Annotated in this window: 86 protein-coding genes, 2 pseudogenes and 1 other annotated feature (1 of these 89 running past the window's edge); of the genes and pseudogenes, 16 read left to right on the top strand and 72 right to left on the bottom strand. The window is 52.8% G+C overall.

From position 1 onward, the window contains the following. Positions 1 to 340: 340 nt before the first annotated feature. The 6 genes from MKX51_RS26875 to bglB all read right to left on the bottom strand — a co-directional run bounded on the left by MKX51_RS26875 (position 341) and on the right by bglB (position 7,986). Positions 341 to 2,116 (bottom strand): hypothetical protein, encoded by a 1,776-nt coding sequence (locus MKX51_RS26875; protein ID WP_340994511.1) that lies wholly within the window; start codon positions 2,114 to 2,116, stop codon positions 341 to 343. Between the two features lie 32 nt (positions 2,117 to 2,148). Further along, positions 2,149 to 3,807 (bottom strand): extracellular solute-binding protein, encoded by a 1,659-nt coding sequence (locus MKX51_RS26880; RefSeq protein WP_340937938.1) that lies wholly within the window; start codon positions 3,805 to 3,807, stop codon positions 2,149 to 2,151. Positions 3,808 to 3,865: 58 nt separating this feature from the next. Beyond that, positions 3,866 to 4,741, bottom strand: coding sequence for a carbohydrate ABC transporter permease (locus MKX51_RS26885; protein WP_340937937.1), 876 nt, complete (start codon positions 4,739 to 4,741; stop codon positions 3,866 to 3,868). Between the two features lie 12 nt (positions 4,742 to 4,753). Next, positions 4,754 to 5,725, bottom strand: coding sequence for an ABC transporter permease (locus tag MKX51_RS26890; protein WP_445322037.1), 972 nt, complete (start codon positions 5,723 to 5,725; stop codon positions 4,754 to 4,756). A gap of 163 nt (positions 5,726 to 5,888) precedes the next feature. Further along, positions 5,889 to 6,929: an SGNH/GDSL hydrolase family protein gene (locus MKX51_RS26895; protein WP_340994512.1), complete on the bottom strand. Its 1,041-nt coding sequence runs from the start codon at positions 6,927 to 6,929 to the stop codon at positions 5,889 to 5,891. Beyond that, positions 6,922 to 7,986, bottom strand: a complete 1,065-nt coding sequence (bglB, locus tag MKX51_RS26900; protein WP_340994513.1) for a beta-galactosidase BglB — start codon at positions 7,984 to 7,986, stop codon at positions 6,922 to 6,924. Before bglB ends, MKX51_RS26895 begins: the two co-directional genes overlap by 8 nt. A 301-nt stretch (positions 7,987 to 8,287) precedes the next feature. Here bglB and MKX51_RS26905 point away from each other — a divergent pair, with 301 nt between their 5' ends. After that, entirely contained in the window at positions 8,288 to 9,088 is an 801-nt protein-coding gene (locus MKX51_RS26905; RefSeq protein ID WP_340994514.1) for a polysaccharide deacetylase family protein, read from the top strand. 489 nt (positions 9,089 to 9,577) lie between these two features. On the opposite strand, the gene MKX51_RS26910 is transcribed toward MKX51_RS26905, so the two are convergent. The 8 genes from MKX51_RS26910 to MKX51_RS26945 form a co-directional block, all read right to left on the bottom strand. Further along, on the bottom strand, positions 9,578 to 10,642 hold the full coding sequence (locus MKX51_RS26910) for a hypothetical protein (RefSeq protein ID WP_340994516.1): 1,065 nt from the start codon (positions 10,640 to 10,642) through the stop codon (positions 9,578 to 9,580). Positions 10,643 to 11,595: 953 nt separating this feature from the next. Next, complete coding sequence (locus tag MKX51_RS26915; protein ID WP_340994517.1) at positions 11,596 to 12,891, bottom strand: homocysteine synthase; 1,296 nt, start codon at positions 12,889 to 12,891, stop codon at positions 11,596 to 11,598. A 154-nt stretch (positions 12,892 to 13,045) separates the two neighbouring features. Further along, positions 13,046 to 14,035, bottom strand: coding sequence for an alpha/beta hydrolase (locus MKX51_RS26920; protein WP_340994518.1), 990 nt, complete (start codon positions 14,033 to 14,035; stop codon positions 13,046 to 13,048). A gap of 175 nt (positions 14,036 to 14,210) precedes the next feature. Beyond that, a complete protein-coding gene (locus tag MKX51_RS26925; RefSeq protein ID WP_340994519.1) occupies positions 14,211 to 14,957 on the bottom strand; it encodes a GntR family transcriptional regulator in 747 nt (248 codons plus the stop codon). Next, complete coding sequence (locus tag MKX51_RS26930) at positions 14,944 to 15,957, bottom strand: sugar kinase (RefSeq protein ID WP_340994520.1); 1,014 nt, start codon at positions 15,955 to 15,957, stop codon at positions 14,944 to 14,946. The genes MKX51_RS26925 and MKX51_RS26930 overlap by 14 nt, the downstream gene beginning before the upstream one ends. Next, complete coding sequence (gene dagF, locus MKX51_RS26935) at positions 15,950 to 16,705, bottom strand: 2-dehydro-3-deoxy-phosphogluconate aldolase (protein WP_340994521.1); 756 nt, start codon at positions 16,703 to 16,705, stop codon at positions 15,950 to 15,952. Before dagF ends, MKX51_RS26930 begins: the two co-directional genes overlap by 8 nt. Beyond that, positions 16,705 to 17,811: a DgaE family pyridoxal phosphate-dependent ammonia lyase gene (locus MKX51_RS26940; RefSeq protein ID WP_340994522.1), complete on the bottom strand. Its 1,107-nt coding sequence runs from the start codon at positions 17,809 to 17,811 to the stop codon at positions 16,705 to 16,707. Before MKX51_RS26940 ends, dagF begins: the two co-directional genes overlap by 1 nt. Further along, positions 17,789 to 18,898 (bottom strand): amidohydrolase/deacetylase family metallohydrolase, encoded by a 1,110-nt coding sequence (locus tag MKX51_RS26945; RefSeq protein ID WP_340994523.1) that lies wholly within the window; start codon positions 18,896 to 18,898, stop codon positions 17,789 to 17,791. Before MKX51_RS26945 ends, MKX51_RS26940 begins: the two co-directional genes overlap by 23 nt. Positions 18,899 to 19,172: 274 nt before the next feature. Here MKX51_RS26945 and MKX51_RS26950 point away from each other — a divergent pair, with 274 nt between their 5' ends. Further along, positions 19,173 to 21,509, top strand: a complete 2,337-nt coding sequence (locus tag MKX51_RS26950) for a helix-turn-helix domain-containing protein (RefSeq protein WP_340994524.1) — start codon at positions 19,173 to 19,175, stop codon at positions 21,507 to 21,509. 777 nt (positions 21,510 to 22,286) lie between these two features. On the opposite strand, the gene MKX51_RS26955 is transcribed toward MKX51_RS26950, so the two are convergent. The 6 genes and pseudogenes from MKX51_RS26955 to MKX51_RS26980 all read right to left on the bottom strand — a co-directional run bounded on the left by MKX51_RS26955 (position 22,287) and on the right by MKX51_RS26980 (position 32,429). After that, positions 22,287 to 23,303, bottom strand: a complete 1,017-nt coding sequence (locus MKX51_RS26955; RefSeq protein ID WP_340994525.1) for a glycoside hydrolase family 130 protein — start codon at positions 23,301 to 23,303, stop codon at positions 22,287 to 22,289. Between the two features lie 64 nt (positions 23,304 to 23,367). Further along, a pseudogene (locus tag MKX51_RS26960) lies at positions 23,368 to 26,535 on the bottom strand (alpha-mannosidase). Between the two features lie 3 nt (positions 26,536 to 26,538). Further along, positions 26,539 to 28,842: a glycoside hydrolase family 3 N-terminal domain-containing protein gene (locus MKX51_RS26965; RefSeq protein WP_340994526.1), complete on the bottom strand. Its 2,304-nt coding sequence runs from the start codon at positions 28,840 to 28,842 to the stop codon at positions 26,539 to 26,541. Positions 28,843 to 28,937: 95 nt separating this feature from the next. Then, a complete protein-coding gene (locus MKX51_RS26970; protein WP_340994527.1) occupies positions 28,938 to 30,548 on the bottom strand; it encodes an extracellular solute-binding protein in 1,611 nt (536 codons plus the stop codon). Positions 30,549 to 30,585: 37 nt separating this feature from the next. After that, positions 30,586 to 31,497 carry a carbohydrate ABC transporter permease gene (locus MKX51_RS26975; RefSeq protein WP_036694906.1) on the bottom strand — a complete coding sequence of 304 codons (912 nt, stop codon included), beginning with the start codon at positions 31,495 to 31,497 and terminating at the stop codon, positions 30,586 to 30,588. Positions 31,498 to 31,514: 17 nt separating this feature from the next. Beyond that, positions 31,515 to 32,429 carry an ABC transporter permease gene (locus tag MKX51_RS26980; protein WP_235192024.1) on the bottom strand — a complete coding sequence of 305 codons (915 nt, stop codon included), beginning with the start codon at positions 32,427 to 32,429 and terminating at the stop codon, positions 31,515 to 31,517. A gap of 357 nt (positions 32,430 to 32,786) precedes the next feature. On the opposite strand from MKX51_RS26980, the pseudogene MKX51_RS26985 reads away from it, so the two are divergent. Both MKX51_RS26985 and MKX51_RS26990 read left to right on the top strand, forming a co-directional pair. Next, positions 32,787 to 35,542, top strand: a pseudogene (locus tag MKX51_RS26985) (alpha-mannosidase). 27 nt (positions 35,543 to 35,569) lie between these two features. Next, a complete protein-coding gene (locus MKX51_RS26990) occupies positions 35,570 to 36,850 on the top strand; it encodes a glycoside hydrolase family 125 protein (RefSeq protein WP_340994528.1) in 1,281 nt (426 codons plus the stop codon). Positions 36,851 to 37,109: 259 nt separating this feature from the next. Here MKX51_RS26990 and deoC read toward each other — a convergent pair whose 3' ends face one another. The 15 genes from deoC to MKX51_RS27065 form a co-directional block, all read right to left on the bottom strand. Next, complete coding sequence (gene deoC, locus MKX51_RS26995) at positions 37,110 to 37,787, bottom strand: deoxyribose-phosphate aldolase (RefSeq protein WP_339311648.1); 678 nt, start codon at positions 37,785 to 37,787, stop codon at positions 37,110 to 37,112. 150 nt (positions 37,788 to 37,937) lie between these two features. Beyond that, positions 37,938 to 39,695: a methyl-accepting chemotaxis protein gene (locus MKX51_RS27000; protein ID WP_340994529.1), complete on the bottom strand. Its 1,758-nt coding sequence runs from the start codon at positions 39,693 to 39,695 to the stop codon at positions 37,938 to 37,940. 769 nt (positions 39,696 to 40,464) lie between these two features. Then, entirely contained in the window at positions 40,465 to 41,541 is a 1,077-nt protein-coding gene (locus MKX51_RS27005; RefSeq protein WP_340937907.1) for a bifunctional 3-deoxy-7-phosphoheptulonate synthase/chorismate mutase, read from the bottom strand. 488 nt (positions 41,542 to 42,029) lie between these two features. Continuing rightward, positions 42,030 to 44,306, bottom strand: a complete 2,277-nt coding sequence (locus MKX51_RS27010) for a PAS domain S-box protein (protein ID WP_340994530.1) — start codon at positions 44,304 to 44,306, stop codon at positions 42,030 to 42,032. A gap of 211 nt (positions 44,307 to 44,517) precedes the next feature. Beyond that, the gene (locus tag MKX51_RS27015; protein WP_340937905.1) at positions 44,518 to 44,919 is read right to left on the bottom strand and encodes a response regulator; all 402 of its coding nucleotides are present in this window, start codon (positions 44,917 to 44,919) and stop codon (positions 44,518 to 44,520) included. Between the two features lie 150 nt (positions 44,920 to 45,069). Then, on the bottom strand, positions 45,070 to 45,744 hold the full coding sequence (locus MKX51_RS27020; protein ID WP_340994531.1) for a Na-translocating system protein MpsC family protein: 675 nt from the start codon (positions 45,742 to 45,744) through the stop codon (positions 45,070 to 45,072). A 311-nt stretch (positions 45,745 to 46,055) separates the two neighbouring features. Beyond that, positions 46,056 to 46,418, bottom strand: coding sequence for a 4Fe-4S dicluster domain-containing protein (locus MKX51_RS27025; protein ID WP_209876726.1), 363 nt, complete (start codon positions 46,416 to 46,418; stop codon positions 46,056 to 46,058). Further along, a complete protein-coding gene (locus tag MKX51_RS27030; protein ID WP_340994532.1) occupies positions 46,415 to 48,022 on the bottom strand; it encodes an FAD-binding protein in 1,608 nt (535 codons plus the stop codon). The genes MKX51_RS27025 and MKX51_RS27030 overlap by 4 nt, the downstream gene beginning before the upstream one ends. A gap of 44 nt (positions 48,023 to 48,066) precedes the next feature. Beyond that, the gene (locus tag MKX51_RS27035) at positions 48,067 to 48,561 is read right to left on the bottom strand and encodes an alpha/beta hydrolase family protein (RefSeq protein WP_340994533.1); all 495 of its coding nucleotides are present in this window, start codon (positions 48,559 to 48,561) and stop codon (positions 48,067 to 48,069) included. A gap of 29 nt (positions 48,562 to 48,590) precedes the next feature. Next, positions 48,591 to 49,655: an ABC transporter substrate-binding protein gene (locus MKX51_RS27040; RefSeq protein WP_340994534.1), complete on the bottom strand. Its 1,065-nt coding sequence runs from the start codon at positions 49,653 to 49,655 to the stop codon at positions 48,591 to 48,593. Positions 49,656 to 49,708: 53 nt separating this feature from the next. Beyond that, complete coding sequence (locus MKX51_RS27045) at positions 49,709 to 50,041, bottom strand: ferredoxin family protein (RefSeq protein ID WP_340937898.1); 333 nt, start codon at positions 50,039 to 50,041, stop codon at positions 49,709 to 49,711. Further along, positions 50,038 to 51,645 (bottom strand): FAD-binding protein, encoded by a 1,608-nt coding sequence (locus tag MKX51_RS27050; protein WP_340994535.1) that lies wholly within the window; start codon positions 51,643 to 51,645, stop codon positions 50,038 to 50,040. The genes MKX51_RS27045 and MKX51_RS27050 overlap by 4 nt, the downstream gene beginning before the upstream one ends. Before the next feature lie 49 nt (positions 51,646 to 51,694). After that, positions 51,695 to 52,582, bottom strand: coding sequence for an ABC transporter permease (locus tag MKX51_RS27055; protein WP_340937893.1), 888 nt, complete (start codon positions 52,580 to 52,582; stop codon positions 51,695 to 51,697). Positions 52,583 to 52,596: 14 nt separating this feature from the next. Beyond that, positions 52,597 to 53,418, bottom strand: coding sequence for an ABC transporter permease (locus tag MKX51_RS27060; protein ID WP_340994536.1), 822 nt, complete (start codon positions 53,416 to 53,418; stop codon positions 52,597 to 52,599). A gap of 102 nt (positions 53,419 to 53,520) precedes the next feature. Next, positions 53,521 to 54,297, bottom strand: a complete 777-nt coding sequence (locus tag MKX51_RS27065; RefSeq protein WP_340994537.1) for an ABC transporter ATP-binding protein — start codon at positions 54,295 to 54,297, stop codon at positions 53,521 to 53,523. A 393-nt stretch (positions 54,298 to 54,690) separates the two neighbouring features. Between MKX51_RS27065 and MKX51_RS27070 the strand changes: the two genes are divergently transcribed. Continuing rightward, on the top strand, positions 54,691 to 55,839 hold the full coding sequence (locus MKX51_RS27070; protein WP_340994538.1) for an LLM class flavin-dependent oxidoreductase: 1,149 nt from the start codon (positions 54,691 to 54,693) through the stop codon (positions 55,837 to 55,839). 397 nt (positions 55,840 to 56,236) lie between these two features. On the opposite strand, the gene MKX51_RS27075 is transcribed toward MKX51_RS27070, so the two are convergent. From MKX51_RS27075 to MKX51_RS27090, 4 genes are all read right to left on the bottom strand, one after another. Beyond that, the gene (locus tag MKX51_RS27075) at positions 56,237 to 56,524 is read right to left on the bottom strand and encodes a hypothetical protein (RefSeq protein ID WP_340994539.1); all 288 of its coding nucleotides are present in this window, start codon (positions 56,522 to 56,524) and stop codon (positions 56,237 to 56,239) included. 157 nt (positions 56,525 to 56,681) lie between these two features. Further along, positions 56,682 to 56,864 (bottom strand): hypothetical protein, encoded by a 183-nt coding sequence (locus MKX51_RS27080; RefSeq protein WP_340994540.1) that lies wholly within the window; start codon positions 56,862 to 56,864, stop codon positions 56,682 to 56,684. 89 nt (positions 56,865 to 56,953) lie between these two features. Further along, entirely contained in the window at positions 56,954 to 57,181 is a 228-nt protein-coding gene (locus MKX51_RS27085; protein ID WP_340937885.1) for a hypothetical protein, read from the bottom strand. A 4-nt stretch (positions 57,182 to 57,185) separates the two neighbouring features. After that, entirely contained in the window at positions 57,186 to 58,187 is a 1,002-nt protein-coding gene (locus MKX51_RS27090) for a TIR domain-containing protein (RefSeq protein WP_340937883.1), read from the bottom strand. A 239-nt stretch (positions 58,188 to 58,426) separates the two neighbouring features. Between MKX51_RS27090 and MKX51_RS27095 the strand changes: the two genes are divergently transcribed. Further along, on the top strand, positions 58,427 to 59,614 hold the full coding sequence (locus MKX51_RS27095) for an N-acetylmuramoyl-L-alanine amidase (RefSeq protein ID WP_340994541.1): 1,188 nt from the start codon (positions 58,427 to 58,429) through the stop codon (positions 59,612 to 59,614). A 7-nt stretch (positions 59,615 to 59,621) separates the two neighbouring features. On the opposite strand, the gene MKX51_RS27100 is transcribed toward MKX51_RS27095, so the two are convergent. The 3 genes from MKX51_RS27100 to MKX51_RS27110 all read right to left on the bottom strand — a co-directional run bounded on the left by MKX51_RS27100 (position 59,622) and on the right by MKX51_RS27110 (position 64,190). Beyond that, entirely contained in the window at positions 59,622 to 60,626 is a 1,005-nt protein-coding gene (locus tag MKX51_RS27100) for an HD-GYP domain-containing protein (protein ID WP_340994542.1), read from the bottom strand. 107 nt (positions 60,627 to 60,733) lie between these two features. After that, on the bottom strand, positions 60,734 to 62,314 hold the full coding sequence (locus MKX51_RS27105; RefSeq protein WP_340994543.1) for a response regulator: 1,581 nt from the start codon (positions 62,312 to 62,314) through the stop codon (positions 60,734 to 60,736). A 49-nt stretch (positions 62,315 to 62,363) separates the two neighbouring features. After that, positions 62,364 to 64,190: a sensor histidine kinase gene (locus MKX51_RS27110; protein WP_340994544.1), complete on the bottom strand. Its 1,827-nt coding sequence runs from the start codon at positions 64,188 to 64,190 to the stop codon at positions 62,364 to 62,366. Between the two features lie 145 nt (positions 64,191 to 64,335). Between MKX51_RS27110 and MKX51_RS27115 the strand changes: the two genes are divergently transcribed. The 4 genes from MKX51_RS27115 to MKX51_RS27130 all read left to right on the top strand — a co-directional run bounded on the left by MKX51_RS27115 (position 64,336) and on the right by MKX51_RS27130 (position 68,201). Further along, positions 64,336 to 65,226, top strand: a complete 891-nt coding sequence (locus tag MKX51_RS27115) for a carbohydrate ABC transporter permease (protein ID WP_209876702.1) — start codon at positions 64,336 to 64,338, stop codon at positions 65,224 to 65,226. After that, positions 65,226 to 66,062: a carbohydrate ABC transporter permease gene (locus MKX51_RS27120; RefSeq protein WP_340994545.1), complete on the top strand. Its 837-nt coding sequence runs from the start codon at positions 65,226 to 65,228 to the stop codon at positions 66,060 to 66,062. The genes MKX51_RS27115 and MKX51_RS27120 overlap by 1 nt, the downstream gene beginning before the upstream one ends. A 121-nt stretch (positions 66,063 to 66,183) precedes the next feature. Next, entirely contained in the window at positions 66,184 to 67,500 is a 1,317-nt protein-coding gene (locus tag MKX51_RS27125) for an ABC transporter substrate-binding protein (RefSeq protein ID WP_340937873.1), read from the top strand. A gap of 176 nt (positions 67,501 to 67,676) precedes the next feature. Then, positions 67,677 to 68,201: a putative immunity protein gene (locus tag MKX51_RS27130; protein ID WP_340937871.1), complete on the top strand. Its 525-nt coding sequence runs from the start codon at positions 67,677 to 67,679 to the stop codon at positions 68,199 to 68,201. 76 nt (positions 68,202 to 68,277) lie between these two features. On the opposite strand, the gene MKX51_RS27135 is transcribed toward MKX51_RS27130, so the two are convergent. The 3 genes from MKX51_RS27135 to MKX51_RS27145 form a co-directional block, all read right to left on the bottom strand. Beyond that, a complete protein-coding gene (locus MKX51_RS27135) occupies positions 68,278 to 69,573 on the bottom strand; it encodes an Nramp family divalent metal transporter (protein WP_340995715.1) in 1,296 nt (431 codons plus the stop codon). 615 nt (positions 69,574 to 70,188) lie between these two features. Further along, on the bottom strand, positions 70,189 to 71,907 hold the full coding sequence (locus MKX51_RS27140) for a glutamine--tRNA ligase/YqeY domain fusion protein (RefSeq protein ID WP_340994546.1): 1,719 nt from the start codon (positions 71,905 to 71,907) through the stop codon (positions 70,189 to 70,191). 77 nt (positions 71,908 to 71,984) lie between these two features. Next, positions 71,985 to 72,248: a binding site (T-box leader), on the bottom strand. A 71-nt stretch (positions 72,249 to 72,319) separates the two neighbouring features. Further along, positions 72,320 to 73,888: a tetratricopeptide repeat protein gene (locus MKX51_RS27145; RefSeq protein WP_340994547.1), complete on the bottom strand. Its 1,569-nt coding sequence runs from the start codon at positions 73,886 to 73,888 to the stop codon at positions 72,320 to 72,322. Positions 73,889 to 74,004: 116 nt separating this feature from the next. Between MKX51_RS27145 and MKX51_RS27150 the strand changes: the two genes are divergently transcribed. Next, a complete protein-coding gene (locus MKX51_RS27150; RefSeq protein ID WP_445322038.1) occupies positions 74,005 to 75,171 on the top strand; it encodes an oxalate decarboxylase family bicupin in 1,167 nt (388 codons plus the stop codon). Positions 75,172 to 75,407: 236 nt separating this feature from the next. Here MKX51_RS27150 and MKX51_RS27155 read toward each other — a convergent pair whose 3' ends face one another. After that, the gene (locus MKX51_RS27155; RefSeq protein WP_340937865.1) at positions 75,408 to 76,697 is read right to left on the bottom strand and encodes an arsenic transporter; all 1,290 of its coding nucleotides are present in this window, start codon (positions 76,695 to 76,697) and stop codon (positions 75,408 to 75,410) included. 274 nt (positions 76,698 to 76,971) lie between these two features. Between MKX51_RS27155 and MKX51_RS27160 the strand changes: the two genes are divergently transcribed. Continuing rightward, positions 76,972 to 77,103, top strand: coding sequence for a hypothetical protein (locus tag MKX51_RS27160; protein WP_340994548.1), 132 nt, complete (start codon positions 76,972 to 76,974; stop codon positions 77,101 to 77,103). Positions 77,104 to 77,526: 423 nt separating this feature from the next. Then, positions 77,527 to 78,576, top strand: coding sequence for an LLM class flavin-dependent oxidoreductase (locus MKX51_RS27165; RefSeq protein WP_340995716.1), 1,050 nt, complete (start codon positions 77,527 to 77,529; stop codon positions 78,574 to 78,576). Positions 78,577 to 78,706: 130 nt separating this feature from the next. Here the strand turns inward: MKX51_RS27165 and MKX51_RS27170 are convergent, their stop codons facing one another. The 4 genes from MKX51_RS27170 to MKX51_RS27185 form a co-directional block, all read right to left on the bottom strand. Further along, complete coding sequence (locus MKX51_RS27170; protein WP_340937862.1) at positions 78,707 to 79,195, bottom strand: cysteine hydrolase family protein; 489 nt, start codon at positions 79,193 to 79,195, stop codon at positions 78,707 to 78,709. 149 nt (positions 79,196 to 79,344) lie between these two features. Continuing rightward, a complete protein-coding gene (locus MKX51_RS27175) occupies positions 79,345 to 80,199 on the bottom strand; it encodes a carbohydrate ABC transporter permease (protein WP_340937860.1) in 855 nt (284 codons plus the stop codon). A 3-nt stretch (positions 80,200 to 80,202) separates the two neighbouring features. Next, positions 80,203 to 81,174 (bottom strand): carbohydrate ABC transporter permease, encoded by a 972-nt coding sequence (locus MKX51_RS27180; RefSeq protein ID WP_036730473.1) that lies wholly within the window; start codon positions 81,172 to 81,174, stop codon positions 80,203 to 80,205. Between the two features lie 62 nt (positions 81,175 to 81,236). Then, positions 81,237 to 82,661, bottom strand: a complete 1,425-nt coding sequence (locus MKX51_RS27185; protein WP_340994549.1) for an ABC transporter substrate-binding protein — start codon at positions 82,659 to 82,661, stop codon at positions 81,237 to 81,239. A gap of 555 nt (positions 82,662 to 83,216) precedes the next feature. Here MKX51_RS27185 and MKX51_RS27190 point away from each other — a divergent pair. Next, positions 83,217 to 85,871 (top strand): cation-translocating P-type ATPase, encoded by a 2,655-nt coding sequence (locus MKX51_RS27190; RefSeq protein WP_340994550.1) that lies wholly within the window; start codon positions 83,217 to 83,219, stop codon positions 85,869 to 85,871. An 80-nt stretch (positions 85,872 to 85,951) separates the two neighbouring features. Here MKX51_RS27190 and MKX51_RS27195 read toward each other — a convergent pair whose 3' ends face one another. From MKX51_RS27195 to MKX51_RS27205, 3 genes are all read right to left on the bottom strand, one after another. Continuing rightward, entirely contained in the window at positions 85,952 to 87,778 is a 1,827-nt protein-coding gene (locus tag MKX51_RS27195) for an APC family permease (protein WP_340994551.1), read from the bottom strand. Between the two features lie 208 nt (positions 87,779 to 87,986). Then, positions 87,987 to 88,922, bottom strand: coding sequence for a metal-dependent hydrolase (locus MKX51_RS27200; protein ID WP_340995718.1), 936 nt, complete (start codon positions 88,920 to 88,922; stop codon positions 87,987 to 87,989). Between the two features lie 145 nt (positions 88,923 to 89,067). Then, positions 89,068 to 89,733, bottom strand: coding sequence for a VOC family protein (locus MKX51_RS27205; RefSeq protein ID WP_340994553.1), 666 nt, complete (start codon positions 89,731 to 89,733; stop codon positions 89,068 to 89,070). Positions 89,734 to 89,914: 181 nt separating this feature from the next. On the opposite strand from MKX51_RS27205, the gene MKX51_RS27210 reads away from it, so the two are divergent. Next, positions 89,915 to 91,294 carry a hypothetical protein gene (locus MKX51_RS27210; protein WP_340994555.1) on the top strand — a complete coding sequence of 460 codons (1,380 nt, stop codon included), beginning with the start codon at positions 89,915 to 89,917 and terminating at the stop codon, positions 91,292 to 91,294. Here MKX51_RS27210 and MKX51_RS27215 read toward each other — a convergent pair whose 3' ends face one another. The 13 genes from MKX51_RS27215 to MKX51_RS27275 all read right to left on the bottom strand — a co-directional run bounded on the left by MKX51_RS27215 (position 91,295) and on the right by MKX51_RS27275 (position 103,174). Beyond that, the gene (locus MKX51_RS27215; RefSeq protein WP_340994556.1) at positions 91,295 to 92,050 is read right to left on the bottom strand and encodes a class I SAM-dependent methyltransferase; all 756 of its coding nucleotides are present in this window, start codon (positions 92,048 to 92,050) and stop codon (positions 91,295 to 91,297) included. A gap of 86 nt (positions 92,051 to 92,136) precedes the next feature. Then, on the bottom strand, positions 92,137 to 92,385 hold the full coding sequence (locus MKX51_RS27220) for a hypothetical protein (RefSeq protein WP_340994557.1): 249 nt from the start codon (positions 92,383 to 92,385) through the stop codon (positions 92,137 to 92,139). 42 nt (positions 92,386 to 92,427) lie between these two features. Continuing rightward, positions 92,428 to 93,537, bottom strand: coding sequence for a WG repeat-containing protein (locus MKX51_RS27225; RefSeq protein WP_340994558.1), 1,110 nt, complete (start codon positions 93,535 to 93,537; stop codon positions 92,428 to 92,430). 148 nt (positions 93,538 to 93,685) lie between these two features. Continuing rightward, on the bottom strand, positions 93,686 to 95,095 hold the full coding sequence (locus tag MKX51_RS27230) for a glycoside hydrolase family 1 protein (RefSeq protein ID WP_340994559.1): 1,410 nt from the start codon (positions 95,093 to 95,095) through the stop codon (positions 93,686 to 93,688). A gap of 24 nt (positions 95,096 to 95,119) precedes the next feature. Then, complete coding sequence (locus MKX51_RS27235) at positions 95,120 to 96,994, bottom strand: beta-glucoside-specific PTS transporter subunit IIABC (RefSeq protein WP_340994560.1); 1,875 nt, start codon at positions 96,992 to 96,994, stop codon at positions 95,120 to 95,122. Between the two features lie 192 nt (positions 96,995 to 97,186). Further along, entirely contained in the window at positions 97,187 to 98,044 is an 858-nt protein-coding gene (gene licT, locus MKX51_RS27240) for a BglG family transcription antiterminator LicT (protein WP_340937836.1), read from the bottom strand. A gap of 89 nt (positions 98,045 to 98,133) precedes the next feature. After that, positions 98,134 to 98,466, bottom strand: a complete 333-nt coding sequence (locus MKX51_RS27245) for a hypothetical protein (RefSeq protein WP_340994561.1) — start codon at positions 98,464 to 98,466, stop codon at positions 98,134 to 98,136. A gap of 16 nt (positions 98,467 to 98,482) precedes the next feature. Then, a complete protein-coding gene (locus tag MKX51_RS27250) occupies positions 98,483 to 99,358 on the bottom strand; it encodes a stalk domain-containing protein (RefSeq protein ID WP_340994562.1) in 876 nt (291 codons plus the stop codon). 171 nt (positions 99,359 to 99,529) lie between these two features. Then, the gene (locus tag MKX51_RS27255; RefSeq protein WP_340994563.1) at positions 99,530 to 99,898 is read right to left on the bottom strand and encodes a VOC family protein; all 369 of its coding nucleotides are present in this window, start codon (positions 99,896 to 99,898) and stop codon (positions 99,530 to 99,532) included. A 73-nt stretch (positions 99,899 to 99,971) separates the two neighbouring features. After that, positions 99,972 to 100,715, bottom strand: a complete 744-nt coding sequence (locus MKX51_RS27260) for a MerR family transcriptional regulator (RefSeq protein ID WP_340994564.1) — start codon at positions 100,713 to 100,715, stop codon at positions 99,972 to 99,974. After that, complete coding sequence (locus MKX51_RS27265) at positions 100,690 to 101,619, bottom strand: DUF2268 domain-containing protein (RefSeq protein ID WP_340994565.1); 930 nt, start codon at positions 101,617 to 101,619, stop codon at positions 100,690 to 100,692. Before MKX51_RS27265 ends, MKX51_RS27260 begins: the two co-directional genes overlap by 26 nt. 167 nt (positions 101,620 to 101,786) lie before the next feature. Beyond that, positions 101,787 to 102,356 (bottom strand): phosphotransferase-like protein, encoded by a 570-nt coding sequence (locus MKX51_RS27270; protein WP_445322083.1) that lies wholly within the window; start codon positions 102,354 to 102,356, stop codon positions 101,787 to 101,789. Between the two features lie 80 nt (positions 102,357 to 102,436). Beyond that, positions 102,437 to 103,174 carry an SDR family oxidoreductase gene (locus MKX51_RS27275; protein WP_340994567.1) on the bottom strand — a complete coding sequence of 246 codons (738 nt, stop codon included), beginning with the start codon at positions 103,172 to 103,174 and terminating at the stop codon, positions 102,437 to 102,439. A gap of 180 nt (positions 103,175 to 103,354) precedes the next feature. On the opposite strand from MKX51_RS27275, the gene MKX51_RS27280 reads away from it, so the two are divergent. Beyond that, entirely contained in the window at positions 103,355 to 104,263 is a 909-nt protein-coding gene (locus MKX51_RS27280) for an AraC family transcriptional regulator (protein ID WP_340994568.1), read from the top strand. Between the two features lie 376 nt (positions 104,264 to 104,639). Here MKX51_RS27280 and MKX51_RS27285 read toward each other — a convergent pair whose 3' ends face one another. The 6 genes from MKX51_RS27285 to MKX51_RS27310 all read right to left on the bottom strand — a co-directional run. After that, on the bottom strand, positions 104,640 to 106,202 hold the full coding sequence (locus tag MKX51_RS27285) for a UvrD-helicase domain-containing protein (protein ID WP_340994569.1): 1,563 nt from the start codon (positions 106,200 to 106,202) through the stop codon (positions 104,640 to 104,642). Beyond that, positions 106,190 to 107,920 (bottom strand): ATP-dependent nuclease, encoded by a 1,731-nt coding sequence (locus tag MKX51_RS27290; RefSeq protein WP_340994570.1) that lies wholly within the window; start codon positions 107,918 to 107,920, stop codon positions 106,190 to 106,192. The genes MKX51_RS27285 and MKX51_RS27290 overlap by 13 nt, the downstream gene beginning before the upstream one ends. A gap of 128 nt (positions 107,921 to 108,048) precedes the next feature. Further along, a complete protein-coding gene (locus tag MKX51_RS27295) occupies positions 108,049 to 109,644 on the bottom strand; it encodes a TnsD family Tn7-like transposition protein (RefSeq protein ID WP_340994571.1) in 1,596 nt (531 codons plus the stop codon). A 17-nt stretch (positions 109,645 to 109,661) separates the two neighbouring features. Further along, the gene (locus MKX51_RS27300; protein ID WP_340994572.1) at positions 109,662 to 111,569 is read right to left on the bottom strand and encodes a TnsD family Tn7-like transposition protein; all 1,908 of its coding nucleotides are present in this window, start codon (positions 111,567 to 111,569) and stop codon (positions 109,662 to 109,664) included. 20 nt (positions 111,570 to 111,589) lie between these two features. Continuing rightward, positions 111,590 to 113,305, bottom strand: a complete 1,716-nt coding sequence (locus MKX51_RS27305) for an ATP-binding protein (RefSeq protein ID WP_340994573.1) — start codon at positions 113,303 to 113,305, stop codon at positions 111,590 to 111,592. Continuing rightward, a protein-coding gene (locus MKX51_RS27310) for a Mu transposase C-terminal domain-containing protein (protein WP_340994574.1) crosses the window boundary here: on the bottom strand, positions 113,305 to 115,343 show its 3' portion. 103 nt of this gene lie beyond the right edge of the window; the window shows 2,039 of its 2,142 coding nt (coding positions 104-2,142); the start codon falls outside the window, past its right edge; it ends in the stop codon at positions 113,305 to 113,307. Before MKX51_RS27310 ends, MKX51_RS27305 begins: the two co-directional genes overlap by 1 nt.

A 115,343-nucleotide genomic window follows, 5' to 3' on the forward strand; every position in this document is an offset into this window, starting at 1 on the left:
TAGCCACCTTTCCGTATGGAAGCAAGTATAGTGTTCCGGTAGAGCATGTTCGATGTGGACATTCAGAGATAGTTGTATGCTGTACATTTAAAAACCGCGAAACGGTAGAATCTGCTCAGCTAACTGTAGTCTGTACAACTAAATCTGCCCCATGGGGTGAGAATCCGGGGGCAGATGGGAATTTAATTGTACGAAATACAGCTAAACGGATATTTGGCGGTACAGCGGACGATTTAGTTGTATGGAGTGCAATTAAGCCTACTGCTTCCGTCTGCCCCTTAATCGGGACACGGCAAACCCTGCGGCTGCCCGCTTGAAATGCGTGGCTTGGTTAAGTTGGTTAAGGGGCGTACGGATCAACGTTGAGCTGAACCGGCGGCTGGTGGCCCGCAGTCAGCACAATGCTCCGCACTAAGGCCCACGGCTCGCGCGGCACCTCCCGGTCATCCCTCAGCGTATCCTCAACCGTCACCGTATCGAGCAGCTTCTGGATGTCCGCTGACTCCGCAGCTTCGTCCAGACATACCACCGCCCAGCCTGCTTCCAGGCGGGGAAGCGCCAGCATCGAGCCGCTACCGGCATAAAGCACCTGGCGGAGCTTGATTCTTCCCTCCTCGCGAACAACAGTGACAGGCAGCGGGGCTCGGGCACCTGCCCCGGCAGCAATGCCTTTGAGCGCCGTGACCGCCACCGCACAGCCCGGATAACGCAGCACGAGCCATTCCCGGTCCCCGGCGGCATTCACTACCCGCTCCACCTCACCGTCATAGCGGTGGATGACCCATTCATCCGCGATCTCCGCGGCCCGGTTATGCAGCCGGGTCATCGAGCGGACCACCACCAGCGTATTCGCCTGCTGTGCGGAGCGCGTCTCCACCTCCGGGTACAGCGGCTCGGCGAACAATGCAGGCATCAGATAGGCGCTGCGGTATTCCTCCGCCGGATGCGTCCGCACAGCAGCGGAATCATCCACATACCAGCGCAGATAGGATACCTGCTGATCCTTCACGCTGAAGCTGACCGGGAAGCTCTGCCAGCCCAGTCCCCAGGTGGGATGCTGGTAGCTGCCCGGCATCACCGGGAAGCGGTTGATGCTGCCCAGCCGGATACGCTGCCCGATCCAGGTATAGGCACGCGAGGCATCGAAGATCCGCTCCTCACGAATCCGCGGTACCGGCAGCGCGGCCGGGGTGTTCTCCCGTGGCTGCAACTCCTCCGCAAACAGGAGGAACCCCGCCAGATCGTTAAGCGAGAAGGTCTGCTCCGCCAGAGCGCTGACCCCCGTCACACCGGCAACCGTCCACAGCAGGCTCTGCCGCCAAGTCTCTCCCCGGAAGTTATAGCTGCGGATTGAGGGAACGAATTCCTCCCCGTCATGGAAGAGGAGCAGCTGCTTCAGGACATCCATCTGCATGGACAGCCGCCCGGCCAGCTCACGGTCATGCTCCTGCAGCACAGAACAGGCAATGCTCAGCGCGTTCATCATCACCCCCTGATAGACAAGGCTGATATTCTCCCCCCAGCCCCAGCCCCGGCGGGCCGTATATTCCTCCCACCTCTTGAAATAGGCGGTTGCCGTCTGGAGATAAGCAGGTTCTCCGAGAAAGTGGGCCACCGCCAGCAGCATCGCCCCGTCGCTCATCGTCTTGTTCGGGTAGAACAGCTCCGGTGTCCGGCATTCCCTGGAGAACCAGGCCACCGCATGACGGAACATGCGCTGCATGCTCTCCAGATGGCTGGCCGGGAAGACGCCGGGACTGCTGAGACGCACCGCCACCAGCGGCATGAGAATGAAGAAGGCCGCATTGGAATCCTGGATCACGCTCTCCTCCCGGTACCAGAGGAATCCCCCGTAATCCGGGTGCTCCGGATCAGTGAACTGGAGTGCTGCAATCGCTTCCAGCATCTCCAGTCCCGCCGCTTCATCCAGCCGTCCCAGCAAGGTGCCGTACGCATAATATCCGGCCGAGAACCGGGCCTCATGGCAATACGCCAGCTGAGCAGCCTGCCGGGTATGCCCGGGCCGGTCATAGCGGACCAGCCCGGCCTCCACTACACTATCCGCCAAGGCGGCGGTATAGCTCTTTTCTAGAATCTGTCTCACCTCATGATTCAACGCTGCCCGCCCCCTGTGCTTGTATTCATCTGTTACTCCACCTCACTCAATTGTTTGCCCATCTCATAAATATCCTTCAGCATAATGGCATCCGCTTTATGGTCCTGATACCAGGAAGCATAGAATTCATCGACCTTGGTTCCGCCTGCCTTCTCCCAGACGCCCTTGGCTTCTTCAATGAACTGGTCCACCGAAGCCGGATCGGAGCTGACGATGGCCTGCATGGCCCGGTCGAGAATCGTTTTATTCGCATTGGTGTTGATCTGAGTCAGATCCTGCGGCAGCAACGGGAGGAAGGCCTTCTGCGTAATCCCGACAATCGGGCGGTCCGGGTTCATATACAGCTTCTCAGCCATTTCATAGATTGCGATAAAATCCTGCTCCGCCTTTGTAGGATTCACCTTGTTCTTCAGCCCGTAATTCTTGCCGATCAGCGGGGTGAGCATCCCCATATCGCGGTTGTACTCCAGTTCCTTCTTGTTCTTCTCCGGGTCGATTACCTCTGCACGGCCATCGGCGGTTTTCTTGTAATGCACACCTTCAATGCCGTTCTGGATCGTAGTGGTGTACTGCTCCGTAACCATGAAATCTATCATTTTTATTACAGACTCAGGGTCCTTGGCCGCTGCATTCACCATACCGGTCATCTGAATCGGAGAAGTCAGGGTCGGGCTGAACTGGCCGAATTCTGTCGCTGGCAGGGCAATCGGGATCACCTCAGCCTCCGGCGAGTTCTTCTTGAGCGTCTCATACGTGCTGACATCAGCCCCGTTGCCGCCGTAAATGCCCAGCTTGCCGGAGATCCAGTCCTGCTTCTGCTTCTCGCCGTTCTTATCGGTCACGAAGTCCTTATCCACCACCCCGGCCGCATACAGAGCCTTCTGGAAGGAGACCGCCGCCTTGATCCGGTCCCAGTCATGCACAATCTTGTCGTTCTCCAGCACCCAGGGATACTGGTCTTCGCCGAACAGCGTGAACCCGGTGCCGAACATGTTGTTCAGAATAATGCCGGCCACGAAGCTTAGCCCGGTTCCATACGTGTCCGCTTTGCCGTTGCCGTCGGGGTCCTGCTCTGTGAAGGCTTTCGCGACCTTCAGCAGCTCCTCCGGTGTGGTGGGCACTTCCAGATTCAGCTTCTTGAGCCAGTCATTGCGGATAAACAGATAATGCTGCGGGCCGAACTGGACCGGACGCCCCACCGTATACAGCTTGCCGTCCGCCATGGTGCCTGCCTTGCGCAGCGCCGGATATTTCTCCAGCATCGCCTTATATTCTGTACTGCTGCTGTCAATCAGGTCATCCAGCGGCAGAAGCTGCTTCTGGTTATAGAGCTGGCCCTGGTAAGCGGTATCAAATTCAAAGATCAGGTCGGGGGCCGACTTCGACGCGAACAGCACATTGAACTTTTGCAGGGATTCGAAGCGCGGAACGGTAACGTATTTGACGTTCACCGGCCCGTTCTCGTTGACCCACTTCGTCCAGCGGTTGTCGCTCATTGTCCCCTCTTCTGCGGGTACCGAGCCGCGGTCATACAGCGAGACGGTGATGGTCCCGCGCTTCCCGGAGCCCTCTCCCTTGTCTGTTCCCTGCGTGGCGGCATTATTGCCGCCACAGCCTGTAACCGCGATGGCGAGCAGCAGGGAAGCTGCACCGGCAGCGGTTGTTTTTCTTAGCCGAGGTGATGTGTGCATATGATTATGACCCTCCTATAATGGCGTTCTTGTACTTGCAGGTATGGTGCAGCAGGGGTCAGCCCTTGATGGCACCGATGGTTACGCCTTTGACAAAATAACGCTGCAGCAACGGATACACGATCAGCATCGGAATGACCATCACCATAATCCCTGCGGCCTTGATGCCCTCAGGTGTAATATTGACAACCTCCTGCGAGTTCATCGTATTCAGCTCCTGCAGGACAGCCTGGCTCTTCACCATCTGCTGGATGAGCACGGTCAGATTGATTTTCTCCGGGCTGTTCATATAGATCATGACGTTAAAGAACGAATTCCAGTAATACACGCCGTAAAAGAGGCCGATGGTCGCCAGCACAGGCAGGGACAGCGGCAGAATAATACCCGCCAGCAGCCGCCATTCGCCGGAGCCGTCTATTCGGGCCGCTTCCACCAGCTCCTCCGGGATGTTCTCGAAAAAAGACCGCATGATCATCATATTATAAGTGCTGACCAGAGCCGGCAGCCACAGGGCTGCGTAGGAATCCACCAGCCCAAGACTGCTGACCACGAGATAGGTCGGGATCAGACCGCCGGTGAACAGCATCGTGAACACAATCGCCAGCGTCAGCGTGCGTCTTCCGTAGAAATCACGGCGGGACAAGGGATATGCGGCGAAGATGGTGAACAGCATACTGGCCGCCACGCCGACCAGGGTAATCAGCAGGCTGTTGCCAAATGCGCGCACCACCGGCGTTCCCTCGAAGAGCATGGTATAAGAGCTTATTGTGAAATCAACCGGCCACAGGGTGACAAAACCGGAGAGCACCGCGTCCTTGCCGCTGAGGGACAGGGAGGCCAGATGGAGCAGCGGCAGCAGGCAGAGAATGCCTGCGAGCGTCAGCAGCAGATAGTTGAAGCTGTAGAATACTTTTTCACCGTTTGTACTTTGCATAGTGTCCTCCTGTTACCACAAGCCTTTATTGAAGCGCCGGGCAATGGCGTTGGATATCAGCACCAGGGTCAGTGCCACGAGGGAATCGAACATCCCCAGTGCAGCGGTCAGGCTGAACTGCCCTCCCTGTAGTCCTATCGCGTAAATATACGTACTTATAACCTCGGAGATCCCCGATACAATCGAATTTTGCAGCACGTACACATGGTCGAAGCCTACCTCCATGACCCGCCCCATGGCCAGAATCAGCATAATAACGATGGTTGGACTGATCCCGGGCAGCGTGATATGGCGGATCTGCTTCCATTTGCCCGCTCCGTCCATACTCGCCGCCTCATAGAGACTGGGGTCGATGGAGGTCAGCGCAGCCAGATAGATAATTGCATTGAAGCCCGCATCCTTCCAGATTCCCGAGCCGAGGAAGATCGAGACCCAGGACCACTCTTTGAACAGGAAGGGAAAAGCCTGGCCGGTCAGCTTCTCAACCACCGCATTGGCTACCCCGGTCTGGGCAAAGATTGTCACCACCAGCCCGCCGACAATGACCCAGGAGAAGAAGTACGGGAGGTAGACGAGAGTCTGGACCGATTTTTTGAACCACTTGTTCCTGACTTCATTCAGCATAATCGCCAGGGCAATCGGGAACGGAAAGCTGACCAGCACCGACAATATACTGAGCACCAGCGTATTGCGGATAATCTGCACCGACTGCGCCTGGGTGAACAGATTGGTGAAATTGTCCATGCCCACCCACCGGCTGCCCCATACCCCCTCATAGAAGGTATAATCCTTGAAGGCGATGACCAGCCCCAGCATGGGGGTGTATTTGAAAATCATATAAAATGCGATAACCGGAACGAACATGACCCACAGGGGGACATTATTCTTGAAGCGGCGGGTCTGCCAAAAACGTCTGCGGCTGCTTCCGGTCTGCCGTGAAGTGTCCAGACGCAGCACCGCCTCACTGCTTGTATTCGCTTTCATTACGGTGCCTCCTTTCACTTGCATGTGGTGCCTAATTGTGTGATGAATAAATGCTACGGAGCTGAAATGGCCGATTTCATGTCCTCACCATAGCCGCTTCAGCGGGTTAGGGCAATATTCAGTTTTTCTGTTAATTGCCGCTGAACCCTTATGCAGCCCGGGATTACAGGATTCCGGCCAGCTCCCGGGCCAGATTCTCACCCATCCGTATATGTCCTTCATCCCCCGGGTGAATCAGATCGCAGGACAGCCCGGCCAGGTCATCCAGCACCCGGCTTCCCTCGATCAGGCTCAGCTTGGGACGGGACAGACGCTGCACATGACTTCGCAGAATGTCGTTGAACTGAAGATCCTTCTCGGCTACTCCGCTGCCGGGGAACATGGCAAAATTGGGATACATCGTGATCACCGCTACCGGCTTCCCGGGATGTCTGCTCACCAGCTGGTCAAGCAGGTAGCCGCTCCGCTCACGGAATTCATCCGGCGACAAGTGGTCACGCATATTCACGCCCAGCTCCAGCGTCATGAATGACCAGTCCTCCTGCGCCGCAAGATAGTTGCTCATCTCCCGTTCACAATGGCAGGAGCCACTCATGCCGAGATTGACTACATCGGCAGCCAGCCGTCTTGCCGCGTGGGCAATATACGGCAGGCTGCTGTTCTCTCCATACGTGATGGATGAGCCGTAAGCAATCCAGCGTTTGCGGGGAATCTCCCCTTCCACCGGCGGGCGGAGCGGATGGCCGAAGGTTTCGATGCCGCAGACCACACAGGCATACCGTCCGAAGCAGATCCGCCATACCTCCGGCGCGAAGCCCGCTTCCATCAGCAGCTCACGCTCCGCCATCGCCAGACGCGGCGGTTCGCTTAGCTGGAGGGTGCGTATGCTACCGGCCTGAAGCTCATGCCTGGAGTGGAACAGCCCGCCCTTGTATACCGTTACGCTGCCACCCGTCTCCGGCAAGGTCAGCGTGACACGGATATTCGGAGCCGGTGTGACGAACCTGAGCTCACAGCCGCCCGCTTCCCCGGCGATGAACCGGCCCCGCTCGTTCAGATGCTCCCTGACGCTGCGGGGAATGCGGCGGAGGTGCACTCCGTAGCCCGTAGCCGGCTCCAGCTCGCCAACATTATGGAAGGCAATCCGGTCCAGCCCCGGCAGCCCCTTGATGCTGGCGGAATTGAGGCTGGCGGAATTATACATGCTTCATCGCCTCCACCAGCAGCAGGAGCGCCATGGATTGCCCGTAGGGCATCGGGCAGACCGGAATCTCCCGGTAGTCCTGAAGCGTAGCACCCATTCCCGTGCCGTAGGAGACACCCTGCACCACCCCGTCCTCATCGATCTGGTCCAGCACGTAATGAAGGGCTGCCATTGCAGGCTTGCGGCAGTCCTCAGGCAGCAGTCCCTGCCGCACCGCCTTCAACATGCCGTAAGCAAAGGCAGCGGTGGCCGAGGTCTCCAGATACGAGCTGCTGTCGTCCAGCAGGGTATGCCATGCACCTTCCGGGGCTTGCAGCTCCGTCAGCTTGCGTACCTGCCGGTCCAGTGAGGACAGCAGGAAGCTGCTCACCCCTGACGGCAGCTCCACCATCTCCAGGTAATCCACCAGTCCGGCGGTATACCAGGAATTGCCCCGTGCCCACAGGGCCCGGGCAAAATGGTGGCCTCCCTCGAAGGTCCAGCCATGGAAGAACAATCCGGTCACGGGATCGGTCAGGTACTTGAGGTGGACGAGAAACTGGCGGATGCTCTCCTGAATGCCCTCCTCCTCCTTTAGCACGATCCCCATCCGGGCTACAAACAGCACCGTCATATACAGCGTGTCGTCCCAGAGCTGCCCGGTATTCGGACTGCCGGTCACCTCATGCTGAAGGCCGCCTTCCTCCGTGCGTGGCATCTCATGCAGCGCATACTCCAGCCACTCCCGGCATAGCTGCATATAATCCGCGCGCCCGGTCTCCTCTGCCAGATAGCTTAGGGTAAGCATAGGGCACATCGTATTAACATTTTTCGCCGGGATGCCCCCGTCAAGCTTGCTGTCGAACCAGCCAGTCAGATAATGCAGAATCTCTTGCTTCCGGTTCTCACGGTAGTAACTGTACAGGGCAAACAGTCCCACCCCCTGTGGCCACTCCCAATTATCCATAGCAATAATGCCGATGGGCGCAGTCTCCTGAATCGAGCCTTTCATATTCTTCATCCGCTCAATGACACGGGCGATATGGCCTTCCAGTGCTGTTCGTGATATTGTCTCCATAATGTTCCTCCTTGTAAAATGTCCTGCTCTGAACCTGGAGCCTGAAGCGTGAAACCTGGAACCTCAAATCTGGAGCCTGATTCTTCAAACCCGGAACCTGAAGCCTGTGTAGCCTTTTCCCGGGGTATAGCCCTGTTCGCAACCCCAGTGTAGTCAAGCGCCGCAGTATCGTCCATTAACAAGAATCTTGCTAATCGCTTTCACTTCTGGCATTGTTCATAATGGGACTGTATTCATCAGAAGGAGGAGTACATGCTCACGTTCTAATTCTGTATTGAGAAATCAGGGAGGGTAACAGGTGATGAGAATCAAGTTTGATCTTTTTCCGGGCGGTGTTACTAAAGCGCTCACATTAAGCTGGGATGATGGAAGAATCTATGACCGGCAGCTCGTGGAGATTCTGAATCAGCATGGGCTGAAGGGGTCGTTTCATCTCAATTCGGGGTTGTTCGGCAATGAGGGCTACATCTCACGGGACGAGGTGGCTGCGCTCTATAAGGGGCATGAGATTTCAGCACATACCAGTACTCATCCCTTCCTGTCCATGACTCCGCGTGAAGGCATCGCCGAAGAGATTCTGAAGGACCGTAGACATCTGGAGGCCATCGGGGGCTATCCGGTGAGAGGCATGTCCTATCCGTTCGGCAATTACAATGATCAGGTGATCGGCCTGCTGCCTGCCCTGGGCATTGAGTATTCCCGTACGGTGAATTCCCACCGCAGCTTCAGTCTGCCGGACAACCTGCTGGCTTGGCACCCTACCTGCCATCACAAGGAGATGCTGGCCCTGGGCAAAAAGTTCCTGGAGGAAAAGCCCCGCTTCTCGTATATGCAACTGCTGTACGTTTGGGGACACAGCTATGAGTTCAATGACGACGATAACTGGCAGGAGCTGGAGCAGTTCGCCGCTATGATGGGCGGCCATGAAGACATTTGGTACGCGACCAACATCGAGATCGTGGACTACCTGTCCGCTGTGCAGGGACTGCGCTTCTCAGCTTCGCAGGAGATGGTGTATAATCCGTCGGCTACGGAGGTGTGGGTCTCTGTGGGGGATGAAGCCCGCCGTATTCCGGGCGGGGGAACGGTGAGGTTGGGGTAGGGATTGCTGGCCACGAAGGAGAAATGTTGCACTAATTGCAGCTTTGATTCATTAATCCCGGGATTTTGAGAGGAATGTTGTACAAAATGCAGGAATTGTCTCGCCCATCGGTTCGGGAGATGAGAAATGCTGCATTTCATGCAACAATCCATAGTTACAGCCGACTTAACGCGGGGAATGTTGTATTTAGTGCAGGATTTCGGCTACAGCAGCCGGTTAGTTCAAAGGTACACTGTGGTGCGGTAACTCCCTGCTATATGCAGCACAATATAACCCGATTCCGCCGCAGCCTGAATGGCTGGTGGAATCGGGTTATTGTTATGGTAGAGTCACTTAGGCACTGAGAGTTGTCGGTAATAATGTATGGTCCGGCGGCCCAAAGGCCTGATTACCGGCGTGTGACGGTGATAATGCTCAGGCGGTGACAGCAGCTTGAACAGCTTGAGTCGCAGCTCTAGATGAATTAGGAACAGCCACTCTGTCCGCCTGCTACTGCCATCCTCCGGCGGCAGCATCAGGATGCTCCTGCCTCGCTATCCAGGTGAGGCAGGCCGCCCGCAGCAGCGCGTCGGTCCGCTGAGCCGCGCCGCAGAAGACCCCGCTCAAGCCGATCTCATACAGATCGGCCAGCGTGTACGCCGCCGGTGCCCCCGCGGCGAGCACTGCCGCCGCCGGCCGCACCCGGCGCACGGCGGCCAGCACCCCGGCCGCCGCCTGCGCGAAGCCCTCGGCGGCGTTCTCCCCGGGCGCGGCCTCCTCCGCCGCGCCGTCCAGCACCAGGAAATCGGCGATGCGCGCGATTTCCCCGGCGGCAGCCGGCCCCACATCGGGCGCGAGCAGCGCCCCGATGCGGCAGGCTGCCGCATAAGCGTGGCCGAGAGTCTGCTCGGCCACGCCCTCAATGAATTCGCGCTGCGCCGCGAATTCCTCCAGGCTGGCGGGGTACGGCGCCAGCAGGTCAATGCGGCTGTCGCCGCCCAGCCGCTGGCTGTGCAGGACGGCGGCGAACAGCGCGCCGAGCTGCGCGTCCTGCAGCGCGGCCAGCCGGTCCGTGCGGGCGGCGAGCTCCGCCGTGTAAGGCAGAGTGACTGCGGCCCAGACGCCGTCCGCCGACTCCAGGAGGTCGGCAGCAGCAGCCCGCAGCCGGTGATAGATCCGCTGCAGGATACGCTCAGCCTGCACCGGCTCCTCATCCCCGCACGACATCCAGCGCGAATAGAGCGCCGACAGTTCCGGCTCGTGCAGCCATTCCTCGCCCCGGATCAGGCAGGGCCCCGCAGGGTAGACACCGGGCGGCTCACGGCGGACAGCCCCGTCCCCCCTGCCCTCGCGCAGCACCAGGAAGGCCTGGCGCTCCCCGGGACGGCGGTTATACGTGCGGCTCGTACTCACGTTACTCTTGCGCCGGTCCCCCTCAGCAAGAAATTCCGCTGCGGCGGAGGCTACAGATGCGGACTGGCTCATCTCCACGCCAATGGTCCGGTCCCCGGCGTTATACTTGAACGGGCGCTCTTCCTTGTTTGGATCATCCTTCTGCTGGCGTTCACCCTTCATCCTCGCACCCACCCTTTACCTTTGAATTACTGCCGCTCCGCTCCCCTGAAGAGAAGCTGCCAGCATATTAAGAGGCTTCAATCTATAAATACTGGCAAAGGTACTGAAATATGCAAACGGTATCAAAGGAATGCGGCAGCAACACCTTACCCGGATCGGTAGTGGACACGGTGGGGCCGCGTGTTGAGGGGAGTGCGTGAGCTAGATTAGGCGGGTGAAATGAAGCGGATGAGTGAGTTGGAGCGGGTGGGGCGAGTTGGAATGTGTGAATAAGCTGGAGTAAGTGGGGCGAGCTGAGGTGGGTAGGAAGTAACTTTACATATTTTATTATTAATCCCTAAAGGCTTTGAACTGGGGTTGCGTTGGGTTGCGTTGGGTTGCGTTTCGACTGCGGGTTCGAGCAAGGCTTCGAGTTCTGCTTGGCGCACAGTGATCTATTGTATTTACTACAGTAGATCTTCTCTTTAGCGGTTGTAAAAAGCGATCTGTTGCACTTTGTACAGCAGATTTCCGCAGAAAGGGTGTTTTGGGACCGTATACCGGAAATCTGTTGTATGGAATACATCAGAACGGATTTTAACGCCGGATATGGCCTAATCTATTGCACAAAATACATTCGCCGCCCCGCTTCCTTGCGGATCAATTCCTCACGTACGCTTTTCTCACAAACCATCTCCTCATTTCCTCATTTCCTCGTAAACACTCCTGCTCCTCCCACTACTCTCCATCCCACCTCCTGCTCCCGCCAAAAAAACAAGACCACCGCCTAATGCAGAAACACTCTGCATCAAACAGTGGTCTGTAACTCCTATAGCCGCAAGGAACTGTGCTTAATTGAAACCAGTTGGGGGGATTACACTGCTTCTGCTCACCGTCTATCCAGCTACAACTCTCCGGCAGCTCAGCGGCTCAACCTCTCACTCCCCAGCACAGCCCGCTCCCGCTAAACCGGCCTAAGCCTGCTGGCTGGCAGCGATCGCCTGCTCCAGATCATAGAGGATATCGTCGATGGATTCAGTACCGATGGACAAGCGCAGCAGCTCCGGTGTAACACCAGCGGTAATCTGTTCTTCGTCCGACAGCTGCTGGTGAGTAGTGCTCGCCGGGTGGATGATCAGCGACTTGGAATCGCCGACATTGGCCAGATGGGAGAACAGCTTCACGTTCTCGATCAGCTTCACCCCTGCGGCCGCCCCGCCCTTAATTCCGAAGGTCAGAATCGCGCCCTGGCCCTTAGGCAGATATTTCTGTGCCAGCTCATACGAAGGGTGACTCTGTAGTCCAGCATAGCTGACCCACTCTACCGAATCATGCGCCTCCAGATACTGGGCAACCTTGAGTGCATTCTGGCTGTGGCGCTCCAGACGCAGGTGCAGCGTTTCGAGACCCTGCAAAAGCATCCACGAGTTGAACGGTGAAATGGCCGCGCCTAGGTCACGAAGCAGTTGAACCCGCGCCTTGATGATATAAGCAATCGGACCGACCGCTTCAGTGTAAACTACCCCGTGGTAGCTCGGGTCCGGCTCAGTCAGGCCCGGGAACTTGCCGCTGGCCTTCCAGTCGAACTTGCCGCCGTCCACGATGACTCCGCCGATAGAGGTACCGTGGCCGCCGATGAATTTGGTCGCCGAGTGTACGACGATATCCGCCCCGAATTCAATCGGACGCAGCAAGTACGGACTTGGGAAGGTGTTGTCTACAATCAGCGGAATCCCGTGCTCGTGGGCGATGGCTGCAACCTTTTCGATATCCAGCACATTGCCTTGCGGATTGCCGATGGTCTCAGCATAGAGCGCCTTGGTCTTGTCCGTAATCGCTGCCCGGAAGTTCTCCGGATTATCGGAGTCCACAAAATTCACCTTAATGCCCAGCTTAGGCAGCGTCGTGGAGAACAAATTATAAGTTCCGCCGTACAGGCTTGCGGAGGAGACAATCTCATCCCCTGCCCCGGCAATATTCAGAATAGAGAAGGAAATCGCTGCTGCTCCGGAAGCGGTCGCCAGTGCCCCTGCCCCGCCCTCAAGCGCTGCAAGACGCTGTTCAAACACATCAGTCGTCGGATTCATCAGCCGGGTGTAGATATTACCGAACTCCTTCAGCGCGAACAGATTCGCGGCGTGCTCCGCATCACGGAACCCATAGGATGTGGTCTGATACAACGGCACGGCACGGGCCAAAGTAGTGGGATCAATCTCCTGGCCTGCGTGGACGGCGAGGGTTTCAAAGGACAGCTTGCGCTCTTCTGACATGGGTATTTCCTCCTCTAAAATAGGTAATGTCAAATGTTAACTCTACAAGATTGTACCTATTCTCTCACAAACCATGTCATTTGAAAAGATAAAATTCTTATTAATTCACTGTGTTTTATTAAGTTTAGCAAGCCCCGGCTTAGCCTCATGGCTTCTACTCAATCCCCTTCATGAAGCTCATGAATTTCTCCGCAATTTGCTTGGGATGGGAACGGTATAAATAATGATTGGCATCCAGCAGCTCCATTTCTGCGTGTAAGGAATTCATGATTAGCTTCTTATGCTCAGGAATCCATTGATCCGTGCCTGGATGCTCCGCCTGGACAAACAACAGAACAGGGAGATTGGGAGGGAATGTTACCCCTCGCTGTTCAGCCTTTTCAAAGCTAGAGTACATGTTCTCCGCCTCATTTAACAGAGTGGTATTGTACATATTTTTCTGGATCAGCAGCTTCAATTGTTCTTTGGTATGCTCATCATACGCCAGTCCCTCATAAGGGTCAGCACTCAGCTTCAATTGCAGCCGGGCGAAGCCTAAGTTACGGAACCATTTAACCATGGTTGTCTCTGAAGACTCAATCTTTTTCTCGCTGAGCGAGGGTACACTGTTGTCCAGTCCGACAAAGGCACTGACTTCATCTGAATATTTATTCACATAATCCAGACTATAAATGCCTGAAATGGAATGGCCCATCAGGATGTACCGGTCAATATGGAGCTGCTGCAACGCTTCATGGATTTCACTTACGATATTCTCTGAGGTTCGTTCTTTCTTCGTTGCGTCGCTTAAGCCGTAGCCGAAAGGCTCCACCACTACAACCTTGTAGTATGGAGACAGCTCGTCGATAAGCAGCTTGAAATCAAGCGCCGGTGAAGCGGTTCCGAAGCCGGGAAGCAGCACGACCGTGTCCGGGCCGTCGCCCTCTATGAACACATTCATATTCTTGCCGTCTACGGATACATGCTGGCCGTAAGGCTCTATCCTTTTGGACTCGGCATTGCTGCTGATTACATTCGTGATATACACAATCCCCACAAAAAGTACAATAGCGAGCAGGATGGCTGCCATTATTTTAAGCAGAATTTTACGCACTTTCTTGAACCCCGTTTGCTGTCCCGAGGTCTTCTTGTCCGGTGGTCTCATGATCATCTTCCCCTGTCTGTTTGTAAGCTTGCTTCATGGCCGTTAATGCCAGCTTACCGGACGAAGATGTCCTCTCTATGACGGCAATATGAACGGAAGATGAACGGAAGATGTACTAAAAATGCTACGGCCGCCAACAAGCAAGCTTGTGTGCAACCGTAGCATGTGAAGAATCTTAAGTATCATAGCTGACCAGATAATGATGGAGCTCCGTATTATAGCTGCCGATGCTGTGTTCGATCAGCCTGCCTTCCCCGTCATAGGAGTTGCGCAGGCGCTTGAGCACAGGCGTCCCCGGCGGAAGCTTCAGCAGCAGGCATACCTCGGGTGGTGCTGACTCGACAAAAAACCGGTCCCTGAAGTTCTCCAGCACGATGTCGTTCTCCTCCAGCGAGTCGTACAGGGACTGGATGTCCGCCCCCAGCTCTGCCGACCCTCCGCCGGGCAGGGCTGCTGCCGTCAAGAAGTGCACCAGATGGATATAAGGCTGTCCATCCAGAATATACAGACGTTCAATCCGCTGGCAATACGGCCCGTAGCGGCTGTATTCCTCTGTCCCGGCATCATTGGTGACAAGGCTTGTGCTCAGCAGCTTCTTTTCCAGCTTATGGCCTGCTTCAACCAGCAGCTCTGTGAACCGTTTGCCCTTGGAGAGCTTCTGGTAGGCGGTATTGCGCATAACAATGGTTCCAATGCCACTTTTCTTCTGTACATAACCTTCCTGGGCCAGCTCCTGGACCGCGCCGCGGACCGTCATTTTACTGACACCGAACTCTTTCTCCAGCTGCGGCTCGGAGGGGATAATGCTGCCGAGCGGGTATACCCCGTGCAGAATCCGGTCCTTGAGGATCTTCTGGATCTGCTGGTATAAGGGACCTTGCTTGCGTTTCAGAGACACCTTACGTTCACTACCTTTCAACATCTGAGGTATGGCCATCCAGCGCCCGGAGCACCTCGCTCTCGGTGAACAACGCTGTATCGCCCGGGATGGTATGGGCCAGCATCGCTGCGGCCGCTGCCATCTCCACCGTCTGCTGCTGCGGATAATCCTGCAGTTCACCATGAATAATGGCACTGGCAAAAGCATCCCCGGCACCGATCCGGTCATACACCGGGAAGGTCAGCTTACGGGAGAACGCGAACGTACCTTGACGGTACAGATATCCTGTCAGGGAATGCGTATTGTCCGCATTAATCTCACGGTGGGTGCCCGCTGCCGCTGCAATTCCGAAGCGCTCCGCCACAGCGGGAACCGCTTGCTTCAACTGTGTTATTCTATCATAATCTGCCGTCCCGGTGCCAAGAATGTACAGCGCATCCTTCTCGTTCATCAGCACCAGATCCGCAAGCGCAAGCAGCTCCTCGTAATGAGGGCGGGCCTTGGCATACCCCTCCTCACCCCATAACGCCGGACGGTAGTTGCAGTCGAACACCACCTTGCCCCCGGCACGCTTCACCTCCGCCGCAAGCTGCTTCATCTGCCCGCGCACCCCATCATTCATTGCCAGCGTAATGCCGCACAAATGAAGCACATCCACCCGGGAAGCCAGCGCCGCCATATCATACTGATCAGCCTCAGCGGTATTGAAGCTGCTGCCCAGCCGGTCGGTATACGTGACTCTTCCGGGGCGGGCACCGAACCCGTTCTCCAGGAAGTACATCCCGAGGTGCTTGCCGCCCCGGCGGATCAGTGACGTATCCACCCCAAGCTTGCGCAGATAAGCGATTGCGGCTTCCCCCACCGGAGTCTCCGGCAAGGTCGTAATCAGTGCTCCGTTATGGCCGTATCTGGCGAGCGCCGCCGTTACATTTACCCCGCTGCCCGAAAAAGAGTACTCCAGCCTGCTGCTCTGGGCCAGTGTCTCCACCCCCGGCACCTGCAGCCGCATCATCACTTCGCCAAAGGCAGCGATTCTAGGCATACCGGTCCACCAGCGATTTCATCATACCAAGCAGCGTGCGGACATCCTGCACCTTCGTGCTTCCGGTCTGCGGATCAATGATTGAGGAATAGACATGCGGGATCACCTGCGGTACCCCCGCCTGAAGCGCAATCTCCAGAATGGGCGCGAAGTTATCCAGATCGATGCCGCCCGTAGGCTCCAGAGCAAATTCTTCCTCACCGCAGGCCTCGGCTACCGCACGATACTCCTCTTCCAGCTCCAGCCCCTTCATCGGATAATATTTGAGCGCATTGCCGCCCATGTCCCGGACCAGCGCAATGGCGGCGCGGACCGGAACGATGGCCTGCGAAGCATTCCCTGAGCTGACCGGACCGGTGGATATATTGACATAGCCGGGCTGTCCGCAGGGAGAGACCAGGCTGTTAATCCAGCTATCCTTCGCTCCCAGATTGGCACGGGTCGCGCCTACAGCCGGAAACACCTGATTGATATGGCTGCCCGCATAGCTTGCAGCAATCTCTGCGACCACCGCCGCCTGGCGATTGTCCCCGGCGCCAAGACCGATGGATACGGCATCCTGGATCGCCTGTCCGTATTCTGTCATAGCGGCAGCCGCTTCGCGGGCGGTAGCGTAATTTTTGGAGAGGACACCTACCAGAACATGCCCTTCGGCAGCCTCATAGATATCCTTGGCGTTCCCGATACTGCCAGCCAGTACATTCAGTGCCGCTCTGTTCTTATAAAAACGCTCCTGAATCTTGCTCATTATGATCTTCCCCCTATAATCTCATGAATTCTGCTGACAATGACCTGAAGATCATCTCCCTGCAGCGGCCTTGGATCGATATCGAAATACCCCTGCTTCACCCCATAATCCCGGGTATACACGGCAATATTGCCTTCCCGCAGCCGGTCATTGACCTCCCTTGCATCCACCCCCGCAGCAGCGGCATCAATCTGGATGCGTCCCCGGTAAATCGCCCGGCCCGCTTCATCCTGCACGATGCGGACCGACACTCCGGGAAGACCGGCCAGCGGCTTGAGCGCCTCCAGCGCCTGCTTCTCCTGCTGGCTGTTGTCAGCCTTGTCCTGGTATTCGTCCAAAGCTTGAAGCAATCCGAAGGTGGTCTCTTTGCCGACCTTCATGCTGCGGCCGATTCCGTGCAGCTGTACCTTCAGCCACCCGATATATTTCTTCTTGCCCGCTACAATGCCCGAAGTTGGACCCTCCACAGCCTTTGAGCCGCTATAGATGGCCAGATCCGAATACTGGACATATTTACGCAGGTCCTCCTCCGCAGCCGCATCGACAATCATCGGCACTCCCCTGCGCTGGGCAACCTCCCAGGCCTCCTCCACCGAGATCATATTCTTCTGGACGGCGTGGTGGGATTTCACATAGAGAATCGCTGCGGTACGTTCCCCGATGGCCTGTTCAATATGCTCTGCGCGGCCTTCGTTGGCGTACCCCGCTTCAACCACCCGGCCGCCGCCAAGGAAGACCATTGTCTCCACCGGCGCTCCATACTGCACATTATGGCCCTTTAGCATAATGATCTCATTCTTCAGCACCGGCTCCTGATGCAGGCGCAGGCTGAGGCGCGGATCTCCGGCGGTCACGATGGCCGCCACGGACAGCGCAATGCCGCTGGAGGCCGAGTTCACGACGACAGCACCTTCCGAGCCGAGCAGACGGGCGATGTAATCTCCCCCTTTGTCCACCAGGTCCGCAATCTCCACGTACTGCTGCCCGCCCTGCTTCATTGCCTCCATCACCGAATCTGTTGGCGCGGATACACCAAGGATGCTCATTCTTCCACTGGCATTAATCACACGCTTCAATCCATATTTAGCCTGTAATGAGTGATCCATTGACAAAGACTCCTTTTGCTTCAATATAGTGATTCGCGGTCCGGACATCGCCTTCCGAGTCCTTCAGTTGCTTCTCGCCTGCTTCCAGGGAGAACAAGGTCAGATTCGCCTGCTCCCCTACCCGGATCTGCCCGAGCTCCGGCTTGCCGAGCCACGCTGCGGCGCTGCTGGTGACGGCACGGATCACCTCTTCCAGGCTGTAGCCGAGATAGAGGAACTTGGTCAGTACATCCGCCATACTGTACACTGGACCATTCAGCCGGTTGCCCCGGTAGATGTCTGTACTGATCGTATTCAGCCTGATACCAGCCGCCTTCGCCTGTTCCGCCACCCGGAAGGAGAAGCTTGCCGTACCGTGTCCTACATCCAGCCGGACGCCCCGGGCCACAGCATCCAGCAGCTCTTGCAGCGGTCTGCCGTCCGCCTGGAACAGATTATTGGCTTTGCCGTTCAGGTAGTGGGTAATTACATCGCCCGCCCGCAGCAGCTCCAGCACTTCGGAGATGGCAGGCGGCGCGGAGCCGATATGCACCATAAGCGGAAGCTTCATCTCATCCGATAAGGTGCGCGCCAGCTTAAGCGGCTGTATGCCGCTGTCTTTGACGACGCTTTGGCTGATGCGGGCTTTCAGGCCGACGATGAATTCAGGATAAGCCTCTACTGCTGCAAGTGCGCAGTTTCGGTCAATCCAGTCCAGCTTCGAGAGCTCATCGGTCCGCGTAAGGCCGATCCTTGAGATATTGAGCAGCGCGAATACCCGTGTATCCGCCAGAAGACTGGCACTATAAAAAGCCCCGATCCGGTCTGCCCCGCAGCTTCCGGCATCCACCACTGTCGTTACTCCCTGCTTCACCCCGATCTCGTCGATCACATCGCCGTAGGGGTCAAGCTCCGGCACAGCATGTACATGCAGATCAATCCATCCGCTGGAGCCGTATAACCCGGAGCAGTCCAGCAGGGTCCTACCTTCTGCCTGGCCCGGCGGGGTAATCGCGGTGATAATCCCATCCTGGATGGAGATATCCACCGTCCGGCCGTCCACCAGCCGCAAATTGCGCAGCACGTTCTCTGTGCCCACTCGTACCATCTCCTTCTTCAATTACAGATTTACAGGTACAGATTTACAGGGGAATTACAAAAAATGATTAATGACATGAACTCCATAGATCCTTATATTTAACAAGTAGTAACGACCGTGCCGCCCTCTTATAAAAATATAAAGCTGCTTCACTCTAAAGATTATAATGTTATAATGTTTATAGTAGCACAAGTGTAATCCAGAAGATAACTGCAATTTCTGAGTCAAGAGGTTCCATCCTAGATTTCTAGTCCGAATATCTTAACACTGGAGGTACTGCTGTATGGCTAATTCCGCACCCCAGCCATCCTTGCTGAACCGGTTCCGGCTGACCTGGAATCATTTCAAGTCAAGGCTGCTGCTGAAATACGCTTTTTCCTATATCCTCATGTTCCTGATCCCGCTCACGGGTGTTACCATCTTCGTCTATGAAAACGCCGTCAAGGGCCTGCGGGTCGAAATTGAACAGTCCAATGTCAATCAGCTCAACCAGGTGAAAAGCACCATCGACGGCCGGATGAACGAGCTTCAGGAGATCGCCGGAAGAATCGCCTATGACAAGCATCTGACTCCTTATATGGTCAGGCATCCTTATTACAGTCTGGAGGCGATTCAGGCACTGGCGAATTACAAGGCCAGCAGCAGCATCGCGGAGGATCTGTTCCTCTACTTCCACGGTGATTCCAATATCTATTCTTACCGCGGCCTGGCTGATCTTCATGTCACCTTCGATACCCTCTATCAGTTCGAGCGCTGGACCCCGGAGGAGCTGCGGCGCGACTTGAACGAGACCCGGCAGCCGCTGGTGCGTCCTGCCGAGAATGTGACCGTCAATTCCCGGAGGGAGCCGATGCTCGCCATGCTTGTCCCGGTGAAGCCGAATGACCCGTTCCCTTACGGGACGGTCGTCTATCTGATGAAGGAATCCAATCTTACCGGCGTCATGGATTCGGTTCTGAGCGATTTCTCGGGCAGCAGCTATATCTTCGGCCCCTCCGGCGAGGTGCTGACCGCGAACAGCCATGGCGTCAGCTTTCCCCAAAATGAGCTTCAGACCCTATCCGCCCTTGAGCCGGGGATACACAATCTGGAGCTGGACGGGGAACAGTACTCCGTCGTGTCCGTGCAGTCGGAGGAGAATGGCTGGACCTACGTCACCACGATGCCCAGCTTCCAGTTCTTCAGCCGGGTTGCCCATGTCCAGACACTGATTCTGATTGTCTTCTGTATTACAGTCGTTACCGGCATAGCGGCGGCGCTGCTGCTGGCCAAGCGGCAGTATCACCCGATCCGCGATCTGATGGAGTTCGCCAAGCCGAGAGGCAACGGCAATGAGGCTCCGAAGCTGCGCGATGAATGGGAGTCCATCCGGCAGACGCTTCATGACTACAGTGCCCGGATTGATCTCCAGGAGCCTTTTGTCCGCAACCAGTGCATGCTGCTGCTGCTCAAGCACGGCCAGCCGGATGATCCCGAGATTGAACAGATGATCCTGAGCGCAGGCTTCCGGCATCCGCAGGGACAAGGCCTCTACTTCTCGGCCATCCTGTCCTGGGATGATACCGCTCCTGGCGGCAAGTCCTGGCAGGAACGCCATCTGCTGCAGGAGATGCTGAGTAATATCTGCCTGCCGGGCCCGGATGCGCAGATCTTCGGGATTGAATTCTCGGTCAAGGACCAGTTCGCCCTGATCATCTCCCTTCCAGGGGAGGGAGAACTGCCCGTTCAGAGCCGGATGGAACAGGTGATTGAAGCCATTCAGGATGTGATCCGTGAACACTCGCAGCTTGCGCTGAGTATCGGTGTCGGTATGGCCTACCGTGATCTTGCCCGGCTGAACCAGTCTTTCATTGAAGCCGCCGCTGCGCTGGAGCACCGGATGATCCGGCGCAGCGGCCAGGTCACCTACTTCGAGCAGCTGGCAGAGCTGAATCCTGCCGCTGCCGAGAGCTTCTGGATTCCGCGCAAAACCATGCTGAAGCTGGAGCAGAGTCTGAAGCAGGGGAACGAATCGGTAGCGGCCCAGATGATTGCCGACACCATTGATACGATCAAGGACGAGCCGCTGCAGGTTCATCTGCTGCGGTGCATCTGCTTCGATCTGCTGAATGCTTTTCTGCGCACCGCCTCGGAGCTTGGTATGGATGAGGTGTTCAGCAATATGCCGGAGCTGACCTCCTTCGAGACGCTGGAGGAGCTGGAGAGCCGGCTGCTCTCGCTGGCTTCCGCCATTTGCGCGCAGGTCGAGCGGAACACCGAGACCAGCGAGTCCTCTCTGATGGATGACATTCTGGCGTATGTGGACCAGCAATTTGCAGACTACACCCTCAGCCTGGAGCATGTAGCGCTGAAGTTCGCCATCTCGACCTCTTATCTAAGCCGGAGCTTCAAGGAGAAGACCGGCAGCAATTTCTCGCAATATATCTGGCAGCGGCGTGTGGACGAGGTCATCCGTCTGCTGGAGAACACCAGCGCACCGCTCAAGGAGATCATCGAGCAGGTCGGTTACCTGGATGCGCCCAACTTCATCCGCAAGTTCAAAAAAGAAACCGGTCTGACGCCGGGGCAATACCGCAAGGAACATGCCTTGAAGGGGGCCGCTGCGAAAAGACCGGTTTGAAACGGGCGGAGCTTCCGCCCTGCCTGGATAGGCTGAGCTTAAGATTACGGATCACCGCCAATGCTTCATCGTGTGAATAGTTAATAGCCTGAATTCCGGCGGCGGCGGTGGCCGCAGGGAATTTCGGTTTCGTGCAGCTTCATGCGGCTTCGTCCAATTAGATACAGTTAGATTCAGTTACACCCAGTTCTATCTGGTACATCCAGTTCTATCTGGCTTGTCCGGCTCCATGCGGTTTCGTCCGGTTCCATCAACGTTTAAACAAATAATACCATTTAATCTATTTGCATCCGGTCGAACAAGATTCATCCGACTTTCGGCCACTTTTCATCCGCCTTCTCGGGCAGAAATCTGGTGATTAACCCAATAATTCTGCAACAAATGCAACATTCCCCTCATCCTATCGTCCAGAATACGCAATTGTTGCACAAAAGGCAGGATTTCACCTTTTGTAGGCGGCTTAGCAGGGATATTGTTGAATTTTATGCAACAATCGGTCCATACACCTGGCTATCTGTGAACCAAAACTGCAAAATATACAACATTTATGTCCTCAATGCCTTATGAAGAGGTCTACGGTCTGCCGGGCTTGAACCAGGCGCCCCAAGAAGCGGGGCTACTGGCTAATCCGTTCTTCCGGGAGCTATTGCCTACTCCACTTCCTAGAGCTAGTGCCTACTTCCGCTTCCGGGAGCTATTGCCTACTCCACTTCCTGGAGCCAGTGCCTACTCCGATTCCGGGAGCTATCACCTACTCCGCTTCCTAAAGGCTACCAGCTACTCTGCTTCCTTCAGAATATGCTCCACCAGTTCATCCAGCGGCACTGTGGCGAGCGCGATCGCTGTGTCGGTTACGCCGTAGTAGATATAGAGCAGGCCGTCCTTGACCACATTGCCGGTCGGGAAGATGACATTCGGAATCTGGAAGCCGAACTTCTCGTAATACGTCTCCGGCTCCATAATGAAGTTATGGGTCCGGGCAATAATCTTTTCCGGCTGCTCCAGATCCAGGAGCATCGCCCCCACGCGGTAGACGATCTCTTCATCGACGCCGTGATAGAGCACCAGCCAGCCCTTGTCTGTACGGATGGGAGGCGTAGAGCCGCCGATCTTCCGCGATTCCCAGGACAGGTTCCCGGCGGTGGCGAGCAGCTTGGGTTCTTCCCAATTCACGAGATCCTCGGAATAGGTAATCCACATGGCGGCTTTCTCCGTGCCGTAGGCCTCGCCCACATATTCTTCAGGGCGGCGGAGCAGCACGAATTTGCCGTTTATTTTCTCAGGGAACAAGATGTTGTCCCGGTCGTTGATGTCGAGTGGCGTGGTGTCAGCGACGAACTCCCAGTCCAGCAGATTGGTTGACTTCAGAATCGAGGAACGGGTCAGCCAGTGGCCCTCCTCTTCCCCCCAGCCGTCCGGGTATTCTGGAATGGAGCGCTCAGGGACGCCGCGCCCGGTAGGATAATAGCTCATGGCGCAGGGGCGCAGGGCGTAGTTGAGGTAGAACGTTCCGTCGATCTTCACAATGCGCGGGTCCTGTACACTGCCGTAAGGGAAGCCCAGCATATCAGGCGTGACAATAGGCTCATCCTTCACATGGGTGAAGTTCACGCCGTCCTCGCTTTCCAGCAGCCCCAGATAGTTCTTGCACGGGGTCAGGGAACCGGCTGTACGCTCGATCATATAGAACTTGCCGTTATCGATGATAACCGCCGGGTTGAACACGGTCACCTTGCGCCACTCATAGCCGCCCGGGACGACAATCGGATTATTGGGATGTCTTGTAATTTGCATGTCTATTCCTCCTGCGAATGATGTTCGTGGTATATACTTCCGGCTTATTTGCTTTCAGTTAATTTCATTCGTGCTTCTTATATAGCTTAAGCGTCTGGACCTCATAAGGCCGGAAGGACAGCGGAATCACACCGCCGCTGGTCGTCACGGAGCCGGTCGTGCTCTCCAGCAGATTGACGCGGCAGGCGCTGATCTCCTGGTCCTTCCAGTCCAGCGTGGCCGACTCTCTGCTGCCCGCAGCTTCATACAGCCGGATAATCGTGCCGCTGCCGTCCTCTGCTTGCTTGATCGTATCAAGCATGACATGACCGCTCTGGAAGGCGAGCCAGGCATGGGTGCTTGGATAGCGGCCGGGATGTGCAGCTTCGCTAATCGCCAGCAGCGGCTCATTCAGCGCTGCCGCTTCCCGTACCACATCCGCCTGCCGCCACTCTCCGCTATGCGGATACAGGGAATAAGTAAATTCATGCTCCCCCTGATCGGCATTGCGGTCCGGCCAGCGCGGGGAACGCAGCAGCGAGAGGCGCAGCACCCCGTTATGGATGTCATAGCCGTATTTGCAGTCGTTCAGCAGGCTGACGCCATAGCCGCCCTCGGACAGATCGGCCCAGCGGTGTCCGCAGACCTCGAATTGCGCCTGCTCCCAGCTGGTGTTGCGGTGAGTCGGGCGCTCCAGTGCGCCGAACGGAATCTCATACGTAGCCTTCGCGGCCACAATATCCACCGGAAAAGCGACCTTCAGCAGCTTATGCTGCTCCCTCCAGCTTACACTGGTGCGGAAATCCACTCTGTGGCTATTCCGGGGCAATACAATCTCCTGCTCAATCTGTGATTCACCGAGCTGCCAACGGAACTTCAGCACGGTCTGCACAGGTCAGCTGCTGACTACCCGGCGGTCCAGCAGCTTCGCCTTGCCCGCAGGCTGCTGCTCATAACGCGGGTCTATATCCCAGGCATCCCACAGCGGCGGGGTGTCATGATAGAACTGCAACTGGTTGCCGGTCTGGCCGGGCTGGAGCAGCTCGCGGTCCGCGCTTTTGTCCAACCAGCGACTGATTTCGCCGTCTTCATTGAATGTCAGGATATAATGGTCCGTCTCCCATTGCTCCGGGAACTCGTCTCCGGCGGCGGGATCACCCTGCAGCTCAAGCCGTACTCCGGCTGGCTCCGCAGCCTCCCGCAGCCAGATTGTCCGGCAGCCGAAGGCCGGAACCTTACGGACCTGTACAGCCAGTGTGTAGCTGTCCCCGCCAGCCTCCGTGTTCCAGCATTCGCTCGGCAGCAGGCCGTCTTCATCGAATACCTGCACCTTAGCCAGCTCAGGACCACCCTCCAGCCAGAGCAGCTCCGTCCGCTCCCAGCCCAGGCTGTTGAAGACCACATAGGGACGGCCCTCACCCGATGTATTCACCTGGCCTGCGAGAGTGTGCAGAGAGCTGTCCAGTACCTGCCCGCCCAGACGGAAGATCTCGGCGTATTCCTCCCGCGAGGTCGTGTACACCTCCGGGATGGAAGTCCCCGGAATGATGTCATGGAACTGGTTGAGCAGCAGCAGCTTCCAGCCCTCGGCCAGCTCCCCGGCGGGCAGCAGACGCTGCCCATCCGGCTGCTCCGGCTGCTCCAATTCCAGGGCACCATCCTTCTCCGCCAGCACGCTCCAGATCTCCGCCTGCCGGTACAAAATCTCCGCCTTGCGGTTGCTGCGCTTATTGAAGGCATGGGTCGTGAAGGTCCCCCGGTGCAGCTCCAGATAGAGATCGCCGTGCCACGCCGGAAGCTCCGGCTGGCGCGAGCCGATCTCCGAGAAGAACGCTTCCGCCGTCGAGAATCCGCTGACCGGCTGTCCTGGGGCGAGGTCGGTGCGGCTTACATATTCAAGCATCTCGTGGGTGACTCCCCCGCCGCCGTCGCCGTGCCCGTAGAGCAGCATGAGCTCATCGTGCTCTTCCTTCTGGGCGTAGGCCTCCCAGTGCTCCTGCACATCCTTCGGATGCGTATGCTCGTTCACCCCATGGTTCTGATAGGCCACAATCTTCGTCCCGTCAATGCCGGCCCAATGGAATAAGGTATGCGGGAAGGGATTGGTATCATTCCAGCCCAGCTTGGTGGTCATGAAATAATCGATGCCCGCCTGCTTCAGCAGCTGCGGCAGGGAGGCGCAATAGCCGAAGGTATCCGGCAGCCATTCAATCGTGGAATGCTTGCCGAATTCCTTCATATAGAAGCCCTGGCCGTACAGCATCTGCCGCACCAGCGACTCCCCGCCGGGAATGTTCAGATCCGGCTCCACCCACATGCCGCCGACCAACTCCCACCGGCCTTCGGCAATCCGCTCCTTGATCCGCCCGTATAGCTCGGGATAATGCTCCTTGGCGAAGGCATAGAGCTGGGGCTGGCTCTGCGAGTACCGGAAGTCCGGGTACTTGTCCATCAGGGTACAGACCGTGGAGAAGGTCCGGCTGACCTTGCGCACCGTCTCCCGGACCGGCCACAGCCAGGCCACATCAATATGCGACTGGCCGACCATATGCATCGTCCCCGGGTCCAGCCCTGCGGACCGTTCCGACGCCGCAGCAGCCCGTAACTGCAGTTCCGCCGCAGTTACGGCACCGCAGTCCAGCAGCAGCTCCTCCTTCATATAGAGCGTGTCCATCACCCGCTCCAGCGCCTTAAGGCTGCGGATGCGGCGCATGTCGCCCTCTGGCAGCAGCAGGGCCGCTTCGTGTACGATCCGCACCGTATGCAGCAGGCTGTATACGGGACGATTAACGCGCACAAGCTTCATTTCAATGCCTGTCAGCGGCGGCTTGATCACCGCCTGGCGGTTCAGCGGGTCCTCCGGCTCAGGCACCGGATCATACAGCTCGATCTCCAGCTTGAGGCGTTCACCTGGAGCATAAGACGGCAACGGAATGAACCAGTGATTGCTGTCCAGGCCATGGTACGGCGCTCCGTCCAGCCTCAGCAGTCCTTCCCCGCGTCCCAGATAGAGCAGCGCCGCTTCTTCATGCGCCCACTCTCCCGGAACCGTGATCTCCCGCTGAAGGAAATAGGTGGTTCCATATCCTCCGTCCAGCAGGGAAACGTTGTATTGCTGGTGCAGCTCCTCCTCATGCTCATAGCAGCCCGGAGTGAGGTAACGGGATTTGCGCATCCTCCATTCCGCAAGCTCTATCTTCTCAGCCCACTGCCGCTTGGCCAGCCATCCGGTGAACCGCTCCATTCGCTTCATGGCTTAGCCCTCCTCTCTGACCTGGAGCGGCGCGCTCAGATACTCTGCGGAGTGCGGGCCTGCCATCACCGCGAATTCTCCCGGTTCGACAATCCGCGTCAGATCCGCTGATACGTATTCCAGCTCCTCCCGGCCTACACGGAACGTTACTGTCTGCGTGTCTCCCGGCTGGAGGCTGATTTTGCGGAAGCCCTTCAGCTGCTTCTCGGGCCGGGTAATGGAGGAGGCCAAGTCGGAAATATACAGCTGGACCACCTCGCTGCCCGCCCGGTCACCCCTATTAGTTACATCCACGGAGACAAGCGCTTCTTCATCCGCAGAGATTACTGGAGGCTCCACCTTCAGGTTGCTGTAGCTGAATTCACTGAAGCTAAGACCATAGCCGAAGGGATATTCGGCGTGGAAGTCTGTCTCCAGATACCGTTTGCCTCTCGTCCGCCGCTTATAGTAATACACGGGAAGCTGGCCGACATGCTTCGGAATGCTGATCGTCAGCCGCCCGGAAGGATTCACCTCGCCGAACAGGATATCGGCAATGGCATGTCCGCCCTCTTGGCCCGGGTACCACGCCTCCAGAATGGCGTCGGCGTGTTCTACAATCCAAGGCTCAGCAATCGGGCGTCCGTTGATATAGACCACAATCAGCGGCTTGCCCAGCTTGTGAAGCTCCTGCGCCAGCTCCAGCTGCACGCCCATCAGATTCAATGTGGACCGGTCGATGCCCTCTCCGCATTCCATGTCGCTCCAGGAATGCTCCGTCACGACAGAAGCGCCGGTGAGCAGATCAATCGTCCCCTCACCGAAGTCTCTGGCGCTGGAGCCGCCGATGGCCAGCACCACCGCATCGGCTTCGGCTGCACAGGCGAGCGCAGGGGCGAAGCCTTCCCGGGAATCGCCCTTGATCCGGCAGCCGGGGGCATACAGGACCTTGTCCGCTCCGCCGCCCAGCGCCTGCCGGATACCCTCCAGCACGGTAACAATCGCGCCTGCGGGCTGCGGCGAGGTGTAGTCTCCAAGCTGGTTGTACGGAGCATCGGCATTGGGACCGATTACGGCAAGCTTGCGAATCCCCTTGCTTAGCGGCAGCGCTGCGTTCTCATTCTTCAGCATGATGATGCTCTCACCGGCGATCCGCCGCGCCAGCTCCCGGTGCTCCGGCTTGCCGATGATGCTCTCCGCCTGCTCAGGATCGGCATAGGGGCGGTCAAACAGCCCGAGCTTGAACTTCAGCTCCAGAATCCGCGCCGCCGCGCGGTCCAGATCGGATTCCTGCAGCCGTCCATGCTCGATAGCAGCCGCGATATGCTGCTCGAACATTTCACCTGACATCTCCATATCGATGCCCGCCAGCAGTGCCTGGGCTACAGCCGTTTCTCCGCTATCTGCGGTGTTATGACCATTCGTCAGCATACCCAGCGCTCCGCAGTCCGTGATCACGAACCCATCAAAGCCCCATTGCTCCCGCAGCACATCCTGCAAAAGATAACGGTTCGTCGTACAAGGCACGCCGTCAATCTCGTTGTACGCTGTCATTATGGACAACGCCCCGGCCTCTACCGACTTACGGAACGGCAGCAGATCGACCTCATGCAGCTCGCGCAGCCCCATATGCACGGGCGCAGAGTTGCGCCCGCCTTCCGAGCTGCCGTAGGCGGCGAAGTGCTTCAAGGTGGCCAGCACGGAATCCCCGGCGTCCAGCCGTTCCCCCTGCAAGCCCTTCACTGCTTCTACACCCATCGCCGCAATCAGGAACGGGTCTTCGCCGAAGGTCTCCTCCGTCCGGCCCCAGCGCGGATCACGCACCACATCAAGCACCGGCGAGTAGGTCGCCGCTCCGCCCTGGCTGCGGGTCTCCAGCGCTACCACCCGGCACATCTCCCGGTATAGCTCCGGGTTCCACATACTGCCCAATGCAAGTGGCACCGGAAATACAGTGGCGCCGATAGCCATATGCCCGTGGGAGCACTCTTCGCCGAACAGAATCGGAATCCCGAGCCGGCTCTCCTGCATGGCATAAGCCTGAATTGCATTAACAGCCTCCGCCCCCTCCTTCGGGGACAGGCCGGTCTCCAGCGTGACCCCGGTCCACGGGTCGGCACGCAGCGTCCCATACAGGGAGCCGACGCCTCCGGCGGCAACCTGGCGCTTGAAGGCCTCTGTCATGCCTGTGGTTCCGTCCGCGCGCTTCTCATAGCACTGCCAGCCGAAAGGCTGGACTAATTGTCCAGCCTTCTCTCCAAGCGTCATGCGCTGCAGCAGGTCCTGTACCCGATCCGCCACAGGGCGCGCTTTATCCTTATAGATCATTTTTACAGCACCTTTCTGCATTAGTCATTCGTGCCGCTCACTCTCGGCACTTCAGAGGATGAATTTTCGAAGAAGATGGATAGAACCTGTAGGATTTAGTTGGTTTTCCAGCGGTCATAAGCAGCCTGGTTGATCTCAGCCACTCGCTCTCCGCCCATCTTCTTGACAGTTGCCACATAATTATCCCAGCCGGTCAGCGGCTCGGCGCCGGTGATGAACTTCGCTTCCATCTGCTTGACATAAGTGCTCAGATCCGAATTCAGACTGCTGATTTCCGTCTGCTCTTCCACCGTCAGGAACAGGGCCGGGAACGGAATCCGCGCGCCTTTATCCAGCAGCTTCTGCTTAGTCTCCTGCTCTACCCAGAGGTCAAAGTCCGTCTTCAGCCCCTTGTTGATGTCATCCATGGACAGGGTTGGGGCAGGAATACCGTAGTTCGGCGTCAAGGTGGCCCGGAAATCTTCCATTTCCTTGCCGTCCGGTACAGGCAGGTATTGCTTCACGCGGTTCTCTTTGTCGGTGTACTCCCAGAGCGTTCCCTCCGGTCCTTTATTGAAGAACAGAGCGCCTTCATAGGAATAGAGGTAATCCACCCAGCGGAGCGAGGCTTCCGGTGCAGGGTTACTGTTCGTAATGGCGAATGCGCCAGTCGTAATCCCTCTGTTCTTGGCAATCGCCGGAGCGGATACCGATTCACTGCGCACCGGGGCGAACATCGGATCTGCCGTGGACGGCTCCCCGCCCTTCGTCATATAAGCGTGCCAGTCGGAAAAGAGTGCCACGCGGTTATTCTGCGCCTTGGCCTTCTTCTGCTCCGCCGTCTGCGAGAAGCTCTCATGATCCAGCAGCTCCTCGGACCACAGGCGGTTCATATACGTCAGATACTCCTTATAGCCTTCTTCAAGCGGCGTATAGTGGACCTTGTCCGCATCGTCTACATAGATTTCTTCTTCATAGATGCCAAAAGCGCCCAGCAGCCAGGTGCGGATATCGCGGAGGTTCGCAGCCGTTGTCGTCACTGAGGAGATTGGAATCTCATCAGCCACACCGTTGCCGTTCGGATCTTCCTCCTTCACGCGCTTCAGGTAAGTGTACAGCTCCTCGGTCGTTTCCGGCAGTTTATCAATGTTCAGCGCCTTCAGGAAGTCCCCGTTATACCACATCGGGTTGCGGTACCAGTGCTGGCTCATTTCCACCACCGGCAGAGAGTAGATATGACCGTCCGGGGCTGTGATCGATTTGCGCACATCCGGGTTCTCCTCCAGCAGCGCCTTGAAGTTCGGAGCGTATTCTTCGATCAGGTCTTCCAGTGGAATCAGAATCCCCTGCTCTCCGTAATTCATCTGCTCGGCAGTCGTCAGACCGGCAGCATAGAAGATATCCGGGTAATCGCCGCTGGCGAACACCAGATTCTTTTTGGTATCGAAGCTGTCCTTCGGCGCATTTTTATATTCCATCGTAATCCCGGTCTTCTCCTTCATCTGCTGGAGCACCGGCATGTTCTCCCAGTTCTGAATGCCCACATCCGGCGCCATCAGCGTCAGGGTAACGGGTTCGCTAACTATCGGGAAGCCCTCCTTGTTCACCGTGGTCTCTCCGGTACTCTTATTCGCGGTGCCTTCATTGGAGCTCCCGCAGCCTGCCAGCAGTCCAAGAATCACAGCCGAAGACAGCAGAATCTTCCATGGTTTACGTGTGATCTGCATTAATAATTCCTCCCTTAGGTTCATTACATTTTAACCTTTAGCCTTTCACAGAGCCAATCATGACCCCTTGGACAAAATAACGCTGCAGGAACGGGTAGACCGCCACAATCGGCAGTGTAGAAACAACGATAACGCCATATTTGACCAGCGATGCCGTCTCTGCCTTATTATTCATGGCCATAGCTACCTCGCCGTTGATCGCAGCGCCTGTAGTTTCGGCCGACATTTCCTGCAGGACCAGAATCTGGCGCAGCACCATCTGCAGCGGATACTTGGCTTCATCATTCAAATAGATCAGGGACGGGAAGTAGCTGTTCCAGTGCCCAACCCCGTAGAACAAGGCCATCACGGCGACAATCGGCGCGGACAGCGGCAGGATAATGCGGATGAACAGCTTCAAATTCGTACAGCCGTCGATGTGCGCCGCTTCCTGCAATTCTTTTGGAATGGTGGACTGGAAAAAGGTGCGGGCGACCACGATGTTCCACACCGATGCGGCCACCGGCAGAATCAACGCCCCCATGCTGTTAATGAGGCCCAGGTTCTTGACGAGCAGATACGTGGGCACCAGCCCGCCGCTGAAGAACATCGTGAACAGAATGAGGCCCATGAACAGCTGGCGTCCGACAAAATCAGACCGGCTGAGCGCATATGCAGCAGGCAGCGTAACCGCCAGATTCAGCAGCGTGCCCACCGCCGTGTAAATGATGGTATTGAGATACCCGTTCCAGATCTTCGGGTTCTCGAACACCAGCTTGTAGCCGTCCAGCGTCACATTCTTCGGGAACAGCCACATCGCGCCCGAATTGACATCCTGCGGCGAGCTGATGGACGCGCTGAGGATGTAGATCAGCGGATAGAGGACCACTACCAGCGCAAGGCACAGATAGATGTAGGTGCTGATCAGAAACAGCTTATCTCCCCTGGATTCTTTCATCGCAGTAACCAAAAGACTTCAACTCCTTTCTACCAGAGGCTGTTCTCACTGGTGCGTTTGGCAATCCGGTTCACGGTAACGAGCAGTATTACATTGACCACCGAGTTGAACAATCCGACAGCGGTCGAGAAGCTGTATTGGGCGTTCACCAGACCGGCGCGGTAGACATAGGTGGATATGACATCAGAGGCTTCCATATTGAGCGAATTCTGCAGCAGCAGGATTTTCTCGAAGCCCAGACCCAGAATGTTACCCATGTTCAGAATCAGCATGATCGTAATCGTGGGTATAATGGTCGGCAGGTTGATATGCAGCACCCGCTTGATCCGGCTGGCTCCATCCACAATGGCTGCTTCATGCAGCTGGGGATCTACGCCGGACAGGGCCGCGAGATAGATGATCGTCCCCCACCCGGTGCTCTGCCAGACGCCCGAGAAGACGTACACCGTCTTGAACCAGGCGGGATCGGTCAGGAACTGTGCGGGCTGGAAGCCCAGGAATTCAATCGCCCGGACAATCATTCCGCTGGAGGGCGACAGGAAGGTAATAATCATCCCCGCCATTACGACCACTGAAATGAAATGCGGCGCATAGGTAACCGTCTGGACCGACTTCTTGAACGGGCCGTTGCGGACCTCATTGAAGGCCAGGGCCAGAATGATCGGCAGCGGGAACCCGATGGCCAGCTCATAGAAGCTGATGCTGAACGTATTCCACAGCAGATCCCAGAAGAAATAAGAATTGAAGAACCGCTCGAAATGGTCGAAGCCTACCCAGTCGCTGCCCGTAATTCCTTTGGAGGGCACGAAGTTCTTGAAGGCAATCTGAATGCCGTACATCGGACCATAATGAAAGATGAAGAAATACAGTAACGCGGGAAGCATGAACAGATAGAGCTCCCAATTCTGCCAGATTCTTTTGCCAAGGGACTTGTTCCCCTTCATTCTCCCACTCCTCTCTATGTTAGTTTTCATTACACATAAATCTGTATCCGCTTCGCATTCTTGCTACGGCCTTTCCTGCTAACGCTTACATCCCAAATTGTAGAGAAACTAAGCTGACATCGTAAATATGTAGGTTGTGCATTGTCATGTTAAAAGAGTGTAAAACCGCGCTGCTACGGGGCTTATGAGCTGAATAACTTCTACGGGCCGCTACTGGCTGACTGCCGTAAATGTGTGAATTATGAACCCTCCTCCCCCCTGCAAAAGTTACATATTGTGATCCCCCGGCAGGTATGCAAACATTTGCTACGAATGCCGACACTACAACACCGACTCAAGATATAGGAGGTTTCTGTCATGACCCGTACAACTGCCCACCTGATCTCACACACCCACTGGGACCGGGAATGGTATATGCCTTATGAGCGTCACCATGTGCTGCTGGCGAAGCTGATGAACGAGCTGCTGGAGACGCTGGAGCAGGACGAGCGCTACCGGTACTTCCACCTGGACGGACAGACCATTATTATTGAAGATTATCTGCAGGTTCATCCTGAGCGGAGAGAGCAGCTGGAGCGGTTCATCCGCGAAGGCCGGATTGTCATCGGTCCCTGGTATGTGCTCCAGGATGAATTCCTGACCAGCTCCGAGGCCAATGTGCGTAATCTGCTGATCGGCCACCAGGACGCAGCGAAATATGGCGTCATCTCGAAGCTCGGTTATTTCCCCGATTCCTTCGGCAATATGGGCCAAGCCCCCCAGCTTCTCCAGCAGGCTGACATCGGGACTGCGGTGTTCGGCCGCGGCGTGAAGCCGACAGGCTTCGATAACATGGTCGGCGAGCTGAACAGCACCAGCTATGAGTCGCCATACTCGGAGATGTACTGGGAATCCCCGGATGGCTCAGTTGTGCTTGGACTGCTGTTTGCGAACTGGTACAGCAACGGCAATGAGGTGCCGGTGGATGCAGAGGAAGCCAAGGTCTTCTGGGACCGAAAAATCGCGGATGCCGGCAAATACGCCTCCACCCCGGAGCTGCTGTTCATGAACGGCTGTGATCATCAGCCGGTGCAGCGTGATCTCGCGGATGCGCTGGAGACGGCCCGGAAGCTGTACCCGGACACGGACTTCGTCCACTCCAGCTTCGAGCAGTATCTGAAGGCGCTAGCGCCTTCGCTGCCTGAGGATCTGGTCACCGTGCACGGCGAGCTGCGCAGCCAGCATACGGACGGCTGGGGGACGCTGGTGAATACCGCTTCCGCCCGCGTCTACCTGAAGCAGCTCAACCAGCAGGGCCAGACGCTGCTGGAGAAGGGCGCGGAGCCGCTGGCGGCACTCGCTATCTGGTCAGCGGGCAGGCCTACCCCCATGCCCTGCTGACCTACGCCTGGAAGACCCTGATGCAGAACCACCCGCATGACAGCATCTGCGGCTGCAGTGTGGATGAGGTCCACCGCGAGATGATCAGCCGCTTCGACAAGAGCCGCCATGCAGGCGAGGCTATTATTGAAGACAGCCTGAAGGCGGTCTCCGCACAAATCGGAACCCGGAATGTTGCCGCCTGGGGCGAGTCTGCCCGTCCGGTGACGGTCTTCAATACCACCGGTTGGCAGCGCAGCGGGACGGTTAGCGTGGAGGTTATGTTCGCCAAGCGTTATTTCAAGGAAGGGCCGAATCCGGCGGCGATTGCCGAAGCGCTGGATCAGCTTCCGCTTGCGCTTGAGCAAGGGAGGCTGCTGGATGCTGAAGGACGGCATGTGGCTTGCCGGGCGGAGGATCTGGGCACCCGGTTCGGCTATGAGCTGCCGGACGACCAGTTCCGCAAGCCTTATATGGCCCGGATGGTCCGGCTGGCCTTCGAGGCCGCGCAGGTGCCGCCGCTAGGCTACAGCACCTACGCCTGGGTAGAGTCGGCGGATGAGTCCGCCGGGGCTGCTGCTGAAGGTCCGCTTAAGCTGCTGGAACGTGGGATGGAGAATGAATTCATGGCTGTCCGTATCCGGGAGGACGGCTCTTACGATGTGGCCGACAAGCGGACGGGCCGCAGCTTCACCGGACTCGGCGTCTATGAGAACTGCGGCGATATCGGCAATGAATATGTGTTCCGCCAGCCGGAGGGCGATGTGGCGCTGACGACCAAGGGCCTTGTCGCCCGGATCTCGCTGGCTGAGCATGAGCCTTACCGCATCACGTATGAAATCGTGCATGAATGGGCTATTCCCGCTTCCGCCGATGCTTCATTTGAGGATGAGAAGCGCAGAATGGTACCGTTCCGGCAGCGCAAGGCTGGACGCTCTACGGAGCAAGTGCCGCTGCGGATTGTGACCCGGATTAGCCTGGAGGCCAGCGGGACCGGCGTTCAGGTCTCTGCCGCACTCAATAACCAGGCTAAGGACCATCGGCTGCGCGTCCTCTTCCCTACCGGGCTGGCCGCCTCGACCGTGCGGGCCGACTCCATCTTCGAAGCCGCAGAGCGCGGGATTGAACCAGCTCCGGACTGGATCAATCCGAGCAATGCCCAGCACCAGCAGGCTTACGCCAGTGTGTCGGACGGCAGCGCCGGACTGCTGGTGGCCAACCAAGGGCTGAACGAATACGAGGTGCTGCGGGACGGCAGCAATACGATTGCCGTTACCCTGCTGCGCAGCGTGTCGGAGTTGGGCGACTGGGGCGTGTTCCCTACACCGGAGGCCCAGTGCCTTGGCGAGCAGACCGTGGAATTCGCGGTCCGTCCCTTTGCCGGGGATGCGAATTGGACGGAGGCCTGCACCTGGGCCTATCAGTACCAGGCACCTTGGTTCACGGTTCAAACCGGCTGGCAGGAGGGCTCCCTCCCTGCGGTCTATCAGCCGCTGGAATGGCAAGGCCGCACCCTGGCGCTGTCCGCCTTCAAAATGTCCGCAGACCATGAGGACATCATTCTGCGGTGGTTCAATCTGGCGGGCGCGGAGCAGGAGCTCGCGCTTACGCCGCATTTTCCCGTGGAGGCTGTCCATGCCAGTGATATTCTGGAACGGCGCAAACAACGGGAGATCCTGGATGAAGGCACTCTCCGCCGCTCTGTCGGCAAAGCTCAGATCGTCACCTATGCCCTAAAGCCCGTACAACCCTAAATTCACTATGCCAGGAGGAGTTATACTATGAAGCTGCCCGCTTCCATTACCGCTTATCTGAATGAGGCCGATGAACGGCTTGCGCATCACCCGAAACTGCAGCAGTTGTTCCGCAACTGCTTCCCGAACACACTGGAGACCACGACCAAGCTGCTGGAAGACGGCACTACCTTCGTGTTCACCGGCGATATTCCGGCCATGTGGCTGCGCGATTCGACGGAGCAGGTGCGCCACTATATCCCTTTTGCCAAGCATGACCCTGAATTGCAGCGGATTCTCCGCGGCCTGATTGCCCGCCAGATGTTCTATGTGAATATTGATCCATACACCAACGCCTTCAACGAGACGGCAAGTGACAAGCATTACCGCGATACGGACGACTGTAACTTGAACCCGTGGATGTGGGAGCGCAAATATGAGCTCGACTCCCTCTGCTTCGTCGTTCAGCTGGCTTATATGTACTGGAAGGAAGCGGAGCAGACCGACATCTTCGATGCTGCCTGCTATCAGGCGCTGACCTCCATCGTGATCACGATCGAGACCGAGCAGCATCACGGGGAGAAGTCGCCTTACCACTTCATCCGGCAGACGCTCCAGGATACGGAGACGCTGCACAATAACGGGCGCGGGATGCCGGTCAACTATACAGGGATGAGCTGGTCGGGCTTCCGCCCAAGCGATGACAGCTGCGAATTCGGCTACAATATTCCCTCGAATATGTTCGCTGTGGTCATTCTGGGGTATATCGGCGAGATAGCAAGCGAGGTATACCAGGACGAGCGGCTGGCGGCGAGAGCGGCGAAGCTGCGCAAGGAGATCGACTTCGGCATCCGTACCTACGGCATCGTGACCCATCCGAAATACGGCAGAATCTACGCCTATGAGACGGACGGCTACGGCAATTACTCGCTGATGGACGATGCCGGAACCCCGGGACTGATCTCCATTCCTTATATTGGTTATGTGGGTGTGGAGGATGAGATTTATCAGAATACCCGCCGGTTCGCGCTCAGCTTCGATAACCCCTTCTATTTCGAGGGCAAGCACGCCAAGGGCATCGGCAGTCCGCATACACCGGGCGGTTACGTCTGGCATATGGCGCTGTCGATGCAGGCGCTTACGGCGGATAACGATGAGGAGATCAAGGAGCTGATCGACATGCTGATCCGCACCGACGCCGATACCGGCTACATGCACGAAGGCTTCCACCCGGATAATCCGGCGGACTTCTCGCGCGAATGGTTCGCCTGGTCCAACAGCCTGTTCGCTACGCTGATAGGCAAGGCGATGGATAAGGGGCTGGTTTAAGGGGGTAACCCTGAACGGATAGCTCATCCTGCACCAAGCAAGTGGAATAACGTATCTTAATTCGCCCATTGGGCTAGAGTTACCGGCAACAGGTGGAAAAACAGCAACTAATATAGTTAGTTTAAGGTACTTTGGATGAATGGGGAGAATTTAGTTGGAGGAAATCCATCTATCATACTTCCTCTATACACAAAACGGCTGCGGCTCCCTTGAACTCAAGGAGGCCGCAGCCGTTTCTATGTGTCTAGCTTACTTCTGCTTAGTAGCCGCTCTGGCTCTGCTCGCCCTTGGCGATGGCTACGCCGCCGCTGGTGCCGATCCGGCTGGCGCCTGCGCCGATCATCACCAGCGCGTCTTCCGCGCTGCGGACACCGCCGGAGGCCTTCACGCCGATCTCAGGACCGACCGTTGCCCGCATCAGGGCAATATCTTCCTTCGTGGCTCCCCCGGTCGAGAAGCCGGTTGAGGTCTTCACGAAGTCTGCGCCCGCTTCTACAGCAAGCTTGCAGGCACGGACCTTCTCCTCTTCAGTCAGCAGGCAGGCCTCAATAATCACCTTGGTCAGCGCCTTGCCGCGTGCGGCTTCGACTACGGCAACCATATCGCGCTTGACCAGCTCGTCATTGCCGTCCTTCAGTGCGCCGATATTAATGACCATATCCACCTCACCGGCACCGTTCGCAATGGCATCCTTCGTCTCAAAAGCCTTCGTCTCAGGCGTCGATGCCCCGAGCGGGAAGCCGATTACTGTACATACCTTCACTTCCGGTGTATCCTTCAGCACGGCATGCGCAGTAGCGACCCAAGCCGGATTCACGCACACAGAAGCGAATTTGTAGGCTTTGGCCTCTTCGGCAAGCTTGATAATATCGTCTTTCCGGGCATCCGCCTTCAGCAGCGTATGATCAATAATCCCGGATATTGTAGTTTCACTCATGTTCAATTCCTCCATATAATCGGTAATAGATGTTCACATCCCCTGTAATCATACCAATAGTCGGACGCTTTTGAAAGCTGGAGGGCATAACATCTGCTAATCCTGTATCCACTCCGGACAGTATAGATCAAGCGCACCGAACCCCTAGCCCTATACATTCACCTGCCGGATGGCCTCCCGCAGATCGCCCGTACTCGCGCTGACGCTCAGCGAAGCCTCGTAGACTTCTTTGATTCGCGCCAATTGCAGGTCAGTCAGCTCACGGATCTCCCGGGTCTGCTCCGAGACCTCTCCGGCAATATCGGCCATGCTGCCCACCGCTGCCGCAACCTCCTCTGAGCCGGCGGAGAGCTGCTCCGCTGTCGCCGACACATCAATGATCTGTCCGGCCACCTCCCGGAAGGCGGCGGAGGCCTCCAGCAGAGCAGCCTCCGCTTCGGCTGACATCCGCACCCCTTCCCTCACTTCAGCGGATGCTTCCGTCATCTGTACCCCGATGCTCGCCGAAGCCTGGCTGATATGCAGCAGCAGCTCGGCTACCCGCTCGGCCGAGGCTGCGGAGCCTTCCGCCAGCTTGCGCACTTCACCGGCTACGACAGTGAAGCCTCTGCCGTGCTCCCCCGCATGCGCCGCCTCAATCGAGGCATTCAGCGCCAGCAGCTTCGTCTGATCCGCAGACTGCCTGATCGCAGCCAGCGCACCTTCAATCTCATCCGTGTACTCTTGCAGCCGCAGCACAATATCCAGCGTCTCCCCGGTGGATACAGAGATCGATTTCATTTGCTGGTTAGTGTGGTTCATGGACGTCTGGGACGCCTCTGCAATGTCCAGCGCCTTGACTGCGAATTCCGAGACCGCAGCCGAGGCCTCCGAGATGCGCGAGATGCCCAGCGCCATCTCTTCCATAGCCACAGCGCTGCTCTGTGCGCCTTCCGTCTGCGAGTTAGCCCCGGCATGGATATCGCTGATTCTGCCGCTCACCGTCTCACTCATTTTCAGCACATCATCGGCATTCCTGGCGAAGGTCTCGGAGGAGCCGTAGAGACTGTCAGATGCGGTAGACACCCCGGATACCATCCCTTTCACTCTGGCATTCAGATCCCCTGACATCTGGAGCATCGCCTGATAAGCCCTGCCAATCTCATCCCGGGAGGTGACCGGACGGGCATGCAGGATACGGGCTGCTCCGGCGAGATCCCCTTCAGCCATCGTGCCCGCGCTCTCTGTAATCGTCACCAGCGGACGCAAGGACCGGGATACGAACCAGGCCAGCACCGCGAGTGCGCCCAGAGACAGAGCTAGAATAATACTATAGAGCGGCAGGCTCTCCATCAGGACATCACGGGTCAGCGTACTAAGCACAGCAACATCCGTATCAATGCCCAGCGCCCCGACCAGTTTCCCAGTGGTGTCCTTCATAGGAACGAATGCCGAGATATAATCCCCGTATTCGGGATTGCTGATCAGCGGCGTGCTGGCATTCTCTCCGGCAAGCACAGCCGTAACTGCGGCCGCAGGCATATCGGTAGTCTCATTAATCCCCGAAGCCAGCGGGTCTCCCTCCGGCCTGCCGTCAATCATCAGCTGCGGCTGACGGGCATCATCAATCCTTACAAAATATACATAACGGGCACCAATCGACTTCCGGAACTGATCCAGTTCATGGCGGAGTGACCAGTACAGGTCCGACTCCTGCGGATCGGCCAGGAATTCGCTGTAGCGGCCGGGATCAATCTGTGTCACATAATGGCTGGCAATACTCATGTTGTAGCTGCTGATCGTCCCTTTGACCGCTGATCCGGTGTTCACCCACTGAATGGCGGCATTGCCTGCTGTAATGCAGAGAATCACTAAAGTCATAACACAGAGAATACGGGCAATCAGTCTGGTTCGGATAAAAGAAAACATGGAGGCCTTCCCTTTCGCGCATCACAATTGCGTGGTTATAGTAGGGCCATCCGATAAAGCAATGACAAATGTCCCTCTACCGGAAAATTTCGACAAACTTTTCAAAAACCCTTTTCCAAAGACGGCGCAGACTATTAAAATTTGAAAATCAAGTGGAAACGGCTTTGCTGTCTTTTTAAAGGACGGTACCGTTTCGGCGAGAAATAGAAGGATAATGGATAGCGTGAAACCTATACATTCTTATATTTGAACAAAATCATCCTGCGGGTGAACGATGCTAATGCCTCTCTCACCGTCCGCTTTAAGGAGCAGTAATGTTGCAATTTTGGCAGGATTCCTCTATACCTTTTACGGGTTGAAGTACAATGTTGCACTATTTGCATAAATTTCGGTGTTTTGAGCAAGTTAGCGCTGAATTTGTTGCATTTCGTGCAGGATTTCAGCATTGACCGCTTCTTTGGGGCTGTATTGTTGCATTTTTGGCAGGATTCCTCTTAAAATGTTACTGCCTGTGACGCATGGGGCCCTTTCCTCGGCGCAGCGACACCCATTGTATTCGGTTTTTCGTATACAATCAGGCCCACGTACCTTCGCCCAGCACAGTATGTATAGCGTGAAACATACACATTCTTACATTTTCAAAAAAAAGGCTGCTTCTGAAGCCTAATCGCTCCAAAAACAGCCTTCTGGCCTTAACCCGTCAATGGCCGCCCGAAGGCGACCATCCAACCCGCTGCACCAGCCGGGTACTTTCTTTATTTTAGACTCGTTAACGGTATAGTCCCGAAGCCTTCACTTCATTGAAGAAGGTGTTGAACTCCTCAATATTAAGCTGCTGCGCCGCATCGGACAAGGCTGTAGCCGGATCAGGATGCACTTCTACCATAATCCCGTCGGCTCCGGCAGCGAGCGCGGCCTTGGCACATGGAATCAGGATATCCTTACGTCCGGTGGAATGGGTGACATCGACCAGCACCGGCAGATGGCATTCCTGCTTGAGAATCGGCACCGCCGAGATATCCAGCGTATTGCGCGTCGACCGCTCATAGGTACGGATACCGCGTTCAATCAGCATAATCTCCATATTGCCGCGGGACATAATATATTCTGCCGCATGAACGAATTCATCCAGTGTAGCAGATAGTCCGCGCTTCAGCAGCACCGGCTTGTTCACTTCCCCTACCGCCTTAAGCAGCTCGAAGTTGTGCATGTTCCGCGCGCCGACCTGAATGACATCCACATAATCCAGCGCTTCTTCAATATGCCGGGGATCGACAATCTCACTGATCGTCAGCAGCCCGTATTCATTCGCCGCTTCACGCAGAATCCGCAGACCATCCATGCCCAGCCCCTGGAAATCATAAGGGGAGGTCCGTGGCTTGAAGGCGCCGCCGCGCATCACCTTGACGCCTGCCTTCTGCAGGGCCGCAGCCACTGTACGGGTCTGCAGCTCGCTCTCTACCGAACACGGGCCAGCTACCATCAGGGAGGATAATCCGCCTACTGTAACGCCGCCCGGCAGCTCAATAACTGTATCCTCCGCATGGTCTTTGCGCGCTACCAGCAGGGTCTTCTTATGCTCCGTACTTTGCAGATCAAGCGAAGCTGAGAAAATCTGCTTGAACAGCGTACGGATGGTTCCATCCGTGAACGGCCCCTTATTGCCTGCGACCATTTTCTCCAGCATTGCCTTCTCCCGCTCAGGATCGAACTTCGGCACGCCCTGCTTCTCTTTGAGCACCCCAATCTCCTGAACGATTCCGGCACGCTCCGAGATCAGCTCCAGCAGCTGACCGTTAATCTCATCCAATCTTGCTCTCAGATCATCCAATTCCACATTACTCATTCCAAGACACTCCTTTGTGCAGTTAATAGTTAAGGCTATGAACGAACGCAAAAAGACCCCCCGCCGCAAGGGACGAGGAGCCGTGGTACCACCCTTATTTAGAGCTGAATCCTGCTGACGCATCAGCACATGACGGTATACCTGAAGGATACCGGCCAGTCGATTCATTCTGTCTTACATCCGTTAACGCAGGAAGCGGGCCACCCTACCCATAACTGCTGCAGCAGTGTACTTCAGGGACCGACTCGGAAGTGAACTTCGGCACTAAGCGTCTAATGGGGGTGCTCTCAGTCTCCGACACGCCTTCCCTGTTAAAATCCGCTATGAAGTGCTTACTCTCTTCGTCATTGTCATTACAAGGTATATCGGTGCTGCTTATGCACCAGTTTCTGCTATCTTAATCAAAAAGACTTCCATATGCAAGACATCACAGCACTGTATTGCAGCTTTAACTCAGCATTGTGATTATTTTGTGAAGAGAGGTCTGCTTATTCCTGTTCCGCAAAAAAATGCCCGATTACTTTGGCAATGCTGTCGCTTCTCAGCGGCTTGCTGATATACTCATCCATCCCGGCTTCAAGGCATAGCTCCCGGTCGCCCTTGAGCGCGTTGGCCGTCACCGCAACAATGACCGGCTGCTGGTCTGCCGGCTGCTCTGCCCTGATGGCAGCTGTGGCCTCCAGGCCGTTCATCCCGGGCATCTGCACATCCATGAAGATCAGATCATAGCCATGCCGGGCTGTCATATCGACCGCCTGCCGCCCATCCTCGGCCACATCGACGGTGAAGCCGCGCTTCTCCAGGATTTTGCGCAGGACGATCTGGTTGATCACATTGTCCTCGGCTACCAGAATATGCAGGGACCGGCCTTCTGATTGCGGCTCCGGCTGGTTCCCCTCCGGCCCGTCAGTCGGAAGCGCCTGCGCTTGTGTCCGGAGGACCACGGTGAACACAAAGGTCGCCCCCTGCCCGGCTGCTGTATCCAGATAGATCTCTCCGCCCATCCGCTCGACCAATTGCTTGCTGATCGCCAGCCCCAGACCGGTGCCTTCCCCATGGCGGCCCCTGAAATGCTCCAGCTGATAGAACGGCTCGAACAAGCGGCTGCGGGCCTCCTCGGGAATCCCGCTCCCCGTGTCCGCCACGGTGAACTGGAGCGTTACGCCTGCCAGGCCATCGGCAATGCGCTTCACGCTTACCTTTACCCCGCCGGTACAGGTGAATTTCACGGCATTGCCGGCCAGATTGAGCAGCACCTGCTTCAGCCGCTCCCCGTCCCCGATCAGCCGCTGCGGCACATCCGGGTCCGTCTCCACGCTGAGGGTCAGGCCTTTACGCTCCGCCTTGAGCTGAAGCAGCTCCAGCGCAGAATCCATACAGTGCTGGAGGATGAACGGCTCATCTTGGAGTGAGATTTTGCCTGCCTCAATCTTGGAGAGATCGAGAATGTCGTTGATGATATTCAGCAGGGATTCACCGCTCTGGCGGATAATCTCCAGGAACTCCCGCTGCTGCGAACCCGGCTCACTGCTCTCCAGCAGCAGGTCGGTCATCCCGATCACCCCGTTCATCGGAGTACGGATTTCGTGGCTCATCATGGCCAGGAACTCACTTTTGGCGCGGTTCGTATTCTCTGCGGTCTCCTTGGCAATCAGCAGCTTCTTCTGCTCGGTAATATCCTTGACGATAATATAAAAGCCTACGGTAGACTGGTTGATAATAATCGGCGCAAGGGTAGTCAGAACCTCCACAGAATGCCCGTCCTTATGCCAGATCAGGTTGATATCCTGGCCTGCGGAGCCGCTCTGCCGGCGGGGACCGAGTACATTCTGCAGCTGCCGCTCGCCGATGATCCGGCTGACACTCATGCCCACCATCTCGGGGATCGTATACCCCGTCAGCCTTACCGCCTGTTCATTCCCGTTAATAATATGGCCTTCCAGGTCCAGCGATATGATCGCGTCATGATTATATTTCTTCAGCGAGGTATAACGCTCGACCGATTCCTGAAGCTTCTGCTCCACAATCTTGCGCCGGGTCACATCGCGGCCGACAGCCAGCACCCCTCGTTCCCCGCCGTCTTCCACCGTTCTCAGAGAGAATTCAATCCAGATATATTGGCCGTTCGCATTTAATATCCGCAGCTGGACATCAGGCGAGTCAGCCATCTGCTGCGCACTGATTAAGGCCAGATCCTCAGAGTGAACCAGTCTGCTGTTATCCCGGCCGATCAGCTCCTCCGGTCTGTACCCGAGCACCTCTTCCACTGAAGGGGAGCAATAGCGGCAGACTGAGCCCGGCGCAGCATAGTACACAATGTCCCTGATGTTGCCGGCAATCAGCTCGTACAGCCGCTCAGACGTCCCGGTAAATGCCTCCACCGGTGCCGCAAGCGGCCTTCCAGCCAAGTGAACGATATAATACAGCCCCTCTCCCGTCGAAGGCTCGCTCACCCTCGCCACATGCAGCAGCACCGGAACCGCAGAGCCATCCGCATGGCGCAGCTTGATTTCGGCTTCAAAAAAAGGGGCTGCTCCTGTCCTGAGGCTCCCCATCCTGTAACTATGTATGTGCAGGCTATCTTCATCCCAGAACGCTTGGAAGCTGCGTCCCAGCAACTGTTCTTCGGAATATCCGAGCAAGAGGGTTACCGCCGGATTCACCTTCATCCATTCTTCAGCCATGGAGAGAAAAGCTACTCCGGCAGTTCCTGTCTTCAATGCCTGTTCAAATGGAGAAGTCGTCTCCGTATGCTGCTCTAGCATAAGATCCACCGCCCGTTTGTGAAGTATTAGATGCAATTCCTTTATATTAAATCTGCAATATAAATATCTTGCATAATCGGGCGAAAGTCAAATCATTATGTCGAATACAGACAATTCCTTATTCAGCGGATTACAGCAGCCCGTGAACCCGCCGCCAGACAGAGATCTCCCCAGTTCCCCACCTTAATGAATCCCTTGTTGCTATTTCAAGCTAAATCTTCTGCAGGTCTTCTCCGTAGAGCAGCCTTTTCACGGTTTCGGTGAACGCTTTCACCTGAAAGGGCTTGGTGATATATTCGGCAAAGCCCTTCTTCCGGGCCTTCTCAATATCCGAGCTTTGCGCAAACGCGCTCGTCGCCAGCACCGGAATATGACAAGTTGCCTGATCCTGCCGCAGTATTTCCAGAGCTTCATACCCGTTAAGTCCGGGAAGCCCGATGTCCAGGATAATCAGATCCGGCAGAGCTTCCCGCGCTATTTGCAGTCCAAGCTCTGCCGTTTCAGCCTTCAGCAGCAATACGGAGGGCAGATTTCTTTTGAAGATATGGTGTACTAAGGCCATATTGAGCTGATTATCTTCTACATATAATACCGTCCACTTACACTCCTCCATCCAGCTTATCCTCCTAAAAAGTCTCAGCACCCCTAACGGCAGATGGGCAGAAAATAAAAAAACCGAAGAAAGGGACGATTCCCCCTTCTTCGGCTCATGTTCGGCTCATTTACATGTCCGACTCATTTCCACCTCATATATGGTTAGACTTCAGTGAAAAGTATAGGCTATCACGCTGGTATCTTTGTCGAAATCCCAATCCACATAAATATCCGCCAGCTCTTTGCCGAGCATCTGGGCTATAGTGGTGGTATCATCCAAGTAACGCTTCTCCATCTTGCGCTTGGTAGTCTTAAGCGTATTCTCATAGCCGAGGCCAATCAATTCCTTCTCCAAAGGAATCATGATACCCTCACGCTTAATAATTAGAATGCGGGGTCCCAGCCACCAGGAGTCCGTATGGACCGGTTCCTTCTGGACCTTCCTAGTTACTTCGTTAATCTGGAGATGGACTTCCTCGCGCCCGGCATAATCATCAATCGGTACGTCGTCATTCTTGATGAGCGCCACGATCATCCCCGATGCGTTATGAATGCCCCAATCATAAAAAAGCTCGCCGACCTCAATAGCCATGCTCTCCTTCAGGTACGCTGCAAGCTCGGGAAGCAGGGACTTCATCAGAAGCTCCCGTGTATAACGAAACGCCTGTTCTTCTTCCTTATTCAATAAAAACCTCTCCACAGGTCCGATGAAATTACGGATATGCAGTGCTATACATTGCTCCCCGATAGAGGCATGTATCGATTCAGGTCCCTTCCCGAAGCGTTCCCGCAGTAGCCTTCCTGTGAAACTGGAAAGTTGGCTAGTAAGTTCTGTAGTGCTCATTCAATTTCCTCCAGCATAATATTGTAGTGTCTGTGTGTAGATTTGGGGAGACGCTCCGCCTGCTGAAGAAACGGTTCGTTCAACTTAGTATAATCGGTAGCCGCCCAGTTCGTATATATTAAAATAATTTATATTTTTCTGCAGCAGCTTCGCCTGCTTCTATATGTATCGGCGTGCTCCTAGTATTGCCCAAATAATGTCATATTACTTAGACACGGCCGAAACGTACAAGAACATGCACCCGTCAGTCAGAAGCGATTATATACAAAAAGGTGTTCCGCTGCCGGCATGGCTGCGAAACACCTGTGAATTCACTTGCCTATCTCTTGCTGCTTGCCGCGGTAAGCTTCGGTGAAGACCTCGAAGAACGGTGTCGTGTCCCGCTCTGCCATCGTGTCCTCCGCCCCCGGATTCCAGCCGATCTCCTTCCGCCAGCTGCCCAGCCGGCCGGATTCAATCAGCTCCTGCTCATCCGGGTTCGCAGACTTATCTGCCTGTGGTGCCACATACAATGCATCGACAGGACAATAAGCTTCGCACATGAAGCAGGTCTGGCAATCCTCCTGGCGGGCAATGACGGCAAGCTTGCCCTCCATCGCGAAGACATTCGTCGGACAGACCTTCACGCACAGCCTGCAGCCGATGCAGCGGTCCTGGCTAACCAGTTCAATCACATGGCCCGCTCCTCTCCCGGAATCCGCAGCTCATGGGCATGAGGCACACTTTCCGTGCGGATACCGATCGTATTAACGCCGGAGAGAATCAGGCGGTGGGTCTGGCGCGGGTCCAGCGCCGGATACTCGGCCAGGCGCTGCAGGCCGCGGCTCTCCTTGCGGGCCAGCGCAGCGGTGTAGATCCAACGGCCGACATTCAGCATAGCGGCCGCTTCACGTGACTGCACGATGCCCTGAACCGTGGTAGGCACCTGCCCGCCCAGCTCGGGCATCAGGCGGTTCAGGCGCTGCAGGGCGGCAGCGACTACGGACTCGCTGCGGAAGTAATTGATCCGCAGCGGCAGGATCTCCTGCTGGACCGCCGCGATCAGCGGCTTCGCGTCCAGCGTCCGTGAGGTGCCGGCGCCAGCCGGCATGCCGTAGCGGCCCGCCGCGCGGAGCATCCGGCGCTCCGCCGGATGCGGCTGCTGCAGAGCGTGCCGCGCCGCGCTTCGTCCTGCCCAGCTGCCGCTGCAGATGGCCCAGGATGCATTGTAGGCGCCGCCGCCGGAGATGGCGCCGGTCACTTTCTCGCGGGAGGTGGCGTCGCCTGCCGCATACAGCCCCGGCACCGAGGTTTCACACCCGGGGCCGGTCAGGCGCAGGCCGCCCGTGCCGCGCATCGTGCCTTCATAGCGGAGCGTAAGCGGAAATTTATCCTTGAACGGATTAATCCCCGCCCGCTCCAGCGGCATGAAGAAGATCGGGTGGGCATTGCGGAGGAATTCCTGCTTCTCCTTCGTATCAGCCAAATCCAGAGAAGCATAGACCGGGCCCATCAGCATCAGCTCGGGGATGCTGCCGAAGGTGCGGTCGCCCCGGTGCAGCGGCCTTCCCGCAGCATCATACAGCGTGGCCCAGGCCAGCATCCGCCCGCGGGTTACCGTTCCGTCCGCGAAGCTCGGAGCATATTGCCGGGTGAATTCCATGCCCGACAGCTCGGCACCGGCTTCGGCTGACATCAGCAGCCCTTCACCGGTAAGCACATTACAGCCCAGCCCCTTGCTGAGGAAGGCGCAGCCGCCCGTAGCCATAATCACCGCATTCGCCTTCACTTCCCAGCTCTCTCCGGTCAGGCGGTTGATTCCGCGGGCGCCACCCACGCCGTGCTGATCATGGAGCAGCTCCAGTGCCGGCGATTGATCCCAGATGCGCACTCCCGCCTTGCGTACCACTCTGCGCATAATCTTCATGTATTCGGGGCCATGCAGATGCGTCCGCAGCGGCCTGCCCTCCTCATCCTTCGGGAAGGGATACCCCCATTCCTCTACCAGCTGCAGATTCTGCTCGACCTGATCCAGCACACGGTGTATCCAGGCATTCTCCGAGAGATAGCCGCCGGCCTTAAGTCTGTCCTGCACGGCCTGTTCCCGCAGCTCTGCCACCGGCGGAATCACCAGCAGCGTCGTTCCCCCCGGCGCGGTAGCCCCGCTTGTTCCGAGATATCCCTTATCGGCTAGGATCACTTTCGCTCCCTGAGAAGCTGCACTCCATGCCGCCCATGCTCCGGCCGGGCCTCCACCCAGCACTAGAACATCTGTTGTAGCCTGCTGTTGCTGCGGCATTCCGCTTCCTCCTCTTCAAGGTTCTTTGAAATGTAGAAATAAGATCAGGCCAGCTTCTCCTGCAAAAATGCTATCGTCGAGGTGACAGCCTCATTCAGCGCAGAGGTGGAGCCTTCGTACGGATCTACCGTGCCGAAGGTATGATCTGCACCCCGGATGCTCAGGTACCGGTGCTGCGGCGCTTGTTCCCTGAAGCCGGCATGCTGCAGCAGCAGGGCATCACGGTCCTGATCACCCTGAATCAGCAGCGCAGCACTGCTCAGCGTGGCCGCTTCGGCTGCTTCCTCCGGGCTGATCCCGTCAGCATCACGGGCAGCGATACGCGAGAAATTGAAGCTTACGGTGTAGAACCCGCTTCCGGCAATTCTGCCGGAGACCTCCGGCCAGAACGCCCAATCTTTATGCCCTCTGAAGCCATGGCTGATCAGGAGTACGGGCTTCGGTGCCGTCCCCACAGGGACTCGTACCTCACCTTCCAGATACAGTCCATTCTCCAGGGGCAGCTTGAAATGTTCAAAAGTTAAGGTTTCATGAGACATCGGCATTCCCTCCGTTTCCCTATGTTGAATTACTTGAGCTGCCAATCGCTGATATTGAAATCCTTCTTGGCCAGCTTCTCATCGACGAGGAAGTTCTTGGTGCCCTCCAGCAGCTTAATACCGTCATCTGTGAAGGCTGTATCCTTGATATCACTGATTGGATTGACCTGCTTCGCGAGTTCCGGGGTGGTATCTCCGATCTCAGCCAGGAATGCATAATATTCATCTTCATGCTGCTTCAGGTCGGCCAGTGCCTTCTCCCGGGCCGCATTCCAGACCTTGGGGAAATCCGGGAATTTCGCAAGGTACTCCTCTGACACTACGGTAGCGCTGCTACCGAGCAGATCCGGATGCTGCGAGGCATCATCCAAATGGGTGTACCCCTGCTCAATCTGCTTAAGCGCTGCCACACCGTTATTGGTGGTCGCGTCTACATCGCCGCGGGCCAGTGCTGCGCTTGCATCGGGAATCAGCATGTGAACCAGCTTATAATCAGTTACGCCCTCCTGCTTCAGCAAGCCGACTACATAACGGTGCATAAACGAACCTTTTTGGATGGCAATCGTCTTGCCCTTCAGCTCCTGCACCGTCTTCGGCCCGTCCTTCTTGCCGATCAGATAACCGACTGTATGCGCTGAAGTCTGGGCGATCAGCCGGGTCTTGGCTCCTGAGGCGTAGGCGATAATCGCCGGGGTATCCCCGAGGCTGCCGAAATCAAGTCTTCCGCTGATTAAGGATTCCGTCTGATCCGGCCCGTTCGGGAAGCCTGTCAGTTTGACTTCGGTAATTCCGTATGGTTTCAGCTCTTCCTGAATAATGCCCTTGTAAAGGCCCCAGCCTTCCGCGCCTCCCGGCAGATTCAGCTTATTGGAGCCAATGAATCCGTAATTCAGCACGGCCGGAACATTGCTTGAAGCCTTATCGCCAGCCGCTTCAGCGGTATTGGTACCTCCACTGCCTGCTGCTGAGCTGCTGCTCCCCGTATTATTGCCGCAAGCCTGCAGTACCAGCATGATCATCACCACACCTGTAATCAGCGTGAGGCGTCCCCTTTTGCTCCATATACCTGTAATCTCTCTGTACAATCTGCTCATTGCTGTATTCTCCCCTCAGTCGTCTACTGGATGTTGTTATCGCATATCAGAAATCAGAATCCTGCCCGCGCCGCCAGCTTAACCATGAAGTCATGACTAGCCACCGGCTGTCTGCCCTTGCCCCAGCCTACCTTCTCGCGGTAGCCTCCAAGCAGGCCTTGCTCCTCCAGCTCTGCCTCTGTAATCCCGGTAATTCCCTCGGAATCCGGAGCAACATACAGCGCATCCACCGGACAATACAGCTCACACATGAAGCAGGTCTGGCAGTCGCTCTGCCGGGCGATAACAGGAATTCCATTATCTACCCGGTCGAATACATTGGTCGGGCAGACGGATACGCATTGGTTGCATTCTACACACCGGTCAGCGCTGATGACTTCAATCACAACAATACACTCTCCTTCGCTACCTCTTCTGTCTTCACCCATACCTGATCCAGTCCGCCGCTAATCAAGCGGTGATGCTGGCTGTCGTCACTTCCCTTGAAGTCCTCCCGTTTATGCATTCCCCTGGTTTCGGTGCGGGCCAGTGCGGAGCTGTACATCCAGCGTGCCGTTGCCGTCATCGCTTCGGCTTCACGCGCCTTCATACCTTCCGGCGTACGCTGGATTTCCCGGCTGCGCTGCTCCTTCCATAGTCCGTCCAGACGTTCCAGCGAAGAGGCCAGCCCCTGCTCTGTACGGAACAAATTAATATCGTACGGTTTGACTTCTGCCTGCACAGCCTCCACATATTCTGCGGTTCTGGCCGCCGCTCCCGCCTTCACTTCCTGGTGAACCAGTGGTGAAGAGGATAACCCGGCGGGTGTGCGGTGATCCGCATGCCGCCCGAGTCCGGCTGTATAGGCTGCCGCCCCTTCTCCGGCGAAGGAGCCGGAAGACATTGCCCAGGCGGCATTATGGCTGCCGCCTCCGGTGAATCCGCCGCAGATCAGCTCCCGGGTAGCCGCATCCCCTGCAGCATATAACCCTGGAACACCCGTGCCGCAATTCTCGTCTGTAATCCGGATGCCGCCTGTGCCGCGGACTGTGCCTTCCAGCCGCAACGTCACCGGGAATACATCCTTGAAGGGATTGATGCCCCGCCGGTCGAACGGCAGGAAGAAATTCGTCTGCGCCACCCGCAGCAGCGGCTGCAAGGCCTCGTCGGCTCCGTCAAGCTTCGCGAACACCTGGCGGCCCGCCAGCAGATTCCTGGCAATGACTGAGCGGCCCTTCTTGGAGCCCGCTCCTTCCACCACACTGCCGTCCTCATAATAGAAGCTGGCATAGCTGTAATACGCGGTCTTCGTCACAGAGGAGAAGGTCGGGCAGATCGCATAGGCGTTGGAGAACTCCATGCCGGACAGGCTCGCCCCTGCTTCCGCAGCGAATAAGTAACCATCACCTGTCAGGACGTTGCAGCCCAGCGCCTTACTGAGGAAAGCGCAGCCCCCGGTAGCGATAACCACCGCCCCGGCATGCACACTCCAAGCTTCTCCGTTCTGGGTCTGCACGCCGGCCGCTCCGGCAACCCCGTGCTCATCGGCGAGCAGCTCCAGTACCGGACTATGATCCAGTATTTTGACGCCTGCCTTCTTCACCAGCTTGCGCATCAGTCGCATATATTCAGGTCCTTGCAGGCCCCGGCGGTACGGGTTGCCCTGCTCATCCACCGGGAATGGATAGCCGCTGACGCCCAGTCTGTTCATATTCTCATAGGTACGGTCCAGCACCCGGTCCATCCAGCGGTGCTCTGCCAGCTTACCGCCCATAGCATAACGGCTGGCCTTCGCGGCCTCGCGCAGCTCCTCCTCCGGCTTCACATACCAGACCCCGGTGCCCGACGGGGCCGTTGCACCGCTGGAGCCGCAGTAGCCCTTATCGGCCAGAATCACCTTCACTCCCTTGGCTGCGGCTGTAAGTGCCGCCCATGTTCCTGCCGGGCCCCCGCCGATGACCAGTACATCTGCTGTCAGTTTCAATGCTTCCTTCAGTGCCGGTTGGTTCATGTTGTTTCCCCCTTGGTTTCATTAGCGTTAGCGTTGCATTAGCCCGTCTTCAACCTTGGTAGCTGTCACGCCAGTGCAGGAATTTGCGTTCGATGACGCGGAATAGAGAATCGATTAGCTTGCCGACCACAGCGAAAATAAGTATTCCCACAAAAATAACTGCCGTATTGGAATTCTGCTTCGCTTCATTAATGAGAAATCCAACCCCGGACTGTGATCCGATCAGTTCAGCAACCACCAGACCGATCCAGGCCACAGCCATCGACAAGCGCAGTCCCAGGAGGATGCCGGGCAGCGCAGCCGGCAGGATCAGCCGCCGCAGCTTCTGCAGCGGACTGAAGCCGAGCACCCGGGCCACTTCGAACAGCTTGTTGTCCACTCCCCGGATGCCCATGAAGGTATTAATATAGAGCGGGAAGAAGGAGCCGCTCATAATAATAACCACCTTCGAGATCTCGCCGAAGCCAAACCACAGAATAATTAGCGGGGCAATCGCCAGATGCGGAACCAGCCGCAGAATCTGAACACTCGGGTCCAGCAGATAGGCAGCGCTGCGGAACAGGCCGGTTAATGTCCCCAGCAGCAGGCCGAGAATCCCCCCAATCAGGAATCCGGTGCCCGCCCGTCCGATGCTGACGCCCAGATGATGGAGGAGCTCTCCCCTAACGGCCAGATCCGCAAATGCGGAGAGGATCGTCAGCGGTGCCGGAAGGAACTCCGGCGAGATCCAGCCTGCGCTCCCGGCAAGCTGCCATACGGCCAGTACCGCTACGGGAATGGCTGCCCCGGCTCCCCAGTCATACAGAAGCTTTTTCCAGAATACAGAATCTGTCTCTGTCTTGTTGTTAGCTGTAGTAATTGAAGCAGTTCCGCTATAATCACGGGCTTCCCTTACGCCCTTGGCTGTCTTAATTATGGCTTCTATCCCTTCACTCATGCTGTTCTTCCCCCCTATCCCTGATAACTGTCCCGCCACCGGAGCAGACGCTGTTCGATCAGGCGGACAATCGTGTCACTCAGCAGTCCGACAGCGGCAAATACAATAATTCCGACAAATACAACCGGCGTATCGGCAAACTGGCGGGCATCCGACATCATGTAGCCAATCCCCGAGGTAGAAGCAATAAGCTCCGCAACCACCAGTCCCAGCCAGGAGAGTCCCAGCGACAAACGTACGCCGAGCATAATATTCGGCACCGCCGCAGGCAGCACCAGCCGTACAATCTGCTTCCCTCTGCTGAAGCCAAGCACTCTGGCTACCTCAAACAGCTTGTTATCCGTCCCGCGTATACCCATGAAGGTATTGATGTAGACCGGGAAAAACGCCCCTTTGGCAATCAGCAGCACCTTGGATTCTTCGCCGATGCCGAACCAGAGAATGAACAGCGGCACTACGGCAAGGCTCGGAATCATCCGGATCATTTGCAGCGAGGGGTCCAGCAGCTTCTCCGACCGGCGGAATAATCCGACCAGTATGCCAAAGAACAGGCCGAGCCCGCCGCCAAGCAGAAATCCTGATAATGCCCGCACGACACTGATTCTGAGGTTGCTCCATAAATCTCCGGTAGACGCCAGCGTAATGAACGACTGGACAATCGTATAAGGTGTCGGGAACAGCATCTCCGAGATCACTCCGTAATGGCCCAGAATCTGCCACAGGATCAGCACCCCTGCCGGAAGCAGCAGCCCCAGACCGGCAATGACCACTTTTCCGGGTCCATCAGGCCGTCCGGTTCTTCCGGCATTCCCTGCCACTACAGTCCGCTCTGCCATGACTGTCCCTCCTTGAGAATTATTTAATATATTCGCATGGATTAAGTCGGATATAAGTCGGCACTTACCCTCACTTTTCCACAATTAGCATCTGGATTTACTTTATATTCCCGCCCCGTCCTTCAATTCAAGCTCCTCCACCTTCTCAAAGTAATTCAAAACCTTCAGCCGCAGCTCCTGAAAGGAGGTTGTCGTTTTGGTGCGCGGATACGGCAGGTCTATGGGAACGATCTTGCGGATTCGTCCGGGTCGGGGCTCCAGAATCACCACCCGGTTCCCCAGGAACACGGCTTCATCAATATCATGTGTCACCAATATCATCGTCGTCCGGTTCCGCCGCCAAATGTCGAGCAGCACCGACTGCATATGCGCCCGGGTAAAAGCATCCAGCGCACCAAAGGGCTCATCCAGCAGCAGAACCTTGGGACTGCGCAGCAGCGCCCGGGCAATCGCTACCCGCTGGGCCATCCCGCCCGACAGCTCACGGGGATAGGACTTCTCGAAGCCGCCGAGCTTCACCAGCTCAATCAGTTCATCTACCCGCTGCCGGATATCCGGCCTGCCCAGCGGCAGATCCGAGGCAATATTCTTCTCTACCGTAAGCCAGGGAAACAAGCGGTGCTCCTGAAAAATAAACCCCTTATCGATTCCCGGCCCGCTGATCGCTGCTCCCTCCAGGGTAACTCTGCCGGTATAGCCGGTATCCAGACCGGCAATGATGCGGAGCAGGGTGCTTTTGCCGCAGCCGCTGGGTCCAATCACCGTGATGAACTCGCCCTCCTGCACCTCCAGCTCAACATCCTCCAGCGCCTGCACCTTACCTCCAGCGGCATCAAAGTGCTTATTCAGTGCTGTGATAGACAACAAAGCCTCTCCCATATCTGCTCCTCCTTCTGGCTGAACTCTCTTAGTAACAAAAAACAGAGGAACCTCGCGCAGCAATCACGCAGGCACCTCTGTATGTACAGTCGGTAAAATATAATCCAAAGTAAATTGATTGGAATTTGTAAATTTAAAATATCATCCATTAGGTGATCTGTCAATAAAAATACATAATATCCGAGCGGATTAATTTGATTTGATGCTGACATCCTTTTGAAATTATGAAACAGCAACTAGGAAGCAGCCCATATTAATGGGATAATCGCAAACTTCCACTCATATACTTACAATTAGTAAGTAATTATGATATACTAGGCTATATCCTTGCACTAACGGACAAGCTTACAAGTAACTGCTGCTCAATATTCTGGATTATAAGGGGTCTGTACCATGAACAATCAAGGGAATACACAAGCTAATGCGCAAGCCAATACACAAGCGGATGCTCAAGAAAAAGAAGCAAGCCTACCGGAGTTTGAATTCGGCATTTATACATTAGGCGATATTGTTACCGACTGCCATACAGGGCAGCGGATCAGCCCCGCCCAACGCCTGCAGGAAGTCATTGCAGCCGCGAAGCTGGCCGATGAAGCCGGGCTGGATGTATTCGGCGTAGGCGAGCATCACCGGCTGGATTTCGTAATCTCATCGGTGCCCGTTGTCCTGGCAGCTATTGCCCAGGTTACACAGCGGATCAAGCTCACCAGCGCTACGACCGTGCTAAGCACCATTGATCCGGTCCGTGTCTTCGAGGATTTCGCCACCCTGGACCTCTTGTCGGGCGGCCGGGCCGAGATCATTGCCGGACGCGGCGCTTTCCTGGAATCCTTCCCGCTGTTCGGCTACGAGCTGGAGGATTACAAGCAGCTGTTCAGCGAGAATCTCGACCTGCTGCTCACACTGAACCAGCATGAGGTCATGAACTGGAAGGGTAAATTCCGCTCTCCGCTGCATAACGCCGAGATCGCTCCACGTCCGCTGCAGCAAAGGCTGCCGCTCTCGGTCGGCATCGGCGGCTCGGCCGAAAGTGCCGAGAAGGCCGGGTCCCTTGGCATCGGCATGGCTATCGCTATCCTGAGCGGCAGCCCGGAGCCCTTTCAGAATCTGGCCGGCACCTACCGCCGCGCCGGGGCTGCCGCCGGCCACCAGCCGGAGGACCTGAAGATCGCCATCACCAGCCACGGCTACATCGCCAAGACCTCACAGCAGGCACTCGATGAGTATTACCCTTATTACTACAGCTACCGTAATAGCATCAGCCCGCGTCCCGGTCAGGAGTACCGGATCTCCCGCAGCGACTTCGGCCGGTTCACCTCGCCGGACAACACCCTGGCCGTGGGCAGCCCGCAGCAGATTATCGAGAAGATTCTCTATCAGCATGAGCTGTTCGGCCATAACCGCTTCATGACCCAGCTCGACATCGGCGGCCTGCCTTACGCCAAAGTAGCCGCCGCCATCGAGCTGCTCGCCACCGAGGTCGCCCCGGTGGTGCGCCGCGAGGTTGCGAAGAAGCAGCGCGGAATTTCCTCCGCGCAATAAACCTGTACTGAGGCCGCCCGGTTAATGGGCGGCTTCTTTTGGCGGGAGCAGGTGCACTAGTGCTCCTCATTTCCGCTCACCGCCCACTTTCTGCGGAATCGGGTGCATTAGTGCACCTTAATCTCCTCCTTTAGCTACCTTTTGCCGGAATCTGGTGCACTTCTACTCCTCATTTGCTCATTTAACCAACTTCTACTCGTTTCAGGTGCACTTATGCACTTGATTTTCTCATTCAACTAACTTGCCCTCCCCCATCCAGCCCGCTTCCAGCGCCACCAATGGTATTTATCCCTTTCATTTCCCCGTCCCCGCCTACTTTCAGCTCTAACAAAGGGATTTATCCCTCTCATTTCCCTATCCAGCCCACTTTCAGCACCACCAAAGGGATTTATCCCTTTCATTTCCTCGTCCAGCCCACTTTCAGCACCACCAAAGGGATCCCTCTCATTTCCTCACCGAGCCCACTTTCAGCGCCACCAAGGGGATTTATCCCTTTCATTTTCCCTATCCAGCCCACTTCCAGCGCACCAAAGGGATTTATCCCTTTCATTTGCTCATCCAGCCCACTTTCAGCGCCGCCAAGGGGATTTATCCCTTTCATTTGCTCATTCAGCCCGCTTCCAGCACCACCAATGGGATTTATCCCTCTCATTTTCCCTATCCAGCCCACTTTCTGCTCCACCAAAGGGATTTATCCCTCTCATTTCCACATTCCGCCCACTTTCAGCGCCACCAAGGGGATTTATCCCTTTCATTTCCCCTATCCCTATCCCCTTCACCCTCTAATCCACCCCGCAGCACTCAGCCCGCTTCCGGCGGAGTTCACATATCACCCTAATTCCTTATATTAGTTTAAATTCAAGACCCGGCAGACGGAGGATGCCACGGATGAGCAGGCGCATCAGGAGAGCGCATAACCTAAGTGGGCGGCGGCCGTTCGTTCCTTCATCCGTTCGTCGTTCCGCCATTCGTTCGTCATTCCGCCATTCGTTCGTCATTCCGCCATTCGTTCGTCGTTCCTTCATTCGTTCGTCGTTCCGCCATTCGTTCAAAGGACAAAAAAAGCCCCCAGCGATTGCTGGAGACCTGTTCAATAGTATGATTTAGCCAATGTTCAGGCAAATGAAGGCTTGTTATTATCCACTTTACCGCTGACCAGCTTCTTGTACTCGTCGTTTCCACCCTCCACGGATGGTGCCAAATACACGCTTGGCGCCGAGGGCGTAAGCTTAGAGCCGGATTTGCGTCTGGAGCGGCCTTTGCCTCCCGCGCTGTTGCCGTCACCGCTTGCAGACCGGCGGACAGTACTGGATACACTAACGGCATTCTTCATATTCTTCATCCTGTTAGTCCCCTCCCACTAAATGATTGACGGTGCGGAACAAATCCCGGTTATAGGCCACGACTGCTGTAATATCCTCTGCCGATAATCGCTGACTTCCCGAGAAGTGCACGGACAGCACATGGTTCTCCCCTAAAGGATAGCATAGGATATATACCTCCGCAACTTCCGTACGCTGTAAAAAAGTCCATTCTTTTGTCAGAAAGGCATCCAGCACCCCCGGCTTCACACTCCCGTCCTCGAAGGCGGCGAACGGATACATCTGCCCGCGTCCCACATTGCCGCCGACCTGCTTCAGGCCCGCTTCCGCTTCGGCCCGCCACATGGCGGCTCCGATGACCCGGCAATCCTCCGGGGGCAGGAATGAATTGCGGACGGCTTCGCTCAGTGCCTGATATTTCTCGGCTGCCTGCGGTGGCGTCACATTATTATTATATTGCCAAAAGAAGTGAAGGATACTTTCTTTTCGCCTAAGCTCTGCCCGAAGCTGCAGCAGCTCTACAGCCGGGTCGTGGTACATCCCCTGCGCCTGAATACTGTCGATGATCTTGCCGCAGCTCACATCCACCGCCGCTGTAACATTGTCATGCTGCCACTCATATTCCAGCGGGGTTAGTCCCGACAGATCCGACAGCAGATGATACTCTTCCACATTCTCACCCGGGATCAGGTCACTACGAGCGGGTACCTGATCCGGCAGCAGGCAGAAGACCCGGCCGCGCCGCAGCCGCGCCCAGAACAGGCCCATTTCGAACTGGGTGTTGTCCCGGGTCACATAATAATATTTACCCCTAATCCGGGCTACATCATCCGGCGAGAACACAAAGACGGCAAAATCGCTGATATCCAGATTCCGCTCCAGCGCTTCCATGGTGTATTCATTCGGCCGGAAAGCAGCGGCATACCACGGATGAACCTCGGCGGTCCGCTTCAGCTGTTCGTGGATAGCCCTGGCATAGCGGATAGATTCTCTGGAAGAACCAATGAATAATCTAGGTCTGATCACGGCGGCACTCCTTTGTCTGTTTCCCCAATATGTAATAATTATACAGACATTTCCTGCCAACGAATAGGGCTTCGGGCGATATTGGGCAGCATCGGAGGAAGATAAGAGCAACAGGATAAGCAGCGTTGTTAGCGGTATTCCGAATAGGTATTTATCTTCAATTTTAAATTTTCGGTATTCTCCGGCCGATGAAACGGGTAATAGAAGTTTATCTCTCCGGGAAATGAGGATTTATTTGTATGCGACTAAAATTACATACTGCAGTCCTGTCAGCCTGTCTGCTGACTTCATCCATACTGGCACCTGTCCTGCCGTCTTCCACAGCTTACGCTTCAACGGCCTACACGGCCAAAGTGTACGCCAGCTCCCTTAATGTACGCAGTGAGCCTGCTGCAAGCGCCGCCGTCACAGGCACTCTGACTGGCGGTGCCACCGTCACCGTCACCGAAGAGCAGCATGGCTGGCTCAAGGTCCGGGCCGGCTCTGTCTCCGGCTGGGTAGCGGGATATTATCTGAAGCGTACCGGCGGAAGCTCCTCCGCCAGCACCTCTTCCGCCAGCACCTCTGCCAGCTCCTCCGCCTCCAAGGCATCCGCCAAGTCGGCTGTGAAGACCTCAGCGGTCTCCAGCGGAACGGCTGTCGTTACAGCTTCTTCCCTGCGCATGCGGGGAGGTCCGGGAACCGGCCACGAGGTCGTGGGATCGCTGCAATCCGGCAATAAGGTGACCATTCTGCTCCGCCAGGGAGAATGGTCGCGGGTCCGCACAGCCGGAGGAACCGTCGGCTGGGTGTCTTCCCAGTATCTGTCGGGCGGAGCCGTCCGCAGCGCAAGCACAGTCAGCTCGAATAGCCAGACTACGAGTGTCGTACGGAAATCCGGCAGCATCCGGGGCAAGCTGATCATAGTGGACCCTGGCCACGGCGGCACCGATCCGGGCATGCTCGGGACAACCTATAACACGATGGAGAAGGATCTGACGCTCCAGACCTCCCTGTATCTGCGGGATTATCTGACCGCCAAGGGAGCCAGAGTAGAGATGACCCGGACCCGCGGGGAGCAGAAGCCTGCGCTCTCCCAGCGGGTGCAGCTTGGACGGCAGCTCGGTGCGGATGCTTTTGTCAGCATTCATTATAATTCATCGCCGAAGAATGTCTCCGGCACGCTGACCTTCTTCTATTCGCAGCAGAATGATCTGCGGCTGGCCCGGGCAGTGGAGACCCGGCTGGGTGAGGGCATCGGCCTGCGCAGCAACGGTCTCTCCTTCGGCGACTATCATATTCTGCGGGAGAATCCGCTGCCGGCTACCCTTGTAGAGCTGGGCTTCCTGTCGAACCCGTACGACGAAGCGATTGTGCGCAAGGCGGCTTATCAGCGGAAGGCGGCTCAGGCGGTCGCTGAGGGAGTGGCTGATTATTTCAACAAGTAGAGAGGAATCAGAGGCTGATCTCCCGGATGTTAAGCTCCGTTCTTTTGCTGAGGTCGATATATTCATCCCCGATGCGGATCAGCGGAGTCTCGATATCATGCGGGTTCAAGTAGACAATCTCGCCGACCCGGCCATCGGTTAGAACCACTTCACGCCCAACTGACCGCTTCACGATATTTTCCAGAAAAACGGTTACAATATGCGGGTCCAGCGCGCCGAAGCTGCCTCTTCTCATCTGATCGACAATCATATGAAACGGCGTTGGTTCATGATACGGACGCTTGCTGGACATCGCATGAAAAATATCCGCCACGGCCACAATTTTGCTGTACGGATCGATCTGTTCGTCCTTCAGGCCCAGCGGATATCCCCTGCCGTCATTTCGCTCATGATGCTGAAGCGCCACCAGGGCAATGCGTGAATTGGCTCCGGTGGTTTCTTTGAGAATCTCGTAGCCGTAGACCGTGTGCTTCTTCACCTGGCTGAATTCCTCGTCCGTCAGCTTGCCGGGCTTATTCAGCAGCTCTGAAGGGATCTTCAGCTTGCCGATGTCATGCAGAGTTGCCGCCATGGAGAGCACGGACAGCTCCGCTTCACTCATCTCCAGCCATCTGCCGATCAGGGTAGAGAGCACTGCAACGCCGATGTTGTGCTCATATGTATAATCATCCTTGCCCTGCACCGAATGGAACAAGGCGAAGATATCCGGGTTGCGTGAGATCTCCTGGATGACCGGAAGCACCTCCTTGCGGATATCCGCCAGCGGGATTTTGCGGGAGATCCGGTAGGATTCGAATAATTCCTTGGACAGGTCCACTGTACTGTTGACCATCTTCTGATAGGAGGGCGCCTGGTCAGCCTCATCTGCAAAAAGAATGTCGAACCTGTCGATTTTTTGTTTGCGGATAAGCTCCAGATGCTCGGCATTCAGTCTGCTTCCCGCCGGAATTACAGTCACTCCGTAGGCATTAATCAGGTCATTCTTAATCGTTCTTCCCAGATCATTGTCCATACTATCCAGCCCTCCCCAATAACCGCAGCTATGTATTTATTGCCCATATAGCTATTATCGGTTGCAGGCCGGGAAATCCTGACAGGCAGTCAACGAACCTTACATACTCAGGCTTCTTCCTCCTGCTTCCGGTATTCTCTTGGCGTGATTCCGGCGTTTTTTTTGAAGACACGGCTGAAATACTTCTCATCCTCATAACCCACCAGCTCCGCAATCTGCGACAGCCGCAGATTCGTATTCTGGAGCAGCGTCTTCGCCTTCTCCACCCGGAGGCCGGTCAGATAATCCGACAGATTCTCCCCGGTGATCTGCTTGAACTTGCGCGACACATTCTCCCTGCTGATGAAAAAGCGTTCCGCAATATGCTGCAGCGTCATCTCCTGCGCATAGTTCCGGTCCAGGTACTCCCTGATCTCCTGGACGAGCCGGCTATCCGGCGTCTGCGGACTACCCTTGGACAAGTGGTGAAGCAGCGATTTCAGCCGGCACTGCCAGTTCTCCACCGAGAACAGCCCTTCAGCGTCATAACAGCGCTCCAGGCTAATCTCTGCCTCCGGCCGCCAGCGCTTCAGAACATCCAGAATCTCCGTCTGCTGATTCAGCAGAACGCGTTCTGTGAGCAGCGGCAGCCCGGCCAGATGTCCGGCCCATTCTTCTGCCACCCGCTCCATCCGCTCCAGATCGCCGGACAAGACGGCGACTCTAAGCTTGTCCAGCCGTTCTTCCAGACCGTAGTCGTTTGCAGGTCTACGCCCGTCCTCACGCTTCCTGAAGGGATGAATGCGCCCGTCCCGCTGCAATAGATTCCGCTCCGCAAGCGCCTGGCCTGCCTGTTCAAAAGCAGACCGCAGCCCCTCCGGCAACGGGTTCAGCGGACTAAGCCCGATATCCAGCTGAACGCCGAACGCCCGGCGGATGGCTTCATTCATGCGGGTAAGCATCTCCTCCGCCTGCGCTACAGCACTCCACAGCAGAACTACAAGCTCACCCCCGCCCTGCCAGTTGCGGAAGGCGTAGCCGCTCTGGCCCTCTGCCATCACTTCATTGCAGACATTGGCCAGCACGAAGGCTGTCAAGGCCACATCCCCATGGAATCTCCGCAGCAGATGGCAATCTGCGCCTTGCAGCGGGATGACGGCGATCCTGCACTCCTGCGCCCCAATCGGCATCCCCAGCTCTTCACAGAGGGCCAGCTTCAGCTCATGGAAGGAGGCCTGTCCGCTCACCAGATCGGACAGCATCTTATCCCAGAAGAGCGGACGCAGTGCGTTCAGCTGCATATTCTGGCGCTGACGCCGCTTCCGTTCCGCCTCCTCCTCCATCCACAGCTTGAAGGCATGCTCCGCAGAGGCAATCAGCTGCTTGCTGTTCAGCGGCTTCAGCAGATAATCCGTACCGCCGTATACGATAGCCGGCTTCACATAATTGAAATCCTGATACCCGCTGATGACAATCGTCTTCGTATGCGGATAATGACGGTGCAGCCATTCCAGCAGCTCCGCCCCGTCCATCAGCGGCATCCGCATATCCGTGAAGACGACGGCTGGCTGATGCTCCTGCATGATCCGTATCGCCTCCTGCCCGTTGGTCGCCTCATAGATCCCGGAGATATTATAGCTGTCCCACGGAACAAAATAACGGATGGCCTCCCGCACATGCTTCTCATCATCTACAATCAGCACCTTCATCTCAGCCGCTCCTTCAAGAAATAGTCTCTATTCGCAAAAGCCGCCGGAATTAACCGCCGATCTCCTCCAGCGGAATAATCAGCGTAACGGTAAGCCCCTGGCCGTCTTCATTATTCTTAAGCTGCATCTCCGCTGCGCTGCCGTACTGGAGCCGCAGGCGGGCCAGCACATTGTACAGGCCGATCTCCTCCTGGCCTTGCTGGCTGCTGCCTCTGAGGCAGGCCGTAATCTCCTCCAGCCGCTCCGGGCTCATGCCCCGGCCGTTATCCTTCACGGCAAGCACCAGCCTGGCCGCCCCTTCCAGCCTGCACTCGATCCGGATCAGCCCCCCGCTTATGCCGTCAGCGAAGGCATGCTTGAAGATATTCTCCACAATCGGCTGCAGGATCATCTTCGGCAGGATCAGCTCCAGAGCCTCCGGTCCCGCTTCCACCTCCAGCCGCAGATTCTCTTCGCCGAACCGCTCCGTCTGCAGAATCATATAGTTCTGCACATGCTCAATCTCATCCCGCAGCGGTACCCGGGTACGCTCGGTATTCATCGAATAACGCATCATGCTGCCCAGGGAATAGATGAGATCATACACCTTCGGCGCATTATAGCGCAAGGACAGGCTGGCGATGGATTGCAGCGCATTGTAGAGAAAATGCGGGTTCACCTGGGCCTGGAGCGCCTTCAGCTGATTCGTCTTGTTCGCCAGCTCCAGCCGGTACTCCTTAACGATCAGTTCATTGATCGTACGGGTCATGCCAGTGATCTTGCGGGTGAGGAGCCCGAACTCGTCCTCCCGCTCAGCTTCCATATGCGCATCCAGCTGGCCGGTCTGCACCTTCTGGGTGAAGTGAATCAGCTTCTTGATCGGACGGGTGAAGCCGATGGAGATCAGCACGGCACTGATGCCCCCGATCAGCAGGAACAGCAGTCCGATGCCCATATTGAACCGGGTAATTACCCTTGCATCTGTGTAGAGATCCTCATAGGGCACCAGCTTGATAATGCTTCCGCTGAACAAAGGGTCCTTGATCTGCTTGTACATTACAATCCCCTGGAAGCCGTCCTTTTTCCAGGCGAAATGCCCGCTGTCCTGCTCTGCGGGCAGACGGCTCCAGCCCGCTGTGACCGGCTTCCCGATCCAGCCCGGGCCAGAGGCGAACAGCGCCTCGCCTTGCTCATTCAGCACATACAGGCGTTCTGTGTCCGAATTGTACATCGATTCCACGATGCCCTTCAGCTCCTCCAGCCTGTAATCAATCGACAGATCCGCCAGTACGCTGTCACTGGGGGTCCGGTAGATCGGAAAATGGGCGGTAAAGACCGGCACACTCCCCGGCTTAAGATTCGGGAAGCCGGACTTCACCCCGTATTGATGATCCATATGCGTCACTTCGAGATAAGGGCGGTACGTCCCTGCGGCATGGCCGTTCGCGGCGTAGTCTCCGTTATCCTCGCGGCGGAAGTATCCCTTAAGCAGGAGGTTAGACTGCCTGGCGGCCCTCACGTACAGATGAATCTGATACGTATTGCGGTCGGAGAGAAACAGATTGTACAGCTGGGTGGAGATGATGGCCCGGGTGTCCGGCAGAATCGTGCCCGGCGGGGCCTGGGCAGCGCTTTTGGCGGTAAGCAGGGTGGTGTAGAAGGAGCTGGGCACATTGATTCCGCTGTAGAGCGACATCGCTTGCTGGTTCATGCCGCTGAAATAACTCCGGAGATTCGCCTCCCCCAGCGTCAGCAGCTTCGTATTCTGCTTCACGGACTGGTCCGTAACCGACTGCCTCGTATAGAGATAAGAGAAGGTCACAGAGATGCCTGACGGGATCACTGACGCTAGCAGCACTAAGGCCATCAGCCGCGTCCGGATGCTGTTCTTGAACATGGGGGAACCTCCTACAAGTTGTGTAAGCCGTATGGCCTGCAATATAATCCACTTTTCCCGGCATGAAATGAAGTGTTAGCGGTGCACCGGGCTTTCTATAATCAAGCTGTGAACCCGTAGTTATCTTACCCTAAGGAGAATCCATATGAGAAAAACTCTGCGTATGCAGCGCGGCTGGGGACAGCAAATCGTATTTCTCGGCCCCTGTCTGCTCTTTTTCCTGACCATTGTGGTCACCCCGTTCTTCCTCGGCTTCTACTATTCCTCCACGGACTGGAACGGGCTGGATCTGGACAAAGCGGTCTGGACCGGCGCGGCCAACTGGAAACGGATTTTCATGAATGACGATAAGTTCTGGGAGTCCCTGGTGTTCACCCTGCGCTTCACCGTGATCTCGGTTGTGGCTGCCAACGTGCTTGCACTGCTGCTGGCCTTCATTCTAATGACGACGCTGAAGACGAAGAAGCTGCTCCGTACGGTCTTTTTCATGCCCAATGTGATCGGCGGCATTCTGCTCGGCTACATCTGGCAATTCATCTTCACCAAGGGCTTCGCTACGATCGGCGAGCTGACCGGGATTTCGTTCTTCCAGCTGCCCTGGCTGGGCACGCCAAGCACCGGGTTCTGGGGGCTGGTCATTGTGTTCGTCTGGCAGACGGCTGGTTATATGATGGTCATCTATATTGCCGGGCTGGCCGGGATTCCGAAGGATCTCATTGAAGCGGCCCGCATAGACGGTGCCCGCGCTCCACAGCTGTTCAAGAGCGTCTACATCCCGCTGATTATGCCGGCGATCACCATCTGCTTGTTCCTGACGACCTCCAATGCGTTCAAAATGTTCGACCTCAACCTGTCGCTGACCAAAGGCGGACCCGGCACCTCGACCCAGTCGCTGGCCTATAACATTTATGCGGAGGCACTGATCAACAACCGGTATGGCCTCGGTACAGCCAAAGCGCTGCTCTTCTTCGCCGCCGTCTCCCTGATCACCGTCACCCAGGTCTGGCTTACCAAACGAAAAGAGGTGTCCGCCTAATGAACAGCAGCCGCTACCGCCCGGGCAACTTCGTCCTCGAAATTGCCGCCATTCTGCTGGCTATTGTCTTCCTGTCACCGTTCTATCTGGTCCTGAGCAATTCGGTTAAGGGGCTGAAGGACATCCTGATCGATGCCGCTTCCTGGCCGCAGGTGTTCTACTGGAGTAACTATTCCAAGGTATGGGATGCCATTAACTTCCCGCAGGCCTTCTTCAATTCTCTGCAAATTACGATTCTCAGTGTAATCTTCATCGTCCTGTTCAGCTCGATGGCCGCTTATCAGATTGTGCGCAAGCCGACGCGCTTCAATGCCTTCGTGTTCCTGCTGCTGGTCTCGGCGATGATCATTCCGTTCCAGTCGCTCATGCTGCAATTGGTCCGGGTGACCAGCCTGCTGGAGCTGCGCGGCGAGCTGTACGGCATTGTGGCCTGTTATCTAGGCTTCGGGATGCCGCTGTCGGTCTTCCTGTTCCACGGGTTCATCAAGACGGTGCCGCTGGAGCTGGAGGAAGCCGCGCGGGTGGACGGCTCGAATCCGTACGGCGTATTCTTCCGGATCGTCTTCCCGCTGCTGCTGCCGATTATTGTAACCGTCATTATCCTGAATACGCTGTGGATCTGGAATGACTATCTGCTGCCTGTCCTGGTGATCGGCGGGAATAAGGATCTGACGACCCTGCCCGTAGCTGTGACCAAGTTCTTCGGTCAGTACACCAAGAAGTGGGATCTGGCCCTTGCGGGTCTCGTCATGGCGATCACGCCTATTCTCTTGTTCTTCCTGTCACTCCAGCGTTATATTGTGGAAGGCGTGACGGCAGGCTCCATTAAGGGATGATCTTAGGGCAGGCTTCCCTCCGCAATAATATCCACTTTTTCGAGCAACATATGAAGTGTAAGTCATCTATCCATTCCTTTACGCTCTAAGAGCAGGAACCACAGACCAGGGAGGTTATTCTATGAAAAGAAAGTTCGCGTTCATCATGGCAACCGTTTGCACCCTCATTATCGCAGGTTGCGGGAACAGCGGCAATACGAATTCCGCAGGCAATGGAAGCGCTACGAATGCTCCTAACGCGTCAACCGAATCGGCAGCACCGGAAGCCGGCAAAGCGCCTGCCAAGGATGTTACCATCAAGATGTTCCAGTTCAAGGTGGAGATTGCCGAGCAGCTGAATGCACTCGCTGAAGAATATGAGAAGGAGACGGGGGTGAAGGTGGAAGTCGAAACGCATGGCGGCGGTGAGGATTACGGCGCGCTGCTGAAAGCTGAGATTGCCTCCGGCTCTGAGCCTGAGATTTTCAATAACGGCGGGTATACAGCCCTTGTTCCTTATATGGACCGCGCCACTGACCTGAGCAATGAGCCTTGGGCCGCCCAGCTGATCCCAACTGCCAAGACACCGGCAACCGTAGACGGCAAGCTCTATGGCATGCCTATGAATGTAGAAGGCTACGGGCTGATCTACAACAAGGATCTGTTCGCCAAAGCCGGCATAACGGAAGAGCCCAAGACACTCCCGCAGCTCAAGGATGCCGTAGCCAAGCTGAAGACCGCCGGCATCACGCCGTTTGAAGCGACCAATGAGTGGTGGTCCATGGGGATTCACCTTGTTAACGTGGGCATGGCGCACCAGCCTGATCCGAAGCAGTTCATTGACGATGTGAAGGCAGGCAAACAGACCATCAAGGGCAATGCCGTCTTCAAGCAATGGCTGGATCTGGTCGATGTGATCATAGGTAACGCCCAGGATAACAAGATGACTACCGATTACGCGACCCAGGTGGCTGAATTCGCCTCCGGCAAGGCCGCCATGATGCTGCAGGGGAACTGGACGCAAGGCGATATCGACAAAATCGATCCGGCTCTGAACCTGGGCCTCCTCCCGCTCCCGATCAATAACGAAGAAGGCACCATCCTGGTAGGCGTGCCTAACAACTATATCGTGAACAGCAAATCCGCACATCCGGAGGAAGCCAAGGCCTTCCTGAACTGGATGGTCAGCTCGGAAACCGGCCAGAAGTATCTGACCAAGGAATTCAAGTTCATCCCGGCGGAAGCAAATATCACCGCAGATGCCGCTGATATCGGCCAGGTCGCCGTTGCCGTGCAAGAGAAGTCTGCGAGCGCGCTGGGCTGGAACTGGGATATGTTCCCTGACGGCGTCACCCAGGGCTTCGGCGCAGCCATGCAGGAGTACCTCGGCGGACAGTTGAACCACGATCAGCTATTGGAGAAGCTGGATAAGGCTGTGCAGGATATTGTGAAGCAATAGGATGGAAGCCTTTTTTTAGACTAGGGGTGTCCTCAGCAGCCGGCAAACGGTACTGTGGCACTCCTTTTTGGGGTATGCGGCTGACATCCAAGGGCAGTTTGCATCCTTATAAATTTTGGATGTAAAATTTGTTATATCCCCATACCCCTCTGTTCAAAAGGATAGGAGAGTTTTCAGTGAAATTAGAAGACTATGCATGGAATACGCATGAGCAGATATTAAAAGAAGCACAAATCGAATTTAAACATAGCAGCCCTAAAATAAAAATCATAGATAACAGCAATTTGCGGAATCGAATTGAAGAAGCTCTTGAAAAAATGCCGCAAAAGTTACTTGCGGAATGGGCTTTGCGAGTAGCTACTCCGTACTTAGATTATCTTGATGACTCTTTAAAGGAGGACCCGCGAATACTTCTGGGGATTGAGACATTACAAAAACGAATAGACGGAAGGATTCGAGCCTTCGATTTACGAAAGGTTGGATTTGTAGTGAATGACTTGGCGAAAGAATCCAAAACAGAGATTAGCAAACATGCTGCGCGTTCCTTCGCCCAAGCCATTGCAACAGGACATATGAGGGGACATGCTTTAGTTAGCAGTGACTACGCAATAAAGACAACGAATTCTTTAACGAATAACTCTATAGATGCTTCTACTAAGGAACGGGAACGACAATTAAAGTTAACAGAGCTTTTAGGCTGAAATCAAAACAAAAGGCCCTCCTCTCAAGCCATTTTATGGCTAAAGGACGACCTCCTGGATAATCTGTTATAGCGTGTTACACAAACATCTCCACTACCAGGAACAGATTCAGCGCGACCACCAGGGCGGAGATCATCCAGCCGAGAATGGTGGTGATCCGGTGGTTCACCAGCCCCTGCATGATCCGGCGGTCACTGGTGAAGATGACGAGCGGAATCAGGGCGAAGGCAATCCCGAAGGACAGGACGACCTGGCTCATTACCAGTGCGCTGGTTGCGTTAACGCCCAAGGCAATGATGACGAGCGGCGGGATAATGGTGATCGCCCGGCGGAGGTAGAGATTGATTTTTTTATTAATGAAGCCCTGCATGACCACATCACCGGCCATCGTACCCACCGACGAGCTGGACAGCCCTGCGATCAGCAGGCCCAGGCCGAAGGAGACCGCCGTAACGGGTCCTGCCAGATTGCGGAACTGCTCGAAAGCGACATCCAGGTCCTCGACCACCAGGCCGTTCTTGAAGAACAGCGCGGCCGCCACAATGACCATCGCCATATTGACCGCACCGGCAATTAGCATCGCGATAAGGATATCGATGAATTCCAGCCGGAAGATCTGCTTCTTCTCCCGCTCATCAATCCCGACGATCCGGCTCTGGGTCAACGAAGAATGCAGATAGATCGCATGGGGCATCACCGTTGCGCCGAGAATCCCGGCAGCCAGCAGGATGCTGTCCACACCCTCGAATCTTGGAGTGAACATGCCGGCAACCACGCTGCCCGCATCAGGCTTCGCCATAATGACCTGGAATGCAAAAGCCAGCACCACGATCATCACCATTCCCGCGATTCCGGCCTCCAGGGTACGGTACCCGCGCCGCTGAAGCTCCAGAATGGCGAATGACCCTACAGCGGTAATCAGTGCAGCCGGGAGCATCGGTATCCCGAACAACAGATAGAGTCCGAGCGCCGCGCCGATGAATTCAGCGAGATCGGTGGCGATAATGACGATTTCACTCTGAATCCAGAGGAAAATCGACACGCCCTTCGGGAATTTCTCCCGCGCGACCTCCGGCAGATTCTTGCCAGTCGCAATGCCAAGCTTGGCGGATAACGATTGAATCAGTACGGCCATCAGATTCGAGGCGAAGATGACCCAGAGCAGCAGATACCCGTATTTCGAGCCTGCGGTTATATTGGTGGCGAAATTGCCGGGGTCCAGATAAGCTACGGAAGCTATAAAAGCCGGGCCCAGAAAAGGAAGAAGCCTCTTCAGTCCCTTGACATCTCCGTTAAGCACCGATTGCGCCGAATGTTTGTTGGTATGACCTTTTAGTATAGGGGATGATTCTACTGCGGTATTTTGCTCCATCATGTTCTGTCCTCCTCTTGCCCGGAAAAAGTTGTCTATACACACGAAAGTTTCCCTGGTGCAACATTTGATCTGGTTTTATTATAATCCTCAAAATGAGAAATGTAAATGTATTTTCATTGGGTTTTCATGTAATGCCTGCACTCCTAATCCTCCACCCATATTATGTAAAGTCACGCGATAAAGTGAGGCTCATACCCTTATGTTATTACCCGCTTCCATTATCAAGTTGACTCCTCTTGCCGGGGGTGATTGTACTTTGTGCAGTAGATTACACAATAATTTGCGATAAAACTCACTCTGTTGTATTTCATACATTTGATTTTCGGTTTTTTGTTTTAAAAGGCCATTTTCCCAATAATCTGCTGTATAAACTACAATAGAAGCTGCTTTTTGGTCGATTATAATGAAATCTAATGTACAAAGTGCAGCCAACGCTTTACTCCCAACCGGATTTTTCTCCTACTTGTCGACCATTAGCCTGGCAGACGCATACGCAAATCAGCGATCCTCCAGTAACAGGAGCACCGCTGCTTGTGTAACATTCTAAACTTTTTAAGAAGTTAGCCTGGCATAGCCCGCACAACCCGCCAGATTCTAGATTCACCCACTAACTTATTCGCTGCTGCTTACGTGTCCTGCGTTGCCCTTCCAGGTGTCCTTGAGCGGAACGATTCTATTGAACACCAGCTTCTGAGCTGTGCTAAGCCTGCTGTCAATGCAGAAATAGCCGTGACGCAGGAACTGGTAGGTGTCCCCGGGCTGAGGGTTACCCGCAAGCGGCTCCAGCAGGCAATCCTTAAGCAGAGTTATCGAATTCGGATTGATGTATTCCTCCCAGCTCTCGCCTTCCTCCTTCGGCCCGTTGTTATCCGTCAGCAGCTGCTCATACAGGTATACGTCACTCTTCAGCGCATGAGCAGCCGAGACCCATTGCACAGTCCCCTTCACCTTCCGGCCGCTTAGAGGGCCGCCGCTGCGGGTATCCGGGTCGTAGGTGCAGCGCAGCTCCAGAACCTCCCCCGTCTGAGCGTCCTTAATCACCTCGCTGCAGCGGATAATATAACCGCCCTTAAGCCTCACCTCACCGCCTAGGACTAGTCTGCGGAAGCCCTTCACGGGCACCTCCATGAAATCGGCCCGCTCGATATAGAGTGTGCCGGAGAACGGCACCTCTCTTGAACCCAGCTCTGGGTTCTCCGGGTTGTTGTTGACGGGAAGCAGCTCTGAGGCTCCGGCTGCATAGTTAGTAAGCACGACCTTCAGCGGGTCCAGCACAGCCATGACAGCCGGCACCTTGGCCTTAATATCCTGCCTCAGACAATGCTCCAGCAGCGAAAAGTCTACCATTGCCGTATTGCGCACCATCCCAATCTCCTCTACGAAATCCCTGATGCTCCCCGGCGTAAATCCCCGTCTGCGCAGCCCGCTAAGCGTGGGCAGCCGCGGATCATCCCAGCCGTCCACGAAGCCTCCGGCTACCAGTGCCCGGAGATGCCGCTTGCTTGTAACCACTCCGGTCAGGTTCACCCGGCCGAATTCCCTCTGTCTCGGCGGTTCCGGGGTGCCCAGCTCGTTCAGCACCCATTCGTACAGCGGCCGGTGATCCTTGAACTCGATCGAGCAGAGCGAATGCGTCACCCCTTCCAGCGCATCCTGAATCGGATGGGCGAAATCATACATCGGGTAGATGCACCAGGCATTGCCGGTGCGGTAATGCACTGCGTGAATGATCCGGTACAGCACCGGATCACGCAAATTCATGTTCGGCGAGGCCATGTCGATCTTGGCCCGCAGCACTTTAGCGCCATTCGGATAGCTCCCCGCACGCATCTCCCGGAACAGCCGCAGATTCTCCTCCGGCGTTCGGCTGCGGTAAGGACTGTCCTTCCCCGGCTCGGTTAAGGTCCCCCGGTAAGCCGTTACCTCCGCTGCCGTCAGATCACAGACATAGGCTTTCCCCTTCAGAATGAGCGTCTCTGCCCTGCGGTAGATCTCCTCCGAGTAATCAGAGCCGTAGTAGATGTGCTCCCCGGGACTGCAGCCCAGCCATTCCAGATCATGGATGATCGCCTTCACATATTCCATATCCTCTTTGAGCGGGTTAGTATCATCGAAGCGCAGGTGGAAGCGTCCGCCATATTTACGGGCGATTCCCACATTCGTGTGGATGGCAAAAGCACTCCCGATATGCAGATAGCCATTGGGCTCCGGCGGAAACCGGGTGCAAATGTCCCGGCTGAAGACTCCCGCCTCCACATCTTCTCTAATCAGCTTATCCATATAATTCTCCGGCATGGCCGGGTCATTCGTATTAACAATATCGTCAGTCATTCGCTTTCCTCCTGTTCATGGGTGGTACGCCGCCTTCCGCACAACAAAAAAAGAACCTCACCTCCAAGACCGTAAGTCTTGGGGACGAAATTCTCGCGGTACCACCCCAGGTTCATTAATATGTCACCATATTAATCTCATCAAGTACGGCGCTGCCGTCCGGCAAGGCTTATACTCTAGCTCTGTAACAGGAGCTCCTGTCGTACCATCCCCGGCTGCTGCCTGGTTCCGGTAAGCCGCTCAGAGGCTTGTTTCCATCCAGTCTTCCCTGCTCCTTCACACCAGCCGGAGCTCTCTGTGAGGGAAGAACCTGAATGTACTCTTCTCGTCATCGCGTTTGCGTTATTGGATACAGAATAACAAAACTCACAACGGGTGTAAAGGGCTGCACCGGACTGCCGGGAGCAGCAGCCTAAGCCTCTGCCGGGGGCTGGCTCAGTGCAGCCAGCAGCTCCAGTGCTTCCTCATGCTCCGGCTCGATCAGCAGGGATCTGCGCGTATAATCCAGCGCCGCCGCATCATCCTCCTGCTCGTAGCTGCAAATCGCCAGGCAGTACAGCACGGTAATTACCGGCTCCTCCTCACTGGAGGCCAGCGAATGCTCCAGGAAGCGGCGGGATTCCCCGTACTGCTCCATCTCGAACAGCAGCAGGCCGCAGTCCAGCGCCAGATCATACTTTTGCGGCATCAGGTAGAAGCCCCGCCACATCCGGTCGATCCCCCGCTGAAGGTCCAGCAGCTCCTCGTCGCTGGCATCCGGCAGCAGCGCAGAGATCCGCTCGGCACTCTGAATGAACAGCTCCGCGTCATAGCCCCCCAGCCGCCAGAAGGCCAGGATCTGCTGCATGCCGATGGTGTCGTAATTCTTGTCGATCCACACCTTCAGGCTGAAGAAATCATCCGGCCCGAACCGCTCGACAAACCGCCGGTAGGCCAGCCGGGTATGCGGATGCAGCATCGGCTCCTCCAGCATCATAATGCAGCCCACATTGAGATTCTTATAATGATGCTGCGTGAACTGGGATTGTGCGCCCTTCCGCTCAAAATAATGCACCAGCGCATGATAATTCGCCGTAAGCGAGATGCTTCCGTGGTGAATCAGCTTCGGCGGCTCGGCGAACTCCCAGTTCTCCAGCCGGTGGTCTCCCTTATCGGCAGTGAGCAGCAGGAAGCTTCCCCGGGAGAGTGCACCCAGACGCTCCATACAGGACAGGGCTGCCTCCGGGAACAGCACATGTGAATCCTCCAGCTTGTCCAGATAGAACGAGATCACTTCATGATAAGGATACGAGGGGTCCTCATAGCCCGCTGCACGCTTGTAATGGTATTCCGGCACCAGATCACGGAGCACCTCGGACGGCCCCATGGCAGCGGACTGCTCAGGATATTTCAGCGAGACCTCACATTCATAAATCTTGCCTTCATCCATATAGAGCAGCTCCTGCGGGATACTGTCGAAGAAGTAGTTGGCGATTACCATCAGCGGCTGCCCCAGCTCCCCGGGCTTAATCACCAATCCGCTCTGCGTTAAGCTCAGCTCCGTATCCCGGACCGCATCGAAGCGGGCAAAGTCAAGCATTCCCTGCTCTACAAAAGGCTTCAGTCCCTCATGCTGCTGCCAGCCCTCAATGTTCTTCCAGGGCAAATCGCTCATCACGTAACGGAACGGCGGCAGCAGCACGCCCGCATACTGGATCAGCTCACACAACTGCTGCAGCACATGGAACGCCAGACGCCCCACTCCCGCACCCAGCTCCAGCACCACTACCGGCTCTGTAGTGAATCCCTTCTGCGCACGGTCCTGAAGAAAGCCGAAGATGATCTCCGCATATGCTGTTCCAATCATCGGATTGCTTGTAATATACTGCGGAACCTGGTCATTGGCCCAAGCCTGAAGACCCAGCTGTTCATAATAGGTGCGCTGCAATTCCCATATAGGCGCTTCGCTGAAGCGGTAACGTTCTTGTCCACTTAATGTCATTGGTTCTAACCCTGCTCTCTGATTATCGTACGGATCTTTGTCCGGTAGTCAAATATTATCACATTTGCGCATATATTTTCTTGAAATGCTGTGCGTTCAAGAAAGGAGCCTATGCGATGAATCCTGAGCATCCCCGTTCTCCAGGCCAGTCCGTCATTCCCCAGCCCATACGCAGTGACGGTGCAGGCAATATCGACCTGGGTCCACGTGACATCATGCGCGACCGGGAGAATCCCGATATGTTCGTTCCTCCGGTCACGGACAACGGGCTAATCCCGAATCTGAAGTTCTCGTTCTCCGACGCTCACATGCAGCTGAATCATGGCGGCTGGTCCCGTGAGGTGACGGTCAGGGAGCTTCCGGTGGCCACTACGCTTGCGGGGGTGAATATGAGCCTGACGCCGGGCGGCGTACGTGAGCTGCACTGGCACCAGCAGGCAGAATGGTCCTACATGCTGCTGGGCAGCGCAAGGATTACAGCCGTGGACCAGAATGGCCGCAACTTCATTGCCGATGTCGGTCCCGGCGATCTGTGGTATTTTCCCCCGGGTATCCCGCACTCCATTCAAGGTCTGGCTGAGGGGTGTGAATTCCTGCTTGTGTTCGACGACGGAGGCTTCTCAGATCTGAACACCCTGTCCATCTCCGACTGGTTCGCCCATACGCCGCGCGAAGTCCTATCCGCGAATTTCGGCGTACCTGAGTCCGCATTCGCCTATCTTCCTAACAAGCAGGTATACATCTATCAGGACCAGGTGCCCGGCCCGATCCAGAGCCAGCGGATCGAATCGCCTTACGGGGAGATTCCGCTGAGCTTCAAGCATCGGCTGATGGCCCAGCCGCCGCTCAAGACCCCGGGTGGCAGTGTGCGGATTGTCGACTCCAGCAATTTCCCCGTCTCCCGGAATATCGCCGCAGCCCTGGTAGAGATTGAGCCCGGGGCGATGCGGGAGCTGCATTGGCATCCGAACAATGACGAGTGGCAGTATTATCTCAGCGGACAAGGACGGATGACCGTCTTCGGCGGGGACGGCGATGCGCGCACCTTCAATGTAAGAGCCGGGGATGTCGGCTATGTACCTTTTGCCCAGGGGCATTATGTTCAGAATACCGGTACCGATACTCTCTGGTTCCTGGAAATGTTCAAGAGCGACCGGTTCGCCGATGTCTCCCTCAACCAGTGGATGGCGCTCACGCCGAGGGAGCTGGTCAGCAGCAATCTGCATGCCGGGCCGGAGCTGATGAACGCCCTGCGCAAGGTGAAATGGCCTGTGTTGTGGTGAAGTATCCGGATCAGCAGGAGCAGCCGCCGGGAAAGGAACAGGAGCATGGGAAGCAGAAAGGGTAGGCGTTGTTACATTTTTCGCAGCTCCAATTGCCCCGGGACACGCCAACAACAAAAAGCGGCCAGACTCACCGTCTGCACCGCTTTTTCTTATACCATTTTTCCAGTAAATTACACAATTCTCACAGTGCTTAGCTATTCACCGGTCACTGCAAAACGCCTGATCCGCTTAGATTAGAGCCACTTCAGCTCCAAATATAGACCCAGCAACGTGATGAACAGTGTGGGAACCGTCAGGATCATCCCTATTTTGAAATAGGTGCCCCAGGAGATCTTCACACCCTTACCGGACAGCACATGCAGCCACAGCAGGGTGGCCAGTGAACCAATCGGTGTAATCTTCGGGCCCAGATCCGAACCGATAACATTGGCGTAGATCAGAGCCTCCTTCACCAGACCAGCGGCATGTGCGGTATCAATGGCCAGCGCCCCGATCAGCACGGTCGGCAGATTATTCATCACCGAGGAGAGCAGCGCGGCCAGGAAGCCCATCCCCATCGTGGCTGCGAACAGCCCGTGCTTCGCAATTCCGCTGATCATCTCTGCGAGCACATCCGTCAGTCCCGCATTACGCAGGCCATACACCACTACGTACATGCCAATGGAGAAGAAAACAATCGCCCAAGGCGCCCCCTTGACTACTTCCATCGTCTTCACGTAAGGACTTCTGCGGGCCATCAGCAGGAAACAGATTGCGATCACTCCCGCTACCACGGATACCGGAATGTCCAGGAATTCACTGACGAAATATCCGGCTACCAGAAGCGCAAGTACGAACCAGGATAGCCGGAACATCCGCTGGTCCTTAATGGCATCCCCCGGAAGCTTCATTCCGGCGGTGTCATACTCCTTCGGAATACTGCGGCGGAAATACAGATATAAGACCAGAATGCTTGCTCCAAGCGAGAACAGGGTAGGCAGCCACATATGTCCTGCATACTGCATGAAGGTAATGCCGAAGAAATCGGCGGAGACGATATTCACCAGATTGCTGACGGTCAGCGGAAGCGAGGTGGTATCGGCAATGAAGCCGCTGGCAATAATAAAAGGAAAGACTTTGCGCTCATCCAGATTCAGCGCCCGGACCATCGCCAGCACAATCGGCGTCAGAATCAGCGCTGCCCCGTCATTGGCGAACAGCATCGCCACGACTGCACCCAGTACAATTACATAGATGAACATCAGCGTGCCGTTGCCGCGTGCCGCCGCCGCCATATGCAGCGCCGCCCACTCGAAGAAGCCGACACGATCGAGAATTAAGGAAATTAGAATAATCGCTACGAATGCAAGCGTTGCATTCCATACAATCAGCGTCACATCACGGACATCGCCGAAGCTGACCACCCCTGCCGCAAGCGCGAGAATCGCCCCGCCGCAGGCGGACCAGCCAATCGATAAATTCCGCGGCTGCCAGATCACAAAAACCAAAGTCACAACAAAAATCAGGCAGGCTATCACAACCATAATGCAGCCCCCCATTTGATCTGCAGCATTCCCCGATGCACTCCTTACAGTAGATATAAATATAAGCCAATTTATATATACTAAAGCAGCCTCATGTGAAGTACAAGATAAAAATTGCTGGAAGGTTCACCTGCGTTACGCAAGCCTGTTCAGAGCCATCGCCACCCCACCCGACAGCCGTCTGCTGCAATAATATTTATATGCTTAAGTACTAAGTGTATGTATGAATACATAGGCTGGATTATGGGGAACGAAGCAGCTTCTTGGAGAGGAGATGCGGTCCGGAAGAGCCATCCTTGTTACGGGATTGGAGGTTCGGACTACCATGAGTACAGACCAGCTCATCGCACTGCTCGTTCTTGTTATTATGATTGTACAGCTTGCCGTCAAGAAGGATAAATCCTGAATCCTGAAGACAGCAGGCCGCCAAAGAGGCCGGGGCAACCCGGTCTCTTTGGCGTGAGGACAAGTGTGGACCGCACCCTCACACCAGTCCAATTGTAATCGGTTTTTTGATTACATTCGACCTACGAGCCGCATCCGCTCCAACTGTAATCGGTTTTTCGATTACATTTCTCCTACCCGCCGCACCCGGTCCAATTGTAATCGGTTTTTCGATTACATTTCTCCTACCCGCCGCCCCCGCTCCAATTGTAATCGGTTTTTCGATTACAATTGTTGCCCTGCTAATCACGGAGTCTTCTGTATACAATAATAAAAAAACAAAATTCGCCCATTTCACTTACTAAAGTTGAGAAACATTAAAAAGTATAGTAGAATGATGACATGAAGAAAGGGGCGGATGAACATGGCCGATGAGAAGAATATTATGGAAATAGGAATAAGCACGTTTTTGGAGACTACACCTGACCCGGTGACGGGGCAGACGATCAGCCATGCAGAACGGCTGCGGGAAGCTGTCGAGGAGATTGTGCTCGCTGACCAAGTGGGCCTGGACGTATATGGAATAGGCGAGCATCACCGTAAGGATTATGCAGGGAGTGCCCCGGCTGTAGTCCTCGCCGCAGCGGCAGCGACAACCAAGCGGATCAGACTGACTAGTGCGGTCAGCGTCTTGTCTTCGGATGACCCGGTGCGGGTATACCAAGCTTTCGCTACGCTGGACGGCCTCTCGAACGGACGGGCAGAGATTATGGCCGGACGCGGTTCCTTCACTGAGTCCTTCCCGCTGTTCGGTTACAGTCTGGAAGATTACGATGAATTGTTCGAGGAGAATCTGGAACTGCTGCTGGCGATTCGCGCCTCCGAGAAGGTCACTTGGCGCGGCGGACATCGTCCGGCGATTCACAATCTGCCGGTCTATCCCCGTGCCGTTCAGGACCCGCTTCCGGTCTGGATCGCCAGCGGCGGTAATCCTGAATCTGCCGTGCGGGCCGGAACGCTGGGCTTGCCCATCGCTTTCGCCATCATCGGCGGAATGCCAGAGCGGTTTGCTCCGCTGGTGAACTTGTACAAGGAAGCCGCAGCACGCGCCGGGCATAATCCGGACAAACTGCAGATCGCCACACACTCCCACGGCTTTGTAGGTGAAACTAACGAACAGGCTGCGGCCTTGTTCTACCCGTCCACCCAGGCCCAGATGAATGTCATCGGCCGCGAACGGGGCTGGGGCGGAACCTACAACCGCGCAGCCTTCGACGATGCCCGCAGCTTACGCGGAGCACTCTATGTCGGTGACGCAGAGTATGTCGCCGAGAAGATCATTCTGCTGCGCAAGAATCTCGGCGTGACCCGGTTCTTCCTGCATGTGAATGTCGGATACATGCCGCACCGCGAGGTCCTGCGTGCCATTGAGCTGCTAGGCACCAAGGTTGCGCCTATTGTGCATAAGGAATTGGCCCGGCTCGAGGGCAAATAACTGCACGCAAGCACAGCAAAGCATACCGAAAACACCTCAAGGCCCATTCGGAGCCGGAGGTGTTTTTTTGTGACGTCATCTGAAGCTTCTTACCTTATCTTCGTATCGTCCGGCGTTCCTTCTCAGCCAGCTAAGATTGAACCAACGCTTGAATCACAGGATACGAAATCAGATTCCGGTCCCTGTACGCCGCCGTGATTACATCCTTATGAGAGCTTAGAATCCCATTTTGCAGCAGCACCGCCTTGATTCCCCTTTCGGCAGCCCCGTTATAGGTGAACAGAACGCAATGCTCGGCGGCATAGCCGGAGAGAATCAGCAGATCGATACCTTGCTCCCGCACAAGCTTTTCCAGATCCGTCTTCCAAAAGGCATTCGAGTATTCCTTCTTCACGTTGAAATCCGTCTCCTGAATCTCAATTCCGGGGATGATCGCGAATTTCGCTTCCTCAGAGGGCTGCATCCCTTCAATGTCCTGAATATGAATCACGGCATGGCCCTTGGCCCGCAGCATCCCGGAGACATAATTGATATACTCGCAGGCGCGGTCAATCTCTTTCTGCTCTACCCCGCTGACATGGACCTCTTGCAGATCAATAATTAACAATCCGATTTTCACTCCTGCTTCCCCCTATCCGCTTATCCTTCAACATTACCCGATGACGGCTGTTCATTCAACCAACCGCATACAAAAAACTGCAGTAGAATGATCCACCGGAATGGACCTTCTCTGCAGTATGGTTTGTCTTCACAGCTATCCTGATCCGGTTATTCTTTGACTCCGCCCAGTGCTACACCTGCGATAATATAACGGGACAGCAGGAAGTAGACTATGAACAGCGGCAATGCGGTCAGCGCCAGCCCCATATAGATAGAGCCGAATTCCGTCTTGTAGATGTCCCCGCGCAATAAGCTAACCATGATAGGCATCGTATATTTCTCCTTCTGAGTAAGGAGAATTAACGGCATGAACAAGTTGTTCCAGTTGGCTACAAAAGCAAAAATGGCTTGTGTCGCAATGGCCGGCATCATCAGCGGCATAATAATCCGGTTGAAGGTTTTGAATTCACCAGATCCGTCAACACGAGCAGCTTCCACGATCTCAATGGATAGTGTAGCGAGCAGGTATTGACGCATGAAGAACACCACCGCAGGCGCTGCAATGGCAGGCAAGATCAGCGGAAGGAAGTTGTTGGTCCAGTGCAGCTTATACATGAATTGATAGAAGCCGATCGCACTGGCTTGGGAAGGAATCATCATCACGCACATAATGAAGGTGAAGAACGCGCCCCGCAGCTTCCAGCTGTAGGTTACCAGTCCGTAAGCAGCCAGTGAGGAGAAGTAGACGGTACAGAGCGTTGCACCGCTGGCAATAATGAAGGAGTTCATGAAGCCTTGCAGTGGATCAAAGCTCTTGTCGAGCAGCACCTTCAGATTGCCCATCATGTGGCTCGAAGGGAGCAAGGAGAGTCCGCTCTGAATCTCCGGTGTAGAGCGTGTAGCGTTCACGAACATAATCCAGAACGGCAAAATGCTGAGTACTGCCAAAGCGATGCAAACCACGTAGATAATCGTCTTGTTTACAGTTTGGGTGACTTTACTGCTTTCCCGATTCTTCTCCATGGATTACACCTCCCTAGCCGCTGCCTGGGCAGCATTTCTGTGTGTTTGTTTTTGGATCTTCTTCAACTTGGCTGCGTCCCGGTCACGCATCACGTAGAACAGGAGGCCGGACAGTACAGCAGAAATCAGGAACATGATCATACTCGCGGCTGCAGCACGGTTATACATGTAGCTGCCCTTGAACGCCTGCCCGTAGATGAACATGGACGTAGTAAGCGTAGAGTCATCCGGTCCGCCCGCCAGGAATAATTGCGGAATATCGAACATGGTCAGACCGCCGACCATCGAGGTAATCAGGGTGAACAGCAGGATGGTACGCAGACTCGGCAGGGTGATCCGGAAGAAGGTCTGGAACCCGTTCGCGCCGTCAATCGCCGCCGACTCGAACAGCGCCGGGTTAATCCCCATTACGCCTGCAATCAGGACGATCATCGTGTTCCCGTACCACATCCAGAACTGGATGAAGGCGATTATGCCGCGGGCTGTCGTCTTATCCTGCAGGAAGAAGATTGGAGAATCACTCCAGCCCAGCATCTGAAACAGGCTGTTGACCGGACCCATAGGATAGGCGAACAAGGTACTGAACAGCACGGCAATCGTACTTGCAGTGATGATATTCGGCATATAGAGCAGAACCTTGAACAAGCCTTGTCCTTTGACGTTCAGACGCTTGTTCGTGAACCAGGCGGTCAGCAAGAGCGCAAGGGCCATCTGCGGAATAAAGTTGGTAATCCACAGGAGGAAGGTATTGATCAGGGACTTGCGGAATGAAACATTATCGAACAGGAGATCCTTGAAGTTCTGGAACGGGTTATCAAGGATATGTATAGGCTTCGGAATGAGCCCCTTCATATCCGTGAACCCGATGACTGCTGTATACAGAATCGGGTACAGCGAAAAAATCAGAAAGGCAAGTACAAATGGAAAAGTAAAGATATAGCCGAATTTCGCATAGCTGACATCCTTGCGGCGCATGCTCTCACCTCATTAGTTGATTATAGGGGCGGGGATAATCCCCCGCCCCCTTCGAATTCCTCTTATTCGCTTTCAATACCCAGCTGGTCTTTGACTTGCGACTTGAAGGTTTCGATTGCTTTTTCCTTGGTCTTATTGCCTGCAGTGTACTCACGTACCTGTTCGCGCCAGGCTTTGTTAATCGTTTCATCGAATTGGGTCAGGTTCTTACCTGAAGCATTCGCGTTGGCCGGAACGAAGACGTCGAACATGTTCTGTCCGCCGAGCAATGGAACTTCACCATTGGACTTGGACATCACCACAGAGGAAGCTACGCTATCCTTCGTGCCTTGTTCGCCTGCTTTCATCGTACCGTTAGCCCAGTAATACTGGAGGCCCGTCTCGGAACTGTCGAGTGTAACCCATTTAACGAAGTCTGCAACGGCTTGTTTCTTCGCTTCATCTTTGGTTACTTCGGCATTAGCCAAGAGCCAAGTACCGCCCCAGAAGAAGCCTGTGGTCGGTTCAGTCACAGCCCAGTCGCCGTTGGTATCCTTCACCTGACCGTTCATCACGTAGTTGATGAGCCAAGCCGGACCGAAGAATCCGAAGATCGGTTGAGCGCCTGCACCGGACATATCGGCATACCATGCTTCTGTCCAGTCTGTTGTATCGTTATGATAGCCGTTGTCTTTCAGCTTCTTGGAGAGATCCATGAATTCTTCACGCTTCGGATCGATGTGCAGCTTGCCGTCCACGATCCAGCCCTTGTCTGAGCTATTCTCGATCGGGTGCCAGATATCGCCGTCGCCGGATACGATACCATAGCCTTTAGCCTTCAGCTTCTTCGCTGCATCGAAGAATTTATCCCAGCCGGGCCCAACCTCTGTTTTGATCTTAGCCGGATCATCGGTTCCGAAGACGTCCTTGGCAATGGAGCGGCGATAGATGAAGGCACCGCCTGTAGCCTGGTAACCGAGGCCTTTCAGATGACCGTCAAGGCTGCTGCCGATATCTACAGAATACTGGGCGATGCCAGCATCTTTTACCATTTGATCATCAAGTCCGAGGTCTGCATAATTTGCAGCATAGGTGGATGCATCGCCTTGCGTGTATTTAAGTACAAACGCGGATTCCGCTGCGTAAATATCCGGGGCATCCTTCCCGCCGCCTGCCAGCGCCTGGTCAAGTGCAGGCTGATAGGCACCGTCTGTAGTTGCAATTACCGTAGTTTTGAATTCCACATTCGCATCAGGATGCGCTTCCATATACTTCTTGGTCATGTTCGGAATTTCGTCGGTGAAGCTCCACAGATTGATCGTTACCTTCTCACCGCTACCTGCTTCCGGAGCTTTGGTAGCCTCTGCAGCATTCGATGCGGCCGGAGCCGTTGTCGCGGCTCCGCCGGATGAGCTGGAATCCGAATTCCCGCCGCCGCATCCTGCCAGAGCAGATGACATCACGAGTACTGTTGAGAGCCCCGTTAAAACACGCTTCATACTTTTCATACTTTGCCTCCCCTTTTATATTCATCCTCGGTTTTTTGTAACCGCCTTCATATTATAGTGCTTGTCCCTCTCCGGCATAAGGAACCCCTCATTGGGAAAAATACCACTATTTATGGGTTTTGCTCTAAAAAGTACAAAAAAGACGCCAGGGCTATATGCCAAAGCGCCTTAACACGCAGGAGAAGAATCAATCGTGATGGATCTCTCTACTCTTAATGACTCTTGCCAGAAGCAAGCCGTCACTGAAATAGTATGCCTCATTCCTGGCAATGATAGATGGGTATAAGTTGACCGCGAGGATCCATCCATTCAGAATAATGAAAATCAGCGGAAGGAAATAGTTCTCTTCGTTGCCGATTCAAGCAGAACTCTGCCTTTACGAAATATTTTTCACCTAACGAATAATTATCTGAATTCATTCTATCTAACTATGGCCTATTGGGGTATAAGTAATTAGCCGCCCGAGCTGAGAATAATGAAACTTGTCGTGCTATATAACGTAAATTTGGACCATACAGACTAAAGAATAACAAACGGGAGAGGAGCTTGTACCTGATGGAGTATTACCGCCGCAATAGTTCAGACACCCTGGAAGAAGTCAACAGTTCCGCAAGCGGGCTTACGTCTGCTGAAGTAGAGGATCGGCTGGCCAAGGAAGGCTACAATGAGTTGAAGGGCAAAGCGAAAGACCCGCTCTGGAAGCTGTTTCTGGAGAATTTCAAAGATCCTATGGTCATTGTGCTGCTCATCGCGGCAACCGTTCAGATCGTAATGGGACATATTATGGAATCCGTCATCATCTTCGTGGTGCTGATTCTGAATGCTGTAATCAGTGTGGTTCAGACCCGGAAAGCAGAGAGCTCACTGGACGCCCTGCGCAAAATGTCCGCACCCGAAGCCAAGGTCATGCGGGACGGGGCTTTACTGTCGATTCCGGCAAGGGAACTGGTCCGGGGCGACATCGTCTTCCTGGAAGCTGGCGATTATGTGCCTGCGGATGGACGGATTATTGAATCCGGGAGTCTGCGGATCGATGAGGGCATGCTGACCGGCGAATCCGAAGCCGTAGAGAAGCACACTGACCCGATCCCGCAGGAGGTTCCGCTGGGCGACCGGCGCAATATGGCCTTCAGCGGCTCGCTGGTCGTCTATGGCCGGGGAACGCTGGTCATTACAGGAACGGCACTCGGCACCGAGCTCGGGAAGATTGCCGGGCTGATCGAGAGTGCCGAAGCCAAGCAGACGCCCTTGCAGCGCAAGCTGGAGAGCTTCGGCAAAAAGCTGGGGATCGCCGTCCTGTTGCTGTCTGTGCTGATCTTCTCCATTCAGGCCGCACGCGTCTGGCTCTCGAAGGATACGGTGGATACCACCGAGGCTATTCTGAATGCCCTGATGTTCGCTGTAGCAGTAGCCGTTGCCGCTATTCCCGAGGCATTGTCTTCTATCGTAACCATTGTACTCTCCGTGGGCACGAACAAGATGGCCCGGCAGCATGCTATTATCCGTAAGCTGCCTGCTGTAGAGGCACTGGGATCAACGAGTGTCATCTGTACGGACAAGACCGGGACGCTGACCCAGAATAAAATGACGGTTGTGGATTATTTCCTCCCCGGAGGACCGGAGGAGCAGTTCAAGCTGAAGGCCGATGACTGGTCGGAGGAAGCCCGCAAGCTGCTGCATATTGCCGTGCTCTGTAACGATTCCAATATTAATGAAGAAGGCAAGGAGCTGGGCGACCCGACCGAGGTAGCGCTGATTGCCTTCAGCAACAGCAAGGACAGGGATTACCGGGAGATCCGCGATAACTTCCCGCGCGAGGCCGAGCTGCCGTTCGATTCGGAACGCAAGCTAATGACCACGCTGCATACGTTCGAAGGACAGAAGGCCCTGCTGACCAAAGGCGGCCCGGATGTCCTGTTCAGCAGATGTTCCCATGTCCTGCTGGAGGGCAAGGAGGTTCCGCTGACGGCGGAGGTCCTGGAAAACTTCAATGAAGCGAATGAACAGTTCTCCGGCAGAGCGCTGCGCGTGCTTGCTTATGCCTATAAGAACGTGCCGGACACAGTGACTGAGGTGGGGCTTGACGATGAGCAGGACCTGGTGCTGGTCGGCCTGTCGGCGATGATTGACCCGCCGCGCGAGGCTGTATATGGCTCCATTGCCGAGTCCAACAAAGCCGGTATCCGCACAATTATGATTACCGGGGACCACAAGACTACGGCCCAGGCGATCGGCCGCGACATCGGACTGATGGCGGAGCATGAGATCGCCGTCACCGGCCAGGAGCTGGATGCCATGTCCGACGAAGAGCTGGACAGCAGACTGGAGCAGATCGGCGTGTATGCGCGCGTCTCCCCGGAGAATAAGATCCGGATCGTCCGGGCCTGGCAGCGTAAGGGCAAAATCACCGCCATGACCGGTGACGGCGTCAATGACGCTCCGGCACTGAAGCAGGCTGATATCGGGGTTGCCATGGGCAGCGGAACCGATGTCGCCAAGGATTCGGCGGCTATGATCCTAACCGATGATAACTTCGTATCGATTGTCAATGCAGTGGCTGTTGGCCGGACAGTGTTCGATAACATTAAGAAGGCGATCGCCTATCTGTTCGCCGGCAATCTGGGTGCGATTATCGCCATCCTGTTCGCCCTGATCTTCGACTGGATCAATCCGTTCACGGCCATTCAGCTGTTGTTCATTAACCTGGCGAACGACTCCCTCCCGGCGATTGCCCTGGGCATGGAAAAGGCCGAGCCGGATGTAATGAGCCGCAAGCCGCGGGACATCAGCGAGGGCATTTTCGCAGGCGGGATGATGCAGGCAGTGATCACCCGTGGTCTGCTGATCGGGATTGCCGTAATTATCTCCCAGTATATCGGGCTGCAGCATTCGGATGAAATGGGGATTGCGATGGCCTTCACCACACTGATTCTGGCGCGCACCCTGCAGACCTTCACTGCCCGCTCCAACAGCCAGACCTCTGTGGAGGCCGGCTTCTTCAGCAACAAATATGTAATCGGCGCAGTCATGATCTGCTTCGCCTTCTATGGCATTGCGGTCCTGCCAGGTGTCAGAGAGATCTTCTCGATCCCTGCCACCTTCGGGATGAACCACTGGCTGACCGCCACCGGACTGGCCCTAGGCGCAGTCATTGTGATGGAGCTGGCGAAGCTGGTCCGCCGTCTGCTGCCTGCGAAGCAGGCTGCTTAAGCTATGGCTAAGTTAACGAACCTTAATAACAGCAAGAAGCCTGCACTCCCGGCATGGGGGTGCAGGCTTTTTATACTCAATCACTTCTTCAAATGATAAGGCACGGTAGTGACAATCACATCGCTGCGGAACAGCAGACGGGCGCGTATCAGCAGGCTCGATTGATTATGAAGGATATTATGCCAGCCTTTCTTCGGAATGAACTGTGGAATAATGACCGTTACCCTATGGTTCAACTCTGCAGCCTTCCAATTCACTTTATCAATAAACTTGGTCAATGGCTGTACGATGCTTCTATAAGGAGTATATAAGGTTACTAACCTTACGTCAGGCTGCCACTTTCGCCACTTCTCCTCGAACACCGCTTCATCTTCCCGCTCGAAGGGCACGTAGACGGCTATTATCTGCTGCGGAGACAGCGACTTGGCATATTCCAGGGAGTTCATCACGACATGAGTGATTCCGGCGACCGGCACGATAATCACATTGCCTTCAATCTTGATCGTTTCCTCACAGGTCGAAATTCTAAGCTGGTCCGCAATGGCCTCATAATGCTTATGAATCCGGTGGAACACCAGGAGCAGAATCGGCAGAAAGACAAATACCGGCCATACCTGAGTAAACTTGGTCATGAAGAACATCATCGTCACAACGAAGCTGATTAGAGCACCAACCGTGTTGATGATGAACTTTTGCACCCAGCCTGCAGGCTTTTCCCGGAGCCATTTCACCATCATTCCGCTCTGCGACAACGTAAAGGGAATGAATACACCTACGGCATATAAAGGAATCAGCTGCTCCGTTTTCCCCTCAAAGACATATATCAGAATCATGGACAAAACACCCAATATAATAATACCGTTAGAGTAACCCAGCCGGTCCCCCCGCATGGTGAACATTCGCGGAATGAATTTATCCTTGGCAAGGTTCACAGCCAGCAATGGAAAGGCGGAATAGCCCGTATTAGCAGCCAGGATCAGGATTAATGCAGTCGCTCCCTGGATAAAATAGTACATGGCATTCCGGCCAAAGGTTTGCTCGGCAATTTGCGAGACAACAGTAACGTCAGCGCGGGGAGCGATCCCGTAATAATAGGCTAACACCACAATGCCTGAGAACATCACAGCCAGTAACGCTCCCATGGCGATTAAGGTTTTGGAGGCGTTGGACGCTTCCGGGCTTTTGAAATTCGGTATGGCATTGGAGATCGCTTCAACCCCCGTTAACGCAGAGCTCCCGGAAGAAAATGCGCGCAATAACAGAAATAGGCTGATCCCCGCTACCGGAGTACCCAGTGAGGTATGCAGTTCTGCCGGAACGTTACCTGACAAGATGTTGTACAGACCTGTACCAATCAGGATGAATAAGGCCAGGACGAATAAATAGACCGGATAAGCGAGGACGGAGGCAGATTCTGTGACCCCTCTTAAGTTCAAAATCGTGATCAGAAGCACAAACCCAATGGCAATCACCACTTTATGCTCATGCAGGCTTGGAAACGCTGAGGTGATGGCATCCGTACCGGCCGATATACTTACAGCCACCGTTAAAATATAGTCAACCAGCAGCGAACCGCCGGCTATTAACCCCGGATACTTACCCAGGTTCTCCTTGGACACCACATAGGCGCCCCCGCCGTGGGAATAAGCAAAAATAATCTGCCGGTAGGACAGAATGAGCGCGGTCAGCAGGATCAACACACCCAGCGCAATCGGGATCGAATACCAGAAGGCGGCTGCCCCAATCGTAACCAGAACAATCAGAATCTGCTCCGGCCCGTAGGCCACGGATGACAGCGCATCTGAAGACAGGATAGCCAGCGCTTTCTTTTTATTTAACTTTTGCTCTCCCAATTCACTGGACTTTAAGGGCCTGCCAATTAAAAATCGTTTTAAAAATGAAATCACTCGGTTTCACCACTCGCTTGTTATTTGTAGGAATCTTGGTTGTACCCCATCTGCCCCTGTTCTCGAACACAACAAAAAGACCACAGAAGACTATTCTGTGACCTTCAACATATCATGTCCGGCATTAATATAGCGTTAAGGATTACGCAAAGACATTAAGATTGCATTAAGATTATCCTTCCACGTGTTCCCCCTACTTTGCAATAGTCTATTCCTTCGGTTCTTCCCGCCACTCTCCATCCTTATAGATGAAGCGGCTGGGCTTCCCTTCCTTGTCCTGTGCAACAATCTCAACCGCAGGCCCTTCGCTGATCTCCTCCAGCACTTCAAATGAAGCCTCATCCCCGGCAGGGAGCTTCCGGTATACTTGCTCCAGCCCGTCTTTTCCCGTCTTGCTGCGGACAACGTCACTCTTAACGGCAAAGATCATATTCAAGTCTAAACGGACCTCTCCGCCCAAGACAGGCAACACCCCAAGCACCCTTCGCTGAGAGTCGATGACATCAAACCCCATTTTCCAAAAATCGCTCAGCTTGTGCACCTGATTATCTCCCAGCGGAGACACCTGTATGGCAGCCTGTGGAGTGAGCGTGAATTTACGTGGAAGCCCTTGTTCCAGTTGCATTAGCATGGCAAGCTTAAGACTGAGATACAGGACAATAAACACAGCACAGCCCGTACTTAGCACCCGTCTCCTGCCCAACGACACCGGAAGCACAAAACTCATAACCCCCACTAACATAGGCATCCAAACCGTAGGATCACCGAGATAGATCAAGGGCAGCGTATAAGCTTCCCTGGACAGCGGATAGATCAAATGGACCCCATGTCCCAAATAATCCACCAGAATATGCCCCAGCACACTCCCCGCTAGACACAGATATAACTGGGTATACGAATATTTTTTCAGCAGCAGCCTGAACAGGAACACAATCGGAACCATAACCAGTCCCATAACTACAATGGAATGCGACCAAGGAGATACATACCTGTTCCCCAACAGATCCGGCACAATTCCCAGGAACGAGGTCAGTCCGAGCAGAACCACTTTTTCCTTAAAAGAAATCGCCTTGCGCATAAGCACAATCGATACAATAAAACTGCCCGTAAGCAGATGTGTAGCAATATGCATAGCCAATATCATAGACACCTTTAATCCCCCCGCTTTGGTTGTTAAGCTTCACTCCTCAGAGCCTGGCAAGTTATAAACAAACGGAGCGGGGAAAAGGTTCATTTGCCTAGTTCATTCTTATATGTTTGTACCTTTATACTCATTCTGTACGGTTAGCTTAACGAAGCCCCCGGACCTGCACCCCCTCTGTATCATCCAGCGTGATCTCACAAACAGCCGTCTTAATAGTTAGCGGATGCGGATAGGCTTCCTCCTGATCGGACATGAACCAGACCCGGCCCTGCTTCACAGCAATAATCAACCCATGCTCGTCACCGGCAGCAGCGAACTGGTTACTATAGTCCTGCCAAGGAACGATTCCTACCCGGGATAGTTTGAGCAGCGCCTCCTCTGCATCGGGTACAGGCAGACCGATCTCACTTACACATAACAGACTGGCTGGACAAAAGGCTTCATTGGCGGAATTGTTCAGATTGTCCCGGGCAATCAGCTCTACAATATTACCTGCCGGATCATAGAAATAGATGGAATCGGCATTCCAAGACTCGAAGTGCACAACCTCCTGGCCCTCATTAGGAATGACAGACACCTTAGGAGTAATCCACCGCAACGCTTCATCTATCTGATTCTCAGGAATATTAAAAGCAAAATGATATTTCGGCTGTCTGCTTGGATCAGACTCATTGAAGGTTAGACTGGACTCGCCCGCTCGTACACTGAAGGATGCCCGATGTCCCTGGACTACCGTCAGCCCAAGAGTATTCTCATAAAAGTCCTTCATTCCCTGTAAGGAATGGGTCTGCATCTCTACTTCTCTTATCACTTAGGCTCACCTCTGTTTGTGGCATAACAGCCAGATCTTTGCTTCCATGGTATCCATGAAGAACATTGAAGTCAAACCCGCATCTGCAACTTCTGTGCAGCATCCGCGTCCATAACAATATGGAAAATCTATCTATTCTCTGAAAACAATAGGACAATAGAACATTACAGGAGGTTTCTATATGCGCTATATGGCAGCAATTGTGCTGGCGGCAGCTCTGCTCTCAGGGTGTCAGGGGGCAGACAAGGCTGGTGTGAACGGCTCTTCCCCATCCTCACCCGCAGAAGGGTCACCCACGGCTATGTCAGCCACACCTACCACTTCAGCACCTTCAAGCGAGGAGGAGCCGCTGCTCTATATTGAGCAATTGAAAGTGATCAGCGGCGGTGGACAACTGATACAAGTGAAGTCGAACAGCGATATCGATAAAAAATCATTGGAGCAAGCGATAAAGAATAGTCTGCAATCCAGTGACCCGGAGACTGAATTCCGTTACACGCTGGAATGGGAGTCCCCGCGGTTTGTGCAAATCCGCCTGCATCTCGATGAGGGCAGTGTCTGGTCCGGGACGTTCAATCTGGACGAAGCCGTCACCACAGACGGGCGCAAGTATGCTAGTACAGAGCAGCCGTACCGTAACACGGTAGTGATCAGAGCTGGAGACGGCGAGGGCAGTCTGTTGTTCCAAGGCGTCACCTCCGGCACCCAGCGCGTAGTACCTGCCTGGAACACGGGCTGGATTAAGTCCATTCAGACCCGGGAATCGGTTGCACCCTCCTATCTGTTCTACGGGCAGGAGAAGCATCATCTGGTGCACGCCCTGACAGGCGAGGCGCTGGAGATTCCGGTTTTTGCTCAGGAGAAGGATGCCTACGGCAATGACTATGGTTACCATGAGATGTATTCTGACCGCTTCTATGGGGATTTCACTTATATGATCTCGGGCAATAAGACGCTGTATCGTGTAGACCTGAAGGACTTCACCCGTACGAAGCTTCATGTATTCAGCAAGCCGGTCTACGGCATGTCCTCCTCGCCTGACGGCAAGCGCATAGCTGTATTAACTGCCCATGACGAATACATTGGACCTGGGGCGGATCTAACGGTGCTGGATCAGAAGGGGAAAATACTGCATTCGCAGCAGAACACCGCCTTCATCTCCCATAGTGACGGCTTCCTGTTCGTCTATTCTCTGACTTGGGAGGACGATTCGCATCTGCTTCTTCCCGTAGACAGAAATGAGAAGAACCCGCTGGGCCAAAACCGGTACAGTACCGGAAGCGGAACCTCATCGGTTATGCAGGATGAGCGCATTACGGACCAGCTGAAGCAGGATCTCAAAGCTCATGAGCGGCAGCCGCATAATGACCTGTTGCTATCCGGGCTGAAGTGGTCACCGGACAACCGATTCGCAGCCTTCAAATCCGGCACAGGCGCCATTCAGGTGTACGACACACAGGAGCGGACCTTCACGTTCGTATCCGCAGGCACATTGCTGGGCTGGATGCCGGATGGAACGCTGGTCTGGGCGGATATTAAGGATCATGTGTATACCTTTTGACTATACTTCTCCCCAAAAAATCTCAGTCTCATATTCAAATGGAACCACACCGCCCTGATTATGCCTGTCAAATATATTCTGCAGCTCTGTCATCATCGGATTGTAATTCGGATGTCCGGGAACAGGGCTATAGGAGGAGGATAACAGCCGGCCGCTCAGACCCTCGAAATCGAACTCCTGAGTCATTTCAAACTGGCTTTTATGCATCGTATTCTCTTTGAAAAAGGAGCGAAGCATCGCCTGAGAAATGTTTTTATGATTCACTTGTTCATAGTCGGTTCCGTAGGTGTGAAGCAGTTGATCGTACTCTTTACGAAATGAAGTACCGTGTGTAAGCCGGGAATTCCATATGAGTATGACTTTCCCGCCAGGCTGTAGTATTCTGCGGAACTCCGTTTGCGCGGCTGCTTGGTCAAACCAGTGAAAGGCCTGTGCACAAACAATAAAATCAACCGACTGATCCGGTAACCCGGTAGCTTCCGCAGACCCTGATCTGCTCTGAAAGCCCGGATGGCTGGATAATCTTTGCTCTGCGGCTTCACGCATGGCCTGATTGGGCTCGACCGCGATTACCTCGCTGCCGCGTTCCAGAAGCAGCTTGGACAGGCTTCCTGTGCCTGAACCGATATCTGCTATTTTACTGTTCGGGTGCAGACCAATATCGTTGTACAAATAATCAATAGCCGCTTGTGGATAGCTTGGGCGGTACTTCAAATAGGAATCGACCCGGTTCGAAAACCTTTCACCATTGTTCATCGCTGTTCACTCTCCTATCTAGTTCGTAATCCAAGGATACCGATGAATTCCATATAATAATAGAGAAGTTTTCCAGATTTCATTACCTATTTTGTTTTCTTCGGAAAACCGTATACGAATAGTATCACACCAATTAACGTAAGAATGGGCACAAAGATATTATCGAAGAAGCCTGCGATAGGAGTTTTAGGCTGGGCATCGTACATTTGCGCTTGGTATAACGCAGAAATTTCATAATTTCGAGCGATCAAAGTCCCGACACGTTCGATAGTGTAGATTAACGCGGCCGTAATCAGAAAGGCTGCCCCTAGTTTTCTGTATAAGTCGTTGCCCATGGAATATTATTGCCTCCTCTACCCTTGACTGATTTAGTTATGTTACGGTTTCACCACTCCGGCCGGAAGCCCGGAAGCCGGCGGCCAGACGATGGTTCCGCTGCGGTTCATGTACCCTCTGATTTCCTCGCGTGTATCCGGAACCAGCAGGGTGATTTCCGCCAATTCACCGTTAAAATCAGCGGCCCAATAGAGTTGCGGCTTGACCACGAAGCGGCCGGAGGTATTAATATAGCCGTACCGCTGCCCCGGGCTGGCCGAAGCCAGACCGCCCTTAAACAACCCTCCGGCCGTAAATCCCTGGATGACTTTGGTGCCCTTCTTATTAATATAGAAGGTGACTCCATTGCGCTCGACGAACGCCAGTCCTTCCGAGAACGGCTGCGCCATGCTGAACTGCGGTTTGATCAGGTAATTGCCTTTTTTGTCGATGTAGCCGTATTTTCCGTTCACATACACGGCTGCCGCCCCGTCGGAAAACGGTGTGGCATAATCATACCGGGGCGTAATGCGAAGCTTGCCGGTAGTGTCGATATAGCCGTATTTGCCGCCAACGGCAAGCGTAACGGCCGCCATGCCATCAGAGAAATCAGTCGTCGAGCTATACTGGTACGGAACGATAAGCTTGCCCTTTGTGTTAATGTACCCTGAGGCTTTGCCCATATTGACCCGGGCCAGACCTTCGGAGAAATTAAATGCCCGGACGTAGATTGGCTGTATGGCCACCTTGCCTTGACTGTCGATATACCCGTACCGGGTCGCCTTAGCTCCACCAGCGGTCTGAATCTGCGCTGTATACAGGGCGCGGTCATTATACAGAATGCCGGCATCTCTCAGCTTATATTCGAACAGCTTGGTGCCTGCTGAACTGAAATAATATTGCTTTTTAGCCGCATGGTCCTCAACATACAGCGTTCCTCCAGGTACTCCTGAATACCCGTATCCGTCATACACCGCTTCGATGACTACTGTGCCTTTGCCGTTGATGAAGCCGTATTTCCCGTTCACTTCAACCGGATACAATTGATCGGCCGTCTTCGCCTGCACAGTGCCCGCACTGGCGGCTTGAGCCTTATCCTGTGATGGACCCGCTATGCCTGCACTGAACACCATCGTCGTCATTAATAGGGTTAAAGCCAGCTTTTTAAACACCTGTGGTTCACTCTCCTCAGAGGCTATTCTCCATTCTTTAGTATAGACGGTGATTGTACCGGTTTTGTTGTGCATGATTTGGAAGAAAAAAAGAGGGCTGCCCCAAGCAGCCTCTCGTGGCTACCGGGACAACCCTGTGTAATTACAATCAGCGAATCTCGCCTCTGGACGCAATCAGCTTCTGATACCAGTAAAAGCTCATCTTGCGGATGCGGCGCAGCTCCTTCAGGTCGAACTCCTCACGGTCCACATAGATGAAGCCATAGCGTTTGCTGGAGCCCTGATGCGTGCTGACCAGATCGATCGCTGACCATGGACAGAAGCCGAACACATCTACCCCATCGGTAAGCGCGAGCTGAATTTGTTCGATATGCTTGCGGAAGAAATCGATGCGATAGGCATCATTTACGGTTCCGTCTTCCTCCAGCTTGTCGAATGCCCCCAGCCCGTTCTCCGTCACAATCAACGGCAGATGGTAACGGGAATAAATCTGGCGCAGCGTTGTCCGGAAGCCGACCGGATCGATCTCCCAGCCAAACTCCGTAGTTTGCAGATTAGGGTTCACCGATCCCCGGTACGCTCCCGGCTCGCCGACGATTTCGTGCTGATCGCCCGTGTGGGAGAAGTCGTTGCCGTCATTTTTGCTCTCCCCTACGGTCTGCGAAGTGTAGTAATTGAAGGCGATGAAGTCCGGGTGGCCTTGCCGGAGGATGTCCATATCCCCTTCCTCAATCTTCGGCTCATAGCCCTTCTCCACCAGATAACTCCAGGCTATATGGTTATAGCGTCCGTAGACCGCCATATCCAGGTAGAGCCAATTGCGGATCGCAGCATAGTTGTCTGCGGCCAGCACATCCTCAGGCTTGGAGCTGGCCGGATAAATGACACCGATGTTGGGGGCCGGACCAATTTTCGCACCGGGCAGCATCTGATGACACAGCACCATAGCCTTCGCCTGCGCAACGAGCATATGATGGTTTTGCTGGTAGAGCTCTTTTTGCGGATCGGTCATGTTCTCATTCAAGGTTCCGATCGATCCCGGGTGCAGAATCAGCATATTCTGTTCGTTAATGGTCAGCCACCACTTTACGCGGTCACCATAGTTCTCAAACAGTGTCTTGGCATATTGTTCAAAAGCATCGATCGTCGCCCGGTTGGACCACCCTCCCCGCTCTTCCAGCCCGTAAGGCAGATCGAAGTGGTACATCGTGACGATAGGCTCAATGCCGTATTTAAGCAGCTCGTCGATCAGATTGCTGTAGAATTCAAGCCCCTTCGGATTGACGGCTCCGTCTCCTTGCGGGTAGATCCGGCTCCAGGCGATGGAGAAGCGGTAGGCCTTGAAGCCCATTTCCGCCATCAGAGCAACATCCTCTTTGTACATATGGTAGTGGTCACTGGCAACCTTGAAGTCCGTTACCCCTTCCACATGGTTGGCCAGATCAATGACGGAAGGCCCTTTGCCGTCCTCATTCCAGGCGCCCTCCAGCTGATAAGCCGAAGTAGAGCCCCCCCACAAGAAATTTTCTGGAAAAGCGTGAAGTTGTTTGTGCAGCATACCCAATTCCTCCTATGTCTTGTATTAATCCACCAATGTCAAAAGCACTTCGTTCTGCTTAATCTGCTGCTGGTTCGTCTCGAAGATCTCGACCTCTTTGGTCGTTAAGGTTACGATCACCGGCGTGATCGTCTGATACCCGGCCGCCTGGATCTGCTCCAGATCGAAGCGGATCAGCAGATCACCTTGGCTCACCCGGTCACCTTCCTTGACCACTGGTGTGAAGTGCTTGCCTTTCAGGCCAACCGTATTAATTCCGATATGAATCAGCAGCTCTGTTCCGGCTGCGGATGTGATGCCAATTGCATGGCCTGTCGGGAAAATGGAGGTCACCGTCCCGTCCACAGGAGAGACCGCCTCCCCGATGACCGGATCAATCGCCAGCCCCCGGCCCATGGCCCCGGTGGAGAACGCATCGTCCGGCACTGTGCTAAGCGGGAAGGCTGCGCCGGTCAGCGGGCTGAAAATCAGTTCCTTTTTCAAGTCCACCACTGGTGCTGCCGGCTTGTCCGGCTGAATCTGTTCAGGCGCGGCTGCCGAAGCGGAAGCCTCCAATTTGTTCTTACTCTCATATCCGAACAGCCAGGTCAGCAGCAGCCCTGTCCCCATGGAGACAACCATCGAGACAATGAAGATCGACATCGGCTGCTCCACCGGAATCGAGAAAATATTATGGAACACATACGCCGTATACAGTACACCGAAGTGTCCGTTAATCGCTCCGCCCAGCGCCCCGGCAATAATAACGATTGGAATCACCCGCTTGTAGCGGAGAATCAGGCCGTATACAATCGGTTCGCTGACACCGGCCAGCAGTCCAGTAATCCCGGAAGAGGCGGCGATACTCCGCAGGTTCCGGTCTTTCTTGGCTCTCAGGAAGATCCCGAAGGCCACCCCGATCTGGGCAAACACCGCTGCTGAAGCCATGGCTTCAATCGGGTCACCGCCGTTCGCAATATTTTGCAGCGTGATTGGAGTGAAGCCCCAGTGAAGTCCGAACACAACCATGAAGGTCATCCCTCCGCCAAGTACAACCCCCGACAGAATGCCGCTTACGCCAATCAGCCAAGTCACACCGGAAGCGATCCAGTCGCCGACACTTGTACCGAATGGACCGAAGGCGATCACCGACAGCGGAACCATAATCATCAGCGAGAGCATCGGAACCATGAAGATCTGCAGGTCCTTGTGTATGATTTTCTTAAGCAGCTTGTCCAGCAAGGCATAGATGCTAATCGCAATGAAGATCGGGAAGACACTGGAGGCATAACTGACCATCACCACCGGAATTCCCAGGAAGGAATGGGCACCGTCTCCCTCCAGCATCGCCGTAAAGTTCGGTTCCATCAGCGCCGCCCCTATGGCTCCTGCTACGTAAGGGTTCGCTTTTAACTTGATGCCCAGGGTAATTCCTAGGAAGATAGGCAGGAAGTAGAAGACGGCATTGCCGGCCGCAGACAGAATCTTGTAGGCATCGCCTGAATCAGACATCCAGCCCAGCAGTGTAAGTACCGTCAGTAACGCCTTCAGCATCCCTGATCCGGCCATCACGGGAATCAGCGGGGAGAAGCTCCCGGAGATAACCTCGAACACCTTCGACACTGCCGAGGTTTTCTGGCCGGAATTCTGCGCATCTGTTGAGGTGCTGGACAGGAAGCTGGTATTCTTGACAATTTCGGCGTAGACATTCGCTACATTGCTGCCAACGACAACCTGGAATTGCCCCCCGCTCTCCACCACGGTAATGACGCCCGGATGCTTCTCCAGCGTCTCCCGCTCGGCCTTCTTGTTATCCTTGAGGCTGAATCTCAGCCGGGTGGCACAATGGACTAGATCGTTAATATTCTGCTCCCCGCCTACGAGACGGATGATGTCTTCCGACATTTTTTTGTTATCCATGCTGACTCTCCTTTGCTTTACCGCCGTAAATTGGCATAAAAAAAACCTAAACGAAAGTTGTGAGATCACACCGGTGTGATCCACATCTCGTTTAGGTATCGCCTGCTGTAGCAGTAACAATCCTTAGATTTAAGTTGTGACTCCAATATAGCGGAATAAGTAATCGTTTGCAAGCCCTTTTTGAATTCCTTTTTAATCCAACGGGTCCATATCTCTTGAGGTAACGCGCTGAATATGAATCGTCAGATAGACCTTCTCGTCAATGGACATGGCATTCCCGTACGTCTCCTCCAGATAGCGGTTGATCTTGCCCGTACACGCAAAAGCCTGCGGAAATTTCACCTTAATCTGATCGTACAAGAAGTTGTCGCCTAATGCGGACCGCTCTTGTTCCCCGCTGATCATGCGCTGGAGGAAGTACTGGAGGTGGGTTAAGAACCGGGAATAATTGAACGAATTCTCATTGAGCTTAACCTGGTATTCCTCTGTCAAAATGCTGAAGATATCGCTCATCGCCTTGGTCACCTCAACCGTCCGCTGCATCTCCTGCCCATCCTGACGGGCATTCACGAAATGCATCGCAATAAAGCTCGCCTCATCCTGATCCATCTCGATGTCAAAATGCTTGCGGATCAGGCTTAGCGCCTGCACTCCGATAGCGAACTCCTTGGGGTAGAACTTCTTGATCTGCCAGAACAGCGCGTTCTTTAGATTCATCGCCTTCCGGTAGCGGGCAATCGCAAAATGAATATGGTCAATTAACGTAATATAGATATTGTCGTTGAAGATGTCACCCATCTCCGCCTTAGCGTGAGCAATAATCTCATCGGCCAGCGAGAAATATTCAGCAGACGTCTCCCCGATCAGATCAATCAATTTACGCGGAACCTTCTCAGGCTTCAGCATGAAGGTCTTCTCAATCCGTTCCTCTTCGACCCGCTGCCCCGCCTTCTTTTTAAAGCCTAATCCGTTCCCAATGACAACGTATTCATGTCCGACCTGATCTTCAGCCCGAATCACATTGTTATTGAAAATCTGCCGGATAATCATGGTGCTTCACCTCTTCTGTATATCTCCCTGAAAATATATCCTAAGATAACACAGTGGTGTTAGAAAAGACAAGGGGTGGGGGCTTCTGTTCATTTGGAACGTATTGGTACTAAAATGGTAGCCACGAATTGAACCAATAGGATCGGGAAAAATACGTTCCAAATACTAGGAATAGTTGCAATGGCAAAATAGAAGGAATAGGGTGCCAGCCAGACCAACGAAATGGCCATAAGTAAGCGAAGACCACGCCAGATTGAAATAGCCATGACGGCTGAAGGTACTATGAGCATGAGGACCACAACCACTTGTGTGCTGATGGTTACCACCTGATCACTGTATGGATTAAAAAACAGAAACAGGAAACTTAGTCCAATACCCAGCAGCGATAAGAAAAAGGCCGACCACTTCACCCCTGGACTCATATGCCTCACCTCCTGTTCACTGTGGATGATAATCAGAGAAGCCCGAAATCAGAACTCTAGACCCCTTGGTGACGCTATCCACCTTCCAAGTTCCGTTCGCGAATATTAGCGAGACTGTCCGATCTTCTGCATATTGATCTTCACCTGTAAGACCATTCGCTATTATTACAGATTGTGAAAGTGTGGCAGAATTCTTACTGGTATAAATAGGTGAAGTGACAGGCGTTTCATAAGTACCCGCTGTTTTCAATCCTTTGTTCTGAGTAATAGACTTCATTAATTTATCCGTGAAGTACGGTTTAAAGGTTGAATTTACATTCTTAATTGAAGATACATTTGAGGCTTGATTTAATTTATCAGATAGAAGTTTCAAACGTGCTTCAGAAACTTTATTCTTTTCAGGAATTTGAATAGATGGGGTCTCCATATTAACAACCAATCCTTTGTTGCCCGCTGTTACTGTTGCTTGTTTAGACAGTTGATTCCACACTACCGTTGCTCCTAACGACTGACTAACAAAACGAAGAGGGACATAAGTTGTTCCTTTGATGACTTGTGTTGCAGTATCCAAATCGACATATTTTCGTGACGGTGTATCTGGAGTTTCACTCGATGGAGCAGATTCAATAATCACACGTTTGAAATTTGCTGCAAGCCATATCGTCGAATTGCCGTTTTTGATTTTAACAACTTTATCTGTTTGAAACCATTCCAAGCTTGCGCCAAGATTTTCGGAGACAGCACGTAAGGGAATTATGACTCGTCCGTTGTTTATTTGACCATTGTTAATCGTTGTAGATGTTTGTGCCTCAGCCGCATAACTAGACCCTGTTGTTAAAGGCAGTAAAAGAAGTACGGATGAAAGCAATGCAATTGTCCATTTTTTCATCATAATATTTCCTCCTCTTAAATAATTCACCACAAATTACTCTCTCGCATCTGATTTCTCTAAGAAAATACAATTCAGTCAAACAAAAACTCCCCATTTAGCAACAGGATTTATTAGTTCACCTGTTTACCGTGTGGGGAGTAATTAACTTACAGTAATATGGTATTAATGGAATCAGCCTTTACTATGAAGAGTAATCAGGTAACCGTCCGGATCAGCAAAGGTAAAGGTACGTCCGAAGGGGCCGTCGATGGGTGCGGATGTAATTTTGACGCCTGCTGCTGCGAGTTTATCGTGAATGACTTGCGTATCTGGGGCATAGAGCCATAGCGCAACTCCAAGTCCAGGCTGAGTCCGCGTACTGAGCTCGACTCCCGGCATGAGGTCACGAAGTGCAAATGCAATAGGCTTGGTGTCAAAAACCACCGCATGAGGCGGGCCCGCCTGTGAACGGACGAGTCCAAGATAGTGTTGATAAAATTCAGCAGAGCCTTCAAGATCCCTGACCTGAAGTGAGATGAAATCGGGTCCAATGACTGACATAATAGCCTCCTAATATTCGCGTTTGTAGGTTAATATAGTCTTCATTATACCCACCCTTCCTGACAGCGTTATGTCAGTAGCTGATGTTATACATTATCGCACTATACAGAAAATCTGCCGCCCCCTCTTTAAATTGATTGAAATAGCTGTTGAACCGGGCATCGTATTTGTAATTATGGGCTATACAAGCAAGCAGCTCCGCATCACATGGCATGAATTGCATTAAAATGCTTTTCCATTCCTCAATCAACTGCTGGACTTCAGCGGAGGAAGGTTCCTGACCGGAACAAGCCACAATGCGCTTGAATATTTCCTCAAAACCGGAGAAGTACCTCGATTGATCCTCTGCCGACATCTTGGCCATCGCTTCATCATAGGCTTGGTATGCCTCTGTTTCGCCATAAATGAGTTCTGCCTCATTCGCATACTGTTCCTTCAAAGGCAGGATAGAAGAATGGTCGAAAATACGCAAAGTACTGACATCATTCCCAGAGACATATTCATCCAGAGCCGTCATGATATTTTCCAGCCTTTGTTTTTTTGCGAATAACGTTTGCCTGTGTTTCTGCAATACTTGCTTCTGTTCTTCCCGGGTCAGCTTTACAATGTCCGCAATTTCTTTCAGGGAAAAATCCATTTCCTTCAAGATTAGGATCGTTTGCAGTTTCTCCAGGCTGCTGCGGTCATATAAGCGATAACCTTTTTCCGTTAGCTGGGCAGGTTTAAATAAACCGATTTTATCGTAGAAATGCAGGGACCGGGCCGTAATGCCTGTAATCCGCACTATATCTTTAACCGCTAATAATGGTTTCTTCATCCCAGAATCCCTTTGCTTCTTCCAGTATTTGCGCAGCAGGCATTATGGTGGCCTCCCAAATTGTCTTGCCGGTTTTTCTCAAGTAATACTTGATTAAATGATACCCGCACGCGTAACCAGCACTGTAGGGCATATTGACCGGCTGAAAGTTCTGAAGCTCTGCCAGCTCGTCACCATAAAGATACGGGGCAAATTGATGAAATCCGGTTAGTTGAAGCTGCTCGCGGAGCACGGGCTTAATACGCCTGTTAAGGGGTTCCGTATCGGTTCTCGTTACCCACGGTCCCAGCAATTCTTCACCAAACAGGGAGGTAGCATAGTTTTCAGCCAATCCTTCACTTACAATAAGCTCGCCCAGATCAACCGTGTGGTCCCACTGAATGTATTGATAGCGGACATTATGACTGCATTCATGCGCCAGCGCTGCCTTCATTCGGGAAATATTATGCTCATTGGGCAAAAGCGTAATCCAGATAAACCCGGGAATCCCCCCAAAGCCGCTATACCCTTCGTTTATAGTCAAAGCACGATTCTCCGGATTTCCCAGTTGCACAGTGAATAAATAATCAGATACAGGAAGACTTATTCCATGTTCAATAAATTGACGGAGACTTGTGGTTACGGCTTGCTCACACCCGGACCAGAACGAATCCGCAGAGATCCACTCGACCTCAGGTAAAATATTCGGGGTCATCTGATCAGGTGCCCGGTTCATCATACCACTATTAAACGAAATCGCGTCAAAACCATTTGCTTCTTCAGCTCTAAAGGGAATCTGTTGAATTTGCCATTGTTTCATAAAGGGAGCCAACATTTCCTGCCGGAATAACTCCAGCTTGTCCTCTGGCGGGGCTTGAATCACCTGTTGATAAATGTAGTCTGAACGCAGTGCTGTAATATTCATCTTGTCACGTCCCGTCTTCTGTTCTTACCGTGAATTATGCACTATGACGCAACGTCATAGTCAAGCACATAGCAAAAACTCCCCATACAGTTAACAGGTTTAACCATCTCACCTGCCTGCCATGTGGGGAGTATCTACTTACAGAAGCTTGTTCTTCATGCCGTTAATTAGGCTCTTTTGCGCAATTTCTGAAATACCGAGTATTCGTGATTGGACTTAATATAGTTAATTATCTGTTCGGCGCATTCTGCCGGAGTCAGCTCTTCCGTGTTCACTTCAAGGTCATATTCATCAAAACGATAGACGATGTCGAACTGGGCATCCACTAGACCAATCTGCCGGTCCCCTCTGGCCTGCTCTCTTCGGATGAGCTCTTCCCGGGAGCATAGGACACCAATAAACAGCGTAGTCCGATCAGCAAAATGATCCCAAAACTCATTAAATCTCTTATCGTTGTCGAATACGGTATCCACGATGACATTGAATCCCATTTCGGATAACAGCTTAATCGTCGAGTAGTACACGGAGACTATGGAGTCATCCAGTATTTGCGAGACCACCTGATGGTCTATTTCCCGTACAGGCTCGTCTGGAAATTTATGATTAATGAAATCATTGTAATTCATGAAAAAATCATCAATCGATACATGATAAAACGGAATCTCTTTCTGTTTCGTAAGTTCAGCCGAGATGGAGCTCTTCCCGGAGCTTGAAGTTCCATTTAGAACAAGCAACATACCTTTATTCAATTCGTTCCCTCCTATTCATCCATCCATTATAAACCATAGGCGATAGAGGACGGAACTCATCAGTTGTATCAGTTGAATCCGCCATTCACACGAATCGTCTGCCCTGTAATCCAGCGGGCCTTGTCACTGACGAGCAAGTCGATCACATTCGCAATATCCTCAGGCTCGCCCAGCCGTCCAAAAGCATTCATCCGCCGGAAGGAATCCACCAGCTCATCAGATTTTCCATTCAGGAATAGCTCCGTCGATACTTGCCCGGGTGCTACGCAATTCACGACGATATCCTTCGCTCCGAATTCCTTCGCTAACTGGCGGGTTAGCTGCTCAACGGCCCCTTTGGTTGCGGCGTAGACGCTATAAGTCGGCAGCATCGCGCCCGATACTGAGGTCGAGAAGTTAATTATCGTTCCGCCCCGCTCCATATTCCTCATCGCTTGCTGGCAGGCGAAATAAGTCCCTTTTACATTTACAGCAAAGTGCCGGTCGAACATCTCCTCCGTTACGTCCGCAATAGGCACGCAGTCCATAATTCCGGCGTTATTCACCAAAATATCAATACGCCCGAATTGCCCGATTGTCTCCGAGAAAAGTGCTTCGACCTCACTGACTTTGCTTACGTCGCCTTGAACGGCTATCGCTTCCCCGCCAGATTCCTTAATGATTTGCACGACCTCGTCCGCTTTTACCCGGTTAGATGAATAGTTGACAGCCACTTTTATTCCTAACCCGGCCAACTGGATGGCGATTTGTCTTCCGATACCCCTTGATGCACCTGTGACGATGGCTACTTTTCCGTTCTGACTCATTAGGACCACTCTCCTTAAGTTTGCTTAGGCCGGATGATGATCGGTTGGCCTTATGGATTCATTGTAACGCAATCGAAGAGCATCCAGTTATAACAGACCTGTTCACTTCTTGCCTATTTCTCTTCAACTCGTTATGATTAACAGCAAACCCCATGAGTATGGGAAAAGGAGGCTTCTAACTTGGACGATATATTGCGGACCGGACCGCTTTTGCAGCAATTGGCTGCACTGATCCTTCGCCATGCTCCATCGACAGGTACCCGCCAGACGCACATTCCTTCCTTGCAGCTGATGCACGCCACGGATGCAGCCGAACCGCTGGAGTCTGTCTACAAGCCATCGATCTGCGTCGTTGCCCAAGGAGCCAAAGCAGCCACCCTGTCTGGCGAAAGTTACCATTACGATCCTTCCACTTACCTGGTCACTTCGGTGGAGCTGCCGATTAACGGGAGAATTACCGGGGCTTCGCCTGAGCATCCTTTTCTGGGCATCAAGCTAAGCTTCGATCCGGGCACCATCCTGGAAATTGTAAAAGAAATGGATGACTCCTCCCTTATCCCGGGTGAAACGTCGCTTGGCATCACGGTTGCCCAAACCTCCAGGCACTTACTAGAAGCCATTGTACGGCTCATCCAATTACTCGACGCGCCGCAGGATATTCCTGTTCTGTCCCCGCTCGTGATCCGTGAAATTCTATATCGCGTTCTTCAGAGCGACCAAGGCTCACACCTTCATCAATTCGCCATCATCGGAAGCCATGCGCACCGGATTGCTCAAGCCATCCAAGTGATCACTAAGCAGTACGATCAATCCCTTGTCGTTGAACAGCTTGCTGAGTCCGTAAATATGAGCACCTCTGCTTTCCACAAGCACTTCAAGCGCGTCACCGCCATGAGCCCGCTCCAATACCAGAAGGTCATCCGCTTGCAGGAAGCCCGCCGCCTCATGCTGACCGAATCCCTCCAAGCCTCCGATGCCGCCTTCCGCGTAGGCTATGAGAGCCCCTCCCAATTCAGCCGCGAATACGCCCGCCAGTATGGGAGACCTCCGGTGTCGGATGTTCAGGAGATTCTTGGGTTATCGAAGTAGCTAACTTCTTCAGACTTAGCTGTTCACATGACGACATCCAGCTTTCCGTCACGGTTTGATGAGCAGTAGGAAACTCTAACGGTTTTAACGATGAGGTGGGGTTTATTATTTGTTTCTTCCCATCCAAAAAAATGAGCCGCCCTAATTTCTCAGGACGGCTCAAGACGAATTAACTTAATCGTTGAATATTTTCATATCAACATTAATTGTTCAAGTACATTAAAGTTGTGAAGTGAAGAATCCTTGTACATCAAGGGTTTTCTTATTTTTCAAAAAAAAACAAAATACATTAAAGTTGTGAAGTCACGTTGAATCAAAATTATCACTGACATTAAAGTTGTGAAGTGACTCCCTTAAACTAATAGTAATAAAACAATTATATTCCGTTTACTTTTCTCATTTTGACTATGTCTGAAACTGAAAGGTTGGAGCTTAATATTGTATTTGTATCAGTAATTGCTCGCTTTAACTCTTGCATGTATTCTAACCCACGATTATCGTCATAAATTAAAATCAACAACCTACTCTTTGGACGTGATACTGCAACATAATGAAGATAGCGGTCATTTTCTATAGCTAAGTTGTAATCGTTAGCTATAATAATAACTTGATCATATTCCAAACCTTTTGATGAATGTATTGTTCCAGATGTGAACTTATACTTTTTTTCATTATACGTAGGTTTGAATTTATCATTACAAACTACAAAATATAGTGTATCAATTTCTTTTATCACGCTACTATCATTATTGGGATAACCTAAGTATTCATAAAAACCCAGGCACTCATTACGAAAATCTTCTTCCGTATTTAAATTTATAAGAATTGATGCTAACATTGAACGGATTTTTTTAAAGTCATAAGAATCTGGAAGTGGAATTTCCTCGAAAACATCGTATTCATTAAACCTGTCCTCAAGTAAATACAAAGCCAGGAGTCTTGAAATCCATACATGTTCACTTTCTAAGTCAGAGTTATCTAATGGAGACGCCGGAATATAAACAAAATCATAACCACTATTATTTAATAACCCACTCCACTTCTCTGCTGAATCTCGTCTAAAGTGTAGGAATGAACAGTTCTGGCTTGAATCAATCCAACTCGTCACAAAAGTAGTTGCATCTGATTCATTTTGAAATCTATATGAATAAATTTCATTGTTAAAGTTAATTTTAGGATCAATATTTTTCCTTACATCTTCCATAAAGATATTAGAGTAGTTTTGAATAGAAGAATTAGACCTGAAATTATGCCATAGATTAAAGCAGCTAAAGTTAGAATTTTGCATCAGCCCCTTAAAACCATCACTATAGGCACCTCTCCACCCATATATAGACTGCTTAATGTCTCCTACAACGAATAACGGGATCTGCAGTGACTCACAGATAAAAATAAATAAATTATGCATATCAACGTCACAATCCTGATATTCGTCTATATAGAATCTAAAATATCTCGATTTGAGATACCTTCTTGCCGCGAGCGAGTTCTTCAAAATATCCAAGGCGAGTTGGAAAGAAAAATTCTTTTTATTATTTCTATACTTACAAATAAACCCACTATCTTTTATCTTATTAATTCCCGCTTGGAAGCCCACAATAGCATTTTGCGTTGTAAAGTCCGGCTTTATTTCCTTTTTATACTCTGATCCATACACATCGTACATAAATGGCTCGATAATTTCTTTGAGTACAAAATTATCATTGGTACCTATATAACCCTCTCCGACATTCGGACCTAGACGCTCTCTTATTTCTCTAGCTGCTTTTCTTGTAAATGTTACAGCTGCATACGTCTGATAATTCGTGATCTTTGAGACATCTAGTTTTATACGCATTACGGTTGTATATGTTTTTCCCGTACCCGCACTTGCACTGATAATAATATTACCTTCACTCTCAAGTATTTGATTTCTCACTTCATTATCTATTGGGAGCATGATTCAACAAACTCCTTTAAACAAGCGAATAACTCGCTTTTGTAAATTGCAGTGCAATCTGTTGAAGATAATTTGGTACACAGTTCTATCATGTTTATTAACTTAGCACTTTGTAAATAGTCGACTGCATTTTTCGAGCTATTATTATCCTTAGATAATTCATCCATAGGAAGAGGGATTATTTCATAAAGATCATTTTCTAAATCTATTTTTGATAAAAAGATCTTTTTAGCTTTTAATTGTTTAACCTCAGTAAGGTATAGCTTTTCAAAAACTTCTATTTGTATACTCTTTTTATACATATGGTCAGCGTCATATTTGATGGGATCAATACTAATCAAATTCGGCTTTTTGGGTATATTCACTAAATCAAGGCATCTATTCAATCCAAGTAAGTTACATTCTTTTTTATCCTTATTTAGTTTCAGATCGTTATCGGTTTTTATAATTACTTTTATACCAAGTGACGTTAACACCTTTACATATTCACTGAAATTAATACCATCAACCTCCAAAACATACCCGCCATAACTCTCATACTTTTCTAATTCTTGTTTAAGAATCCTCTCAAAAAGTATTTTCTCAGATGGTCCTTCAATGAGAAGAACGACATCGGCGTATATTGCTTCAGTTAAATTTTGATTCAATTTTTGCTTCAACATTTTATACTCTTTAGGAACAGTATATGTATATGAATTGCCTATAATTTTACCATTTCTATACAATTTAATTAAGTTGACATCATCCATATGACTAACTATTAATGAAGAATGGGTTGTCATAAACAAATATTCAAAAATCTTATCATTAAACAATTGAAAAGATAAAGCAATTTGCATTGATCTATGGAGATGGTTTTCTAATTCCTCGATTAAAAAAACATTTATTCTTTTTTCTTCCATTCTTCTGTTCTCCAGAGTCAACAAAGTATAGGCTAATATTTTTTTTCTTCCATCACCACTTGTTGGATAAGTCTCGGCATCTTCACTCAATATATACGGGGTTAATTTTGAATGTAAGTTGCTCAGTTCGATTTCTGAACGAATCGCTATATTTAGATTACCTTCATTCCTGTACTTTTTATATTCTTCTACTAACTCACTTTCAAATTTTTTTATATTGGTTAATCCTCCGATACTATCATTTAGATCAGAGATATGCTTTCTAATGTTTCTACGCTCTTCTTCAGTTAAACTTGTATCTCCTCTAAGAATTTCTTTGGTGTATCTTTTAAATTCATAATCTAGCTTTATGGATGAATCGATATACACTACATTAAATAACTTATCTATTGCAAAGTTATTTTGACTACTAGGGATATCCTCTAAATTATCTTTTTCAGTGCCCCAATACATTCTTGGATCTCCTCGCAATGTCTCCGGAGTGTATGTTGATTTCAATTGAAAATATACCTCTTTTACACCAGATGGAATAGCACCCTTCATACACGAATATATTTTTTTATTATCTGCGTCATTCTCATCTTCTATATTTACCTTCAAGGTTATAGAAATTTCAGTATCAGTTTTCTTATTATAATAATCAGAGTCAACAAATCCGTATCTTCTAAAGTCTCTGTCCAACAAAAATCTTAAAGCACACAAGAAGTTAGTTTTACCAATATCATTTAGTCCAAATATCACATTTTTATTAGTTAAATCCAATTCTAGGTACTCAAAATTTCTAAACTTACTAATAATTAATGATGAAAATATCATAGTTGCACCCCCGCCAACCAATATTTAACTATACATCTCAATAGTAACATAGACCCAAAAATTTTCTCCATAAAAAACATTATATTCTTTTAAACGACAAATATCCCCAAGCACAATCACTTAAGGGGTTAACGCACTTTGATACTTTTTCGTGTAATTTCTTCCAATTTTATTTTTGTTAACGGTAATTTATTTATCTGTGTTCGAATCATCGTAGAACACTGCAGTCTTCTTCCAATTTCATTGCGTGATACTCGGACCACTCCCAGATTCTTCATCTCATCCACTATACGGTTGATTTCTCGAGTCAAAAATTCATCTCTTTTTCTCCAATCGACCCGAATTTTTATGTAAGTAGTTTTCTCTTTACAATTATTTACTTTTGGGGAATATGCTTTTGGGGAATATGCGTTAGATGAATTAGAGTTTTTCTGGATTCCTTTTTCCCCTTCAGTCTTAAGCAAATAAGTTTGCCTCTTGATCGTACCCGCATCAACACCGAGCTGCCTTGCTTTCTCACGTAAGCTAAGTGCTCCATTACTATTTAGTTCAATTAGCTTTTCTATCCAAGTCGAACCAAAGTGTTTTATTCGTCCGATTCGGGTTAGGTCTTCAAGTGTTATATCTGGTCCTCGTCTTGAGTATACAAAACCACAATTACAGCTAAAAGTACCTACAGGTTTTCCTGTATCATAACATCTTGATATGCGAACATTAGATATTATATGCTCTCCAAAATGCTCAGCCCCCCTATTCAGACAAGGCCAAGGGCCTTCACCAAAAGGATGGAACAAGCCTTCATGTTTTTTTTGAAGTATCTCTGACACATCTATATCCAAAAAAAGCTGGAGTAAGATGTGCCTTAAAGGATGTACAGCATGTCTCGGCTTCCGGAGTATTTTATGTAGCCAACTATACTGACTCTTTTTATCCACTACACATCCTTGCTCAAAAAGATACCCCTGCCCAAAAAAGGATTCAAATTTAGGCAACAAATCTTGAAACCTAATATGTCCATTAGCAGTGAGCATTCCCATTTCATTCAGTCTTCCTAAGTATATTTTTCTTAATGCTCCTGTATTTATGGATGGGTAATTCATGTTCAGTAAGAATTCTGATTTTTTTGCTACCAATAATTTAGTATCTATCTCACAAGAGCATATTTGATGTGTAAGACTACCAACGATGGACTCAAGCATAACAAATTCATGCTTATTTCTCCGCTGAGCATATTGGATAGATGAAGACTGCAGGCAGGAATTATGAACAGGACATACGTCTACTCCCGTAAGTTGATGACATCTATGCCAATAAGCCACGCCATATACTTCACGATTCTCTTTAACACAGGAGGTACAATATCTTAGATGAAATAACGGTTTGACCCCATTTGCTACCAAACCCATTTTCATATAAATAGACCTGCCATCACCGTAAACCATATCCTCAGTAACACCTTCATAACGTTCAGGCGAGATATAAGGTCGGAAGTATGGAAGTAATGTATGATTATTAAGGAGTGTAGCAATGGAAATTGCTTGTCTAGGAATACGCAAATATAAATCGTTAAGATGTCCAGGGAAGTCCGTCACTGCACAGACACTCCTTTTCCCAAATAAATCCCTCATAGTCAATTTAACATTTTCATTACCAGACCGCGCATGATACCGAGCACATACACTGTACAACAACTCGTCCGGAAACGGAGGTGGGAAAAAAATCATTGTTAGCCCCTTCTCTTTTAAAAATATTTATTTGCTTCTTTGATAGCCCACTCTAATACTTGTAGAGAACATTTTTTATACGCAGTCGAGATTCTTTGAAGTCGTTTAATGCTTAAATTTCGATATTTTGAATCACTATTTCTGATTTTATCCAACGCATAGGGAAGTATCCTAATTGCGTATTGATCAATTGATTCTACATTTGCTTCCAATAGTTTCGTTGTACGAGGTAAATCATTTTGAAATTCATAATAACGTGCTTTTAGCTTTCTTGGTAAGCCTTTAAAAAATGTGATATTAGAAATTTGTCCTGCAGGCGGATTTTTTTTAACCGTTTCTATGGCCACCTCCATGATGTGAAACAACTCATCATCGAGTTTTTTTGTATTAATTGGTTGGGGTATCGCTTTCCTCGAGGGTAAGTGCTCCTCTATCCATTCTCTGTCATTTTTCAATAACCACTCATATTGAGATGGGATACATTTACGAAAATTATGTCGAGAGGCATTAGGACCTAGCATCTCCTTCACCTCTAAAAAATCATCCCGATAATTCCAATTGGCCGCGGCTGCTTGGCGATAGCCCATTTCTATGACATTGGCAGGCTCAATCCCTCCTGGATAATCTCTGACTCGCTTTAACCCTCTATGAGGCAAAAGATATTTTCTTATTGTGACCCTATTAGATGCAACTTTCGTGGCGATTTCATCTATTGTCATTCCATTTTCATAATAGTTAATGGCCTGCTCTATAAATAGATGTCCCATAGTATCAATATTATATGTTCTCTCATCTTCGATATGAGGTAGTCCTCTCCTTGTATAGATTATCCCGCAATATGGACAAGTGAATTGACCAGTAACCCATCTTTGCGCTTTCCGTAACAGTTTAAAGATGACTCTCCTATTATATTGGGGACAGATCTTATTGACACAAAGCCAAGGTCCGTTGCCGAAAGGAATAGGAATGGAGTACTCCTCATCTTTGCTAAACCATTCTCCTACCTCACCGCCAAAAAATCTCATAATCAATAAATATAAGATGAAATTATCCTTTAGATAATTTTTTTCAAAAAGTTTAACCATCTGTCTTGAACTTATCAGTTGATTAACATCAAGACCGATTAATTTTAAATACTCTATACCATAGAAATTCGAAAAATCTAATAAGAGTTTCTTTTTATAGAGACGCCCCCCTTGAAATCGAATATAGCCTTTGGCTCCAGCAGAACAAATGATTTTGATAAAAGTAGTGTCTAAATTAGCGTCTTTCTGTTTCATTAAATTGTCTATATCGTTAATCAGTTGTTTATTTTCATTAAGCACTTGAGGAGAGTACTTCTCATTCACATGAATTCCATGTCCGTTAGGGCAAGTGGGCTCAATTAGCATTTGACTACAATCTTCATTAGTTAAAGGGATCTCACAGACTGGACATACATCAATGAGTTGGGAGTTATGTTCTAAGCAATGATGTAAAAAAGAACATTGATGAATACGGTGCAAATATACAATCCCGTACTTGTCAAAATCATTGTTTATACAGTGGGGACAGTACTTTGGAGTAGAATGGATTAGTAACCGGGTAACTCTGAGTAATAAAGATCTGCTTTTTATATCATAATTACTTGAATACATGACCTCCCAAAATTTCGACTGATTTTCACTCGATGTAAACGGCCGTAGAAATGGATAAAACGTGTGATGTTCTATAATTCTTTGTGCAAATGCAGGTGTAAGTTCAAATTCATTTTCTATTCGAGATAAGTTCAAGGGAAACAAAACCGTTTTCTTCATACCAAATTCACCAAGCAACTTATACCTTGTTTTACTAAAGAATAGTGGCGAGCGAAGATGGCTATGGAAAACAATACTTCTAAAGTCTTCGTCAGGATAAGTTAAAGGAAAAGCCACTAAATCCCCCATAATCCCCCTCCTAGTGCGTCTTATAAAAACTCATCAAAGTCTCCAACCACTCCCGCATTACGAAGTGCCTCATCAACACTAAAGTTATCCAACTTCCCTTGAGCTACTATAAATCGTAAATCTTCTATCTCTAAGTTAAGCTTTAAAGACCTGTTCTTTACCTGTCTTCGTTTTGTCTCGACGACTTCTGGCTTATTCTGTTTGGAGCTGTCTGATTTACCTTCAAATACTAGTTTTGCTAATTCTAAATATAGTAACTCCATGTCATTGCCAGTTTCTCTGTGATGTAGCTCGACCTTTTCAGCATAGGTTAGTGCAGTTTCTTCAGTACAACCCATTTTCATCGCAAATGTAACAAGTTGCTCGATTAAAACTCTTCTATTATGTTGCAGCAGGATGAGTCTATGTTCCTCCGAGAGGTGCCCATCAATAGTAATGCGATGCTGCGCATCCTTCAAGTATTCTTTAAAGGTGATCCAATCCGGCTTTAAATCATCATATTCTCTAGGGTCAATATCTACACCTCCCCTTATGAGTTCGAAGATTGGTTGAACTAACCTAAATGTTTTATTGGCTACTTTTTCAATCAATTCAGCAGTAATAATTTCATCATTTTCATATAAAATTGCACGACATTGAACATGCATGAACAATTTCACAGCAAAGTTAGGAATACCCAGTGTGTGATAATACATCATAGCCTTAAGTTCCGATGTTGAAGCTGTGTACGTTTTTGTATACTGAAGTTCCCAAAGCCCTTCAATAAACATATCCCATTCTAAATCATCCTTCATTCGATCAGTAATATTCTCGGCATAACCGTCTGGAATTCCACGTCGGGTGTTAGCAAGGGAGGTCTTAAATAAGTAAAGTGCTTTAAACGTACCAATCAGTACGATGGGTATGCCAATTGAATTGGTAAGTTCCGTAATGAAATCAATCATTTTCTCTTCACCACCGGAATGTCCTTTGTGTACTCGTTGAACTTCGTCAATGAATAAAGCACCTAGACTGATATCTCCGGCAACCTTTGCCATCCTTTTGGCTAGAACTTCAGCGCGACCATCTTTTTCGGCCAGTTCTTCGTAATAATTACTTCCTAACAATTTATCCACTGCCCAATAAAAATTTCGGCATAATGCACCCACAGATTTATTGCTAGGACACTCGATATGAAGCCATATAACCTGTTTAACTGGAAAAGGTTCTCCTTTGTATTCCTTATGAAGAATAACTTGTGGAAACAGACTCAGTATTCTTTCATAAGATTTCGTTTTCCCCATCCCACTAAGTCCAATATCCGCCATCATTTGAGCTGTTTGAATATTTCCGGCTAGATTCCTGCCATACTCATCTGTTCCATGTGCTAAAATGTTATCTAATCCGACTGCCATCTCTCTTTGGTACATAGAACTTAACGGGTTTCTAGATTGGTATCCAATTTTTATCATATTGTATATGTTTCTATATCTCTCAAAGTGAGTTATTAACGGCTTCCAGTATCCTGGTTTGATCTGCTGAATCAGTTCTATGCGATCTTCTAAATCCAGTTCATTAAGGTTTCCGGAAAAGCGAGGGACAGAATCCAGCATTTGATACAACTGATCTTGCGTGAACCTAGGCGGCAGTGCTTCTATAAACGGATTTCCTTGATAGGCCTCAACGATTTGTTCAATATACTCTGCTTTAATTTGTCTGCCTTTTAGAAAAATATAGCGTTCTTTTTTGCTCTCCATTAATTGGTTGACCTCCTTTCCTGATCTTTGCTTAGAAGAAATATCTGCATCTTATTCAACTTCTGAGTTACTTCAGTCTCAGGAATCTCATTCATATGTTTAGTAGTTGAAGATAAAACCTGTGACCGCTGAGATACGGTGGTAGCTGTCCAAGCATTTGTACTTGATCCCATCCTTTTCTCGAATTTTCTAACACTCCTTTTATCTTTAAATCTAGCCGATTTATGCCTACCCATTTGGGCTTGTTTCATGTTTGCTATTTGTATTTGTGTTGCTTTTTTTGCTACTGCATCCAACTCAGCTTCAATTTGATTTCTGTTCGCCTTACTCTTCTTTAACTGTTTATTCTTGAATTGCATAATTACCTTTACATCATCAAAATGAAGACCTTCATACTCCTTAACCTTTTCAGTAAGAAAGAGTTGCTCCTCTTTTCCATTTCTCAGCCTGATAAATACACTGCTACAATTTCGTGGGTCATAACTAACCACAACCTCACCTTTACCCTCTATCATCTCATCTTCGAACCATCCATCATCTTCGCCACGTTGACAGGTATAGTTTATTTTTTTTAGTACTACACCTCTCCGTGTAACTTTGCACGTTTCTTTTGGGAGAAGTGTATGCCTAATCAAACTACGTGGTTGCTCCAGTAAAAGATTAGACTTCATTCCCCAGTTCCACATTGATAATGGTGTTAACTCGACCTTATCTACAAACATTTCTCGTGTGACTAAAAACTCCTCACTTAGCGCTTTTCGATTATATTCTAGGACGAATAAAATAACTAATTTTGTGAATTCGTCAAATGTGTAGGTTGCTTCCTTCTCTGGATTTTTATCTCCTCTATCTCTGTGTACCTTGTCAACTCCTCCTGGAATTATTTCCCTCATTCGCTTACAGAACTCTCTAAATTGTTGTTCAACATAAGGTTTTAAATCTCCACGATAAGATGGAGGATTGCCTACACGTATGTTGAGAAGAACAAGGTTGTTAGAATTTTTACTTTTCATTTCTGCTCTATCTCCCACAATGTATGAAGGTAAATGTTTTGCCGGCCAATCTTCTTCAGTGATGGTTATCCCGTACTTTGCACAAAATGAGACTTTATCCGTTGAGGCATTTTCAAGTGCAACCATCTCCTCTTCCCATGAAGGAGTTTTACAAACGTGCATCCCTGCAATTAACCTACTGCTTACATCTTTTACAAAATAGACATGCGGTCTTCCAATAACAGTTTTATAATCTAACGAGACTAATATAGCATCAGCAGGAGTTGAGTCCGTTTCATAAAGTGCTCCAGGTCCTTGGATATCGCCATTTGCGGATTTAAGTAAAGATCTTGCAAGCATTTCAGCTTTGCGTTTACCTGATTTAGCAGCAACTTTTCCCTTTTTGTTATACTCCTTGTTATACCAATATAGGAATTGCCGCTCCGTTGGTCCTCCAACAATTGGAATCAATTCGTTATATTTTCTATAGTAACCTTCCGCGTATTCATCCTCACACATATGTTTGTGCGTTGACCTAAGATCCATTCCTTGATTAGTATGGTATTTTTTGATCGCCTTTCTAAACTTCTCTTTGTCTTCCTTAGTGATAATAAAGCTTTTGCCACTCTCAGGTTCAGGACCCGTATTTTTTTTCCTATTTGATTCACTGTTTTTGATCCCAACATCAAAGTAATCATTTAAAAGACCATTTGAATTCTTCCCATAGAACCAATATTTCTTCAGTAATGTGTAGACCCAATTCACTTGTTTTTTAAATTGCTCTGCAGTCTCTTTGACCAGCCTTCCTCTTTTTCCGGGTATATAGATATCAGGTTCTTTACATACAATACTCTCAATAATTGAGAATTTCCCATCTCTTCTCTGGGAGTATTTATTGAGATATTCTTCGTCAGGAGCAATGATACGCATGTCGGGGTCGATTAGTTCAATTTGGGCGCCACCAGATTCCAATTCGTATAATAAATCGTTATAGTCTCTAAAATAGGGAAAAGGGATCTTCTTTTTATCATCAATGTTAATAAGAA

Source organism: Paenibacillus sp. FSL M7-0420 (genome assembly GCF_038002345.1).
Classification (GTDB): domain Bacteria; phylum Bacillota; class Bacilli; order Paenibacillales; family Paenibacillaceae; genus Paenibacillus_AQ.

What these genes read in the sequence shown, in the direction of transcription:
- MKX51_RS26880 (WP_340937938.1), bottom strand. Translation starts at nt 3,807, where the DNA reads ATGCACACATCACCTCGGCTAAGAAAAACAACCGCTGCCGGTGCAGCT.
- MKX51_RS26885 (WP_340937937.1), bottom strand. Translation starts at nt 4,741, where the DNA reads ATGCAAAGTACAAACGGTGAAAAAGTATTCTACAGCTTCAACTATCTG.
- MKX51_RS26890 (WP_445322037.1), bottom strand. Translation starts at nt 5,725, where the DNA reads ATGAAAGCGAATACAAGCAGTGAGGCGGTGCTGCGTCTGGACACTTCA.
- MKX51_RS26895 (WP_340994512.1), bottom strand. Translation starts at nt 6,929, where the DNA reads ATGTATAATTCCGCCAGCCTCAATTCCGCCAGCATCAAGGGGCTGCCG.
- bglB (WP_340994513.1), bottom strand. Translation starts at nt 7,986, where the DNA reads ATGGAGACAATATCACGAACAGCACTGGAAGGCCATATCGCCCGTGTC.
- MKX51_RS26905 (WP_340994514.1), top strand. Translation starts at nt 8,288, where the DNA reads ATGAGAATCAAGTTTGATCTTTTTCCGGGCGGTGTTACTAAAGCGCTC.
- MKX51_RS26910 (WP_340994516.1), bottom strand. Translation starts at nt 10,642, where the DNA reads ATGAAGGGTGAACGCCAGCAGAAGGATGATCCAAACAAGGAAGAGCGC.
- MKX51_RS26915 (WP_340994517.1), bottom strand. Translation starts at nt 12,891, where the DNA reads ATGTCAGAAGAGCGCAAGCTGTCCTTTGAAACCCTCGCCGTCCACGCA.
- MKX51_RS26920 (WP_340994518.1), bottom strand. Translation starts at nt 14,035, where the DNA reads ATGAGACCACCGGACAAGAAGACCTCGGGACAGCAAACGGGGTTCAAG.
- MKX51_RS26925 (WP_340994519.1), bottom strand. Translation starts at nt 14,957, where the DNA reads ATGTTGAAAGGTAGTGAACGTAAGGTGTCTCTGAAACGCAAGCAAGGT.
- MKX51_RS26930 (WP_340994520.1), bottom strand. Translation starts at nt 15,957, where the DNA reads ATGCCTAGAATCGCTGCCTTTGGCGAAGTGATGATGCGGCTGCAGGTG.
- dagF (WP_340994521.1), bottom strand. Translation starts at nt 16,705, where the DNA reads ATGAGCAAGATTCAGGAGCGTTTTTATAAGAACAGAGCGGCACTGAAT.
- MKX51_RS26940 (WP_340994522.1), bottom strand. Translation starts at nt 17,811, where the DNA reads ATGGATCACTCATTACAGGCTAAATATGGATTGAAGCGTGTGATTAAT.
- MKX51_RS26945 (WP_340994523.1), bottom strand. Translation starts at nt 18,898, where the DNA reads ATGGTACGAGTGGGCACAGAGAACGTGCTGCGCAATTTGCGGCTGGTG.
- MKX51_RS26950 (WP_340994524.1), top strand. Translation starts at nt 19,173, where the DNA reads ATGGCTAATTCCGCACCCCAGCCATCCTTGCTGAACCGGTTCCGGCTG.
- MKX51_RS26955 (WP_340994525.1), bottom strand. Translation starts at nt 23,303, where the DNA reads ATGCAAATTACAAGACATCCCAATAATCCGATTGTCGTCCCGGGCGGC.
- MKX51_RS26965 (WP_340994526.1), bottom strand. Translation starts at nt 28,842, where the DNA reads ATGATCTATAAGGATAAAGCGCGCCCTGTGGCGGATCGGGTACAGGAC.
- MKX51_RS26970 (WP_340994527.1), bottom strand. Translation starts at nt 30,548, where the DNA reads ATGCAGATCACACGTAAACCATGGAAGATTCTGCTGTCTTCGGCTGTG.
- MKX51_RS26980 (WP_235192024.1), bottom strand. Translation starts at nt 32,429, where the DNA reads ATGAAGGGGAACAAGTCCCTTGGCAAAAGAATCTGGCAGAATTGGGAG.
- MKX51_RS26990 (WP_340994528.1), top strand. Translation starts at nt 35,570, where the DNA reads ATGAAGCTGCCCGCTTCCATTACCGCTTATCTGAATGAGGCCGATGAA.
- deoC (WP_339311648.1), bottom strand. Translation starts at nt 37,787, where the DNA reads ATGAGTGAAACTACAATATCCGGGATTATTGATCATACGCTGCTGAAG.
- MKX51_RS27000 (WP_340994529.1), bottom strand. Translation starts at nt 39,695, where the DNA reads ATGTTTTCTTTTATCCGAACCAGACTGATTGCCCGTATTCTCTGTGTT.
- MKX51_RS27005 (WP_340937907.1), bottom strand. Translation starts at nt 41,541, where the DNA reads ATGAGTAATGTGGAATTGGATGATCTGAGAGCAAGATTGGATGAGATT.
- MKX51_RS27010 (WP_340994530.1), bottom strand. Translation starts at nt 44,306, where the DNA reads ATGCTAGAGCAGCATACGGAGACGACTTCTCCATTTGAACAGGCATTG.
- MKX51_RS27015 (WP_340937905.1), bottom strand. Translation starts at nt 44,919, where the DNA reads ATGGAGGAGTGTAAGTGGACGGTATTATATGTAGAAGATAATCAGCTC.
- MKX51_RS27020 (WP_340994531.1), bottom strand. Translation starts at nt 45,744, where the DNA reads ATGAGCACTACAGAACTTACTAGCCAACTTTCCAGTTTCACAGGAAGG.
- MKX51_RS27030 (WP_340994532.1), bottom strand. Translation starts at nt 48,022, where the DNA reads ATGCCGCAGCAACAGCAGGCTACAACAGATGTTCTAGTGCTGGGTGGA.
- MKX51_RS27035 (WP_340994533.1), bottom strand. Translation starts at nt 48,561, where the DNA reads ATGTCTCATGAAACCTTAACTTTTGAACATTTCAAGCTGCCCCTGGAG.
- MKX51_RS27040 (WP_340994534.1), bottom strand. Translation starts at nt 49,655, where the DNA reads ATGAGCAGATTGTACAGAGAGATTACAGGTATATGGAGCAAAAGGGGA.
- MKX51_RS27050 (WP_340994535.1), bottom strand. Translation starts at nt 51,645, where the DNA reads ATGAACCAACCGGCACTGAAGGAAGCATTGAAACTGACAGCAGATGTA.
- MKX51_RS27055 (WP_340937893.1), bottom strand. Translation starts at nt 52,582, where the DNA reads ATGAGTGAAGGGATAGAAGCCATAATTAAGACAGCCAAGGGCGTAAGG.
- MKX51_RS27060 (WP_340994536.1), bottom strand. Translation starts at nt 53,418, where the DNA reads ATGGCAGAGCGGACTGTAGTGGCAGGGAATGCCGGAAGAACCGGACGG.
- MKX51_RS27065 (WP_340994537.1), bottom strand. Translation starts at nt 54,297, where the DNA reads ATGGGAGAGGCTTTGTTGTCTATCACAGCACTGAATAAGCACTTTGAT.
- MKX51_RS27070 (WP_340994538.1), top strand. Translation starts at nt 54,691, where the DNA reads ATGAACAATCAAGGGAATACACAAGCTAATGCGCAAGCCAATACACAA.
- MKX51_RS27080 (WP_340994540.1), bottom strand. Translation starts at nt 56,864, where the DNA reads ATGAAGGAACGACGAACGAATGGCGGAATGACGAACGAATGGCGGAAT.
- MKX51_RS27085 (WP_340937885.1), bottom strand. Translation starts at nt 57,181, where the DNA reads ATGAAGAATATGAAGAATGCCGTTAGTGTATCCAGTACTGTCCGCCGG.
- MKX51_RS27095 (WP_340994541.1), top strand. Translation starts at nt 58,427, where the DNA reads ATGCGACTAAAATTACATACTGCAGTCCTGTCAGCCTGTCTGCTGACT.
- MKX51_RS27100 (WP_340994542.1), bottom strand. Translation starts at nt 60,626, where the DNA reads ATGGACAATGATCTGGGAAGAACGATTAAGAATGACCTGATTAATGCC.
- MKX51_RS27105 (WP_340994543.1), bottom strand. Translation starts at nt 62,314, where the DNA reads ATGAAGGTGCTGATTGTAGATGATGAGAAGCATGTGCGGGAGGCCATC.
- MKX51_RS27110 (WP_340994544.1), bottom strand. Translation starts at nt 64,190, where the DNA reads ATGTTCAAGAACAGCATCCGGACGCGGCTGATGGCCTTAGTGCTGCTA.
- MKX51_RS27115 (WP_209876702.1), top strand. Translation starts at nt 64,336, where the DNA reads ATGAGAAAAACTCTGCGTATGCAGCGCGGCTGGGGACAGCAAATCGTA.
- MKX51_RS27120 (WP_340994545.1), top strand. Translation starts at nt 65,226, where the DNA reads ATGAACAGCAGCCGCTACCGCCCGGGCAACTTCGTCCTCGAAATTGCC.
- MKX51_RS27125 (WP_340937873.1), top strand. Translation starts at nt 66,184, where the DNA reads ATGAAAAGAAAGTTCGCGTTCATCATGGCAACCGTTTGCACCCTCATT.
- MKX51_RS27135 (WP_340995715.1), bottom strand. Translation starts at nt 69,573, where the DNA reads ATGGAGCAAAATACCGCAGTAGAATCATCCCCTATACTAAAAGGTCAT.
- MKX51_RS27140 (WP_340994546.1), bottom strand. Translation starts at nt 71,907, where the DNA reads ATGACTGACGATATTGTTAATACGAATGACCCGGCCATGCCGGAGAAT.
- MKX51_RS27145 (WP_340994547.1), bottom strand. Translation starts at nt 73,888, where the DNA reads ATGACATTAAGTGGACAAGAACGTTACCGCTTCAGCGAAGCGCCTATA.
- MKX51_RS27150 (WP_445322038.1), top strand. Translation starts at nt 74,005, where the DNA reads ATGAATCCTGAGCATCCCCGTTCTCCAGGCCAGTCCGTCATTCCCCAG.
- MKX51_RS27155 (WP_340937865.1), bottom strand. Translation starts at nt 76,697, where the DNA reads ATGGTTGTGATAGCCTGCCTGATTTTTGTTGTGACTTTGGTTTTTGTG.
- MKX51_RS27160 (WP_340994548.1), top strand. Translation starts at nt 76,972, where the DNA reads ATGCGGTCCGGAAGAGCCATCCTTGTTACGGGATTGGAGGTTCGGACT.
- MKX51_RS27165 (WP_340995716.1), top strand. Translation starts at nt 77,527, where the DNA reads ATGGAAATAGGAATAAGCACGTTTTTGGAGACTACACCTGACCCGGTG.
- MKX51_RS27175 (WP_340937860.1), bottom strand. Translation starts at nt 80,199, where the DNA reads ATGGAGAAGAATCGGGAAAGCAGTAAAGTCACCCAAACTGTAAACAAG.
- MKX51_RS27180 (WP_036730473.1), bottom strand. Translation starts at nt 81,174, where the DNA reads ATGCGCCGCAAGGATGTCAGCTATGCGAAATTCGGCTATATCTTTACT.
- MKX51_RS27185 (WP_340994549.1), bottom strand. Translation starts at nt 82,661, where the DNA reads ATGAAAAGTATGAAGCGTGTTTTAACGGGGCTCTCAACAGTACTCGTG.
- MKX51_RS27190 (WP_340994550.1), top strand. Translation starts at nt 83,217, where the DNA reads ATGGAGTATTACCGCCGCAATAGTTCAGACACCCTGGAAGAAGTCAAC.
- MKX51_RS27200 (WP_340995718.1), bottom strand. Translation starts at nt 88,922, where the DNA reads ATGATATTGGCTATGCATATTGCTACACATCTGCTTACGGGCAGTTTT.
- MKX51_RS27210 (WP_340994555.1), top strand. Translation starts at nt 89,915, where the DNA reads ATGCGCTATATGGCAGCAATTGTGCTGGCGGCAGCTCTGCTCTCAGGG.
- MKX51_RS27215 (WP_340994556.1), bottom strand. Translation starts at nt 92,050, where the DNA reads ATGAACAATGGTGAAAGGTTTTCGAACCGGGTCGATTCCTATTTGAAG.
- MKX51_RS27220 (WP_340994557.1), bottom strand. Translation starts at nt 92,385, where the DNA reads ATGGGCAACGACTTATACAGAAAACTAGGGGCAGCCTTTCTGATTACG.
- MKX51_RS27230 (WP_340994559.1), bottom strand. Translation starts at nt 95,095, where the DNA reads ATGCTGCACAAACAACTTCACGCTTTTCCAGAAAATTTCTTGTGGGGG.
- MKX51_RS27235 (WP_340994560.1), bottom strand. Translation starts at nt 96,994, where the DNA reads ATGGATAACAAAAAAATGTCGGAAGACATCATCCGTCTCGTAGGCGGG.
- licT (WP_340937836.1), bottom strand. Translation starts at nt 98,044, where the DNA reads ATGATTATCCGGCAGATTTTCAATAACAATGTGATTCGGGCTGAAGAT.
- MKX51_RS27245 (WP_340994561.1), bottom strand. Translation starts at nt 98,466, where the DNA reads ATGAGTCCAGGGGTGAAGTGGTCGGCCTTTTTCTTATCGCTGCTGGGT.
- MKX51_RS27250 (WP_340994562.1), bottom strand. Translation starts at nt 99,358, where the DNA reads ATGATGAAAAAATGGACAATTGCATTGCTTTCATCCGTACTTCTTTTA.
- MKX51_RS27255 (WP_340994563.1), bottom strand. Translation starts at nt 99,898, where the DNA reads ATGTCAGTCATTGGACCCGATTTCATCTCACTTCAGGTCAGGGATCTT.
- MKX51_RS27260 (WP_340994564.1), bottom strand. Translation starts at nt 100,715, where the DNA reads ATGAAGAAACCATTATTAGCGGTTAAAGATATAGTGCGGATTACAGGC.
- MKX51_RS27265 (WP_340994565.1), bottom strand. Translation starts at nt 101,619, where the DNA reads ATGAATATTACAGCACTGCGTTCAGACTACATTTATCAACAGGTGATT.
- MKX51_RS27270 (WP_445322083.1), bottom strand. Translation starts at nt 102,356, where the DNA reads ATGTTGCTTGTTCTAAATGGAACTTCAAGCTCCGGGAAGAGCTCCATC.
- MKX51_RS27275 (WP_340994567.1), bottom strand. Translation starts at nt 103,174, where the DNA reads ATGAGTCAGAACGGAAAAGTAGCCATCGTCACAGGTGCATCAAGGGGT.
- MKX51_RS27285 (WP_340994569.1), bottom strand. Translation starts at nt 106,202, where the DNA reads ATGCTCCCAATAGATAATGAAGTGAGAAATCAAATACTTGAGAGTGAA.
- MKX51_RS27290 (WP_340994570.1), bottom strand. Translation starts at nt 107,920, where the DNA reads ATGATATTTTCATCATTAATTATTAGTAAGTTTAGAAATTTTGAGTAC.
- MKX51_RS27295 (WP_340994571.1), bottom strand. Translation starts at nt 109,644, where the DNA reads ATGATTTTTTTCCCACCTCCGTTTCCGGACGAGTTGTTGTACAGTGTA.
- MKX51_RS27300 (WP_340994572.1), bottom strand. Translation starts at nt 111,569, where the DNA reads ATGGGGGATTTAGTGGCTTTTCCTTTAACTTATCCTGACGAAGACTTT.
- MKX51_RS27305 (WP_340994573.1), bottom strand. Translation starts at nt 113,305, where the DNA reads ATGGAGAGCAAAAAAGAACGCTATATTTTTCTAAAAGGCAGACAAATT.